This is a genomic window from Ruegeria sp. HKCCD8929 (assembly GCF_013031405.1).
Taxonomy (GTDB): domain Bacteria; phylum Pseudomonadota; class Alphaproteobacteria; order Rhodobacterales; family Rhodobacteraceae; genus Ruegeria.
Genome location: NZ_WPZY01000001.1, coordinates 458,132 through 571,207 on the forward strand (window position 1 = coordinate 458,132; position 113,076 = coordinate 571,207).

At 60.9% G+C, this 113,076-nt stretch carries 111 protein-coding genes and 1 pseudogene (2 of these 112 only partly in view); 41 read left to right on the forward strand and 71 right to left on the reverse strand.

Features of this window, described 5'->3' with window-relative positions:
- Positions 1-78 carry the start of an FAD-dependent oxidoreductase gene (locus GOX53_RS02040; protein WP_171173315.1) on the reverse strand. It extends 1,173 nt beyond the left edge of the window, so only the first 78 of its 1,251 coding nucleotides appear in the window; it begins with the start codon at positions 76-78; the stop codon falls past the left edge of the window.
- A 112-nt stretch (positions 79-190) separates the two neighbouring features.
- On the opposite strand from GOX53_RS02040, the gene GOX53_RS02045 reads away from it, so the two are divergent.
- Together GOX53_RS02045 and GOX53_RS02050 are read left to right on the forward strand one after the other, a co-directional pair.
- Positions 191-769 (forward strand): helix-turn-helix domain-containing protein, encoded by a 579-nt coding sequence (locus GOX53_RS02045; protein WP_171173316.1) that lies wholly within the window; start codon positions 191-193, stop codon positions 767-769.
- A gap of 82 nt (positions 770-851) precedes the next feature.
- Positions 852-1,745 (forward strand): LysR substrate-binding domain-containing protein, encoded by an 894-nt coding sequence (locus GOX53_RS02050; protein WP_171173317.1) that lies wholly within the window; start codon positions 852-854, stop codon positions 1,743-1,745.
- On the opposite strand, the gene GOX53_RS02055 is transcribed toward GOX53_RS02050, so the two are convergent.
- From GOX53_RS02055 to GOX53_RS02070, 4 genes are read right to left on the reverse strand one after another with little or no spacing between them, the layout of a single operon-like run.
- Entirely contained in the window at positions 1,742-2,629 is an 888-nt protein-coding gene (locus GOX53_RS02055; protein WP_171173318.1) for an amino acid ABC transporter permease, read from the reverse strand. The two genes, GOX53_RS02050 and GOX53_RS02055, sit on opposite strands and share 4 nt — an antisense overlap.
- Before the next feature lie 57 nt (positions 2,630-2,686).
- Positions 2,687-3,520, reverse strand: a complete 834-nt coding sequence (locus GOX53_RS02060; protein ID WP_171173319.1) for a transporter substrate-binding domain-containing protein — start codon at positions 3,518-3,520, stop codon at positions 2,687-2,689.
- Between the two features lie 37 nt (positions 3,521-3,557).
- Positions 3,558-4,400: an amino acid ABC transporter permease gene (locus tag GOX53_RS02065; RefSeq protein ID WP_171173320.1), complete on the reverse strand. Its 843-nt coding sequence runs from the start codon at positions 4,398-4,400 to the stop codon at positions 3,558-3,560.
- Between the two features lies 1 nt (position 4,401).
- Entirely contained in the window at positions 4,402-5,148 is a 747-nt protein-coding gene (locus GOX53_RS02070; protein ID WP_305851953.1) for an amino acid ABC transporter ATP-binding protein, read from the reverse strand.
- Between the two features lie 305 nt (positions 5,149-5,453).
- Here GOX53_RS02070 and GOX53_RS02075 point away from each other — a divergent pair, with 305 nt between their 5' ends.
- The 3 genes from GOX53_RS02075 to GOX53_RS02085 are packed head-to-tail and all read left to right on the forward strand — an operon-like array spanning position 5,454 to position 8,033.
- A complete protein-coding gene (locus tag GOX53_RS02075; protein ID WP_171173321.1) occupies positions 5,454-6,032 on the forward strand; it encodes a carboxymuconolactone decarboxylase family protein in 579 nt (192 codons plus the stop codon).
- A gap of 12 nt (positions 6,033-6,044) precedes the next feature.
- Positions 6,045-6,632 carry a helix-turn-helix transcriptional regulator gene (locus GOX53_RS02080; RefSeq protein WP_171173322.1) on the forward strand — a complete coding sequence of 196 codons (588 nt, stop codon included), beginning with the start codon at positions 6,045-6,047 and terminating at the stop codon, positions 6,630-6,632.
- Positions 6,633-6,644: 12 nt separating this feature from the next.
- A complete protein-coding gene (locus tag GOX53_RS02085) occupies positions 6,645-8,033 on the forward strand; it encodes an MATE family efflux transporter (protein ID WP_171173323.1) in 1,389 nt (462 codons plus the stop codon).
- 4 nt (positions 8,034-8,037) lie between these two features.
- Here the strand turns inward: GOX53_RS02085 and GOX53_RS02090 are convergent, their stop codons facing one another.
- From GOX53_RS02090 to GOX53_RS02100, 3 genes are read right to left on the reverse strand one after another with little or no spacing between them, the layout of a single operon-like run.
- Complete coding sequence (locus tag GOX53_RS02090; RefSeq protein WP_171173324.1) at positions 8,038-8,613, reverse strand: thiamine pyrophosphate-dependent enzyme; 576 nt, start codon at positions 8,611-8,613, stop codon at positions 8,038-8,040.
- On the reverse strand, positions 8,610-9,158 hold the full coding sequence (locus tag GOX53_RS02095; protein WP_171173325.1) for a decarboxylase: 549 nt from the start codon (positions 9,156-9,158) through the stop codon (positions 8,610-8,612). Before GOX53_RS02095 ends, GOX53_RS02090 begins: the two co-directional genes overlap by 4 nt.
- The gene (locus GOX53_RS02100; RefSeq protein ID WP_171173326.1) at positions 9,158-10,252 is read right to left on the reverse strand and encodes a histidinol-phosphate transaminase; all 1,095 of its coding nucleotides are present in this window, start codon (positions 10,250-10,252) and stop codon (positions 9,158-9,160) included. The genes GOX53_RS02095 and GOX53_RS02100 overlap by 1 nt, the downstream gene beginning before the upstream one ends.
- Before the next feature lie 120 nt (positions 10,253-10,372).
- On the opposite strand from GOX53_RS02100, the gene GOX53_RS02105 reads away from it, so the two are divergent.
- The 6 genes from GOX53_RS02105 to GOX53_RS02130 are packed head-to-tail and all read left to right on the forward strand — an operon-like array spanning position 10,373 to position 16,693.
- Complete coding sequence (locus GOX53_RS02105; RefSeq protein ID WP_171173327.1) at positions 10,373-11,386, forward strand: succinylglutamate desuccinylase/aspartoacylase family protein; 1,014 nt, start codon at positions 10,373-10,375, stop codon at positions 11,384-11,386.
- Positions 11,387-12,850, forward strand: a complete 1,464-nt coding sequence (locus GOX53_RS02110; RefSeq protein ID WP_171173328.1) for an aldehyde dehydrogenase family protein — start codon at positions 11,387-11,389, stop codon at positions 12,848-12,850.
- Between the two features lie 18 nt (positions 12,851-12,868).
- A complete protein-coding gene (locus GOX53_RS02115) occupies positions 12,869-14,227 on the forward strand; it encodes an aromatic ring-hydroxylating dioxygenase subunit alpha (RefSeq protein WP_171173329.1) in 1,359 nt (452 codons plus the stop codon).
- Positions 14,224-14,850, forward strand: coding sequence for a hypothetical protein (locus tag GOX53_RS02120; protein WP_171173330.1), 627 nt, complete (start codon positions 14,224-14,226; stop codon positions 14,848-14,850). Before GOX53_RS02115 ends, GOX53_RS02120 begins: the two co-directional genes overlap by 4 nt.
- Positions 14,850-15,479 carry a hypothetical protein gene (locus GOX53_RS02125; RefSeq protein WP_171173331.1) on the forward strand — a complete coding sequence of 210 codons (630 nt, stop codon included), beginning with the start codon at positions 14,850-14,852 and terminating at the stop codon, positions 15,477-15,479. Before GOX53_RS02120 ends, GOX53_RS02125 begins: the two co-directional genes overlap by 1 nt.
- Entirely contained in the window at positions 15,476-16,693 is a 1,218-nt protein-coding gene (locus tag GOX53_RS02130; RefSeq protein WP_171173332.1) for a DUF1116 domain-containing protein, read from the forward strand. Before GOX53_RS02125 ends, GOX53_RS02130 begins: the two co-directional genes overlap by 4 nt.
- Here GOX53_RS02130 and GOX53_RS02135 read toward each other — a convergent pair.
- The 4 genes from GOX53_RS02135 to GOX53_RS02150 form a co-directional block, all read right to left on the reverse strand.
- Entirely contained in the window at positions 16,676-17,455 is a 780-nt protein-coding gene (locus GOX53_RS02135; protein WP_171173333.1) for an IclR family transcriptional regulator, read from the reverse strand. The genes GOX53_RS02130 and GOX53_RS02135 overlap by 18 nt on opposite strands.
- A gap of 13 nt (positions 17,456-17,468) precedes the next feature.
- The gene (locus GOX53_RS02140; RefSeq protein WP_171173334.1) at positions 17,469-18,827 is read right to left on the reverse strand and encodes a TRAP transporter large permease; all 1,359 of its coding nucleotides are present in this window, start codon (positions 18,825-18,827) and stop codon (positions 17,469-17,471) included.
- Positions 18,827-19,495 carry a TRAP transporter small permease gene (locus GOX53_RS02145; RefSeq protein ID WP_171173335.1) on the reverse strand — a complete coding sequence of 223 codons (669 nt, stop codon included), beginning with the start codon at positions 19,493-19,495 and terminating at the stop codon, positions 18,827-18,829. The genes GOX53_RS02140 and GOX53_RS02145 overlap by 1 nt, the downstream gene beginning before the upstream one ends.
- Positions 19,496-19,590: 95 nt before the next feature.
- The gene (locus GOX53_RS02150) at positions 19,591-20,823 is read right to left on the reverse strand and encodes a TRAP transporter substrate-binding protein (protein WP_171173336.1); all 1,233 of its coding nucleotides are present in this window, start codon (positions 20,821-20,823) and stop codon (positions 19,591-19,593) included.
- A 110-nt stretch (positions 20,824-20,933) separates the two neighbouring features.
- On the opposite strand from GOX53_RS02150, the gene GOX53_RS02155 reads away from it, so the two are divergent.
- On the forward strand, positions 20,934-22,526 hold the full coding sequence (locus tag GOX53_RS02155; RefSeq protein WP_171173337.1) for a GMC family oxidoreductase: 1,593 nt from the start codon (positions 20,934-20,936) through the stop codon (positions 22,524-22,526).
- A 24-nt stretch (positions 22,527-22,550) separates the two neighbouring features.
- On the opposite strand, the gene GOX53_RS02160 is transcribed toward GOX53_RS02155, so the two are convergent.
- The 5 genes from GOX53_RS02160 to GOX53_RS02180 form a co-directional block, all read right to left on the reverse strand.
- Complete coding sequence (locus GOX53_RS02160; protein ID WP_171173338.1) at positions 22,551-22,817, reverse strand: hypothetical protein; 267 nt, start codon at positions 22,815-22,817, stop codon at positions 22,551-22,553.
- Complete coding sequence (locus GOX53_RS02165) at positions 22,814-23,575, reverse strand: hypothetical protein (protein ID WP_171173339.1); 762 nt, start codon at positions 23,573-23,575, stop codon at positions 22,814-22,816. The genes GOX53_RS02160 and GOX53_RS02165 overlap by 4 nt, the downstream gene beginning before the upstream one ends.
- Positions 23,572-24,621, reverse strand: a complete 1,050-nt coding sequence (locus tag GOX53_RS02170) for a Rieske 2Fe-2S domain-containing protein (protein ID WP_171173340.1) — start codon at positions 24,619-24,621, stop codon at positions 23,572-23,574. Before GOX53_RS02170 ends, GOX53_RS02165 begins: the two co-directional genes overlap by 4 nt.
- On the reverse strand, positions 24,618-24,995 hold the full coding sequence (locus GOX53_RS02175; protein WP_171173341.1) for a hypothetical protein: 378 nt from the start codon (positions 24,993-24,995) through the stop codon (positions 24,618-24,620). The genes GOX53_RS02170 and GOX53_RS02175 overlap by 4 nt, the downstream gene beginning before the upstream one ends.
- Positions 24,996-25,150: 155 nt before the next feature.
- Positions 25,151-25,765 carry a TetR/AcrR family transcriptional regulator gene (locus tag GOX53_RS02180; RefSeq protein ID WP_171173342.1) on the reverse strand — a complete coding sequence of 205 codons (615 nt, stop codon included), beginning with the start codon at positions 25,763-25,765 and terminating at the stop codon, positions 25,151-25,153.
- 93 nt (positions 25,766-25,858) lie between these two features.
- Between GOX53_RS02180 and GOX53_RS02185 the strand changes: the two genes are divergently transcribed.
- From GOX53_RS02185 to GOX53_RS02205, 5 genes are all read left to right on the forward strand, one after another.
- A complete protein-coding gene (locus GOX53_RS02185) occupies positions 25,859-26,251 on the forward strand; it encodes a c-type cytochrome (RefSeq protein WP_171173343.1) in 393 nt (130 codons plus the stop codon).
- Complete coding sequence (locus GOX53_RS02190) at positions 26,251-27,153, forward strand: FAD-binding protein (protein WP_171173344.1); 903 nt, start codon at positions 26,251-26,253, stop codon at positions 27,151-27,153. The genes GOX53_RS02185 and GOX53_RS02190 overlap by 1 nt, the downstream gene beginning before the upstream one ends.
- Positions 27,054-27,677: a D-arabinono-1,4-lactone oxidase gene (locus GOX53_RS02195; RefSeq protein WP_371810242.1), complete on the forward strand. Its 624-nt coding sequence runs from the start codon at positions 27,054-27,056 to the stop codon at positions 27,675-27,677. The genes GOX53_RS02190 and GOX53_RS02195 overlap by 100 nt, the downstream gene beginning before the upstream one ends.
- Complete coding sequence (locus GOX53_RS02200; RefSeq protein WP_217351626.1) at positions 27,670-28,950, forward strand: alanine racemase; 1,281 nt, start codon at positions 27,670-27,672, stop codon at positions 28,948-28,950. Before GOX53_RS02195 ends, GOX53_RS02200 begins: the two co-directional genes overlap by 8 nt.
- Before the next feature lie 139 nt (positions 28,951-29,089).
- Positions 29,090-30,046, forward strand: a complete 957-nt coding sequence (locus tag GOX53_RS02205) for a DMT family transporter (protein ID WP_171173346.1) — start codon at positions 29,090-29,092, stop codon at positions 30,044-30,046.
- A 30-nt stretch (positions 30,047-30,076) separates the two neighbouring features.
- On the opposite strand, the gene bhcD is transcribed toward GOX53_RS02205, so the two are convergent.
- From bhcD to bhcA, 4 genes are read right to left on the reverse strand one after another with little or no spacing between them, the layout of a single operon-like run.
- Positions 30,077-31,057 carry an iminosuccinate reductase BhcD gene (gene bhcD / locus GOX53_RS02210; protein ID WP_217351627.1) on the reverse strand — a complete coding sequence of 327 codons (981 nt, stop codon included), beginning with the start codon at positions 31,055-31,057 and terminating at the stop codon, positions 30,077-30,079.
- A gap of 14 nt (positions 31,058-31,071) precedes the next feature.
- Positions 31,072-32,235, reverse strand: a complete 1,164-nt coding sequence (gene bhcC, locus GOX53_RS02215; RefSeq protein WP_171173348.1) for a 3-hydroxy-D-aspartate aldolase BhcC — start codon at positions 32,233-32,235, stop codon at positions 31,072-31,074.
- A gap of 12 nt (positions 32,236-32,247) precedes the next feature.
- Positions 32,248-33,222, reverse strand: coding sequence for a beta-hydroxyaspartate dehydratase BhcB (gene bhcB, locus GOX53_RS02220; RefSeq protein WP_171173349.1), 975 nt, complete (start codon positions 33,220-33,222; stop codon positions 32,248-32,250).
- A 10-nt stretch (positions 33,223-33,232) separates the two neighbouring features.
- Positions 33,233-34,423: an L-aspartate--glyoxylate aminotransferase BhcA gene (gene bhcA / locus GOX53_RS02225; protein ID WP_171173350.1), complete on the reverse strand. Its 1,191-nt coding sequence runs from the start codon at positions 34,421-34,423 to the stop codon at positions 33,233-33,235.
- Positions 34,424-34,639: 216 nt separating this feature from the next.
- Here bhcA and GOX53_RS02230 point away from each other — a divergent pair, with 216 nt between their 5' ends.
- Positions 34,640-35,476 (forward strand): IclR family transcriptional regulator, encoded by an 837-nt coding sequence (locus GOX53_RS02230; protein ID WP_171173351.1) that lies wholly within the window; start codon positions 34,640-34,642, stop codon positions 35,474-35,476.
- 7 nt (positions 35,477-35,483) lie between these two features.
- Here the strand turns inward: GOX53_RS02230 and GOX53_RS02235 are convergent, their stop codons facing one another.
- The 6 genes from GOX53_RS02235 to GOX53_RS02260 form a co-directional block, all read right to left on the reverse strand.
- A complete protein-coding gene (locus tag GOX53_RS02235) occupies positions 35,484-36,479 on the reverse strand; it encodes an ABC transporter ATP-binding protein (RefSeq protein WP_171173352.1) in 996 nt (331 codons plus the stop codon).
- 1 nt (position 36,480) lies between these two features.
- Complete coding sequence (locus GOX53_RS02240) at positions 36,481-37,509, reverse strand: Gfo/Idh/MocA family protein (protein WP_171173353.1); 1,029 nt, start codon at positions 37,507-37,509, stop codon at positions 36,481-36,483.
- A complete protein-coding gene (locus GOX53_RS02245) occupies positions 37,506-38,345 on the reverse strand; it encodes a carbohydrate ABC transporter permease (protein ID WP_171173354.1) in 840 nt (279 codons plus the stop codon). Before GOX53_RS02245 ends, GOX53_RS02240 begins: the two co-directional genes overlap by 4 nt.
- A 13-nt stretch (positions 38,346-38,358) precedes the next feature.
- Entirely contained in the window at positions 38,359-39,273 is a 915-nt protein-coding gene (locus tag GOX53_RS02250) for a carbohydrate ABC transporter permease (RefSeq protein WP_171173355.1), read from the reverse strand.
- A 72-nt stretch (positions 39,274-39,345) separates the two neighbouring features.
- Positions 39,346-40,596, reverse strand: a complete 1,251-nt coding sequence (locus GOX53_RS02255; RefSeq protein WP_171173356.1) for an ABC transporter substrate-binding protein — start codon at positions 40,594-40,596, stop codon at positions 39,346-39,348.
- A 33-nt stretch (positions 40,597-40,629) separates the two neighbouring features.
- Positions 40,630-41,523 (reverse strand): N-acetylmuramic acid 6-phosphate etherase, encoded by an 894-nt coding sequence (locus GOX53_RS02260; protein WP_171173357.1) that lies wholly within the window; start codon positions 41,521-41,523, stop codon positions 40,630-40,632.
- Positions 41,524-41,680: 157 nt separating this feature from the next.
- Between GOX53_RS02260 and GOX53_RS02265 the strand changes: the two genes are divergently transcribed.
- Genes GOX53_RS02265 through nagA form a run of 4 tightly spaced genes read left to right on the forward strand, consistent with a single transcriptional unit; the run spans position 41,681 to position 45,541 of the window.
- Complete coding sequence (locus GOX53_RS02265) at positions 41,681-42,562, forward strand: BadF/BadG/BcrA/BcrD ATPase family protein (protein WP_171173358.1); 882 nt, start codon at positions 41,681-41,683, stop codon at positions 42,560-42,562.
- Entirely contained in the window at positions 42,559-43,326 is a 768-nt protein-coding gene (locus tag GOX53_RS02270) for a GntR family transcriptional regulator (RefSeq protein WP_171173359.1), read from the forward strand. Before GOX53_RS02265 ends, GOX53_RS02270 begins: the two co-directional genes overlap by 4 nt.
- Before the next feature lie 8 nt (positions 43,327-43,334).
- Positions 43,335-44,366, forward strand: coding sequence for an SIS domain-containing protein (locus GOX53_RS02275; RefSeq protein WP_171173360.1), 1,032 nt, complete (start codon positions 43,335-43,337; stop codon positions 44,364-44,366).
- A complete protein-coding gene (gene nagA / locus GOX53_RS02280; RefSeq protein WP_171173361.1) occupies positions 44,363-45,541 on the forward strand; it encodes an N-acetylglucosamine-6-phosphate deacetylase in 1,179 nt (392 codons plus the stop codon). Before GOX53_RS02275 ends, nagA begins: the two co-directional genes overlap by 4 nt.
- Before the next feature lie 15 nt (positions 45,542-45,556).
- On the opposite strand, the gene GOX53_RS02285 is transcribed toward nagA, so the two are convergent.
- The gene (locus GOX53_RS02285; RefSeq protein WP_171173362.1) at positions 45,557-45,871 is read right to left on the reverse strand and encodes a MocE family 2Fe-2S type ferredoxin; all 315 of its coding nucleotides are present in this window, start codon (positions 45,869-45,871) and stop codon (positions 45,557-45,559) included.
- A 243-nt stretch (positions 45,872-46,114) separates the two neighbouring features.
- Here GOX53_RS02285 and GOX53_RS02290 point away from each other — a divergent pair, with 243 nt between their 5' ends.
- Positions 46,115-46,285, forward strand: coding sequence for an RSP_7527 family protein (locus GOX53_RS02290; RefSeq protein ID WP_171173363.1), 171 nt, complete (start codon positions 46,115-46,117; stop codon positions 46,283-46,285).
- Between the two features lie 42 nt (positions 46,286-46,327).
- Here GOX53_RS02290 and GOX53_RS02295 read toward each other — a convergent pair whose 3' ends face one another.
- Positions 46,328-46,717, reverse strand: a complete 390-nt coding sequence (locus GOX53_RS02295; RefSeq protein ID WP_171173364.1) for a type II toxin-antitoxin system VapC family toxin — start codon at positions 46,715-46,717, stop codon at positions 46,328-46,330.
- Positions 46,714-46,944 (reverse strand): type II toxin-antitoxin system Phd/YefM family antitoxin, encoded by a 231-nt coding sequence (locus GOX53_RS02300; protein WP_171173365.1) that lies wholly within the window; start codon positions 46,942-46,944, stop codon positions 46,714-46,716. The genes GOX53_RS02295 and GOX53_RS02300 overlap by 4 nt, the downstream gene beginning before the upstream one ends.
- Before the next feature lie 192 nt (positions 46,945-47,136).
- On the opposite strand from GOX53_RS02300, the gene GOX53_RS02305 reads away from it, so the two are divergent.
- Positions 47,137-48,351, forward strand: coding sequence for a glycosyltransferase family 4 protein (locus tag GOX53_RS02305; protein ID WP_171173366.1), 1,215 nt, complete (start codon positions 47,137-47,139; stop codon positions 48,349-48,351).
- A gap of 17 nt (positions 48,352-48,368) precedes the next feature.
- On the opposite strand, the gene GOX53_RS02310 is transcribed toward GOX53_RS02305, so the two are convergent.
- The 15 genes from GOX53_RS02310 to GOX53_RS29530 all read right to left on the reverse strand — a co-directional run bounded on the left by GOX53_RS02310 (position 48,369) and on the right by GOX53_RS29530 (position 64,057).
- Positions 48,369-49,262: a glycosyltransferase family 2 protein gene (locus tag GOX53_RS02310; RefSeq protein ID WP_171173367.1), complete on the reverse strand. Its 894-nt coding sequence runs from the start codon at positions 49,260-49,262 to the stop codon at positions 48,369-48,371.
- 2 nt (positions 49,263-49,264) lie between these two features.
- Entirely contained in the window at positions 49,265-49,903 is a 639-nt protein-coding gene (locus GOX53_RS02315) for a bifunctional 2-polyprenyl-6-hydroxyphenol methylase/3-demethylubiquinol 3-O-methyltransferase UbiG (RefSeq protein WP_171173368.1), read from the reverse strand.
- 4 nt (positions 49,904-49,907) lie between these two features.
- Positions 49,908-50,450, reverse strand: a complete 543-nt coding sequence (locus GOX53_RS02320; protein ID WP_217351628.1) for an acetyltransferase — start codon at positions 50,448-50,450, stop codon at positions 49,908-49,910.
- Positions 50,447-51,601, reverse strand: a complete 1,155-nt coding sequence (locus GOX53_RS02325) for a glycosyltransferase (RefSeq protein ID WP_171173370.1) — start codon at positions 51,599-51,601, stop codon at positions 50,447-50,449. Before GOX53_RS02325 ends, GOX53_RS02320 begins: the two co-directional genes overlap by 4 nt.
- The gene (locus GOX53_RS02330) at positions 51,598-52,350 is read right to left on the reverse strand and encodes a hypothetical protein (RefSeq protein WP_171173371.1); all 753 of its coding nucleotides are present in this window, start codon (positions 52,348-52,350) and stop codon (positions 51,598-51,600) included. Before GOX53_RS02330 ends, GOX53_RS02325 begins: the two co-directional genes overlap by 4 nt.
- Positions 52,347-53,621, reverse strand: coding sequence for a hypothetical protein (locus GOX53_RS02335; RefSeq protein WP_171173372.1), 1,275 nt, complete (start codon positions 53,619-53,621; stop codon positions 52,347-52,349). The genes GOX53_RS02330 and GOX53_RS02335 overlap by 4 nt, the downstream gene beginning before the upstream one ends.
- Entirely contained in the window at positions 53,605-54,873 is a 1,269-nt protein-coding gene (locus GOX53_RS02340; protein WP_171173373.1) for a lipopolysaccharide biosynthesis protein, read from the reverse strand. Before GOX53_RS02340 ends, GOX53_RS02335 begins: the two co-directional genes overlap by 17 nt.
- A 51-nt stretch (positions 54,874-54,924) precedes the next feature.
- Positions 54,925-56,208: a Vi polysaccharide biosynthesis UDP-N-acetylglucosamine C-6 dehydrogenase TviB gene (gene tviB / locus GOX53_RS02345; RefSeq protein ID WP_171173374.1), complete on the reverse strand. Its 1,284-nt coding sequence runs from the start codon at positions 56,206-56,208 to the stop codon at positions 54,925-54,927.
- Positions 56,209-56,226: 18 nt separating this feature from the next.
- On the reverse strand, positions 56,227-57,240 hold the full coding sequence (locus GOX53_RS02350; protein ID WP_171173375.1) for an NAD-dependent epimerase/dehydratase family protein: 1,014 nt from the start codon (positions 57,238-57,240) through the stop codon (positions 56,227-56,229).
- 433 nt (positions 57,241-57,673) lie between these two features.
- Positions 57,674-59,050 (reverse strand): polysaccharide biosynthesis/export family protein, encoded by a 1,377-nt coding sequence (locus tag GOX53_RS02355; RefSeq protein ID WP_254446423.1) that lies wholly within the window; start codon positions 59,048-59,050, stop codon positions 57,674-57,676.
- Between the two features lie 23 nt (positions 59,051-59,073).
- Positions 59,074-59,655, reverse strand: coding sequence for a YjbF family lipoprotein (locus GOX53_RS02360; protein ID WP_171173376.1), 582 nt, complete (start codon positions 59,653-59,655; stop codon positions 59,074-59,076).
- Entirely contained in the window at positions 59,652-61,775 is a 2,124-nt protein-coding gene (locus tag GOX53_RS02365) for a YjbH domain-containing protein (RefSeq protein ID WP_171173377.1), read from the reverse strand. Before GOX53_RS02365 ends, GOX53_RS02360 begins: the two co-directional genes overlap by 4 nt.
- On the reverse strand, positions 61,768-62,616 hold the full coding sequence (locus GOX53_RS02370) for a glycosyltransferase family 2 protein (protein ID WP_256415796.1): 849 nt from the start codon (positions 62,614-62,616) through the stop codon (positions 61,768-61,770). The genes GOX53_RS02365 and GOX53_RS02370 overlap by 8 nt, the downstream gene beginning before the upstream one ends.
- Positions 62,553-62,819 (reverse strand): transcriptional regulator, encoded by a 267-nt coding sequence (locus GOX53_RS02375; RefSeq protein WP_171173378.1) that lies wholly within the window; start codon positions 62,817-62,819, stop codon positions 62,553-62,555. Before GOX53_RS02375 ends, GOX53_RS02370 begins: the two co-directional genes overlap by 64 nt.
- An 836-nt stretch (positions 62,820-63,655) precedes the next feature.
- A complete protein-coding gene (locus GOX53_RS29530) occupies positions 63,656-64,057 on the reverse strand; it encodes a hypothetical protein (RefSeq protein WP_217351629.1) in 402 nt (133 codons plus the stop codon).
- A gap of 194 nt (positions 64,058-64,251) precedes the next feature.
- Here GOX53_RS29530 and GOX53_RS02385 point away from each other — a divergent pair, with 194 nt between their 5' ends.
- The gene (locus tag GOX53_RS02385; protein WP_171173380.1) at positions 64,252-64,857 is read left to right on the forward strand and encodes a transcription termination/antitermination protein NusG; all 606 of its coding nucleotides are present in this window, start codon (positions 64,252-64,254) and stop codon (positions 64,855-64,857) included.
- A 59-nt stretch (positions 64,858-64,916) separates the two neighbouring features.
- On the opposite strand, the gene GOX53_RS02390 is transcribed toward GOX53_RS02385, so the two are convergent.
- Positions 64,917-66,263 (reverse strand): hypothetical protein, encoded by a 1,347-nt coding sequence (locus GOX53_RS02390; protein WP_171173381.1) that lies wholly within the window; start codon positions 66,261-66,263, stop codon positions 64,917-64,919.
- A 3-nt stretch (positions 66,264-66,266) separates the two neighbouring features.
- A complete protein-coding gene (locus GOX53_RS02395; protein ID WP_171173382.1) occupies positions 66,267-66,530 on the reverse strand; it encodes a hypothetical protein in 264 nt (87 codons plus the stop codon).
- 304 nt (positions 66,531-66,834) lie between these two features.
- On the opposite strand from GOX53_RS02395, the gene GOX53_RS02400 reads away from it, so the two are divergent.
- The 3 genes from GOX53_RS02400 (at position 66,835) to GOX53_RS02410 (ending at position 70,618) form a co-directional block, all read left to right on the forward strand.
- On the forward strand, positions 66,835-67,629 hold the full coding sequence (locus GOX53_RS02400; protein WP_171173383.1) for a metallophosphoesterase family protein: 795 nt from the start codon (positions 66,835-66,837) through the stop codon (positions 67,627-67,629).
- Positions 67,630-67,823: 194 nt separating this feature from the next.
- Positions 67,824-68,486, forward strand: coding sequence for a sugar transferase (locus tag GOX53_RS02405; RefSeq protein ID WP_171173384.1), 663 nt, complete (start codon positions 67,824-67,826; stop codon positions 68,484-68,486).
- 35 nt (positions 68,487-68,521) lie between these two features.
- Positions 68,522-70,618: a Wzz/FepE/Etk N-terminal domain-containing protein gene (locus GOX53_RS02410; protein ID WP_171173385.1), complete on the forward strand. Its 2,097-nt coding sequence runs from the start codon at positions 68,522-68,524 to the stop codon at positions 70,616-70,618.
- A 36-nt stretch (positions 70,619-70,654) separates the two neighbouring features.
- Here the strand turns inward: GOX53_RS02410 and GOX53_RS02415 are convergent, their stop codons facing one another.
- Positions 70,655-71,179: a CBS domain-containing protein gene (locus tag GOX53_RS02415; protein ID WP_171173386.1), complete on the reverse strand. Its 525-nt coding sequence runs from the start codon at positions 71,177-71,179 to the stop codon at positions 70,655-70,657.
- Positions 71,180-71,553: 374 nt separating this feature from the next.
- On the opposite strand from GOX53_RS02415, the gene GOX53_RS02420 reads away from it, so the two are divergent.
- Both GOX53_RS02420 and nqrM read left to right on the forward strand, forming a co-directional pair.
- Positions 71,554-72,579 (forward strand): FAD:protein FMN transferase, encoded by a 1,026-nt coding sequence (locus tag GOX53_RS02420; protein ID WP_171173387.1) that lies wholly within the window; start codon positions 71,554-71,556, stop codon positions 72,577-72,579.
- Between the two features lie 21 nt (positions 72,580-72,600).
- Positions 72,601-72,831, forward strand: a complete 231-nt coding sequence (gene nqrM, locus GOX53_RS02425) for a (Na+)-NQR maturation NqrM (protein ID WP_171173388.1) — start codon at positions 72,601-72,603, stop codon at positions 72,829-72,831.
- A 507-nt stretch (positions 72,832-73,338) separates the two neighbouring features.
- Here the strand turns inward: nqrM and GOX53_RS02430 are convergent.
- The 5 genes from GOX53_RS02430 to GOX53_RS30070 form a co-directional block, all read right to left on the reverse strand.
- On the reverse strand, positions 73,339-74,010 hold the full coding sequence (locus tag GOX53_RS02430) for a response regulator transcription factor (RefSeq protein ID WP_171173389.1): 672 nt from the start codon (positions 74,008-74,010) through the stop codon (positions 73,339-73,341).
- Positions 74,011-74,110: 100 nt separating this feature from the next.
- A complete protein-coding gene (locus tag GOX53_RS02435; RefSeq protein WP_171173390.1) occupies positions 74,111-75,694 on the reverse strand; it encodes a HAMP domain-containing sensor histidine kinase in 1,584 nt (527 codons plus the stop codon).
- 1 nt (position 75,695) lies between these two features.
- Complete coding sequence (locus GOX53_RS02440; RefSeq protein ID WP_171173391.1) at positions 75,696-77,222, reverse strand: ABC transporter ATP-binding protein; 1,527 nt, start codon at positions 77,220-77,222, stop codon at positions 75,696-75,698.
- Positions 77,219-78,283, reverse strand: coding sequence for a hypothetical protein (locus tag GOX53_RS02445; RefSeq protein WP_171173392.1), 1,065 nt, complete (start codon positions 78,281-78,283; stop codon positions 77,219-77,221). Before GOX53_RS02445 ends, GOX53_RS02440 begins: the two co-directional genes overlap by 4 nt.
- A gap of 312 nt (positions 78,284-78,595) precedes the next feature.
- On the reverse strand, positions 78,596-78,730 hold the full coding sequence (locus tag GOX53_RS30070; RefSeq protein WP_256415797.1) for a hypothetical protein: 135 nt from the start codon (positions 78,728-78,730) through the stop codon (positions 78,596-78,598).
- A gap of 626 nt (positions 78,731-79,356) precedes the next feature.
- On the opposite strand from GOX53_RS30070, the gene GOX53_RS02450 reads away from it, so the two are divergent.
- Together GOX53_RS02450 and GOX53_RS02455 are read left to right on the forward strand one after the other, a co-directional pair.
- Positions 79,357-81,114: an SLC13 family permease gene (locus GOX53_RS02450; RefSeq protein ID WP_171173393.1), complete on the forward strand. Its 1,758-nt coding sequence runs from the start codon at positions 79,357-79,359 to the stop codon at positions 81,112-81,114.
- Positions 81,115-81,175: 61 nt separating this feature from the next.
- On the forward strand, positions 81,176-82,348 hold the full coding sequence (locus GOX53_RS02455; RefSeq protein WP_171173394.1) for a glycerate kinase: 1,173 nt from the start codon (positions 81,176-81,178) through the stop codon (positions 82,346-82,348).
- 332 nt (positions 82,349-82,680) lie between these two features.
- Here the strand turns inward: GOX53_RS02455 and GOX53_RS02460 are convergent, their stop codons facing one another.
- The 6 genes from GOX53_RS02460 to GOX53_RS02485 all read right to left on the reverse strand — a co-directional run bounded on the left by GOX53_RS02460 (position 82,681) and on the right by GOX53_RS02485 (position 93,208).
- The gene (locus GOX53_RS02460) at positions 82,681-85,716 is read right to left on the reverse strand and encodes an AAA family ATPase (RefSeq protein WP_171173395.1); all 3,036 of its coding nucleotides are present in this window, start codon (positions 85,714-85,716) and stop codon (positions 82,681-82,683) included.
- 163 nt (positions 85,717-85,879) lie between these two features.
- Positions 85,880-87,616: a Mur ligase family protein gene (locus GOX53_RS02465; protein WP_171173396.1), complete on the reverse strand. Its 1,737-nt coding sequence runs from the start codon at positions 87,614-87,616 to the stop codon at positions 85,880-85,882.
- 9 nt (positions 87,617-87,625) lie between these two features.
- Entirely contained in the window at positions 87,626-90,424 is a 2,799-nt protein-coding gene (gene cphA, locus GOX53_RS02470; protein WP_171173397.1) for a cyanophycin synthetase, read from the reverse strand.
- A gap of 35 nt (positions 90,425-90,459) precedes the next feature.
- On the reverse strand, positions 90,460-91,335 hold the full coding sequence (locus GOX53_RS02475; protein WP_171173398.1) for a cyanophycinase: 876 nt from the start codon (positions 91,333-91,335) through the stop codon (positions 90,460-90,462).
- A 35-nt stretch (positions 91,336-91,370) separates the two neighbouring features.
- Complete coding sequence (gene iadA / locus GOX53_RS02480; RefSeq protein WP_171173399.1) at positions 91,371-92,552, reverse strand: beta-aspartyl-peptidase; 1,182 nt, start codon at positions 92,550-92,552, stop codon at positions 91,371-91,373.
- Between the two features lie 362 nt (positions 92,553-92,914).
- Positions 92,915-93,208, reverse strand: coding sequence for a hypothetical protein (locus tag GOX53_RS02485; RefSeq protein WP_171173400.1), 294 nt, complete (start codon positions 93,206-93,208; stop codon positions 92,915-92,917).
- Between the two features lie 94 nt (positions 93,209-93,302).
- Here GOX53_RS02485 and GOX53_RS02490 point away from each other — a divergent pair, with 94 nt between their 5' ends.
- Positions 93,303-94,196 carry an RDD family protein gene (locus GOX53_RS02490; RefSeq protein WP_171173401.1) on the forward strand — a complete coding sequence of 298 codons (894 nt, stop codon included), beginning with the start codon at positions 93,303-93,305 and terminating at the stop codon, positions 94,194-94,196.
- Between the two features lie 116 nt (positions 94,197-94,312).
- Complete coding sequence (locus tag GOX53_RS02495; protein WP_171173402.1) at positions 94,313-95,101, forward strand: hypothetical protein; 789 nt, start codon at positions 94,313-94,315, stop codon at positions 95,099-95,101.
- An 816-nt stretch (positions 95,102-95,917) separates the two neighbouring features.
- On the opposite strand, the gene GOX53_RS02500 is transcribed toward GOX53_RS02495, so the two are convergent.
- The 7 genes from GOX53_RS02500 to GOX53_RS02530 all read right to left on the reverse strand — a co-directional run bounded on the left by GOX53_RS02500 (position 95,918) and on the right by GOX53_RS02530 (position 102,695).
- A complete protein-coding gene (locus tag GOX53_RS02500) occupies positions 95,918-96,337 on the reverse strand; it encodes a hypothetical protein (protein ID WP_171173403.1) in 420 nt (139 codons plus the stop codon).
- 125 nt (positions 96,338-96,462) lie between these two features.
- Positions 96,463-97,029, reverse strand: a complete 567-nt coding sequence (locus GOX53_RS02505) for a sarcosine oxidase subunit gamma (RefSeq protein WP_171173404.1) — start codon at positions 97,027-97,029, stop codon at positions 96,463-96,465.
- A complete protein-coding gene (locus GOX53_RS02510; RefSeq protein WP_171173405.1) occupies positions 97,022-100,036 on the reverse strand; it encodes a sarcosine oxidase subunit alpha family protein in 3,015 nt (1,004 codons plus the stop codon). Before GOX53_RS02510 ends, GOX53_RS02505 begins: the two co-directional genes overlap by 8 nt.
- A 59-nt stretch (positions 100,037-100,095) precedes the next feature.
- Positions 100,096-100,425, reverse strand: coding sequence for a sarcosine oxidase subunit delta (locus GOX53_RS02515; RefSeq protein WP_171173406.1), 330 nt, complete (start codon positions 100,423-100,425; stop codon positions 100,096-100,098).
- 177 nt (positions 100,426-100,602) lie between these two features.
- Positions 100,603-100,836: a hypothetical protein gene (locus GOX53_RS02520; RefSeq protein WP_171173407.1), complete on the reverse strand. Its 234-nt coding sequence runs from the start codon at positions 100,834-100,836 to the stop codon at positions 100,603-100,605.
- A gap of 157 nt (positions 100,837-100,993) precedes the next feature.
- Entirely contained in the window at positions 100,994-101,332 is a 339-nt protein-coding gene (locus GOX53_RS02525; RefSeq protein ID WP_171173450.1) for a TfoX/Sxy family protein, read from the reverse strand.
- Between the two features lie 118 nt (positions 101,333-101,450).
- Positions 101,451-102,695: a sarcosine oxidase subunit beta family protein gene (locus tag GOX53_RS02530; protein WP_171173408.1), complete on the reverse strand. Its 1,245-nt coding sequence runs from the start codon at positions 102,693-102,695 to the stop codon at positions 101,451-101,453.
- Between the two features lie 174 nt (positions 102,696-102,869).
- Between GOX53_RS02530 and ccmI the strand changes: the two genes are divergently transcribed.
- The 5 genes from ccmI (at position 102,870) to GOX53_RS02555 (ending at position 106,238) form a co-directional block, all read left to right on the forward strand.
- Positions 102,870-104,096 (forward strand): c-type cytochrome biogenesis protein CcmI, encoded by a 1,227-nt coding sequence (ccmI, locus tag GOX53_RS02535; RefSeq protein ID WP_171173409.1) that lies wholly within the window; start codon positions 102,870-102,872, stop codon positions 104,094-104,096.
- The gene (gene ruvX / locus GOX53_RS02540) at positions 104,093-104,557 is read left to right on the forward strand and encodes a Holliday junction resolvase RuvX (protein WP_171173410.1); all 465 of its coding nucleotides are present in this window, start codon (positions 104,093-104,095) and stop codon (positions 104,555-104,557) included. The genes ccmI and ruvX overlap by 4 nt, the downstream gene beginning before the upstream one ends.
- A gap of 17 nt (positions 104,558-104,574) precedes the next feature.
- Positions 104,575-104,805, forward strand: coding sequence for a DUF1289 domain-containing protein (locus GOX53_RS02545; RefSeq protein WP_171173411.1), 231 nt, complete (start codon positions 104,575-104,577; stop codon positions 104,803-104,805).
- A gap of 115 nt (positions 104,806-104,920) precedes the next feature.
- Positions 104,921-105,277: a DUF1428 domain-containing protein gene (locus GOX53_RS30255; protein ID WP_371810236.1), complete on the forward strand. Its 357-nt coding sequence runs from the start codon at positions 104,921-104,923 to the stop codon at positions 105,275-105,277.
- A gap of 226 nt (positions 105,278-105,503) precedes the next feature.
- Positions 105,504-106,238, forward strand: coding sequence for a hypothetical protein (locus GOX53_RS02555; RefSeq protein WP_171173413.1), 735 nt, complete (start codon positions 105,504-105,506; stop codon positions 106,236-106,238).
- 131 nt (positions 106,239-106,369) lie between these two features.
- Here GOX53_RS02555 and GOX53_RS02560 read toward each other — a convergent pair whose 3' ends face one another.
- The 5 genes from GOX53_RS02560 to dusA form a co-directional block, all read right to left on the reverse strand.
- Positions 106,370-107,098: an STAS/SEC14 domain-containing protein gene (locus GOX53_RS02560; RefSeq protein WP_171173414.1), complete on the reverse strand. Its 729-nt coding sequence runs from the start codon at positions 107,096-107,098 to the stop codon at positions 106,370-106,372.
- Positions 107,099-107,136: 38 nt separating this feature from the next.
- On the reverse strand, positions 107,137-107,922 hold the full coding sequence (locus tag GOX53_RS02565; protein ID WP_171173415.1) for a hypothetical protein: 786 nt from the start codon (positions 107,920-107,922) through the stop codon (positions 107,137-107,139).
- The gene (locus GOX53_RS02570) at positions 107,916-108,743 is read right to left on the reverse strand and encodes a sulfite exporter TauE/SafE family protein (protein ID WP_171173416.1); all 828 of its coding nucleotides are present in this window, start codon (positions 108,741-108,743) and stop codon (positions 107,916-107,918) included. Before GOX53_RS02570 ends, GOX53_RS02565 begins: the two co-directional genes overlap by 7 nt.
- Positions 108,744-108,816: 73 nt before the next feature.
- Positions 108,817-109,659 (reverse strand): aminoglycoside phosphotransferase family protein, encoded by an 843-nt coding sequence (locus GOX53_RS02575; protein ID WP_217351630.1) that lies wholly within the window; start codon positions 109,657-109,659, stop codon positions 108,817-108,819.
- Positions 109,660-109,694: 35 nt separating this feature from the next.
- Positions 109,695-110,684 carry a tRNA dihydrouridine(20/20a) synthase DusA gene (gene dusA, locus GOX53_RS02580; RefSeq protein ID WP_171173417.1) on the reverse strand — a complete coding sequence of 330 codons (990 nt, stop codon included), beginning with the start codon at positions 110,682-110,684 and terminating at the stop codon, positions 109,695-109,697.
- 113 nt (positions 110,685-110,797) lie between these two features.
- Here dusA and GOX53_RS02585 point away from each other — a divergent pair, with 113 nt between their 5' ends.
- Positions 110,798-111,886, forward strand: a complete 1,089-nt coding sequence (locus GOX53_RS02585; RefSeq protein ID WP_171173418.1) for a site-specific integrase — start codon at positions 110,798-110,800, stop codon at positions 111,884-111,886.
- A gap of 89 nt (positions 111,887-111,975) precedes the next feature.
- A pseudogene (locus tag GOX53_RS02590) lies at positions 111,976-113,076 on the forward strand (DUF932 domain-containing protein); it runs 92 nt beyond the window's last position.

The following is a 113,076-nucleotide window of genomic DNA, read 5'->3' on the forward strand; positions in this document are numbered from 1 at the left end:
GCTGCGCCAGGCGCGGGTCCAACCCTTGTGCTTGTTCAACCCCTGCCAGATCAGGGAGGCAACGTTGTATCTTTGCATATTGTGCATATATTTTACCATTGGTAAAATTCAGTCAAGTGATTCCACCACTCGCAGAGTGCCGGGCGAAACGGTATTGAAGGAAACGAGCGGCAATCGGTCGGAGGGTAGAATGGCAGAGAAATCGGGTATCGACATTGCGGTCGGGCGGGCGCTGAACCGGCTGCGGCAGGAGCGAGGGCTGACCGTCACGGCCCTGTCCAACACCTCGAGCGTGTCGGCGGCGATGATCAGCCGGATCGAGAACGGGCAGGTCTCGCCCTCGCTTTCGACACTGGGCGCGCTGGCCGAGGCAATGTCGGTTCCTGTGATGGCGCTGCTGACGCAGAATGACCACACCGCCGATGTGCACCACGTGCGGGCGGGGCAGGGGTTGCCGTCGCGCCGGGTGGCGCCGAACCATGCGCATGAATACCTGCTGCTGGGCAAGCATTGCGGCCCGGGCGGCAGTTTTCAGGCTGCACGTATCCGTATCGACCGAGATGAGGCGGGCACGCTGCCGACCTACCAGCACGAGGGTCACGTATTCCTGCTCATCCTGTCAGGCGCGGCCACCTATCGCTGCGGTTCCGAGCGGTTCGTGATGCGCGAGGGCGACACGCTGAGTTTCGATGCCAAGCTGCCGCACGGGTTTTCCGAGATCGATGGCGATCATGTGGAATTCATCACGGTCTCTTCCCGTCCCGACTAGGCGCAAGGTTTGCACCTGCCCGGTCGCGCCGTCATAAAGGGCGCAAGCCCGGGTGCAGAGCCGGGACGCAAGCGGAGGGACCATGAAAATCACGTTCCGGCAGGTCGATGCGTTTCGCACCGTCATCTCCTCGGGCTCGGTCACCGAAGCCGCTGAGATGCTGGGCATCTCACAGCCAGCGGTCTCTCGACTGATTTCGGATCTCGAGGCGGAGGTGGGTTTTGCCCTGTTCCAGCGCGAGGGGCGCGGACTGGTGCCGACTGAAGAGGGCCGCCTGCTGGTGGTCGAGGTGCGTCAGGCGGTCAGCGGCATGGAGCATATCAAGGACGCCGCCGCCGTGATCGGCACCTTTGGCCACGCGATGCTGCGCCTTGTCACAACGCCGACCTTTGCCAGCCAGCTTGCCCCCGACTTGATCGCGGATTTCGCGGAACGGCGGCCCAAGGTCATGACTCGGATGGAGATCGAGGCCAATGACGATACCGTCGAATGGCTGGTCTCGCAGAACCACGATTTCGGGCTGTCCACCAGCGAACCCGCCAATCCGGCGCTGAACAGTCTGATCCTGCACCGGGGCGAGGTGTCCTGCGTGCTGCCGATAGCTCACCCTCTGGCCGGGAAGACATCGATCCAGCTCAAGGATTTGGCAGGCGAAAGCTATATCTCTTATGTTGCCGGGTCCCGGTTTCGCCACGCCATCGACCGCCTGTTCGATAAGCAGGGGATCACGCGCAGCCTGCGGTTCGAGACCCGGACAACGGACGCAATCTGTCAGCTTGTTGCGCGCGGGCTTGGCATATCCCTCGTGGCAGCAACTCCGGCCCAATTGGAGGCGGTGGCAGGCTGCGTTGCGGTACCCTTCGCGGCGCCTCTGGATTTCAAGGCGGTGCTGATCTGGTCGGGCAAGCGCCCGCTTTCAGCCCCTGCCGAGGAGTTTCTGCAGCTCGCCCGCGACCGCGCCACACCGACCGCCTAACGCTCCCCAGCCTTGCCGCGTTTTTCCAGCCGGGCAAAGACCCGGGACAGGGTGAAGCAGACGAGGAAATAGAAGGCGGCGGTGGTGATCCATGCCTCGAAGATCATCCGGGACGAGGCAACGAGTTCGACCGTCTTGTAGGTCAGCTCCTGCACCGAAATCAGCGAGATGATCGAGCTGTCCTTTATCAGTGTGATGAATTGGTTCGCCAGCGGCGGAACCACTCGCTTCATCGCTTGCGGCAGCACGATATAGCGCAGCTCCTGCACCCGGCTCATGCCGATCGACCGCGCCGCCTCGCGCTGGCCGCGCGGGATCGACTGGATGCCTGCGCGCACGATCTCGCCGACAAAGGCGCTTTCGAAGAGGGCCAGAACGATGACGCCCGAGACCAGCGACGGGAACCGCCGCATCTCGCCAAAGAAGAACTCCCAGACGCCGATATCCTCTTGCCGCGCGATGCCACGGGCCCAGCGTTCCAGATCAAGCGCGTCGATCAGTTGTTGCGACAGGAAGAAGAAGAAGATGAAAACCACAACCACGGGCGGGATGTTGCGCAGGCATTCCAGATAGGTTCGCGCCAGCATCCGCACTGTCAGATTGGCCGAACAGCGTGCGACGCCGAGGATCGTGCCCAGGATCAGGGCCAGGATGCTGGCGTAGATGCTGATGCGAACCGTGGCTGCCAGCCCCTGCAACAGCAGGTTGGCAAACCACTCCTCACGCCCCGAGTGCCAGCCGACAATATAGCCCGGGATCAGTTCCCACCGCCATTTGTAGTTCAGTGTTCCTTCGATCGAGTACCAGATATATCCGAAGAACCCGACCAGCAGCGCCAGGATCAGGTAATCGGGCCATTTCATTTTTTTGACGAAATTCTGCACCGGCGGGTCCTCGGTACGGGGGCCGGATTAGTGCCCGGCGCCCCGTGTTTCAGATGGTTACTGCGCGACCTGATCCGCCCATTCTTCGGTGGCGAACCAGTAGTTGTGACGCTCTTCCAACCAGCCGCTGCGCCACTGCTGGGCGATCCAGTTGTTGAAGTAGTTCATTGCGTCCGGATCCCCCTTGCGCACACCAAAGGCCTCGCCGCGCGGATCGTAGAGGTTTTCGAACGGCACGCTCAGCGTCTCCGGGTTGCGCCCGGCCTCGCGGTTTGGTGTCGGCTGCGCCGCCATCGAGGCGTGTGCGTTGCCGTTCAGAACCTCCTGGGTCGAGGCGCCGTCCTCATCGAACAGGAGCAGCGTGGCGTTTGGGAAGTTCTCGGCGATCACTGCGGCCGGTGTCGCGCCACGGCGTGCGGCGAACGTGATTTCGGGCTTATTGAAATCCTCAAGCGACATGCCTTCGGTCATCGACTTGTTGGCCAGAATAGCCAGACCCGAATAGGCATATGGATCGGTGAAGTTGATGGTCAGGTTGCGCTGTGCGGTCACCGACATGCCCGAGATAATCACGTCGAAATTGCCCGAGACCAGCGCCGGGATGATGCCGTCCCAGGCGGTCGGCACGAACTCGACCTCGACGCCCATATCCTCGGCCAGTTGCCGGCCCACATCCAGCTCGAACCCGATCAGATCGCCGTTCTTGTCCCGCATCGACCACGGCACGAACAGCGACAGGCCGATGCGGATCACGCCGTCCTGCTTGATGGTCTCGATCACGCTTTCGCTTGACAAACCCTGCGTGGTGCTTTGCGCGGACGCCGGAAGGGCAAGGCCGGTTGCAGCCGTCGCCGCGAGGGCGAGCCCGAGCATTCTTCTGGAAAACTTCATGGGTTACCTCCTTGTGGTTTGAGCGGTCTTTGTGTGGTTATTGATCGACTGAGTATCTCCGCTCCAGATAGGACACGCCGGCAGACAGGATCAGCGTCACCGCCATGTAGACAGCGGCGACGGTGAACCAGATTTCAAAGCTCATGTAGGTGTCGGAAATGATGTTCCGCCCGATGGTGGTCAGCTCGGCGACGGCGATAACGCTGACGATTGCCGAGGATTTGATCAGGTGCACGACCTCGCCGGTCATCGGCGGTAGCATAAAGCGCACCGACTGCGGCAACACGATATAACGATAGGTCTGGAATTGCGTCATCCCGATGGATTTCGCGGCCTCCCACTGGCCCCGGGGAACTGCATTAATCCCTGCGCGCAGGATTTCCGAGATCAGTGCGGCATGGAACACAGCGAGCGTCAGAACACTGGCCGTATAGCGGTCGAACCCGAAGATCGGGCCGAGCACGTAGTAGAAAAGATAAAGCAGCACCAGCAGCGGGATGTTGCGGATCAGCTCCAGAAACCCCACCGCCACTGCCGATCCGACGATCAGCCCCGACAGTCGCAGCAACGCCACCAGCAGGCCGAGGGCCGTGGCCAGCGCAAAGGCAATGACCGACAATTGCAGCGTGGCGACAAGACCGATCATGATCTCGCCCCACTGAAACCCGTCATCGGTGAACGAGTAGAGATATTGCGGGATGCGATACCATTGCCAGTTGTAGCCCATGTTCTGGGCGCCGGTGAACGAGCCATAGACGATCAGCCCGACAACGATGACATAGATCGCGACCGAGACCGGCACCGAGTCGAAAAAGCGCTGGATCGCCGGGGGCTTCGGCAGCGGCGCCCCCCTGACGCCCGGCATCCGGCTCACATCCATGTCAGTGCTCCAGAATCTGATCCAGGAACAGCCGGCAGCGTTCGCTGGAGGGGTTGGTGAAGAATTGCTCGGGCGGCGAGATTTCCACGATCCGACCGTCCTCCATGAACACCATCGTGTCGGCGACCTTGCGGGCGAAACCCATTTCGTGGGTGACGACGACCATGGTCATGCCGGTGTCGGCCAATTCGACCATCACATCCAGCACCTCGTTGATCATCTCGGGGTCCAGCGCCGAGGTTGGCTCGTCAAACAGCATGATCCGGGTTTCCATGCAGAGCGAGCGGGCAATCGCCACGCGCTGCTGTTGCCCGCCCGAAAGCTGCGCGGGGTATTTGTCGGCCTGTTCGGGGATATGGACACGCTCAAGATAATTGCGCGCGGTCTCTTCCGCCTGCGCCTGCGAGATCTTGCGCACCTTCATCGGACCGATAGTCAGGTTTTCCAGCACCGTCAGATGCGGGAACAGGTTGAACTGCTGGAACACCATCCCGACCTCCTGCCGCAGGTCGCGGATTTCCTTGGCGCCTTCGTAGACCTCGATCCCGTCGATGACGAGCCGCCCGGAATTGTGCCATTCCAACCCGTTGAAGCAGCGGATCAGTGTGGACTTGCCCGATCCCGACGGCCCGCAGATTACCACCTTTTCGCCCTGATGGACGGTCAGGTCGATATCCTTCAGGGCGTGAAACGAACCATAGAACTTGTCCAGATTCGTGACCTCGATCATGGGTGCGGACTGGGTCATCTCAGGCCTGTCGTGTTTCGGGACAACATGATCTGCCGTCCGTTGGAATTGCGGATGCGGGATGCCATTGGAGGCGGCGACACACATCCGGTCCTGTGGGCTGAGTCGCGCAGCACGCCCCGAAATCGGAAGACCGGGCGGCGAAGCAATTGGGTGGAGGGTATGGACACCGGCCTCAAGTCCCCCAGTTTTGTTGCGCGATGTTTAATATGGTTGCGTAATATGCAATATTCGTCAATACAAAACTGGGTGGACTGCTTGTTAGCCGCCGAGCGGCGAAGGGATAGCCAAAGGAGGAGACGTGAATGTCTGCGTGGATCAGGATGATTTCCGACGAAGATGCCGATGACCGGCTGAAGGCGGCCCTGGACCTGGCGCGGACACCGCACGGGACGGTGGACAACGTGATGCGAGTGCACTCGCTGCGGCCCAACACGATGAACGGGCATGTGATCCTCTACCGAGCCTGTCTGCATGACGAAACTAACACCGTGCCAATGTGGTTTCAGGAAGTGATCAGCTCGTATGTCTCGACCCTGAACGAATGCCCTTATTCCTATGCCAATCACTGGGCCAATGCTCGTCACCTGATCGGCGACGAGGCGCGCGCCGACGCGGTCGAGGCGGCGTTGCAGAGACGTAGGCCGCAGGATGCGTTCGGCGGCGCGCAACTGGCCGCCCTGCGCTATGCCGAGAAACTGACGCTTTCGCCCGGCGGGATCGCTAGGGACGATGTGGCCTTCCTCAAGGAGGCCGGCTGGGAGGACGGCGAGATCCTCGAGATCAACCAGATCGTCTGTTATTTCAACTACGCCAACCGTTTGCTTAACGGACTTGGCGTGACGACCGAGGGTGATGTGGTCGGGTACTACAAGAGCGAGTGAAGGGCCTGCGCCATGCAGACGGACCCCCCCGGCAGAAAGATCGACAGGGCCATCGGCGCTTCGCTGAAAGAGCTGCGCCAGAGCCGGGGACAGTCCGCGCGCTGGCTGGCGGATCAGTCGGGGATTTCGGCGGCGATGGTCAGCCGGATCGAGAACGGGCTGGTTTCGCCCTCGATCGGTACATTGGCCGCGCTGGCTGAGGCTTTGGAGGTGCCGATTGTCTCGCTCTTCCGAGAGGCGCGCACGGATCACACTGATTACACGCTGGTCCGCCACGGCGAGGGGCTGAAATCGACCCGTATCGCCGATGGGCATAGTCATGAATATGTCAACTTGGCCATGCATGCGCGCAAGGACCTGCGGTTTCAGGCACGCCAGGTCACCCTGCTGCGCGATGGCGGTCAGCCGCCAACATATGTCGGTCACGGTGTCGTTTTCGTGCAGGTGCTCGAAGGCGAGGCGATCTATCGCTACGGGCAGAATCGCTTCACTCTGCGCGCGGGCGACAGCATCAGTGTCGATGCCGAACTCAATCACGGCTTTGTCGAAGTGCTGACCCCCGAATTCGTGTTCCTGACCGTGCAGGCCGAACGACCTTGAGAGTGCCCACCCATGGCCAGCCCCATCGACCATGACCTGACCCGAGGTGCCATCGCCGGGCATTTTCGCACGCTTGCGGTGCCGGCGGCCATCGGGATGCTGTTCAACACGCTCTACAATATCGTGGACATGTTCTTTGCCGGTTTGCTGTCCACCAGCGCACAAGCGGGGCTGTCGCTGGGGTTTCAGGCTTTCTACATCGCCATCTCGGTGGGAGTCGGCCTCGGCGCGGCGATGGGTGCTCTGGTCGGCAATGCGCTCGGGGCCACCGACCGGCGCAAGGCGCGGCGGCTGGCGGCGCAGGGGATGAGCTATGGGGTGCTGGCCGCTCTGGTGCTGGCGGTGGCCGGGCAATGGTACGGCCCGGCGATCATCCACCTGGTCTCGGAGCCCGGTGAGTACCGTGATGCCGGGATCCGTTATTACCTGTTGTTGTCGCTGGCCTTGCCAGGGTTTCTGGTGGCCTTCGGTTGCAACGGCATCCTGCAGGCCCATGGCGACGGCCGCTCGATGCAGCGGGCGCTGATGGTAGCGTTCTTCGCCAATATCGGCCTCAATCCCTTGCTGATCTATGGCATTCCGGGGCTGGTGCCGGGCATTGGCTTTGACGGGCTGGCAGTCTCGACCGTCATCAGCCAGACCGGCGTGATGCTGTACCTGATCCGTCAGGTCCTGCGATTGCGGACAATGGCCCGGCTGCGTGCTGCGAATTTCTCCCCACGCCCGGCGAAATTTGGCGAGATCTCGGTTCAGGCGCTGCCGGTCGCCATGTCGATGCTGGTCATGTTCCTGTCGGGCTTCGTGATGCAATTCGCGCTCAAGGGTTTCGGCCAGCATGCTATCGCCGGTTTTGGGGTCGCGATCCGGCTGGAGCAGATCCTGCTGCTGCCGGTTCTCGGCGTCACCGGTGCGCTGCTGCCCATTGCCTCGCAGAACTTTGGAGCCCGCAATTTTGCCCGCGTGCGCGAGGCGTTGTTCTATTGCTGGAAGGTCGGTTTTGTCATGACTGCCATCGCCTGCCCGACCCTGTGGATCTTCGGCGGCCCGGTGCTGAGCCTTTTCACCGACGACCCCGAGGTGATCCGCGTCGGGCTCACCTATCTCAGGGTCGACAGCGTCATCCTGCCGTTCTACATGATGCTCTTTGCCATCAACTCCTATCTGCAGGCGCTCAAGCGACCGATCTGGACGGTTTGGATTAGCTTGTACCGGCAAGGCTTTGGAATCGCGTTCTTTGTCTGGCTGTTCGTGGGTATCTGGGGGTTCAGCGAAATCGGCGTCTGGTTCGGCACCGCCTGTGCGGTGATCACCGGCTGGATGGTCTCGCTGATGATCGCAACCCGCGTGGGCCGCCGCGAGATGGGCGGGCTTTGGCGGGCGCGACAGGGTGTGGCCGCCTGAGGGATCAGCGGCGCGCGTTGAGTGCATCACGAAACCTCTTACGCGCCTCGACGCCGTGGATATAGGCATAGTCGCGCGGGTGAGGCGCGCCGGGCACGATCTCGAGCACCGTCATCTGCGGTCCAGGCGCGTCGATGAAACCGGGCAGGGCGGCGCGGAACGTTTTAAGATCCGAAAAACTGCGACTCTCGCGGTACCCGGCAGCGCGCGCGAAGCCTTCGAAATCCACCTTGTCGGCAGCGGGCAGCGGATGTGCGCCATTCACCTCGTAGGTGCGGTTGGCAAACAGGACATGATGCAGGTTCGTCACCCCGGATCCGGCAATCGTCACCAGCGATCCGAGGTTCATCAGCAGGCTGCCGTCACCGTCAAAGACGAACACCCTCCGGTCGGGATTGGCCAGTGCTAACCCCAGCCCGTGAGATGAGGCCTGTCCCATCGCCCCCACAGCGACATAGTTCAGTGGTCGGGAATTGAGTGCCATCCAGTCGAAATTGGTCTGATAGACGGCCACAACGATATCTTCGTCACGGATATGCGGGGCGAGGGTAGTCAGGGCCTGATCGCGGGGAATGGTCATGAAGCCTCTGGGGCGCGGCCGACGAGGAAGATGTGAGGACGGGAGAGTTTATAGGCGCGGTCGATGGCTTCGGGTATGTGCGCCTCGTCCCCGGGCGCCTCGATCAGAGAATGACTGATCCCCATCGCGCGCAGTACCGGCTGTACGATGCGTACACCGTAGGCTGAGGACTGGTCCGGCGGCAGATGCGGCTCCTTCCCCTGCAGCCCCACCAGCATCACCACCGGCATTTCATAGTCCACCCCAATGGCGCGGATGGCGTTGAGTGAATCCATCAGCCCGGTCTGTTGCATCGTCAGCACCGCGCGGGTGCCATTGTAGGACATTGCCGCACAGATCGAGACGCCCTCATCCTCCTTGCAGAGTCGCGTCAGCCGGAAATCCGGGTCGCGCGAGACAGGCCAGAGCAGGCCGTCACTGGTTACGATGTCGGGCACCGCCACGACTTCACGCACGCCCGCCGCCTTGATCGCGGCCAGGATCGCCGCGCCGCTGGGATGGGGAACGGACGGGGCATCAACCGGAGAGGTGGAAGTCGCGACCATCAGGCTCCTCCGTTCAGAAACGCACCGATCCCGTCGGCACAGGCGGCATTTTCATGTGGAAAGCCCAGAGTGATCCGGATGCAGTCTGCATAGGCCGGTGAGGCGAAGCGGCGCACCAGGATGCCCCTCGCACGCAGATAGTCGTGAACAGCCGCTGCGGACCGGCTTGGATCGGGAAATCTCACCAGCAGAAAGTTGGTTTGACTCGGGACGACGTGCAGCCCCATGGCCGAAAGGCGCGCGGCTAGCGCTTCACGCTCTTGCTGGTTTTCGCGCCGGACCATGGCCACATGCCCCGGGTCCTCCAGCGCCGTCAGAACCGCCGCCGCCGAGGGGGTGGCCAGCGAAAAGGTAACGCCGACCCGACGGATGGAGTCGATGATGTCTGGATTGCCATAGACCCAACCAACCCGCGCCCCGGCCAGCCCGTAAATCTTTGAAAACGTGCGCGTGACGATCACATTCCCGGCCTCGGTGGCCAGCGCATGGCCGGGCTCATAATCCTCTGCGGTTACATATTCCTCATAGGCACAGTCGAGGATGAGCAGCACGTCCTCGGGCAGCGCAGCGTGCAAGCGCCGGATTTCGGCGCCGCTCAGGTAGGTGCCCGCTGGGTTCTCGGGGTTGGCGAGATAAACAATGCGGGTGCGTTCGGTCACCGACGCAATCATCCGATCCACCGAAGGGACGAAATCGTCATCTGGAACCGAGACGGCCTCGGCATCGTTGGCGTAGGCATAGTTCGGCACCTTGAGATAGCCATTCGCGCTGCGGATCAATTCATCGCGCGGGCTCAGAAAGGCGCGGGCCGCGCGGGCCAGCAGGTCGTCCGAGCCATGGCCCACCGTGATGCACGCCGCGTCCAGCCCGTGACATTCAGCAATGGCAGGCGTCATCAGACGGTCCGGCATCTCGAGGTAGCGTTCGATCCCGGTCACAGCTGCGCGGGTAGCGGCCAGCGCATGCGGGCTTGCCCCGTACACGCTTTCATTCGAATGCAGCAGGATCGCGGGTGGGCGCTCTCCGCTTGGTCCGGCACCCAGCATATGGGCCTTGATCCGGTCAACTCCCGGGCGCGGTGTCGGTGCGGGCATGGGCTCCTCCCTCTGCATCTCATTAAATCACATAAACTATGTATTTTGGAAGTTCATTTTCATTTAAGTTATGATACGACTGGATACCAGACGTCCATGGACGCGAGTCGGAGCCACCTGATGGACACCGCAAAACCCGCCAGCCGCCTGCATCTGGCCCTGGACCTGACCGCACCCGGGCGGCAGGTGGGCGATCTGATGCTGCGCTGGTCGGACAACAGCAATCCGCTGGGCTATCACCCGATCCCGGTGATCAGCCTGAAGGGTGACAGCGGGCCGGTGGTGCTGATCATCGGAGGCACACATGGGGATGAGTTCGAAGGCCCCGCAGCGATCATGCGGCTGTCCGAGCGGCTGGACCCAGCGGCGTTGCAAGGGCAGGTGATCCTGATCCCCGCGCTGAACGCACCTGCACTGGCTGCCTCGTCGCGAGTCTCACCGCTGGACGGAACCAATCTGAACCGCGCCTTTCCCGGCGATGCTGATGGTGGACCGACAGCGATGATCGCAGATTATCTGGAAACCGCGCTTTTGCCCCTCTGCGACGCCGCCATCGATCTGCATTCGGGCGGCAGGGCGTCGTTCTTTGCCCCTTCGGCGCTGGCCTCACAAACGGCGGATCCGACACTCAGGGCGCAGAACCTCGCGCTGGCGCAAGCCTTTGGCCTACCGCTGATTTGGGAATTGGGGGCAAACAACGACAACCGGTCAGTGAATGCCGCAGCCGAACGCGCAGGCGTTCCGATGATCGCAACCGAACTGGGTGGCGGCGGCGGGGTGGACCCAGAAATTACCGACGCGGCGGAGGTGGGGCTCTTGCGCTGTCTTGGGCACGTGGACGTTTTGCCGGATCAGCCCGAACCGGCACAGGCGCGCCGGGTCGAGATCGCCTCTTCCCTGCATTCCGTCTACGCACCCGGCGAGGGGATTTTCGACCGCGCCGTCTCTTCTGGGCAGGATGTTGGCCAAGGCGATCTGGCGGGCCGGTTTCATTTCGTGACCGAGCCCGAGCGCGCTTCTAAAGACCTGCATTTTCCCGCAGACGGTCTTGTTCTGGCCCATACCTGCCGAGGCTTCGTGAAACGGGGAGAACTGCTGGCCCTCATCGCTCAGGATGTGAGCGGGGACGGCTGAATGGAGCAGTTTGGCCACTTCATAGATGGTGCCTTCACCACACCCTCGAACCAATGGATCGATAGTGTCGACCCAGCCGCGGGCACTGTCTGGTGCCGGTTCTCACGCGGCGATGCGCAAGACGCGACAGCAGCGATGGACGCCGCTGAACGCGCCTTTGAATCGGGCCCTTGGAGCCGTATGTCTGGCGCAGAACGAGCGGATTGTCTGGATCAGGTGGCCGATGCTCTGGCCAGGCGCTGGGAAGAGTTGGTTGAGGCCGAAATCCGCGACAACGGCAAGCGGCTGACTGAAGTGCGCGGCCAGTTTGCCGGGCTGGACAACTGGTTCCGTCCCTTTGCCGAAAAGGCCCGCCATATCAGCCGCGAGCCGCAGCACAACGCCGTGCCGGGTGTCCAGAGCGAGACGACCTATCTGCCCTTTGGGCCGGTGGTTGCCATCACGCCGTGGAATTCTCCGCTGATGATCCTTGCATGGAAGATGGCCCCGGCGCTGGCGGCGGGCAATACGATGGTGGTGAAGCCCTCGGAAATGGCCTCGGCCTCGACCCTGCTTTTTGCGCAGATGGTCCACGAAGCCGGTCTGCCCGCCGGGGTGCTGAACGTGGTGACCGGCTACGGGCATGAGGTGGGCGGGGCGCTCGTGCGTGACCAGAGAACCCGCATGGTCACCTTTACAGGCTCTGATCTGGGCGGCGGCAAGGTGGCGGCTGCGGCGGCTGAGAATGTGATTCCGGCAACGCTGGAACTGGGCGGGAAGTCTCCGCAAGTAGTCTTTGGTGACGCCGACCCGGACAACGCGGTGAACGGGATTTTGTCGGGGATCTTCCTGTCCAACGGCCAAAGCTGTGTCGCCGGTTCGCGGCTGATCGTTCAGGCATCGGTCAAGGACGTGCTGGTGCAAAAGCTCCTGGCACGCGTCTGGACGCTTCAGCTGGGCGATCCGATGGACCCGGAGACCCAGATCGGGCCGCTGGCCAACTTGCCGCATCTGGAAAAGGTCCGCGCGATGATTGCGCGAGCCGTGGACGAAGGCGCCACCTGTCTGCTGGACGGGCGAGAGGCGGGCAGGGGTCGGGCAGGGTTCTACGTTGGCCCAACCATATTCGACGATGTAACTCCCACCATGCAGCTCTGGCGCGAAGAGGTGTTTGGTCCGGTACTCGCTATCACAACCTTCGACACCGAGGCCGAAGCCGTGCAACTGGCCAACGACAGCGCCTACGGTTTGGCCGCCGGCGTCTGGACGTCCGACAGCGACAGGGGCGCTCGCGTGGCCCGCCAAATCCGCGCCGGAACCATCTACATCAACCACTATCGCAGCATCGATCCCGGCGCGTCCATCGGGGGACTCAAACGCTCGGGTTATGGCCGCGAGCTTGGTCCCGATGCCGTCAAACACTTCCTGCAAACCCGCTCGATCTGGACTGGCACCGCTCCAGTGCCTGATCCCTTTCCCGCCTGACCCATCCCCGGAGGAGACATGAACAGTTCATTCCAGACACCTCAGGGCAATTTTCGCGGCCACGCCCGGCAATCGGTCTGGGCCGAGGCACCCGACCCGGAACTCACCGAAGTCGGCCCAGGCACTCCCTGCGGCGAGTACCTGCGCCGCTACTGGATGCCGGTGGCGATGACCGATCAGGTCGGCGATCTCCCCTATCGCATCCGCATCCTGGGTGAGGACCTGGTCCTGTTCCGCGAAAAAGGTGAGGGCAAGCTGGGCCTCACGCATCTGCATTGCTGCCACCGCAACATGAGCCTCGAATTCGGCATCGTCGAAGAGGGCGGCATCCGCTGCTCCTATCACGGCTGGAAGTACGGGCTGGACGGCACCATCCTCGAAACCCCCTGCGAGCCGCCCGCCAGCCAGGTGAAGAACCGCACCTGTCTCGGCGCCTATCCGGTGATCGAGTTCAAAGGCCTCGCCTTTGCCTATCTCGGCCCGCCTGAGACCATGCCGCCGTTTCCGGTGATGGATACGTTCGACGAGGATGGCGACGAGATGCTCCCCTATCTCATCACCTCGCCGTGCAATTGGCTGCAGGTGATGGAGAATGCGTGGGACCCGTTCCATGTGGTCTATCTGCACACGCTGGCGGTACGGACCCAGTTCATCGACGCCTTCGCCGAGATGCCGATGATCGAATTCCACGAAAGCCAAACGGGCGATTTCTACACCAATGTGCGGCGGGTAGACGATATCGTCTGGGTGCGGGTGCATGACCACATGCTACCCTCGTTCACACAGAATGGCGGCCACTTTCCGGTGCCGGACGGGCCACGCTATTTCGGGCGCTGCGGCTTGTCGCGCTGGATCACGCCGGTGGACGACACTACTACGATGGTCATTGCCTGGCGTCATTTTCGGGACGGGGACGATCCGCGCGGTCTGACTGATAGAACCAAAGTGGGCTTCGGCATGACCGATTTCTATGGGCAGGATCCTGACCGCGATTACGAGCAGCGCCAGCGCGATCCGGGCGACTACGACGCCTGGGTCAGTCAGGGGCCGGTCAATGTCCACGCGCGCGAAAACCTCGGCTTCACCGATCGGGGCGTTGCCAAGGCCCGACGCCTGTTGCGCGATGCGATCCGCTCGGTGAAAGCGGGCAATCCGGCGCAGCAACCAACCGACAATTTCGACGGCGTGATCCCCACCTATGGCGGCGACACCATGCTGCGCATCCCGATGCAGGAAGGGCGCGATGATGGGGCGGTGCTCAAGGAAATCTCCAAGGAGATCGCGGCGATCTACATGTCGGGCGATCACCTGCAGGGCCCGGAGAGGCGGGAATTCATCACCGAGAGACTCAAGGAGTACGAGGCAAGCTGGCAATGACCCGAGTATCCATCAACCCCGGTCGTGTCGACTGGTCCGGCGAAAATCCGGGCATCTATCTAAAGACCGACCCCGAGGGTGAATACGACACGCTGGCGCTGTTCTTTCGCGTGGTGCTATCGCCCTTTGGTCGGGGCCATGCCGCCATCGTCTTGGGCGCCCCGGATGAGGCACAAGGATGGCCCGAGGTGCCGAACCTGATCATGACCGACAACCAGCGCATGATGCGCTGGATCGTCGATGGCTGGGTGACAAGGATGCCCACCTTTGTCGGCAAGGCGGGGCTGGGGGCGATGACATGGCTCGATTGCGACAGTGTGGAAAAGCGCCCCGGCAACCTGAAAACCCGGTACTCCGAAACCCTGCGCGGCTCGGGCGTGACGCTTGAGATGATCTGGCGCGACATGGGCCCGCCTCTGCCGGTCGAGGTGACCAAGGAGAACTCGGCCACCAAGGCGCATGAGATGTATTCGGTGTTTCTGGAGGCGAAAGAGGCGCAGATCTTGCTGAACGGCACCGCCTTGCCGGGGCAGGTCGCATCGCGCCAGTTCTTCGGCCGGACAATGTCCACCGCGTTCCTCGCCTTCTCCGAAACCTGGGTCACACCTGCGGAGGATCTCTGATGCCGCTGTCCACTCCCATCACTCACGGAACCGTTGATTGGACCGGCGAGAACCCCGGCATCCTGCTCAAGGATGCCGGGGGCGATTTCAGTGCCATGGCGCTGTTCTTCCGGGTGGCGTGGTCGCCGGTGGGGCAGGGGCAGGTGTTGCTGCTTTACGGAACGCCGGAGGCGGAGAAGGGGCCGCTTGAGGCGCCCAACGTCATGCTGACGGACAACCATGACCTTGCCTGCTTTTTGAAGGAGCAATTCATCGGGTGTCTCGCCGCCTTCCGCAACGCGCCCGCCTTTGACGCCCTGCCGATCCGGCCCGCGCAGGCCGTGCGTAGCACAGGCGATCCGATGAGCCACCGTTATACCGAAACCGTCTCGAGCGAGGGGCTGGTGGTGGAACTGGTCTGGGAAGGTCTGGAGCCGCCCAAGGCGCTGGAGCTGACGCCCGATCAGGTCGGCACCGGGATGCACACGATGTTCACTCTGCTGGTGCCTGCGCGGAATGCGCAGATCATCGTCAATGGCCACACCTTGCCCGGTGAGGTGGGCACCCGCGTGCAGGCGGGGTTCGAGACGACGACGGCCTTTCTCTACTTCTCGGAAACCTGGGTGATCCCGCCGGAAGAGCCCTCATGACCCACCCTGCCGACAGGCTGGCCTTTGACCGGGCCATGGTGACGCAACCTGTGTGGAACCGCTTTAACACTGCGGCGGAAACTATTGGTTTGGATGAGAATGTGTTGCTGCACGCAGGGCCCGCCTTTACTGATACGACGCACATCACGCAACCGGTTCTGAACTCGGCCTGCGTGGCTGCGGTCTATGAGGGGCTGGCGGCGGGTTTCGACGCGGCAGAGGCGATGATCCACGCGGGCGAGATCGTTTTGAAACCGGCGCAGGATCACGGAGTGGTCACTCCTCTGGCTGCAGTAGTTTCAGCATCGATGCCGCTGCACTTGGTTTATGACGCCTGGCGTGGCAAGATCCGCGCCTTTGCGCCGATCAATGGCGGCATCCGGCCTTCACTGCGGTCGGGCCTGCGGACCCAAGCGGTGTTGGAGCATATCCGTTGGCTGAACACCCGTGTCCGGGATGCTCTGCAAGCCGGGATCGGAGAGGGCATCGCGCTGGTGCCGCTGGCGGCGGACGGGCTGCGCGGCGGCGACGATTGCCATGGGTTCACACCGGTCGCGGGCACGGCATTGGTCGAAGAGATCCGTGGACGCAGCCGCGGCGGTATCGCAGATGATGAGGTGGCCGAGTTCATGGCGGCCTCACCAAGCCTGTTTCTGAACTTGTGGATGGCCGCGACCAAATGCATGATGGTAGCTGCAGAAGGCGTTTCCGGCTCGGGTCTGATCACGGCGGCGGGCGGCAATGGCCGCGATTGCGGTATCCAGATCGCGGGCCTGCCGGGGCGCTGGTTCACCGCCCCGGCAGATGCGCCCCGGGGCGATCTCGGCGCCCACCCACCCGACCGCGCGCTGGGTGCCATCGGCGACAGTGCGGTGGTCGACTGTTTCGGCTTGGGCGCGATAGCCTTTGCCCACTCTCCCAAGCAACGCAGCGCCATGGCGGACTATTTGCCCGACAATCTGGACGCGCTGAGCAGAGATCTGACGGTGGGTGCGCATCCCTATTTCCGAGGCCTTGATCAGGGTCTTGGATGCAGCGTCAGGCAGGCTGCAACGTTAGAGGCCGCGCCGATCATCAGCCTTGGGATTCTGGATCGCAATGGGATTGAAGGGCGGATCGGGGGTGGGGTTTTCTCTCTGCCTGCGGAAGTTTGCAGCGAAGCAGTAGACGCCCTGTCGGCCGCCGCGCCCAGAAAATCAAACCTCGTGCAGTAGCGAAAGATCCTCGGCCGAGGTCATCAGCACATCGAGAAACCGTTTCAAATCCTCTAGCGTGTGCCGCTGCACCGGAGCGTGCACCGACAGAGTGGCCAGCAACCGGCCTTGACTGTCCGGCACCGGAACCGCAACGGCGGCCATGCCGGTCATGAATTCCTCGTCATCCGTCGAATAGCCCTGCGACCGGATCTGGGCGAGCTCAGCCCGAAGCCTTTCCGGATCGGTGATGGTCTTCGGCGTTCTGTCGGCCAGCGAAGCGGCGGACAGAAACCCATCCAACACCTTGGCGCGCAAGGTGGACAGATACATCTTGCCGCTGGCCGTGCAGTGAAACGGCACCTGCGTGCCGATGGGCAACTGGATGCGCAGCGGCCATTTGGTTTCAACCCGGTCGAGATAGGTCATGCCCTCGCGGTCCGGCGTGGCGAGATTGCAGGTCTCGCCGATCTCTTCGGCGACGTTTTTGAGGATGGCCAGACGGGCGGTGCGCAGATGTTCCGACGACATGGTGTTGGCCGCCAACAGCCGCAAACGCGGACCGGGCCCGTAGGCCCGTCCATCGAGATCACGCTGCAGAAACCCTTCGGCCTCGGCGGTATGCATCAGCCGGTGAATCGTCGGCTTCGGTAGCCCGAGCGTCTCGACCATTTCGGAAGGTTTCACCGCAACCCCACTGCGCGCCACGTGTTCGAGCACCAGCAACAGCCTCAGGTTGGTTGGGATCTGGCCTTCTCTTCTGGTCGATCCATCATCCGGCATTTCAACGTCATACCTACTTGTTGGGCAGCAGGATCAGTGCAGTGTCAGGCACCAGCGATACCAGAAGCCAGACGCTGATCAGCGCTGCAAGGTAGGGGACCGTATAGCGAAGCAGTCGGAAATAGGGAACACCCGTCACGCCCGACGCGACATAGAGGTTCAGCCCATAAGGCGGGGTGATGAACCCGATCGAGGCCCCTACGAGGAAGATCACCGAAAAATGGATCGGATCCACCCCGACCGAGGCCGCAATCGGCGCCAGAATTGGGGCGAGGATGATCGTCACAGGCAGGCTCTCCAGCACCATGCCCGAAAAGAACACGATGACCATCGAGGTGAACAGAACCGCGTAATAGCCGCCCATCGAGGTCACGAACCCGCCGATGGTTGCCTGGGCACCCAGCAATGACAGGATCTGCTGCATCACCACCGAGATTGCGATCAGCGGCGCAAGGATGCCGGTGATCTGTGCCGAGCGCACCACGATTGACGGGATCTCGGTCACCTTGAACCCTTCGACCACGAACATCTCGGCATAGGATTTCTCGGCAACCGGCTTTTCACCCTGGGCACCCATGATCTTGTTGAGCGGATAGCTGACCAGCCCCGCGATCACGCAGAACCCAACGGTGACCCCGGCGGCCTCGGTTGGAGAAAACTTGCCGGTATAGATGCCCCACAGAACAAGCCCGATTGCGAAGAAACCAAGCCAGGCACCAAAGGCCGTTTTTAGAACCCGGTTCAGTTGCAGCGGGATCAGAAAACCCCAGCCATTGCGGCGGCAGATGATCCAGCAGGCAAGCTGCATCCCGACGACCATCAATGTGCCGGGCAAGATGCCTGCCACGAACAGGTCCGAGATTGGCAGGTTCATCAGAAAGCCGTAGACGATGAAGATGATCGAAGGTGGGATGATAATACCCACCGTACCGCCTGCTGCGGCGGTGGCAGCGGAGAAGCGTTCGTCATAACCACCCTTGACCATCTCGGGATGCAGCATCGAGCCGATGGTGGCCGTTGTGGCCGAGTTCGAGCCCGAAATGGCGGCGAATAGCCCACAAGCGCCCAGTGACGCCATCGCCAGACCGCCGCGCATCCAGCCCAGACAGGCATAGGCAAAATCGCTGAGCCGCCGGGCGATGCCAGAGCGGTTGATCAGGTCCCCCGTCAGGATGAAGAGGGGCATCGCCAGTAGGGCAAAGCCCTTGTTGAAGACGTTCAGCAATTCGGCGCCCATATTGTCGAGGGTCAGGCCCAGCACGAACGAGCAGCCGATCACCCAATAAGCGATGACCAGCAGTACCGGCACGCCTAGCATGAACAGGAACGTGACGCCCAGCGAGATCAGAGTAACCCAGGTTCCGTCGGCCATCACACATCCCCCCCGATAACGGCTTGTTTGATTAGCGGTTCACCACTGCGCCAGGCCGCGATATCGTCAGCCAGATTTTCGAAGACCCGCGCGGCCATCAGGACAAAGGACATCGGCGCGGTGATCAGGAACCACCATTGCAGAATGCTGTCGGTGCCCAGAACGATCTGGAAGTTGGACGCCGACAACGCCGTCAGGCGCGACGTGGTGACCACGACGATCACTGCAAAGCTGAACCACAGCACGGCATCCAGCACCAAACATCCCATTTGTCCCCAGCGGGGCATCATTGTGCGGAATTCACTGAAACTCAGATGCGTCCGAAGGCGCACGTTGAAGGCCGCGCCGAACCACGCCATGATCATGAACAGCAGCGGCGGGATGGTGGTGGACCAGGGCTGCTGGTTCTTGAACACGAACCTGTCGATCACGCCCCAGAAGATAATAAAGGCAACGGCCAGATAGCTCCAGACCATGATCGAACGCTCCAGGTGCCGGTCAAGCAAGGGTACCTTGCGATAGATCCAAAGCACCAGCAGCCCGCCTGCGGCGGTTGCCACCGTGCCCAGTACCCAGGCGGCGTTGGATTCCAAGGCGTTGCGAATTTCCCAACTGTCCTGCGAGGCCAAGGCGCTGAATATCGCGCCGATATCCGACAAGATCGACATGCATTCCTCCCATAAACCCAATGGGCGAGACGCCCGGGGCAAACAGGCCCGGCGCTGCAAATGGCGCCGGGCCCAATTCCAAGCCTAGACCCGGATCAGCCTTTCCACCAGCGGCGCGGCTCGACGTTTTCAGGCTTCATGTCCGCCTCGACCTCGCGGGCGATGGTGTAGATTTCCTGATAGGTGTCCATGCCACCGGCCCACTTGTTCAGGCGGTCACGCCACTGTTCCCACAGCTGCGGCTGGAATTCGGGCGAGCACATCTCTTCGGCCATGCGGATCTCGCTGTCCGGCAGGAAGGCGGGGCGCACTTCGTTTTCGGCGAAGACCGTGCCCGGCAGTTGCGGATCGCTGAAGCCCACGGTCTTGACTAGCGCGGCTTCGTTGGCGGCCTGTACGTGGGCTTGGGTCCAGTAGGCGGATTCCAAAACCGCATCCTGCAGGTACCCTTCCAGCCCGTCGAATACCTTGGCCGACATCGAGGTATGCTCGGTGCCGCAGAAAAAACGCAGATCGACCGACTGGCTGACCACCGGCGACATGTTGGCATAGGCCACGGCGCTGGCCCAGGTCTCGGCCCCGTCGATCAGGCCCTGCTTTAGACCGTCGAGCGTTTCCTCCCACGCAACAGGCACCGGATTCAGGTTCAGAGCGTTCATCGCGATGCGGCCCAGCTGCGTTCCCGTCACCCGGTTCTTGGTGCCGAACAGTTCTTCCAGCTTTGTAACGGTCGGGCGATCCTTCCAGCTCAGGCCCAACTGGATGCCGCGCAGTTCGCAATGGCTGAACAGGAACTTCAGGCCATGGCGTTTTTCCAGCGGCTCGCGCAGGATCTGCTGGCTCTTGGGGTGATAGAGGAAGTGATACTGGGACGCGCGGCCCGGGAATACAAAGGCATAGTCGAGCACGTTGAGATAGGGCGCGCCGCCTGCCGAGTTCTGGGTCGAGGCCGCGTAGATGTCCACGATACCCTGCTGGGTTTTCTCGACACAGCTCAGCTGTCCGCAAATCTGGTTGTCGCCGATGAACTCGACGCGAATCTCGCCGTCGGTCCGGGCTTCAAGATCGCGCGCGAACTCAAGCGCGCCGGCGCGTTCGATCAGCAGGTTGCGTGCGTTGAAGCCGGATGCGCCGAATTTCAGCGTATGTTTGGCCTCTTTGGCAAAGCGTTTTTCATAGGTAGATTCCGCTGCCGAGGCCAGGTTCGCAAGGCTCATTGCGCCCCCGAAGCTGCCCGCTGCCAGCAGGGTCGAACTGAACCCGTAAGTCCCCGCTACGCGAAACAGATCCCGCCGCGAAATCCGGCTCAGATTCTTGCTAAGTCCCATCTTCATCCTCCCTTGATGCAATTATTGAGACGTTTCGTTTCAAAAATAGCTAGCTTATTTTATGCGTTTTGTATAGAAGTTTTTTCAAGGACGAGTCGGGAGGACCGGTTTTGGAAGCTGATTTCATCGTCATCGGGGCTGGATCATCCGGCTGTGTGATCGCAAATCGCCTGAGCGCCAACCCTGGCAATAAGGTAGTGCTGCTCGAGGCGGGCGGGCCGGACAGGAACCCGTGGATCCACATCCCGGTCGGCTATTTCAAAACCATGCACAACCCGTCTCTGGACTGGTGCTACAGGACCGAGCCTGATCCGGGCTTGAACGGACGCTCGATCGACTGGCCACGTGGCAAGGTGCTGGGCGGGTCGTCCTCGCTCAATGGTCTGCTTTATGTGCGCGGGCAGAAAGAGGATTACGACCGCTGGCGTCAGATGGGCAACGAAGGTTGGGGCTGGCAGGACGTGCTGCCGCTGTTCAAGCGATCCGAGGATCAGGAACGGGGTGCGGATGAATTTCATGGCACCGGGGGACCGCTAGCAGTATCGAATATGCGCATCCAGCGCCCGATCTGTGATGCCTGGGTCGCCGCAGCGCAGGCGGCGGGATATCCGTTCAACCCTGACTACAATGGCGCCGAGCAGGAGGGGGTGGGCTACTTTCAGCTCACCACCCGCAACGGGCGCCGGTGCAGTTCTGCCGTGGCGTTCTTGAAACCCGCACGCAGCCGGGACAACCTGCAGATCATCACGCACGCGATGGTCGAGCGAATCGAGATGGAGGGCCGCAAGGTGACCGGCGTCACCTATCTGGACCGCTCGGGAAACCGGCAGACCATCATAGCGAATCGCGAGGTCATCCTGTCGGCAGGCGCGATCAACTCGCCACAGACCCTGATGCTGTCGGGGATCGGTCCGGCGGATCAACTGAAGGACAACGGTATCACCCCGCTGCATGATTTGCCCGGTGTCGGGCAGGGGATGCAGGATCACTTGCAGGCGCGTCTTGTATACAAATGTAACGAGCCGACCCTGAATGACGAGGTGCGCAGCCTGTTCAATCAGGCCCGCATCGCTCTGAAATACGCGCTGTTCCGCGCCGGTCCCATGACCATGGCCGCAAGCCTTGCGACTGGTTTCATGAAGACCCGGCCCGATCTGGCAACGCCCGACATCCAGTTCCATGTCCAGCCCTGGTCGGCGGACAGCCCGGGCGAGGGGGTGCACCCGTTTTCGGCCTTCACCATGTCGGTCTGCCAGTTGCGGCCCGAAAGCCGGGGCGAGATCCGCCTCACGGGACCCGACCCGAAGACCTATCCGAAGATTATCCCCAACTACCTGTCCACCGAACTGGATTGCCGCACCATCGTCGATGGCGTGAAGGTCGCTCGCTCTATCGCCCGCCACGCGCCGCTCAAGTCGAAGATCGCCGAGGAATTCCGTCCGCAGGCCAGCCTCGACATGGAGGACTACGAGGGCACGCTGGACTGGGCACGCGGCAACTCGGTGTCCATCTATCACCCGACCGGCACCTGCAAGATGGGGCGTGGCGAGGATGCGGTGGTCGATCCGCAGCTGCGGGTGCACGGGGTTGAGGGGTTGCGGGTGGCCGATTGCTCGATCATGCCGGAAATCGTTTCTGGCAACACCAATGCTCCGGCGATCATGATCGGGGAAAAGGCCAGCGATCTGGTCTTGGCAGCCTGAACGGGGCGGCGTCAGCCGCGCCCGTTATTTGTCGCGGTTGCTCAGCCGGTCGTAGGCCTTTTCGAGCCCGGTCAGGATCAGGAAGAACCCGATCACCCAGATCAGCAGTTCGAACGGCGCCAGTGGTGTGCCGCGCAGCCAACGGCCCAGCAGCCCGCCCTGAGGCCGGAGTTGCTGGATGCCGAACAGCCCCTCGCGCCCCCAAAGGTCGAAGACCCAGAACCGCGACAGGTAGAACAGGATGGCGGCCGCGAGAAGGGTGATGATCATCCAGAGGATACGCTTGCTCATGGCAGCACCTCAATCGTGTCCGCATCCATCCTGAGCACCAGCAGATCGCCATGGCGTTCGACGTCCCCCTCAAGCGAGATGAAATTGGCCACGTAGTCATAGGCTGCCTCGGGCAGGGGCCCCCCATCCTGATCCACGACCATCAGATATTCCGAGCCCTCGACCGGCTGGCTGGAGACAAAGACCGGCGGAATGTCCCCGATCAGGCAGAGATTGGCGCAGGCCTTATGCGCGAGCCCCCGGCCCGGACGCATGGCGCCGGCCAGGCATTTGCCGTCACAGATCTCACCAGCCAGACGCCAGCGGCCCAGTGGCTCCACCGGCGGCGGTGAGGCGGCACCCTCAGCGGTTTTCAGACCCTGCCCACCGCCGCGCAGCTGCATCATGTCGAGCGATCCGCGTTCGAGAACGATGCCGGACGCGGTGACGCTCTGACCTTCAAAGGGTGAGGCCATCGCCACCACGCCCCTCTTGCCCGGCGCCGCCAGCATCAGGGTGTGTCCCGCCTTGATCCGGTCATTGCCTTCGGTCACGTGCAGGATGGGATAGGGCAGCATCTCGACCACACCGGTCACTGTCTGGCGGCCATAGTCGAAGCGAAAGGCGCCGTTGCCGGGATCGTCCTGAGCGGCCCCAAGCAACAGGCCCGCAACGGTCAGGAACGACACCACGAACAGGCCCGCGGCCAACAGGAACGGGCGGAGTTTCTTGGGCGGCTTCAGATACCCGACAAAAAACGGGGTCTTGTCCTGTTTCATGCCGGCACCTCCACCGGCTCGACGTAAGTGCCGGGCGGATTGGCGGCGGGATCGACCCAGACCGTGCCGTCCCGCACTGTCAGCCGGTAGGTGGGGATCGTCTCGGTGAACGGCGCCGGTGAGCGGCCACTGCGCACATCATACTGGAATCCATGCCACGGGCAGGTGACGAGGCATCGGATGATCTTGCCTTCGCCCAGTGGCCCGTTCTGATGCGCACAGGCGTTCGAGATGGCCGAGAGCTTGTTTTCCATCCGGAACACTGCCACCCGGTCGCCATCGGGCAGCACCGCGATCCTCGCCCGCGCCTCTGGGATGTCCTCGGCCTCGCAGATCGCGATCCAGCCTTGTTCGTCGGGGTTTCCGACCGGATCACCCGCCCTGCGCTCATGCAGGAACGCGGCCAGGTGCAAACCGGCCACGACAAGTGCGGTGATGATGAAGATCCAGGTGAAAAGCTGGTTCTTCTGGTCCTGCAGGATGCCAAGGCTGACATGCGCCACGACCGAGGCGTAGGCGACGTAGATCAGGTAATGGATGCGCTTCCAGACCGGCGCCGTCAGAAACTTGAGCCAGAAATCATGGCTGGTCGCGGCAAGAATCAGCAGGCACATCAGCGCGAGCAGGCCAAACGCCTCGAACGGAAAGCCCGAGGCTTGGGTATAGCTCGTATTCGCGAACAGAAGTGCCTCGTATTTGTTCGAGGACGAAAAGGCAAAATACCAGTTGAGGATATAGCCGAAATGCGTCAGCGCCACGGCGGCTGTCATCACTCCGAAATGGCGGCGGTTGTAGAGCAGGGGTAGAAACCGGCGGTCGAGACGGGCCAGCGGGCCGATGGCCAGAATGATGCTGAGCATCATGAAGGTGCAGGCCCCGAAGGCGCGGGCATTGTGCACTTGCGGGTTGATCGGGCGCTTGTGGCTCAGCAATTCGGGGCTGAGATAGAGGAAGACCGTCAGGAACCCGACGACACCGGCCAGCATGAAGCCGTCATAAATCCACTTGTTCCGATTCCACTGGACGGGGATGTATTTGACGCTCATTGGCTGACCTCTCCGAACGCCGTCAGCCTTTGTGGCGCGACATCGGCGGGCCAGTGCTGGCGGACGCTCAGACCCAGAATGATGGTACCCAGCACCACGATGCACAAAACGATAGCGACCAGTCCGTGCGCGGCGCGCACTGGTCGATACCGGCTGTTCGGGTCAAACCGGCCGCTTTCCAGTGTCCACCATCGCCACAGCACCAGAGGCCAGATCAGCAGGATGCCGGGGATCAGAAGGGGGCGAAACACGTAAGCGCCCCGCGCATCCTCATCAATCCGGTCGATCCCAACGGTCAGAAACAGGGCAGCCACAAGGCCGCCAGCGATCAGCCAGATCCGGGCCAGCCAGAACAGCCCCTCTGCTGCGTTCATTGCATTCCTCCCTGCTCGGTGCCGGTCAGGCCGGGTAACCCCTCGGTCACCAACCATCGCACCGGATCAAAGCCGTTGGCAACCGCCCCTTTGGGCGCAATCGCCGTTCTGTTACCGCTGGTTCGTTGGTCGTTACCTCTGAGCAGCGCAGGCGCTCAGGTTTTGGTCAGATACGCCACAATCATCTCGGCCACGTCATGGATGATCGAGGCTTCATCCAGATCGGGATCCTCCAGGACCATCTCGATGGCCGAGTTTCCAAGCTCAACCGCCAACCTGAGACGCCGGATCAGTTCCGGCTCGCTCATCCGTGCGGCTAGCCAGGTTTGCGAGGACTTGAGCCCGTCGACCATTGACCAGTGCGACGACAGGCGGATGTCGATCAGCTGAGGGGTGGCGTAAAGCGTCCGCATGATGGCAACACCGCCGGGGAAAGCGCGGGTAATGCGGACTTGTGCCGCCAGTTGCTCTTCCATATCGGCAACTGTGGGGCGTGCGCCGCCCTTGGTGATGGCGGTCTGGGCAAGATCGGCGTTCTGGGCGGCCATCAGGCGCGTCGCAAGTTCACATAGCAAGGCGTATTTGTTGGGAAAATAGCGGTAGAGCGCGGGCGGCGTGATCCCGGCAGCCGTGCAGATCTTGTTGGTGGTCAGCTCCTCGAATCCGTTTTCCTCCAACAGCTTTGCCGCCGTTGTCAGGATCAGATCGACCGTCTGCCCGGCTCGCTTCTGCGTTGGCCGGGCTCTTGGCTCAAGGCGCTGTGTTCTCATGACATTCCCCAACCGCTTGTACCTGTGATCCTACGCCATTGACATGCGCGTGAAAAGATAAATAGTAATTACTATTGTTTTGGGAGAGGCACTGTGAACAGACTTGCCCTGTTGGCGATCTTGGCGAGCATAGTGGTCGTTGGCGGCTATCTGATCCTTGGGCCGCGGTTGAGCCTGGGCGCAGGAATCCCCGCACCGTCCGCATCGCAGATCGCCTATGCCGAAAGCGCCGTCCCCGGCGACGATGGGCTGGCGGCGATCTATGACCGCACATGCCGGGCCTGCCACGCAACCCCGGAAGGCGAGGCGCCGCTGACCGGCCATGCGGCGGCGTGGCAGGCGCTTCTGGTCGAGCGCGGCCTCGACGCCATGGTGGCGTCGGTAAGGGCAGGGCGGGGCACAATGCCGGCCATGGGATTCTGTACTGATTGTAGCGATGGGGATTTCAAACGATTGATCGCGTTTATGGCGACGGAGGGTACGTGATGGCGGTTTCAAGACGACGGGCGCTGCAGATCGGAGCAGGGGCGGGTGTCGTGGCCGCCGTGCCTGCGGCCAAATACGCGGCGTGGAGTGCCACAGACCGTACCCGAGACGGATTTTTCGACGTCACTCCGACACCTGAAGGCGTGCGGAGCTGGTCGAACTGGTCGGGCAACCAAGCCGCCACCCCGCAACAGATCGCGACCCCCGGCGATCCGGGCGAGCTGGCCGACCTGATGAAATCCGCACCCGGGCCGATCCGGCCTGTCGGCAGTGGTCATTCCTTCACTGCTCTGGTGCCCAGCGAGGGCTCGCTTGTCGATATCGGCAAGCTCGCGGGGCTTATCGAGCACGATTCTGGTGCACGAACCGCGACCATGGGCGCGGGCACCCGGCTGCGCCACGCTGCGCGGCTGCTGGACGAGGTGGGCTTGGGATTTGACAACCTTCCCGATATCGACGTGCAAACACTGGCCGGGTCATTCTCGACCGGCACCCATGGCACCGGTTCAACCTTGAGCGCGCTGCACGATCACGCCTATGGGCTGACGCTGGTCACACCCGGCGGAGATGTTCTGGATATCACCCGCGACAGCTACTCGGACCTGTTCGCGGCGGCCAAGGTCTCGTTGGGCGCTCTCGGGGTAATCACCCGATACCGGCTGAACCTGCGCGAGAGTTATGCGTTGCGCAGGCGCATGTGGGTGGATCCGGTCGAGGAGGTTCTGGAACGGCCGAAGAACGGTTCCGAACGCACCGCAACTACGAGGTTTACTTCGTCCCCAACGCTCCGCTGGCCGCCGATATCGCCTATGACGAACATACCGGTGAGGTGCAGGGGATCGCGGCGGAAAAAGACGGCAATGAGATGCTCAAAGCGTTGGAAACGGTGCGCGATCATCTAGGCTGGTGGCCGTGGCTGCGGCGCAATGTGCTGGCCGCCGGCTTTCCGCGCGGTCAGATCGAGGACGTCAACGAAGTCTACTGGAAGATGCTCTCGACCACCCGCCCGCACCGGTTCAACGAAATCGAATACCACCTGCCGATTGAGACCGGGTTGAAGGCCTTTCGCGAGGTTGCGCGGATTCTCGAAAGCAACCCCGCGAATTACTACCCGGTCGAGATCCGCAGAACCGCACCGGACGACGCCTGGCTGAGCCCGTTCAACGACGCAGAGCGGATGTCGATTGCCGTACATGCGGCGCATCGCGAGGAACACGGCTATTTCTTCACCGAGATTGAGCCGGTCTTCCGCATACATGGCGGCCGCCCGCACTGGGGCAAGTTGCATTCGCTCGGATATGAGGAGTTGCGCACGCTTTATCCGCAATTCAATGAATTCAACGAACTGCGTCGCGATCTCGACCCCGAGGGCAAGATGCTGAACCCGCATCTAGCCAAGATCTTTGGAGAAACCGCCCATGCCTAAACTGTCCCGACGCAGCATAATGATCGGCGGCGCGGCGCTGGCCGGGGCAGGGGTAGTCGCTAGTCGACCTGGTGACAACAGTGGGCCGCGCCAGCCCTATTTCACGGAGTTGCAATCTGCCCTGCACCGCGCCGGCATCGCCACGCCCACGCTGGTCATAGACAAGGCCCGGTTGGACGCCAATATCGACGCGCTCATGGCCTCGCTTCCACCCGGCATGGGCTATCGCATTGTCACTAAATCTCTGCCGGCGCAACGGCTGATCCGTCATATCGCCACCCGCACCGGGACCGACCGGTTGATGACCTTCAACCTGCCGATGCTGATCGGCCAATCCCGGACCGAGCCGCAGGCCGACCAATTGCTGGGCAAACCGCTGCCGGTCGCGGCGGCGCGGCAGTACCTGAGTGAGGTGCGCAACCCGCAGGCTGTTGCCAATGTGCAATGGCTGATCGACACGCCCGAACGACTGGCGCAATACAGCGCGCTGGCCGCCGAAACCGACACCACTCTGTGCATTTCGCTGGAGATCGACGTGGGTCTGCACCGGGGCGGCTTCACGGACCGCGACCGGATCATCGCTGCAGTCAGTGCCATTGACAACGATCCCAATCTCCAGTTCAGCGGGCTGATGGGATATGAGGTGCATGTCTCGGGCCACCCAGACCTGTTCGGCCTGCGAGGCAGGGCGCTGTGGGACAGTTGGGACAGGTATTTGGCGGCGCAGGATGCGGTCAGAACAGCGTTGGGGGACGGTTCACTACACGGCAAGGTCCTGAACGCGGCAGGCAGTCCCACGTTCCGCAACTACAGCTCGACCGAAGTGGCCAACGAGGTGGCGGTCGGATCGGCTCTGGTCAAGCCGTCGAAGTTCGACCTCGACCTATTGGACCCGTTCTCGCCCGCCGCTTTCATTGCAGCACCGGTACTCAAGACCTATGAACGCACCGAGCTGCCGCTGACCGGGCTTGAGTTCGTGGGCAAGGCACAGCAGGTCTGGAACCCGAACTCCCGAAAGACCGCCTTCATCTATGGAGGCTACTGGAAGGCAGATCCGGTCGATCCGCCGGGATTGGAGTATAACGGCATCTGGGGCCATTCTTCGAACCAGGAGATGCTCAATGGGGGTGCGCATCTGGACCTCAGGCCGGACGATTTCGTCTTTCTGCGGCCGCAGCAGAGCGAGGCGGTTTTCCTGCAATTCGGCGACATTGCCGTCTATGAGAATGGCGAAATCTCCGAATTTTGGCCTGTTTATGAGGCATCGGCCTGAAATCGCCGAACCAACGGTCGAAAGGGCTTTTGTTCCGCCCCGGTTTGCCGGTATGAGAGCCCAGTCCTAGGTTGCCACCGGGACGTCTCAGTTTTCGAAACATACCGGGCAGACAGCCCATTGATCCGAGGTCGCCGCCATGACCAAACCCGCCCCCACCGTGCAGGGCCTGGGCTTTGCCTTTCTGGGCTTTGCCGTCTTTGCCACCCATGACGTCCTGATCAAGACGCTGGGCAACAGTTATTCGATCTTCCAGATCATCTTCTTCGCCACGCTGTTTTCCTTTGTCCCGATGACGGTGACGATGTTGGCGGACCGTAAGGTGGACAATTTCCTACCACATCACCCTTGGCTGGTGTTGCTGCGGGCCTGTTTGATGATCGCAGGCATGTCCTGCGCGTTCTATGCCTTTGTGACACTACCACTGGCACAGGTCTACTCGCTTCTGTTCTCGTTTCCGCTGATCGTCACCGTGCTATCGGTGCCGCTGCTAGGCGAGGTGGTACGGGGGCAACGCTGGGCTGCGGTGGGCGTCGGTCTGATCGGCGTTCTGGTGGTCCTGCGTCCCGGGGCGACCGATCTCACTTTGGGCCACCTGGCTGCGCTGACGGCGGCGTCCTGTAGCGCGCTGGCCACGATCCTCGTGCGCAAGATCGGGAGTAAGGAACGCTCGGCGGTGCTGATCCTTTACCCAATGCTGCTTGCGGTTTTGGTGATGGGCATGCTGCAACCAGCGGTCTATCAACCGACCGAGCTGCTGCATCTGGGCATGATGGCGATGGTCGGGCTGCTGTCCGTCGGCGCCCAGCATCTGGTCATTCTCGCCTACCGCGCCGCACCGGCTGCGGTGATCGCACCGAGCCAATACAGCCAGATCATCTGGGCCACGGTCTTCGGCGCTCTCTTTTTCAACGAGCGTCCGGACATGTACGTAGCAATTGGCGCGGGTATCATCATTGCCTCGGGTATCTTCGTAGTCTGGCGTGAGAGCCGCGAGGATGTGTCGCCGCGCACGCCGGTTCTGAAAGCACCCAACCCGCGGATGGATGCGGGGCCCTCACCCCGGCCAAAACAGCTTGGCCTGCCCGAGGAATAGGTCCGCACCCGCCACGGCGAGGGAAACCGGTCAGAGGGCAGCGTGGCCCGCCAGCCCCTGTTCCTGCGCGAGCCGGGCGGCGACAGAGGCTACGGCCAGATCCTGAAGGCCCACGCCGGTGCCGTCGAACAGGGTGATTTGATCAGGGTTCGTTCGCCCGGCATGATCGCCGTTGATCACCGCGCCGATCGGGGTGATGTCGTCCTGCGAGATCATGCCCCGCGCCACCGCGTGCTGCGCCTCGCCGATCGAGACCGATTGCGCGACCTCGTCGGTGAACACGGCGGCCTTTGCCAGTAGCGCCGGATCGACCTCCTGCTTGCCCTTGGTGTCGGTGCCCATGCAGGCGACATGGGTGCCGGGCTTGATCCAGTCGGTCATCACGAGTGGCTCGAAAGCCGAGGTGATGGTGATGATCACATCCGCTTGCGCGCCCAGTTCCTCGGGGATCACCGCCCCGAAGGCCAGTCCCAGCTCTTCGGCTACTGCCGCCAGACGCGGCAGCATCTCGGGATGCGGGTTCCAGGCGACGACCTTGTCGAAATCGCGCTGTTCAACCGCCGCGCGGAGTTGAAAGGCGGATTGGTGCCCGGCGCCAACCATGCCCAACACCTTCGCGTCCCGCCGCGCCAGATGCGCGATGGAGACCGAGGAACTGGCTGCAGTCCGCACCGCTGTCAGATAGTTGCCGCCGACCAGAGCCGATAGCCTGCCAGTGTCAGGATCGAACAGGCAAACGGTGGACTGGTGGTTGGTCAGGCCTTTCTCCATGTTTCCAGGCCAGTAGCCGCCGGACTTAAGGCCCAGCACCTGCCCGGCCCGGTCGAACCCGGATTTAAAGCCGTAGAGCGCATCCGCATAGCCAATCGCCTCGCGGATCACCGGGAAATTATAGGCATCCCCCCGCGCCATGGCACCGAACACCGCCTCGACGGCGTCGAACGCGTCTTTGCGCCCGACGACCTGTTGGCAAATATCTTCGCCCACGATCAGCACATCGCCTGTCTGCATGACACCATCCATCATCAATAAGCCTTGCCGCGTGCCGAGACCGGCCATAGCGCCTCAACCTTGCCGTTCCGCACGCCGACGTACCAGTCGTGCACGTTGCAGGTCGGGTCGCAGTGCCCCGGCACCAACCGCAGCTTGTCGTTGACCTTGAGAACGCCCTGCGGATCGCCGATCACGCCATGCTCATCCGAACACTTGAGATACTGCACGTCATCGCGGCCAAATACGGTCGGCAGGCCGCTGTCCACCGATTGTGCCTTGAGCCCCGCATCGCAGATCGCCTTGTCCACCTTGGTGTGGCTCATGACGCTGGTCAGGATGAACAGCGCGTTTTCCCACTCCCCCTGGTCGATCCTCTTGCCGTCCCTGTCGAGGATGCGCCCGTAATCGGCGTCCATGAAGGCGTAAGAGCCGCACTGAAGCTCGTTGTAAACGCCCGAGTCGCTTTCGAAATAGTACGAGCCCGTGCCGCCACCCGAAACCAGTTCAGGCTCCAGTCTTTCGGCCTTCAACGCCTCAACCGCGTCTGCCACCATGGCAATCGCAACATCCAGTTTGGCCTTGCGGTCTTCGTAAGCGTCCATGTGCTGCATCGCACCCTGATATGCCTGAATGCCGGTGAATTTCAGACCCGGTGCCGCATCGATCGCCCTGGCGATTTGCACGACGTCATTGGTGCTGTTCACGCCACAGCGCCCCGCTCCGCAGTCGATCTCCACAAAGCATTCCAGCTCGGTGCCATGCTTTTGGGTCGCTGCCGACAGGTCTGCCACGTTGTCGATGTCATCAACGCAGACGATGATCTTGGCGCCGGTCTTGGGCAGCCGGGCCAGCCGATCGATCTTGAGCGGATCACGCACCTGGTTCGAAACCAGAACGTCCTTGATCCCGCCTCGGGCAAACACCTCCGCCTCGGAGACCTTCTGGCAGCACACACCAACCGCGCCGCCCAGCTTTTCCTGCAGCTTGGCCACATCGACCGACTTGTGCATCTTGCCGTGCACCCGGTGGCGCATCCCATGCGCCTTGGCATATTCGCCCATCTTGCGGATGTTGCGCTCCAGCGCGTCCAGATCGAGGATCAGACAGGGGGTCTGAATCGCGCTCTCATCCATTCCGATGGCTGCGGGGACGTCAAAACCCACTTCCAACTCGTCCAATTTCACTTGCGCATTCATGGCCATATCTCCTCACCCCTCATTCCAGGGCAGCTTGCCCAGATCCACATTGCCCCCCGTGACGATCACACCCACACGCTTGCCCCGATAGACCTCGGGGTTGCGCAGGATCACTGCCAGCGGCACGGCGCTGGAGGGCTCCATCACGATCTTCATCCGCTGCCAGATCAGCCGCATCGCATCGACGATCTCCTGCTCGGACGCCGTCTGCACGTCACGCACATGGTTCGAGACAAAGTGCCAGGTATTCTCTTTCAGCGGCACTTTCAGCCCATCGGCCACGGTCACCGGCGCATCATCGGCGATGATATGCCCCGCCCGAAACGACCTCGCCGCATCATCAGCCTGCTCTGGCTCGGCGGCGTAGATCTCGATCTCGGGCACGAGGTTCGACAGCGTCAGGCAGGTGCCCGACACCATACCACCACCGCCGATTGGCGCGACCACGGCGTTCAGGCCGGGGGCTTGTTCCAGCAGTTCCAGCGAACAGGTGCCCTGTCCGCAGATCACACGCGGATCGTTATAGGGGTGCACAAACTCAGCCCCGGTCTGCGCCTGCACTTCGGCAAACACTGCCTCGCGGCTGCTGGTCGAAGGCTCGCATTCGGTGATGAGCCCGCCATAGCCGCGCACGGCGGCCTTCTTGGCCTCGGGCGCGGTGCGGGGCATGACGACGTGGCAAGGGATGTTCCGGCGTCCGGCGGCATAGCTGAGGCTAAGTGCGTGGTTGCCCGAGGAATGGGTCGCCACGCCGCGCACCGCTACCTCGTCATTCAACCCGAACACCGCATTGGATGCGCCGCGCACCTTGAAGGCGCCCGCCTTCTGGAAGTTCTCGCATTTGAAGAACAATTCAGCGCCGGTCAATTCGTTGAGATAGGTCGAGGTCAGGACCGGCGTCCGGTGGATATAGGGTTCGATCCGCGCATGGGCCGCGCGGACATCGTCGATGGTCAGGCTTGCAGCCGCTGTCAGGGCGTCCAACACATCTGCCTCCTTACGCTGCGGATTTGACGGAGTTGCCGTGGGCGCGGCGGAAGTATTCCTGTGCCGCCGCCACGCCGCTGCCCAGTTCAATCGGATAATCCAGATCGACCATCGCCATCTCGATAGTAGCAAGGCCGCTCAGCACCATTACATCCGTCAGGCTGCCCAGATGACCGATGCGGAAGGCGCGGCCGTTCATCTCGCCCAGCCCGATGCCAAAGCTCACGCCATAGGCGTTGAAGGCATGATCGGTGAGCGCATTGCTGTCAAACCCCTCGGGCACATACATCGCACTAACCGTGTCCGAATAGAGATCCGGCGATTGCGCCACGAGCGGCAGACTCCACGCGCTTGCCGCGCGGCGCACGCCTTCGGCCAACCGGAAATGGCGGGCATAGACATTCACCAGCCCCTCTTCGAACAACATCTTCAAGCTTTCACGCATCCCGTAGATCAGTTGCAGCGGCGGGGTGTAGGGAAAGCCGCCGGAAGCATTGGCGCCAGTCATGTCACGGAAATCGAAGAAGGTGCGCGGCAGCTTGGCGCCCTCCATTGCCGCCAGCGCCTTAGGGCTGACGCCCAGAATGGCCATTCCGGTGGCCAGCATGAAACCCTTCTGCGAGCCAGAGACGACAATATCGACGCCCCAGTCATCCATGCGGAACTCCATCGACGCCAGCGAGCTGACGGCATCGACGAACAGCATCGCCGGGTGGCTGGCGGCATCCATGGCCGCGCGCACGGCGGCGATATCGCTGCGCACGCCGGTGGCGGTTTCGTTATGGGTGACCAGCACGGCCTTGATCTTGTGGTCCGTGTCGGCGCTCAGCGCGGCCTCGAACCGGTCCGCAGGCGCGCCCGCGCCCCAAGGAGTTTCGATGATCTGCACGTCCAGCCCGTGCCGCTGACACAAGTCGATCCAACGATGCGAGAACATGCCGTAGCGCGCCACCAGTACGGTGTCGCCGGGGCTGAGCGTATTGCTGACCGCCGCCTCCCATCCACCGGTGCCGCTGGCAGGGAAGGTGATTACCGTGCCATCGCGTGTGTTCATCACGGTCTTGGTGTCTTCCAGCACCGGTGCAAAGGTTTCGACAAAATCCGGCGCCCGGTGGTCGCGGGTCTGCACCTGCATCGCCAGACGCAGCCGATCCGGGATGTTGGTCGGGCCGGGAATGAAGACCGGGTTCTGATCTGACATGACGGCATCCTCTGTTGCTTGGTCTCAGGATGCGTCTTTGTTGCCCCGCTTGCAATTTTTCTGAAAAATATTTCCAAAAGCAAAGTGAAAAATGCAAGCAGTTGAAATAATTCCTGTTTTTTATTTTCAGTTTCTACGCTGGTGCGGTTTTGGAAAAATTTTTCTTTGCACTTACGCGTTGGCAAAAGGCATTGTTGAGGTAAGGAGGGCTATCCCATGACGACTCAGAAACGCCAACGCGGACGGCCCAGATCTCCGTTCAGCGAAGGAAGCGCCGCCACCCTGCAATCGCTCGATCGGGCATTGGGGCTGCTCGTGGCCGTGGCGCGGGCCGGGCGTTCGACCCTGACCGATCTGTCCCAGGGCCTTGAGATTCCGGCGGCCACGACCCACCGCATCCTGACCACGCTGCAAAAACACGATTTCGTCGCCTTCGACGAGGACACTCAGGAATGGCTGGTTGGGATCGAGGCCTATCGCACCGGATCGGCCTATCTGCGCCGGGCAAGCCTGACCGAGATCGGCCAGCCGATCATGCGGGCGCTGATGGAGCAGACGGGTGAGACCGCCAATCTTGCGGTGCCTGATGGAGGCGAGGTGGTGTTCATCGGGCAGGTCGAGACTCAGAACCCGATCCGCGCCTTCTTTTCGCCCGGCACCCGGACCCCGATGCATGCCTCCGGGACCGGCAAGGCCATTCTGGCGGCCCTGTCCGAGGACCGGATTCGCAAACTGCTACAGGGCAATGGGCTGACCCCCTTCACGGCAAACACGCTGGCAACCCCGCAGGCGTTATTCGAGGATCTTGCGCGCACCGGTGAACGCGGCTGGTCCTTCGACGCAGACGAACGGCATGAAGGCATGTCTTGCATCGGCAGCGCCATATTCGACGAAAACGGACAGCCCTGCGCAGGTATCTCGATTTCGGGTCCGAGCAGCCGTTTCACGCCCGAGCAGGTGGCGTTGTTTGGCCCGCTGGTGGCGGACGCGGCGGCTGAAATCACGCGGCTAAGCGGCGGGGCAATTCCGAAACCAACTGGGTGGCAGGACTAGCAATAAATCAGAGCCGCGCGCCATCCGAACCGAAGCTGAAGCATTTGGCCGGGTCATAGTCGATCCCGATCTGCGCGCCCGGTTCGATCTCATATTGCCCAAAGGCCCGAGCGGTGAACGGTTTGTCCGCGCCGATATCGATGAGCACATTCGTGTCTCCACCCAGCTTTTCGACGTGGACGACGGTGCCTTTCAGATCACCAGCCTCGCCAAGGCGGGCGTATTCCGGGCGGATGCCCACGAATTCACCGGCAGATCTGCCAATCAGTTCCGCCGGAACCAGGTTCATTGACGGAGAGCCAATGAACTCGGCCACAAACCGGTTGGCCGGGTTGTTGTAGAGTTCCATCGGACTGCCGACCTGTTCCACCCGCCCGTCTCGCAGCACCGCGATCTTGTCGGCCAGCGTCATCGCCTCGGTCTGGTCATGGGTGACGTAGATCATGCTGGCGCTGAGCTGCCGGTGGAGGTTGGCAATCTCGACACGGGTATTCATGCGCAGAGCGGCGTCGAGGTTCGACAGCGGCTCGTCAAACAGGAACAGTTTCGGATTGCGCACGATGGCCCGCCCAATGGCGACCCGCTGGCGCTGTCCGCCGGAGAGTTCCGCCGGACGACGCTCAAGATAGGGCTCCAACGACAGCATCCGGCTGGCCTCGGCGATCCGGCGTTCGATCTCGTCCTTGGGATGGCCCGCCTGTTTTAGACCCAACGCCATGTTTCCCTTGACCGTGAGATGCGGATAGAGCGCGTAGGACTGGAACACCATGGCGATACCGCGCATGGCGGGCGGGGTTTCGTTGACCGTCTCGCCGTCGATTTCAACGGTGCCCGAGGTCGCATCCTCAAGCCCCGCGATCACTCGCAGCAGGGTGGACTTGCCGCAGCCCGAGGGACCGACGAAGACCACGAATTCGCTCTCCTCGACGGTCAAGTCGATATTCTTCAGCACCTCGACCTGGCCGAACGACTTGCACACATTGGTGAGTTTCAGGGCGGTCACGTCATGTCTCCTTCAGGTCGACCGGCGCGCCGGTCCTTATGCTTTCATCGGCGGCCAGACAGATGCGCAGCGATTGCACCGCATCGCTCATGTGGCGGGTCAGGTCGATATCCTCGGCGATGGCGCGCAGCATGTAGGCCTGTTCGGCATCGCAGAGCTGCTGATGGCCGGGCTCGCCCTCCATTTCGATCAGTTGGTCGCCCGAGGGCCGATGGACGAGGATGCCGCCGACCTTGGTATGCCCGTCCACATCGTCCGAGGCGCCCTTGTTGCCCTCGGTGATCGACACGGCGCCGTTGGGTGAGACGATGTCCTTCACGAAGAACGCGGTCTCGGACATCATCGGGCCCCATCCGGCCTCGTACCAGCCGACCGACCCGTCCGCGAAGATCACCTGGAACTGGCCGTAGTTGTACATGTCCGCGGCAATCTCGTCTGACAGGCGCAGGCCCATGCCATGCACCCGGACGGGCAGGGCGTCAGTGATCTGGCACATCACGTCCACGTAGTGCACACCGCAATCGACAATGGGCGAGGTGGTCTGCATCAGCGCCTTGTGCGTCTCCCATGTCGGCCCATCAGACTGCTGGTTCAGGTTCAGGCGAAAGACATATGGGCCACCCAAACCTCGTGCCTCATCGATCAGGCGCATCCACGAGGGGTGATGGCGCAGGATATAGCCGACCACCAGCTTGCGGTCTGTTTCCTTGGCCTTGGTAACGACACGGCGTGCGTCAGCGACGGCGGTGGCCAGAGGTTTTTCTACGAAAACATGCGCCCCTGCCTCCATCGCGGCGCAGGCGTAATCCGCATGGCTGTCGGAATAGGTGGCGATCACTGCCAGATCCGGGTTGGTCTGGCCCAGGGCCGCGTGGAAATCGGTGAAAACCGGGTAGCCTTGCAGATCGGGATGCGAGACCTCGCCCGAACGGTTCACCAACCCCACGATCTGGGCGCCCGCGTGATTGTGGTGCGCCAGCGCGTGGCTCAGCCCCATATTGCCCAGACCAGCGATCAGAACCCGGATCATTTCACCGCCCCCGAGGTGATGCCGCGGATCAGTTGCCGCGAGAAAATGACATACAGAACCATCACCGGCAGGATCGCCATGCTGAGCGCGGACAGAACCGCATTCCAGTCGGTCACGAATTGGCCGATGAAGACCTGGCTGCCCAGCGTCAGGGTTTTGGTCTCTTCCGCAGGCGCAAGGATCAGCGGGAACCACAGGTCGTTCCAGATCGGGATCATGTTGAACACCGCTACCGTGGCCATCGCGGGCCGTACCAGCGGCAACACAAGGCGGAAGAAGATGGTGTATTCGCTCAGCCCGTCGATGCGGCCAGCATTCTTGAGGTCATCGCTGACCTGCCGCATGAACTCGGAGAGGATGAAGACGGCCAGCGGCAAGCCTTGCGCCGTATAGACCAGGATCAGCGCCCAGAGCGTGTTGACCAGCCCGGTCGCCACCATCATCTCAAGGATCGCCACCGTACCGATACGGATCGGGATCATGATTCCAAGCGCCAGATACAGCCCCATCAGCGTGTTGCCCCGGAACCGGTATTCGCTCAGCGCAAAGGCGGCCATGGCGCCGAAGAGCAGGATGAAGAACAGCGAAGCGACCGTCACGATCATCGAGTTCTGGAAGTAGAGGAAGAAATCCCCTTGCTTCATCACCGTCTGGTAACCGATCATCGAAAAGCTCTCGGCATCCGGCAGGCTCAGCGGTTCGCGAAAGATCGCCTTGCGGGTCTTGAAGCTGTTGATCAGGATCACGAAGACCGGGAACAGCGCGATCAGCGTATAGACGATCAGCGCACCATGCATGGCGGCGATGTTGAACGGGTTTCTGCGGGCTTTGTTCATTTCTCTCGGCCCCTCAGAACTGATACCGGCGGATACGGGTCTGGATCACGAACAGATAGATGCAGACGCCGGTCAGAATGATGCCGAACATGCTCGTTGCGATGGCCGAGCCCATATGCGGATCGCCAAGTTGCAACTGAAAGCCAAAGAAGGTGCGGTACATGAACGTGCCAAGGATGTCGGTCGAGAAATCCGGTCCCGCCAGCGCACCCTGTGCTGCATATATCAGGTCGAAAGCGTTGAAGTTGCCCACGAATGTCAGGATCGAGATGATGCCGATGGACGGCAGGATCAGCGGCAGCTTGATCTTCCAGAAGGCGGACATGCCGGTGATGCCCTCGACCTCGGCGGCCTCAAGAATCTCTTCCGGGATCGACAGGAGCGCGGCGTAGATGAGCATCATCGGGATGCCCACGAACTGCCAGACCGAGACCAGCGCCAGCGTGGTCAGCGCATATTCCTCTTTACCCAGCCATGGCGCGTAGAGCGATTTCAATCCAATCGCCTTAAGCATATCGGGCGCGATACCCCAGATCGGTGAAAGGATGAGCTTCCACGCGAAACCTACTATAACAAAAGAGAGAATTGTCGGAATGAAGATCGCCGACCGATAAAAGGCGGCAAAGCGCAGACGTGGGTGGCTGAGGATCGCGGCCAGCGCGATACCGATCGGGTTCTGCACCAGCATGTGAATGAAGAAGAACCAAAAGTTGTTGCCGAGCGCGTTCCAGAACGCCTCGGACCAAAGCGGATCGCCGAACAGCCTGCGAAAGTTGTCCAGCCCGACAAAGACGCGCGACTGTTCAACCTCGGTGTAAAGAGCCAGCCGCAACGTGTTGAAAAGCGGGAAGATCATCACAGCCGTGTAGACCAGCACCGCAGGTGCCAGAAACACGACGATATGCCATCTGATACGGCTCTTTCCCATGATTCCATCCCAGCGGTTTAAAGGCGCCCTAGGCAACGTGTGCCCAGGGCCAGGTTGCGTGAGTGGTCGTTGTTATTTCTGCGGCTCGTACCAGGTGGCCAGACCGTCCTGCAGACGCTTGCCCGCGTCCTCGGGTGTCTCGGCGCCCTTGATCACCTGAGCCGAAGCGTTCCAGGTCTCATTCTCAAGGTTCGGCGTGCCGCGCGACAGGATTTGATAGGTCGAACGGATGGTCGATCCGCACTCGCCGCGCCAGCTGACGAACTCCTGCGCCAACGGGTCGTCCATCGCAACGTCGAAGCTCGACAGTGAGAAGAAGCCGGGCAGGGCATTGGCGTAGATCGTGGCGAACTCTTCCGAGCCGACCCAGTCGAGGAAGGTTCGGGCCGCTTCGGCATTGGGCGAGGCCGCGTTCAGGCCGATGGCGATGTCGGTATGGTCCGAAATATAGCAGCCGTCGCCTTCGTTCGGGACCGGCGGCTTGAACGCGCCCATCTCGAAATCGGCCAGATTGTTGAAGCCGCTGATCTCCCAGCTACCGGCGGGGTAGATGGCGGCGCGGCCCAGTGTGAACAGATTCTGACTGTCGGGATAGGTTTGCGCCTCGTACCCATCGCCCAGATATGCGCCCCATTTGGCCAGTTGCCGATAGGGGGCGACCCATTGCTCATCGGTCAGCTTCTGCGATCCGTCAATCAGCGCCAGACGGCCTTCTTCCCCCTTCCAGTAGTTCGGGCCGATATTGTTATAGCCCATGGTGGCCGCTTCCCATTGGTCGTTGGTGCCCATGGCCATCGGGATATAGCTGCCGTCCTCTTGGATTTTGTCGAGCACTTCAAAGAACTGCGCCTCGGTTTCCGGCACCGACAGGCCCAGCTCCTCGAACGCGTCCTTGTTGTAGATGAACCCATGGATCACCGAAGCCATCGGCACACAAAAGGTGGCCGAGCCATCGTCGGTCTGCCAAGCGGATTTGGCCACGTCCGAGAAATTGGCCATGCCGCCAAGATCCGACAGGTCGGCCAGATGCCCGGCCTCGTAAAGCCCCAGTGACGTATCGAACGGACGGCAGGTGATCAGATCCCCGGCCGAGCCCGCATCCAGCTTCGCATTCAGCACCGCGTTATATTCCGCCGGGGCCGAGGGGGTGAATTTTACCTTGATATCAGGGTTCTGCGCCTCAAACGCCGGAATAATCTTTTCCTGCCACAGTGTCAGGTCGTCATTGCGCCAGCTTTCAATGGTCAGAGTGATTTCGGCATGGGCCGCGCCGCCCAGGGCAGTCGAGGCCAGTAGCATCGCGCTCAGTGTTTTCCGGTTCATATGTCTTCTCTCCCTGTTGATATAAATTCCGGTTCAAAGCTGCTTCAAAGCAGGCCGCAGGTGCCCGCCCGATTGTTCCAGCAGGTGTCGCGCCTGCGCATGGTTCCTTGCGCCTGACGCCAGCAAGATTGCCTGCTTTACGTCACCTGCCGCCTGTTCCAACACATCGCGGGCCACAGTGTCCGAGACGCCGGTGATTTTCCGGACGATCCCCTCCGCGCGGCCCCGCAGTTTTCGATTGTCCGCAATCACGTTGACCATCAGTCCGTCATGCACATGACCCAGCCGGATCCCCATCAGCGTGGACATCATATTGAGCGCCGCCTTCTGTGCCGTGGCCGCGCCCATCCGGGTGGACCCGGCGATGATCTCGGGCGGAGTATCCAGATGAATGGCGCAGGTCGCGTGATCGAAAAGCGCGGCGTCGGCGTTGTTTGCGATGCAAATGGTGTGGGCCCCTGCGGCACGCGCCATTTGTGCGAATTTCAGCGGGTAGGGTGTTGATCCGCTTGCAGAAATGGCAATCACAGCATCACCGGATTTCGCCTGAGACACAGCTTGCTGCGCTTCTTCCGTGTCATCTTCAGTGTGCCCAGGCATCTCGGCACTGGTGGGTACGCCACCCGCCATGCAGATTGCGATGCAATCCGGCGACAGGCCGTATGTTCCCGGCAGCTCTGCTCCATCCGCCAGCCCCATCAGCCCCGACGACCCCGCGGCGGCATAGTGGATGCGCCCGCCGGCCCGGATTGTCTCAGCAAGTAGGTTTGCGGCAACCGAGATCTGCGGCAAGCACGCATCGAGCGCAGCCAGAGCGGCCTGCTGGCCCGCCAACAGGCGCTCCAGTATTTCGGTGTCCGGGCGCAGGTCCAGCCCTACGGCCTCATCACGCAGCGTTTCGGTTTGCGGCAGCACTTGCGGCGTCATGTGATTCCCCTTTGGCTCTAGATTTAATACCTATATAATACCTTTTGTCTACCTTTTGTTTGTGATTGGGTTGAAATCCGCCAAAGTGGCCGATTTTTCAGCTACCAAGGCAGTAAAGGTCTTTTTTTGATCCGAAAGGTATTATATAGGTATCTACATGGTTGAGTCTCACCCATATCTGATGGCGATCGACGGTGGCGGAACTTCGTGCCGATTTGCCCTGCAAACCCCGACGGGACGGCAGGACGTAAAGCTTGGAGGCGCCAATGTCTTCACCAATCGCGAGCGCGCGGTGCAAACGCTGCTGGACGGGATGGCGCAGGTTTTACTGCGCGCTGGCCTGCAGCCGTCGATGTTGCCGGACATCCCGGTTTACGCTGGGCTGGCGGGCGTGACCGATCAGGACGCCGCACACCAGGTCGCTACCCGGCTGCCAGCGCGCATCATTGAGATTGAGGATGACCGCCGCTCAGCCGTCGTGGGAGCGCTGCGGGGCCGAAGCGGGTGTCTGATCGGCATCGGGACCGGATCGTTTCTGGCCCGTCAGGCCTCGGGTGGGATCAAGTTCGCCGGCGGGTATGGACCGATTGTCGGGGATGAGGCCTCGGGCAATTGGTTGGGGCTCGGGCTGCTCAGGCGGGCCCTGCTGGCGCTAGATGGTGCGATGTCGGCCAGCCCACTGGTCACGGCTTGTCTTGAGCGGTTCGAAAATGACGCCGCGCGTATCGTGGCGTTTTCCGGCACTGCCCGGCCTGCCGACTTCGCGAAGTTTGCCCCAGAGGTCATCGAGGCAGCCCGAAACGGCGACAGTGTGGGGCAAGAGTTGATGCAAGCCGGGGCACAATACATCGAAACCGGGCTGCGTGCGCTCGGATACGAGGATGGCGAACCGGTTTGTGCCGTCGGGGGCGTTGCGGCGCACTACGCGGACTATCTGCCACCTAGCATGGCGTTGACCGAGCCGCTTGGCACTGCGCTGGACGGCGCGCTGGAACTGGCCCGTAGGTTGGCAGAACGAAGCAGTCGGGGGGTGGCATGACAACCGACACCATCGAGAGTTTCCTGAAGTCAGGCAGTTGGATGCAGGATGCCGCCGGCCCGCGCTATGTGCGGTTGCGCAAGCGGATCGAGGAAAGCATCGAGCAAGGCCTGCTCGCCGAAAGTGCCCCTCTGCCCGCAGAGCGCGAGATTGCCAGTCTGACCGGCCTGTCCCGGGTCACTGTGCGCCGGGCCATGCAGGATCTGGTCGACAGGGGCATCATCGTGCAGCGGCAGGGCTCGGGCAGCTTCGTCTCGGACGGCACGCCGAAAGTTGAGCAATCACTGTCCCGCCTGACCTCGTTTACCGAGGATATGGTGCGGCGTGGCCTGAGCTCCTCCAGTGAGTGGCTAGAGCGGGGCATCCATGTCCCCTCGCCAGAGGAAGTGATGGCACTGGCCCTCTCATCAGGCGAGTCCGTCGCCCGCATCGCGCGTTTGCGCCGCGCCAATGACAAGCCGATGGCGATCGAGCGCGCCTCGCTGCCCACCGACATCCTGCCGAACCCGCAGTTGGTTGATACCTCGCTCTATGAAGTACTCGAACGTGACGGTAACCGCCCGGTGCGGGCGCTGCAACGGATCTCGGCTATCAACCTCGAGGAAGAAGACGCCACGCTCTTGGGCGTCGAGCCCGGTGCTGCCGGTCTGCGGATCGTGCGCACCTCGTACCTGCCGAACCGGCGGGTTGTCGAATTCACCCGTTCCATCTATCGCGGCGACGCCTACGACTTTGTGGCGGAACTGCGCTTGGGCAACAGCTAGGACCAAACATGCAGACCCAGATCACCCGGATGCGTCGCGAGATTGACGAAATCCCAGACGCCGTCGACCGATTGCTCAGCCGGTGCGAGAATGACATTGCCGCCGTCGCGGATGCGGCCCGGGCGCTTGATCCGGTGTTCCTCATGACCGTGGCGCGCGGCTCGTCCGACCATGTGTGCACCTATCTGAAATACGCCTCGGAAATCCTGCTGGGGGTGCCGGTGGCATCGGTCGGACCATCGGTGGCCTCGATCTACGACTCGACGCTGAAATTGCAGCAAGGCCTGTGCCTCTCGGTATCCCAGTCAGGCAAAAGCCCCGATATCGTCGCCATGGCGCGCAACGCGGGGCGGGACGGGGCGATGACACTGGCCCTGACCAACAACGCAGGATCACCGCTGGCCGAGGCAAGCGCACATACCGTCGACATCCAGGCGGGCCCCGAGCTGAGTGTGGCCGCCACCAAGACCTTCGTCACGTCTGCCGTGGCAGGTCTGTGGTTGCTGGCGGAATGGGATCGCAATCAGGCCCTGCTTGCGGCCATTCACGCCCTGCCGCAGCAGCTGGAGGCCGCCACCCGCATCGACTGGCCCGAGGTGCGCGAAGCCATCGGAGCCCGCTCATCCCTGTTCACGCTGGGCCGGGGGCAGGCGTTGGCCGTATCCAATGAGGCGGCGCTGAAATTCAAGGAGACGTGTCAATTGCACGCTGAGAGCTATTCCTCTGCCGAAGTGCTGCATGGCCCGGTGTCGATTGTCGAAGAGGGGTTCCCGGTTCTCAGCTTTGCCGCCGCCGATGCGGCCGAACAGGCCCTGACCGATATCGCCGACCAGATCAGCACAAAGGGCGCAAAGGTCTTTGCAACCACGGACAAGGTAAAAAGTGCAGCCTGCATCGACCATGTTCGCACTGGCCACGCGCTTACCGATCCGCTTAGTTTGATTGTATCCTTCTACTCCATGGTCGAGGCGTTCGCCGCATCGCGGGGAATTGACCCGGATGCGCCGCGCCATCTGAACAAGGTCACTGAAACGGTATGAAAGACGCGCTGAAGGCCATCACCGGAGCTGATATTCTGTCGCCGGACGGAGTGCGCCCCGGATGTGCGCTGCTGTATCGCGCCGACCGGATCGAAGCGATCGTGCCTGAGGCAGAGATGCCAGCGGATGCCAGGGTCACACATCTGGACGGAGGGATGCTGTCGCCCGGTTTTGTGGACCTTCAGGTCAACGGCGGCGGTGGTGTGATGTTCAACAACACGCCGGAGCTGTCCACGTTAAGGCGCATGGCTGAGGCGCATGCGCATATCGGCGCCACGTCGATCCTGCCGACGCTGATCACCGACACCGCCGAGGTTGTATCACGGGCCATTGACGCCTCGGTGCAAGCGATTTCCGAAGGCGTAGCGGGCATCGCGGGCCTGCATCTGGAAGGCCCCCACCTCTCTCACAAGCGCAAAGGGGCGCATGACGACACCCTGATCCGGCCAATGGAGGATGCCGATCTTACCCAGTTGCTTGACGCCGCAGAGCGACTGCCGGTGCTGAAAGTCACGGTTGCCCCGGAAAGTGTGTCGCCAGCGCAGATCGAAGCGCTGAAAGAGGCAGGGGTTCTGGTGTCGCTGGGCCATACGGATGCGACATTCGAAGATTGCCAGGCGGCGGTCTCAGCCGGGGCGCGCTGCGTCACGCATCTGTTCAACGCGCAAAGCCAGATGGGAAATCGCGAGCCCGGCGTCGTTGGTGCGGTGCTGGCGCTTGGCGAGTTGTCTGCGGGGCTTATCGCAGATGGGATACACGTCCACGCCGCTTCGCTGCGAAATGCTCTGTGCGCCAAGGCGGGGCCCGGCAGGATTTTCCTAGTCAGCGATGCTATGGCGACTGCAGGATCGGACATCGCCACATTCCGATTGAATAGCCGCGAAATTCGCCGTCAGGGGGATCGCCTGACTCTGGCGGATGGCACGCTGGCTGGCGCACATCTTGAGTTGATTACTGCAGTCCATAACGTGGCCGGGATGGCGGATTTGCCAATCGAAACGGCTCTGGACATGGCGACGCGCATTCCCGCCGACCTGATCGGCCAAAGTCACCTGGGGCGTCTGGAACCCGGCGCGCAGGCCGATTTTCTGCATCTGGGCCAATCAAAAGACCTGCTCAGGGTCTGGCAACTGGGTGAAGTCCGGTTTGCCGCCGGCGGTGCGTCCCATCACTAGACCCCCATCACCGTCTTACCCGATATCCACGAACAGATCGCCCCCCTCGACCCTCACCGGATAGGTCTTGAGGTTGACGCAGACCGGAGAGCGTTTCGCCTCCCCCGTGCGGTAGTCGAACTGGCCGTTATGCATCGGGCATTCCACGATGTAATCGATCACCAACCCGTTCTCGAGATGCACTTCTTCGTGGGTGCATAGGCCGTCAGTGCAGAAAAACTCATCATCCGGACTGCGATAGATCGCAAAGGTGCGCTCGTCGTGGTCGAGGCGGATCAGGTCTTCGGTCTCGATATCGTCTGGGGCGCAAACGCGTATCCAGTTGCTCATGCGGGTCTTTCGCCATTGCATCGGCCTGTGCAGACAGATATTCGCCTGAAGTTACCTCCCAGTACGTCCGGCGAGTATTTCGCCCGGCGCGCCTCTCACGCGCCGGGCTTTTTGGTGGGCCCGTAAACCATGCATTTTCTGCATGGCGGGTTTGGAGATTTGTCTGGTGCAGCCATCTGTGGGCAGGCTTATGTGCAGCGTGACTTGTTCAATCCATAACCACTCAATACAGAGCCAACTCCGATGAACTTCGAAACCAACTTCCCGACCCAGAACGAGATCTATGAAATCCAGCGCCGGGCCGCTCAACTCCGGGCCGAGGCGATCAGGAACATGTTCACTGCAATTGTTGAAAGCATCCGGCATCTTTTGCGGCGCGACGTATCGGCCGTGAAAACCGCGTCGTCGAATTGACGGCTTAGATATTTAGCGCGGTGGCTCGGCTCCGGTCATCGGTCACCAGACAAGATGAAGCCCCTTCACCTCGGAAAACACGCTGTCCTTTGAGATCAGTGTCAGCCCGGCCAGCTCGGCAGATGACGCCAATAACCGGTCAAACGGATCACGATGTGACCAGTCCCTGAGGCTCGCGTGTAGGCAAATCTCGGGTGTGAATGGCGCGGCGACGCCTCCCTGATTGCGCAGGATATCACCCAGCCCATCGGCATAAGGCTCCATCTCAGGCCATTTGCCAAGCCGCACTTTCTGCCCGATCTCGAAAAAGCTGATGGGGCTGACATAGACCGCATTGGCCAGTTCAATCGCAGTGCGGGCCGGGCGTGATAGCCTGGCATCATCGGCAAACGACCACACCCAGGCGTGCGTGTCTAGCAAGACAGCGCTCATTCCGCGCCTTCCCAGGCCTCCAGTTCATCTTCCGGCAGCGGTTCAAGGAAATCCGGCACATCGCCCAGCTTTCCGGCCAAAGCGCCGAACTTGAACCCCGATTGCGGAATAGCCACCAACCGCACGACCGGTTTTGCGCCCTTGGCAATCACAACCTCCTCACCCGCGAGGGCGGCCTCGATCAGCTTGGACAGCTGGCTTTTGGCGGCGTGGACATTGTACTGCATGGCGCAGATCCTCGGTTCAACGGAATTAGCTACATTAGCTAACTTAAATGCTCCCACGCAAAAGTCAATTCCGGGGGTGCTATCCGCATCCGGTTGCGACGGTGGTTCTGGCTGGTTTTCGTTGACAATGGCCGAGGCTGCGGCAAGGTCGTCCCAAGCATTTTTCTAAATTAGTTATACGGTACTGATCTGATGCGTGACAATTCTGAACGGCACTCCGCAAGGACCGGGGCGCAAGTATTGGATGACGGGCGAAAGCCAAAGATCGCGGTTGTCGCCAGTCTGACGTCTTCGCTGGTCAATTTCCGTCTCGACTTCCTAAAGGAATTGTCCGCCCGGGCCGAAGTGATGGCATGCGCCCCGGATGCACATCCCGAGACCGAGGCAGCACTGGCCGAGCTTGGTATTGGCTTCGTACAGATCCCTATGGCGCGAACCGGGGTGAACCCGCTGCAGGATCTGGCGACGCTGCGTGCGCTTTATGCGGCGTTTCGCGCGTTCCGGCCCGATATCGTCTTTCCCTACACGATGAAGCCGATCATCTACGGCGGTCTTGCCGCTCGGCTGGCTCGGGTGCCGCGCCGCTTCGCACTCTGCACCGGGCTGGGTTACGTCTTTGTCGATGACGGTGACAGCGGGTTGAAGAAAAAGCTGATCCGCGCGCTATCTGTACAGCTTTATCGCCGCGCGCTGAAAGGCGCCGAGGAAGCACTGGTCTACAACAATGCGGATGCCGATGAGTTTCGCACCAACCGGCTGATCGGCCCGCAAACGCGACTGGACATCGTGCCGGGCTCGGGCGTCAATCTGGATCGCTACCCGCCGTCGGACCCGCCCAAGGGCGCGCCGGTTTTTCTGATGATCGGACGGCTGCTGCGCGACAAGGGTGTGTTCGAATATGTCGAGGCCGCGCGGCTGCTGCGCACCCAATGGCCCGAGGCGCGCTGTCAGCTGCTGGGGCCGCTCGATGCCAACCCAGCTTCGGTCCAGCCCGAAGATCTCAAGGCATGGGAGGCTGAGGGGATCATCGAGTATCTGGGCGAGACCAGCGACGTGCGCCCTTATCTCTCGGCCTGCTCGGTCTTCGTGTTGCCCTCCTATCGCGAGGGGATTTCCCGCACCGTGCTCGAAGCGATGTCGACCGGCCGCGCCATCATCACCTCAGACGCGCCGGGCTGTGCCGAACCGGTGGAGGAGGGGGTGACCGGTTTCGTCACTCCGGTCCGCAACCCGCAGGGATTGGCTGAGGCCATGGCGCGGTTCATGGAGAACCCGGACCTTGTCGTTCAGATGGGCGCGGCTGCACGGAGCCATGCCGAGGCCGAATTCGACGTGGCGCGGATCAACACGATCCTGCTGAACAAGCTGGGCCTTTTGCAGGAAGGTGAAGTGCTGAGCAGCGCCTGATCAAACCTGCAGTGGGATCAGAGGTCGATGCCCAAAATCGCGCGGATCGCTTGCGTCGCGTCCACCTGCTCGCGTCGCATATGGGCCTTCACCTCACGCAGTTTAGTATCCACCAGATACCGGTACCAGAACCCCTGCAGGACGTGAAACGCCCGGCCTTCGCGCCCGTCCAGAAAGCCCAGCCGCAGCACATAGCGGTAGAGAAAATAGGCCCCCGCCCGCAGACCGGAGGGCAGGCGGGCATAAAGCCGTTCCTTGACCCAGCGTTTGGCCCCTGCCTGACCTCCGCGCAGATCGGCCACGCTGTCGTGGGGCAGGAAGTGGTATTCAAGGTTCAGTAGGTCCACCACCTCGCGGCTGGCATAGTGGTTGTGTTTGTCGATCCACCAACTGAGCGAGTTCAGGTTGTCGTCGAGGATTTCGCCCCCGAAAGCCATCACCGGCCCCTCGACCATGATATGTTCGTCCATCCAGCGGTTCTCGCAGTGACCCGCGCCGTGCCGAAACAGGCGCAGCACGCGGATCGGAAACACACCGCCCCACTGCACAGGTCCGCCCAGAAAGTTCATCCGCCGCGCGACGTGGATGCCTTGAATTTCAGACTGCGCCACGGGCAGGTTTTCAAGGATTTCCGTTTGCAGCCCCGGTGTGACAATCTCATCCGCGTCCAGCCGAAGCACCCATTCGGTATCGGCGGGCAGCTGCTCCAATGCCCAGTTGAACTGCGTCGCATAGTTACGCCAAGGATGGCTGAGGATCGTCGCCCCCGCCGACGCCGCAATCTCGCGGGTGCGGTCGATCGAACCACTGTCCACCACGAAAACGCGATCCGCCACCGTGGCCACGGATGCGATTGCGCGCGCAATGTGGCGTTCCTCATCTTGGGTGAGGATGATTGCGGTGAGAGGCACGCTTACCGCTCAGGCCGGTGGGCGATGGCGATCATCGACTTTGCCAATGGCGGGATGCGGCCCACGCGGTGAAAACGGATATCGGTGAACCCGATCTCCTCAAGCAAAAGGCGCAGAGTGTGGATGGACCAGAACTTGATGTGGCCATGATCCCAGAGGGCGGTGAAATGCGCGTCCATCCGGCCGCTGAGCGCCAGGGCGAGGTTTTTCCAGTAGCCGTGATAAGGGGTTGAGATGATCGCGGTGCCGCCGGACTCAGTCAGATCGAACAGGGTCCGGGCATAGCGGCGCGGGGCGTAAAGATGCTCGACAACCTCTAGACTGATCACCACCGGATGGCGGCCATAGCGCGTGGCCAGATCGTCGTAGGCCGATCCCATTTCGAGCCGCAGACCAGGATACGACCGGTTCGCCTGCGCGATTCCGTCGGTGGAGAGATCGACGCCGGTGACAGACCAGCCCTCTGCCGCCAGTGCAGCAGCCACGCTGCCATTGCCGCAACCCAGATCAAAGAGGGTCGTTGCACCAAGGCGGCGCAACCCGGCTAGTTCCTGCCGCAAGGCCGGCAGCAGGTAACCATGCGAGGTGTTCAGTCCGGCATCCGCGTAGCCATAGCCCGAAATCGGGATGTCTGTGCTCATCGCATTACTCCTCTGTCGCCGTTCCGATTTGGCAGGCCGGGTTTCCGGCCAAGATCAGGCCCGGTCCGACGGATTTCATGACGACCGCCCGCGCGCCGATAATACTGCGGGGGCCGATTTCGACCCCGGGACCGATGAAAGCCTCTGCCGCGATCCAACTATCCGGCGCGATGGTGATCGGGCGTTTCAGCAGGGGCCGGTCCGCGCGGGTATGATCATGTGTGCCGGCGCAGAGATGCGCGCCCTGCGAGATCGTGGCCCGCGCGCCGATTGAGATCGGTCCCAGAGCATACAGGATGGCTCGGTCTCCCACCGCACAACCAGGGCTCAGCGTAAGGTTCCACGGCATGGTGATGCGGACCGACGGATAGACATGCACCTGCGCACCGACAGTTGCCCCGAAGCGGCACAGCAACCAGCGACGCCAGCCCCAGCGGATACGTGGGCTGAGGCGAAAAGCGGGGTAGGCCAGTGCCCAGAGTATCCGTGCGACCTGCTCCCGGCGCGACCATTTATGCGCGAGACGGTTTGCGGCGACGTCGATCATAGAAGGCACTGGTAGAAATCCAGCATTCTCTGTGCACGGCTTGGCCAGCCGTGATGCGCCTGCACATAGGCCACGGCCCGCGCGCGCTGTGTTTGTGCCTGTGGGCGGGTCATAGCCCTGACTGCGACCGCAAGCGCCTGTGCGGACCGTTCGGTGCAGACCGCTGCGCCTGCCCGGACCGCCGAGACGGGCACCGAGCCCTGGGTTGCGACCAGCACACCTCCGGCTGCCATCGCCTCTAGCGCGGTGTTGGAGTTGTTCTCGAACTCAGACGACATCAGAACGGCGTCGGCTCCGCGCAGCCAGAGATGTTTGCGGGTGTCGAAGACGGGCCCGTGCACGTGCAGATGCTGGCCCACGCCGAGATCGCGGGCCAGCGTCCACAACCGCGCCAGATCGCCGCCATCCGGGCCAACGAGGTGCAGCACCGCATCCAAACCGAAGGCGCGCAGGTGCTGCAGCGCCCGGAGTTGCAGGTCGATTCCCTTGATCCGGTTCAGTCGCCCTAGAAACAGCAGGTTGAGCTGCGCAGGCCCCGCGCCGAAGGTGACCGCGCGCGCCTCGTCCGGAGTCATCCGCGCGTCCGGGATCTCGACCCCGTTATCCACCACCAGCGCGGGCGCCGAACCGTGACCAGTCAGGCTGTGCTGCGCCTCTTCGGCGCTTTGAAAGTGGAACCCGGCTATTCCGGCCAACTGCCGATGCCCCGCGAGTGTGCCGAAAAGGCGCTTGGGCAGGGGCGACGAATAGGCGATGGCCTCCTTGTGTAGGCAGCCGCGCGGGGACAGCACCACCGGCTTCCCGGCGCGGCGAGCGGCATGAAGCAAGGTGGCGGCAAACGCATTCCAATAGGAATGGACGTGAACGATATCCGCCCCGGCCACCGCCTGGCCGATCCGTCGAAACGACCCGGCGCAGGGCAACCAATGGCGGTCATGCAGGAACTCTACCGGATGCCGGGCGGCAAATGTGGATAGGTGGGGTTCGTTCGGGTCCAGCCTGCACATCACCGCCACTTTTGCTGGTGCGTGATCGAGTGCTGCGAGGCCTGAGACCAACCCAGCGACGCTCTGGCTAGGACCGCCATGGCGCAGATCCAGCGACGGGATGCCGTGCAGGATACGCAGCGGATTGTGGGTGTGTGCGGTCATTCGGCGTCGAACAGGGGCAAGTTGCGCGCTGCAGGACAGATCGCGTGCAGCCGGTGCAGTTCGGCTTGGATCAGCGCCTCGCTTCGGTCATCGAACCAGTCGAAGGTGCGGGCACGGGGCGGGGTAATCGTTGTTGGAGCAGAAGTACCTGGCGGCACCTGCATGAGCTTACGCAGGCGGGTCTGGTCGCATTGGCCGTCTAGGCCTTTGATACGGTGGGCGAGTTGCTTTGCCATGCCGTCGGTGGAACGGGAATAGACCAACATTGCCTGGGCGCCGAACCGATCAAAAGCCGCCGAGACATGGCTGGACCAGCGGCACGGGGCCTCGTGCGGACGCGCCAGTTCGGCTTGCAGAAAGGCAGTGAACCGGTCGCGCAGTGCATCAGCGGGGCCGAGAGCGGCGTCGGTCAGACCGTATCGTTTGACAAAGAGCGAGACGAACAGGGCGCGCGGAGGCCGGATCAGATAGAAGACGCGGAACAGGGCGCCAAGACGCAGATCGTGAGTGTGCAGGACCTGCGGGTAGAGTTGCGGCCACCTGTAGTGGCGTGGGACGGGCAGGCCGTAGTAGCCTGCCAACACTGCGCTGATCCATGACGTGCCTGAGCGTGGATAGCCGCACACGGCTACCGACCGGTGACGCGCCAGCGTTGTGGAGTAGAGCCGTGTGGCATGGCTGGACAGCCCGCGAGACAACCAAAGGGCGGTGCCCTTGCGCGCGGCTCGGGCAGGGGCGGGGAAGGTCACCGGGCCGCTCCCGGGCCGAGTGCGCGGAGTGTTGGGACGCCCCTGAGTACCGTGCGCAGGAGTGTTCGGGCGGCCAGAAAGACAATCGGCAGGGTCAGCATCCGGTGCAGGGCCTGCACCCCGTAGAACATGGTGTAGAAGGTCGAGGCCGCGGCCAGCAATACCAGTATCGTCATCAGCGTGTCGCTTCGGGCTGCGGCCCGTTGCGCAATCCGATCATTGAGCGCTGCGATGGCGCCAAAATAGGCTCCAATCACCGCCACCGTGCCCAACCCTCCGACAAAGAACAGTTCGGCCGGGACTAGGAAACCGCCGCCATGGGTGACGTAATCTGACAGCAGCACGGGGCCGTTGTAGGTCTCAATGCCCAGAAAATGCAGCAGACCCGAGGGGACGATCTGTATCAGCAGCGTCAAGGCGAACGCAGGCAGACCGCCAGGCAGGGGCTCCAGCCCTGACAGCCGAATATCGATGGCATGGGCCGTGTGGGCGATGGACTGGGGAAGCAAGTCGATCTCTTCCAGAAAACTCGCGCTGGATAGGGGGGCATTCCCCCAGGACCGCAGGGCCGAGATCTGATCCAGCAGAACCAGCATTCCGGCACCCAGCACCGCCATTTCCGCAACGGTACGCAGGGTGAACCGTGGCTGGGCCTGCAGGCGACAGGCGTAAAGGCCGAGGGTGAGAAACAACAGCGACCCGCGATCTCCGGCAAGCACATAGTGCAGAGCGGTCAGCCAGAACACGGTCATGGCCAGTCGGGTATGCAGGTGCAGCGTCCGGGCCCGGAGCACGGCGATCAGCAGAAGCAGATTGGCAACAGCGCCCGCCCCACCCAGCGGGATAAGGGCGAACAGGCCTTTGTTCTGCGGATAGGGCGCAAACAGCCACCAACCGTCCGCCGACACCGCCGTGAGGGCGGCACCGAGGACAAGAGGCACAAGTACCGCATTGCTGCGTTTCGCGATTTGGTTCGGAGCGGCAGGCAACCCGGACATCACCCGCGTCACGACGAACTGGCCCAGCTGGAAACAAACCGCGAAGGTAGCGATTATTGCGCAATTTGCGACCACAAACCCGGCCCGCAGATGTGAGAAGACGCGCACCTGCGCAACCGTGTCGGCATAGTCGATGGCCAGTAGATAGAGCGTATACGCGAGCAGTGCCGCGAGCACGCAGGCCGAACACAGCCGACGGCGACGTAGGTGCAGAAACACCAGCAACGCAAGCGTAGCACTCAAAGGAAACTGATATTCAGGAAGGACGATCATGTCCGCGCATATGTGACGGGGCCAGCCGGGTGATGATCCAGATAAGATACAAGGCGGCATGTGCCACCTGTGCCGCGACAACACCCCAGATCCCGATCCATGCGGCGCCGAGTAATGACAGGAAAATCCCGGTCAGGGCCGAGGCAACCTTGGGGGCGATCAATGCCTTGGTGTCCTGTCTGCCCAAGATGGTCAGAGTGAGGACTTCTCCGGTTGCAATCAGACCGGCGGCGAGCAGGAGCCAGGGCAGGTAGATCGAAGCCGATTGAAATTCGGTCCCCGCGGCGAAAGCGAAGATTTTGGCATGCCAGACGGAGGTCAGGGCAAACCCTGCAAGCGTTGCGGTCAGAGCGAAGAGGCCAATCCGCCTCAGCACCGGCATATTCTCTTTGCCATCGCTGATGCCGTCAAACAGAACCGACGTGAAAAACCGGAGAAACGCTGTCAGGGCAATCCGCGCCGGGCCAAATGTGAGTTGTGCTGCCGCTGCATAAAGGCCCACCGCCGTTCCGGTGGCAAAGGCATCGAGCGCCCAGCGGTCGATCGAAAGCTGCGCCCAGACAAACGGGGACCAGACGTAGATTGGCCAAGCATAGGCCAGAAAATCGTGACGCGTTGCATCGGCCTTTCTGGAGCTATCGGGACTGTCGGTTAAGCGAGACACGGTGGCCAACGAAACTAGAATAATAAGGCTGGACAGCGCATAAACTGCGAAGAGAATGAAAAGGCTTGGGCCGAAGACCTGTCCGGCAAGGCACACGCCGCCGACCCGCAGCCAGACATCGACCAGTTGGTGCAATGCCACGACGCGGCGGGCACGACGAGCACTGTGAAAAGCAACGAGCACGCTGACACAACCGTTCAGGAGTGAATAGGGCAAAACCATCAGGGCGATTGCCGCCCATTCGGAGTGGGCACTTGCGAAAAGGGTCAGGGCGAGTAGGAGCAGAGCCATGCACCAGAACCCGGATAGCCACAAAAGCGCGCGCTTGCCGGTGTGAAGATAATTGGTGAGCCCTCCGCCCGCGTGCGCCGGAGCGTAGAGCCGCGTTATCGCCATGTTCAATCCACCGAAAACCACGGTTTGGCCAAAGCCGAACGCTGTCATGGCCAGCGCGAGCTGCCCGTAGCCAATGGGCGAGAGCAGCCCGGTCTGCACCCGCACCAACGCCAGCGTACCGGTCAGCACGCCGATCTGGCCCAGCACGACCCACAGCGCCTCACCCCGCAAACGCCGGGGGTGCGCGGCCAATAGAACCGATCCGGTCAACGGGGTGGCATGGTCCGTATGGAGTGGCCCGCGTCAGAGACGCAGGTCGCTGGCCTCTCTTGGCAGGCAGGATTTGACATCGAACAGCACATTCTCGGCCTTGCCAAAGGCGCGGAGCTGGGCAGCATCAAGCGCCAGGAATTCCTTGTGCGCAACGGCCAGAATGATGCCGTCATAGGCGCCCGATTGCGGCTCGGACACCAGAGAGATGCCGTATTCCGCCTGAGCCGCAGCCGCGTCAACATGCGGGTCGTGCACGTCGACTTCGATACCGTAGCTTTGCAGTTCTTCCACGATATCAACGACGCGGGTGTTGCGCAAATCCGGGCAGTTCTCCTTGAAGGTCAGGCCCAGCACCAGCACGCGCGCAGCGCCGACATTGATCCCCTTCTGGGTCATCCGCTTGACCAGTTGCGAGACGATATGGCTGCCCATCCCGTCGTTCAGCCGACGCCCCGCCAGAATGATCTGCGGATGATGGCCCACGGCCTCGGCCTTGTGGGTCAGGTAGTAGGGATCGACCCCGATACAGTGCCCACCAACCAGACCGGGACGGAAGGGCAGAAAGTTCCACTTGGTGCCCGCCGCCTGCAATACTGCCTCGGTGTCGATACCCATGCGGCCGAAGATGATGGCCAGTTCGTTGACCAGAGCTATGTTCAGATCGCGCTGGGTGTTCTCGATCACCTTGGCGGCTTCGGCCACGCGGATGCTTTCGGCTTTGTGGGTCCCGGCTTCAATGATCCGTCCATAAAGCGCATCGACCAGATCGGCGATCTCGGGCGTCGAGCCAGAGGTGACCTTGCAGATATTCGGAAGACGGTGTTGCTTGTCGCCGGGGTTGATCCTCTCGGGGCTGTAACCGGCAAAGAAGTCAGTGTTGAACGTTAGGCCCGAGACCCGTTCCAACACCGGCACGCAATCCTCTTCGGTTGCGCCGGGATAGACGGTGGATTCGTAGATCACCAGATCGCCGGACTTCAGCACATCGCCCACAGTTTCCGAGGCGTGGATCAGCGGCGTCAGGTTCGGGCGCTTGTTCGCGGTGATCGGGGTGGGAACGGTGACGATGAAGACGTTGCAATCGGCGATACCGGCAGGGTCGGTGGTGAAGGACAGCTGCGCGGCCTCGGTCAGTTCGTCCGGTTCGACCTCCAGCGTCGAATCCTGACCGCGTTTCAACTCGTCAATGCGGCCGGGATTGACGTCAAAGCCGACAACAGGACCGGTTTTACCAAAGGCCACCGCCAGCGGCAGGCCAACATAGCCCAGGCCGATCACGGCAATTTTCAAAGAGTTAATATCTGGTAGCGTCATGAAACAAACTCGTCCAAGTCACTTGTTGTGGTAGTCACGGAACCACTCGACAAATCGTGCGATCCCGTCGCGGAAATCCGTTTGCGGCGCATAGCCGGTCAGGCTTTTCAGCAAAGACGTATCTGCCCAGGTGGCGGGCACATCGCCCATCTGCATGGGCATGTAGTTTCGGATCGCCTTCTTGCCGAGCGCATCTTCAATCGCGTCGATGAAATCCAGCAGACGCACCTTGTCCCCGTTGCCGATATTGACGACGCGGAAGGGACCGACCGGTGACAGGCTGTCGCCCTCTTCGATGTCCTTTTTTCGCTCGGGGCAAACAGGGGCCGCGTCGATCAGCAGACGGATACCCCGGACCAGATCGTCCACATAGGTGAAATCGCGGTACATGTTGCCATGGTTGTAGATGTCGATCGGACGGTCATCGAGGATTGCATCCACGAACTTGTAAAGCGCCAGATCTGGCCGCCCCCAAGTGCCGTAGACGGTGAAGAACCGGAACATGGTTGTGGGCAGGTTCCACAGGTGGGCATAGGAATGGCCCATCGCCTCGTTGGCTTTTTTCGTCGCCGAGTAGATGGTCAATTGGGTGTCGGCTTTTTCCACTTCGGTGAACGGCATGTCTTCGTTCGCGCCATAGACCGACGAGGTGGACGCCATCAGCAGATGGTCAACCTTGTGCACCCGCGCCACCTCCATGACGTTGAAGGTGCCCACCACGTTCGAGTCGATATAGCTGCGTGGGTTTTCCAGGCTGTAGCGAACACCGGCCTGCGCGGCCAGATGCACGATCACATCCGGTTCGAACTCGTCCGCCACCTGCGTCAGGCGTTCGTGGTTTTCCAACAGATCCTCGGTGGCCGAAAATCCTGGGGTCTGCAGCAACATCTGGTGACGGCGCTGCTTCAGGGTGACGTCATAATAATCCGTCATCCCGTCGTAGCCGTGCACGCGGAACCCTTCGGACAGCAGCAGTTTGGCAAGATGGAACCCGATAAAACCAGCGGTTCCGGTTACAAGTACTTTTTTCATTACGTTCCTCATGTTCTGCGCAGAAAAAGGGGGAGCAATCGTTTCCGCGGCAGGGTCAATGTCTTGATCTATTGGTAAAGGTTAATTCGTTCACGCGACAGCCCTCAAAGCGTGCTGGCCACACAGTCAACACACTGTCGCGTCCCGCACATGATGCCGGGAGGTGTTTCGATGGTGGATTGGAGAAAATGCAGCAAAACTGCTGTTTTAATGTCCATGTTACACAAAGTCATACATACTCAACTTTTGACACTCGATGCGGGCAACAAACGTCCGCAACGTCCGGGGAGGAATTCCACGACACATTAACTATGGGTCCTCGTTACCGCTTGTACCACACAAAAATCAATCTTTTCCCGCGCAGAATATACCGAATTTTGCATCCAGAAGAGTCGAATTCTGACGTAAGGGAAAGTTTTTCGGCGAGATGTCATCAGCTTGCTGCATCCAGCCCGGCGTTCAACAGGGACGGCAGGAACTGGTCCAGCGCCCGGCCCCATGAGGTTATGGGCTGTTCCTGGATAAACACGATGTCGTCGGGTCGCATTTCCATCCGGGCCGCAACCGCGAGGGCAGCCGGGTTGCGCGCGTCCAGATGCCAAGCGGTCACCGCACCGAATTCTTCGGGATGGGTCGAGCTGCGCAGCACGTAGATATGCGAGGCATCGGCGGTCCGGGTGCTATAGCCGCCTTGCGAGAAGAGCGCGTCGGCCAGTTTGAGTTGCTGATTGTAGGGCAGGGGGATACGGGCGTTGTTCCGGAACTCTCCGCCCAGATAGATGTAGTCGCGCCCCTCGGCATCAAGCTGCACACGGTCCTGAAAGTTGTCGCGGGTTTCTTCCAACTGACTGCGGCGCAGGTCGACCTCAAGGTCCAGTTCTGTCAGCGCATCGGCCCGGGCCTGCCGGCTCAGGCTGATCACGTCGACCCGCTCGCGATAGAATTTCAGCGCCCGGTCTAGATCGTAGCTGGTATCGACATAGACCGCGTCGCCGTTCAGCAGGTTCAGCCGTTGCAGATCGGGACGGCGCAGATAATCCTCAAGCGGGATCTGATACAGATCGCCGGTGCGGTAGATGCGGATCGAGGCATATTCGCGGTCGCGCAAGGTAATGCCCCCGGCGGCAGTGATCGCCTCGCCCAAGGTCAGCGGGCTCAGCGCGACCGGCACGATGCGAGGGCTGGCAACCTTGCCACCTACGGCCACGCGCTTGGAGTTGAACTCGGCCACGTCCAGCGAAAAGGCCGGGTCGATTTGGCGGGCGATCAGAGCGTCGAACAGGGCGGCCTCGGCATCTTTCAGCGACAGGCCTGCGATCCGCACCGGGCCGATATCGGGGATCGAGATCGCGCCGTCGTCGCGCACTGTATAACCCTCACGCCGGTTCTGGGTTGCGAGCAGACCGCTCAGGTCGTTCGCGGACCCGGTGTTGCGGGTGGCCAGCGTGACCACGTCCCCCGCACCGATCCGGTAGGATGGTGGCGTCACCTGTGGCGGCGCGCGCAACTCCAATGGTTCGGGGGCAAGGTCGGGCACGACCGGCTGCTCCGGCAGGCGTTCGGCAAAGCGCAGGCCACCGCCGGTTCCGGCGGTTTGATAGAAGGCCTGAGGCAGGCTGCGCGGGGTGTAGGGCGTGGTCTTGTTGGCCACCAGAACCGTTTGCGCGGTCAACAGCACCTCGCGCACCGCCACGCCCTCGAGCTGGTTCGAGACACGCGGGCTGGTATAGGTGACGCCACATGCACCTAGCATCAGGCAAGCGGCAAGCAGTCCGGCGCCTGCTCTGGTTCGGGGAATCATCCGTTTCATGTTCGTTCCGTAACTTGGGGGCCTCATCGGATCAGCCGTTCGGTCGTCAGATAGCCCGCGCCCGGGCTGACCCATTGCCGTGTTTTCCACAAAAAACCGTCCGGGCCGCGCCAGTAGATATTTGTCAGCTTGAGGCCGGGCGAGACGCAGTGTTCTTCAATCCGCGTCGTATCCTGAGGCCGGTCGAAGATGACGATCCGCTCGGCGCGCGCGCCGGATCGCTTGCATCTAAAGGTGCGGTAGAGGGTCTGGTATTCGCCGTCCAGATAGGTATGGAACCGCTCGTAATACCCGCTCGTTTGACCATCGAGCATGTCCAGGGTGTTGCCGACATCGGCACTCATCAGATCATGCCCCAGGCCCCGGCTTGCCACCAGCACGCCGTGCCGGAGCGACAGCGACACCCGATCGCCCGAGGCCCAGGTCCGCACCGCGCCATTGCGGCTGGACGGGGCTAATGTGGCGGCGGTCTCCAGATCCGCCAGTTCGGCCAGTAGCAAGGGGTCGTCGCTGGTATTCAGCCCTTCGCGTGTCAGCACCTGACGCGGATGCGGCGCCTTTTGCGCACAGGCGGCCAGCAGCAGACACAACAGAAGGAACCTCACCGCCAGAACCTGCCCCAGTTGTTCTGCAAATCGCGCCCGCGCAGCCCCCGCACCGTCTCATAAAGACGTCCGGCGACTTCGAGCCTGGCGCCACCGTCGCGTTGCACCGGACGCAGGACGGTGGTGAAATCGTCGCGCGTGGGCTCGCCTGAAATCCAGTCGATGGGAATGGTGACCACGATGCCCTTGTCGAACGAGCCCTCGCCGAATTCACTGGCCGAGACATTGGTGAAAGTGGCAAAGGCGCCGACCTTCCAACCGTTCTTGAACTCGCGATCCAGTGCGATGGTAGTGCCCCAATCGCCTGCCAGATAGCGCCCTGCATCGACACGCAGGTGATAGCCGTTGTCGAACTGCCAATAGCCGGTCGCATGCCCGGTGGGGACCCGGTAGTCCCGAAAGCCGAAGAGCTGATTAAAATCGCGCTGGCGGACGTAGTTCAGCTCGACCCCGAAGCCGAACCGGCTGTTCAGCGGTTTCCACAAAAGCTCCGCGGAAAGACCACCGAACATCGGTTCCAGATATCCCAGCGTCACCCGGCCGTAGAGGTCGCGGCTGGGCTGGAAATACTGTGCGCCGGTGAGTTCAATGATCGCCGGATCGCCCTCGCGGTCGTAAAGGGCGAAATCGCTCCGTACATGCGGCAGTACCGAATCCGAAGGCCGGGTGGACCCGTCGAGATTGCCCACCAACCGCTTGCGCACCGCGCCGCGAAAGATCAGTCCGCGGGCCGGTTCCAGCGTGGCGCGCGCCTCAATCCCAAAATCCAGCCGCACCGGCTCGTCCGGGTCGAACAGTGCCGGCTGCAGATAGGGGCCAAAGCCTGGCCGGAAGATCGGATAGGTGTCGGTGGGCAGGGGGACGACCCGTTCCAGCGAGTCAATCCGGGCACGGGCATAACTGGACCAGCTGCTGTCGAACTCATATTCCAACGCCTCCAGGTCCGAGCGGTTCAGCGTCACCTGAGTGGGGGTCAACCCGCTGACCATCGGCACGATTTCGAAGGTCTCGATCGCTGGCGGCAGGATGCCGGTGAGCACCCGGGCGGTGCGGCCGATATCCTGCCCCGACCGGGTGCGAGAGGTGCCGCGAAACACAACCCGTGCAGTGTCTCCGGTGATCCGCAGAGAGTGAAGTTCGAGATCAATCGCCGCCAGCGCCCGGGTCGCCCGCTCGCTAAGGTCGTCGCCTTTTACATCTTTGGGTGCCCAACCCAGTTGCGCGGCATCGGGTGTTCGTGCAACCACCGGCGGCGGTGCCTTGTCCCGGGCTCCGCCATTCGGCGGGTCCTTTGGGTTGAGCGCAAGGGACAGGTTCACACCCAGTTCGGATCCGTGCAGATAGTTGAGGGACAAATGCGCGCCGGGCCGCAACCGGTATGTGGCGCCCATATTGACCGGAATCCTGCGCTCAAAGGCAATGCCATCCTCTTGCGGATACACGTCCGAAGAATACTCGGCCGTCAGCTTCAGCCTGTCGCTGGCCTGCCATTCGACCCCGCCGAACAGGGCGGCGGGTCCTCGGAACCAGTTCTGCGCCTCAAGCTTGCTGCCCTCGTCCCCCAGCCGCCCCGGACGGGTGTCCATCCGACTGCCCAATACATAGGACAGTAGATTGCGGAACGAACCCGCACTGCCCAGACGGCCCCAGCCGATGCCGCCGGTTACCCGCACCGACGGGTGCACGGTTTTTGAGGCCACCAGATATTCCGACTGATAGATGCCGGTGCCGAAGAAATCGTTAAGCCCCACTGCAACCGCCGGCCTGCGCCGGGTTTCATCAAGAAACCGGTAGTGGAGCGAAAAGCTGCGGTCATAGATGAAATCCCGCACCGGGGCGCCGGGGGAGGGTCCCTTGAGTTCGTAAAGGTTGGAATAGCGGAAACTGCCCGACAGGCGCGGCGTGATCTGGAAGGTCAGCGTTGTCCGGGTGGTGTTGCGGAAATGACTTACGTTAAGGGCAAGCTCGGCATCCGGGCGGCTGTGTGCCGACGGCATGTCGATCAGGCCGGGATAACCATATGTGTTGTAGGTCGTGGCGATGCCGGGCTCGCCCGCGGCGGGCAGGGCGCAGACCCCGCTCAGGATCGCGGCCAAAGCAACGGCTTGGATGTCAAGCATGACTTCTGCCATCGCTCTCGGTCAAGCAGGGCGCCACTGCACGCGCTGGCAGAAACTGACCGATCTTGCGGGTGTTCTTCAACGCCAGCGTGCCGAGACCGCCAACCTGATTGCTTCGCAGGGCCCGGTAATCCTCAACGCTCTTGCGCAGGATTTGCCGTGGCGACCGGTTGCTCACGCCCCCAAGGCGCATCCGAACCATGACTTGGGGCAGATAGGCCAGCCGAATACTTCCGCGCCATAGCCAACGTAGCATGGCTTCGTAATCCGCTGCGATCCGATATGAGGTGTCATAGGCGCCCATCGTCTCGAACACCTCGCGCCGCAGGTAGAGCGTAGGGTGCGGCGGCATCCAGCCCCGCCGCAACAACGCTCGGCGATACGGCCCAGCCCGCCAGCGCCGGACCACCCGTGCGTTACGCACCGAAACGTAGTCGAGATCGCCGTAAACCCCCTGCACGTTCGGGTCCCGAAATGCTCCGGCCACCTGGATCAGCACATCCGAACCGGCAAAAACGTCATCTGATTGCATCAGCCCGATCACATCGCCACGACACCGCGAGATACCCTGGTTGATCGCGTCGTAAAGTCCGCCATCCGGGGCACTCTCCAGCGAAATCGTTCCGCTCTGCGCGCGCAGAATCTCCAGTGTCCCGTCGGTCGACCCGCCATCCTGCACCACATGCTCCACGTCCTGCCAGCTTTGAGCGGCAACGCTGTCCAACGCCTCTTGGACCGTCGCGGCGCGGTTGAGGACCGCGGTGACGACCGATATTTTCAGGTCTCCGCCTCCTTGCGGCGGGTCCGGACCTCGGGGATTTCGAAAAGTAGTCCATAACAATCCCGGCGGTCGGTGACGAAACGGATACCGTGCGCCTCGAACACGGTGCGCAGGCGATCCAGGTTACCTTTGCGGGATTGCGGGACCCCATCCACCATCTCGTATCGGGTGATCGTAGCGCTACCAACACCAGAGGCTTCAGCCAATGCCCGAACAGACCAGTTTAGAACGCCACGTGCGGCGCGTATTTGCTTTCCGGTCAACCGAGGGTCCGGCGCAGGGATTTTCGATTTGTCGTCAGTCATCGGAAAGTGGCTGGCTCGAAGCACAGACCCGGCGATTATCATACCTGTCAGGCGAAGAGATGCCCACGGCTACCGCACCGGAAGAGACCAGGATTGTCCCTACCCGAAATCGGCGCGTGGTTTCCCATTGGATTAGCCGATTACGAGCAGAATTCAATCGTTAAAGTTGTATCATCCAAAATATCTTCCACCTTAAGCTCATAGGTGTGATGGGAATGCCATCACTACCACGCCGTCTGACAGTGGCATCTGGCATCGAACGCCTCAGGCAGGCTCTCCGCCAAACCCAATTGCAGCACCGGTGATCTTCGTCTCTCGCATATTGCCGCTCTCCAAAAAACACGTGTTGCGTCAATGTCTTTACGCCTGACTTGGCGCAACCTTTGTCTCCCACATTAGTAGAATTTTAACTTTTGCCCTTAACCGTCGCGGAACAATGTGGAGTTCCCCAATGTCTTCAAGAGTTTTTGCTTTGGCGACCGTTCTACTCCTGCCACTGAACGCACAGGCGCAGGAGAGTTCTGCTATGGATGTGGCCCTGAAGCAGGCAGCGTGCGGTGATAAACAGATAATCCGGGCCAAGTGGGCAGGGGACAGGCGTCTTAAAGTCACCTGCTCTAGCAGGTCGCCCGTAAAACGGCCCGCATCGAATGCCCCGAACGTCACTCCCGGCGCCACAAACTTGGTCGGGTTTTTGGCACCAGCCCTCGGCCTCGGTGCCGCGGCCGCTGCCGTAGCCGCTGGCTCCGGGTCCGCCAACTCGACGAACAACACATCGGTGAACAACTAGGAGTTCAGCTTTGAACGGAGCAACTCGGGTACCCCAAGGTGATAATCTGACGTCCGGATATGCGAAAGAACCCGGTGCGGCGATAGCGCCCGCGATCCATGTACCAAGCTCTCAACGGCTCCGGGTAATGTTCTGCGATAACTCCGCTCCAATAGTCGAAACTCGGTTGATCCAGCGCAAGGCCCCAGAAGCTGGGACCATGGAAACCAAACACAGTATCGGGGTCGATGCAGACATCCCCCGCGCCCAGGAACATGGTGCAGGACGACATGCAGACCCGACCACGGATCTCAACCCGGGTTCGGCGCGCACGCAACTGCCGGACCTGTTCGGCACGACGATCAATCCGGCCTCCGAAATCGCTGTTCACGACAAATGTTCGTGGCGCCTGCTCACTCGCGGCCACTGGGTTCCACCCAACCGTGCCCACAGCTGCACACAATACTGCCTGCGCCAAACAGCGCATGTTTAGGAACCGGACCATACTCTCACCCCAATCCTGACGATCCCACTCTCTATGCAACAACTCCAAAGCTAGAAGCGCAGAACTTAACAGGTGTCTAAGTCTCAAATGAGTGAAAAACATAAGGTAAAATCGAAATGAATGAGCGGGTTTCTCCAGATGCCTTTCGGACTGCTCTGTCGCCAAATCGCATTAATGGCGGCCGTAATTCGGGCGCCATATCAGATTCCGAAAACTGGTTTGTCGCTCAACTTCGACGCAATGGCCGATTGCTTGCCGAACGCAATCTCGTCCGCCAGGGCTACAAACCCTTCTGTCCGTCGCGGCTGGAAACTCTGCGTGTGCGGGGCCGGCACAAGACCGAGGCCCGGCCATTGTTTCCCGGCTATCTGTTCGTCCAGTTCGACCCGAAGCTTCCCGGCTGGCACGCGATTAATTCCACACGCGGTGTCGCCAGACTTGTCCTAAACAACTCCCAAAACCCGCGCCCTCTGCCTGCGCCCTTCATGGCCGGACTGTTGGCCCGCTGCGACCGGCATGGCCTTTTTACACCAAACGATGAACTTGCCGACGGTGACCGTATCCGAGTTCTGTCGGGACCATTTGCAGACATCGTAGCGACGGTTGAACGGCTTGACACAAATGCACGCCTGGAAGTGCTAATCAGCCTGATGGGACGCGATGTGCGTACTACTGTTTCCCGTGGGATCGTGCAGCGGCTTGAGAGTCAATCAAGCGGCTGAACCCGCCTCTGAATCCATCTGATGCGTCTGGGCGGAAACCCAGACGCGCAGATGCACACTCAGATAGCGGAAGCCTGAATAAGACCAACATCTCCGATATCAGCCGCCCAAAGACCGAATTGGGAGATATGCCCCATAAATGCAGTGCCAAGCTCAATCGGTGCACCTGCCAAATCGGCAAGCGGTGGAGCAGAACCATCTGCAATCAGAACACTGCCCTGATGTGCCCCGTTCAACTGAGCGCCATGACGTGACGCGACACCGAACGATGGCCGGCCCGGGCCAAAAATTCCTGCTACCGAGGACACCGAGACAATTTCGCCGCCGCTAGTCTGCGTCACTTCGAAACGACCCGTATCAGGCGACAGTGTAAGGATATCTTGCCGGAGTTGATTGTCCGCATCAGCCCTCCATCGCAGCAGAGACACCGCTCCGTCGCCGTTCCCCTCCGCATGGCAAACCTCCCCTTTGATCGTCAGAGAAACGGCTGACGGCATTGACGAAAAGGGAAGACCGCCCGAAGGAACGCTCAGCTTCTCAGCCGCCCTTGTCACTGCTGATCCCATTGTTGGGATGTACGATGAGGGTGCCGTCCCCAACTCTAGCTGCGCCCCCCAGATGTACGTGTACCCTGCGGCAGTTGAAGACGTGTTCAGATCCTCTTCGGAGTTATAAATCTCAAACGCAGTGTCCCCGTTCTGCGTTGCCGTAACGGTGATCGCACAACGATACCAGCCATTGCCAGCATCCTCCATGCTGGCGTTGTGGATTGAATTCACACCTCCGGGAACCCCGTTCACAAGATCGAAATAGCTGTCCTTCGGCACCCCGGTCGTACGCTCACGCAGAAAGACAAAACCTCGATCCCCGGCTTTGGCGAACACGGAAAACGTCAAGACATCCCCGGCTGAGTAGTTGGCATTCTGGCGCACCGAACCGTCGTAGTTCGTTGCTGTGGTTGTAAAGCGGCAGCCCGAGACCGTGCCGTCAGGTGCCAAGACCTCATTCGCCGCAACTCCGGCGCGGGTCTTGAACCAGATCGCCTGATCGAACGCACTCGACCAGGAGAAAAGATTTGTCCGCGCCTCACTTTCCACGAGCAGTCCTTTGGCCACCCATTCTCCGTTATCCCGAACGTGGTCGACCCGGGGAACGCCCGCAGCCGCCACTCTCAGCACACCGGTTGCATCTGTGAAAGTCGCCTCCGAAGCTCTTTCAAACGCAAACAAATCCGCAAATCCGACGGCCGCATTTCCAGCCCCCTTGAAAGTGTTCAGCGCGAAGTCACCCAGTAAATCCGGAGTGTATCCGTTTGCCTGGTACGCGATCCATTGGCTATTGGCGGGGCGTGCCGTCAGCCTGCTGCCAGCGAAACGCCCCTTTTCGAAACGACCTCCTGCCAACATGAATCACCCGACCAGCAGTGTGGCTTGTGCGTTGTCGCCAGCCATCCACAGGCGCTCTCCGGCTTTGAGTTGCATGGCGAATGACCGACTTGGCTGGACCGTGTGCCCCTGCGAGGCGCCCAGAGCGGGAAAGGCATCATCCGTCGTGATTTCGAACTGAACTGACGACCCGCCGACATTGCTCAGCAGAATGTCCTGATCCGCGGACGCGGTATGCCGGTTTGCCGTGACCCAGTCAGAGGTCAACTTGAAGGTGGTGGAGGGCATGGGTTTCTCCTGTGTGTTTTCGGCGCTCATCATAGGCGCGGACAGGATACCGTTGCCCGAACGGCTGGTTTGCAGGTTGTTAGGGGTCGGGATCGACTCTAAATAGATGCCTACATATGTTGTAACACCTTGCTATTAATGAAAATTACAATCGCTTGCGTCACAACTATTTCACTTTGGTAATCTAAATGAACCCGACTGTTGAATTCCCGGACACGGCGTTGCACCATTCTCAACAAAGCTTCCGAGCGAAAATCGCGAGCGACCGTCAGCCCATAACCCCGCCGGAACGGACACGAGTTGCATGTTTTCAGAGTTGTTCAAACGATTGGCAGGCGGAACACCGCAGACCTCCTCCGAAGATCCATACCCTCCAATTGCACCAGACCATCGGTTCTATGCCGTCGGCGATATCCACGGGCGTCTGGATCTACTTGAAGAACTGCTGACCCAGCTTGACCCGGATTATCCCCTGGTTTTTGTCGGAGACTACATTGACCGCGGCGAAAACAGCGCGGGTGTTTTGCGCCGCTTACGCACTTTGGCACGCGATGAAAGACGGCAGGTCATTTGCCTCCTCGGAAACCACGAAGAAATGCTTTTGCGGTTTGTCGACGATCCCAAGCGCGTCGGACGACTGTGGCTTCAGAATGGCGGATTGCAGACTTTTGCAAGTTTCGGCGTGACCGACGTTACCGAGGTCACTAGCGGCGACGGTGCGGTCGCTGCTGCCGAAAGCCTTTCTGCAGCGATGGGTGAAGACTTGTTGGACTGGCTACGCACGCGCCCACTTACTTGGCAATGTGGTAATGTTATCGTCGCTCATGCGGCAATGGACCCGACCGTATCCGTGGCTGAGCAGGACCGGCGTGTGCTGCTTTGGGGGCGTACGGCTTTAGGTGAGCACCGGCGACAGGACGGGTTTTGGCTCGTACACGGTCACACCATCGTACCTGAACCTGGCTTGCAGGATGGATTGATATCCATTGACACCGGCGCCTTTGTCACAGGTCAACTGACAGCGGCAGAGATTTCACGCGGGCGGGTCCGTTTCATAACGACGGGTGGTAGCAGCACGGAATACCACAAGAACAACTGAGGCGATTTAAATCACTTCCTGCCGTTCAACACCATAAAACTGAGCACTACGCTGAATTTGTCATAACTTCTTATTAATATTAACGAAGTTTTTACTCATCTGATCGGATCATACCTTTGTGCCAGCGATCATGCGCGCGGATTTCGCCGCAGGTGGCCAGGCACAATCTTGAAGGTGAGACGGCGGGTACAGGAATGTTCGATTTTGAGGCGGTGCGTTCGGATCAAGAAGTTCCTGTCGAATTCACAACCTACAGCGCCCTGCGGTCAACAGAGACGTTCTTAATCTGCAAGCGTGGCTTCGATGTAGCGTTGGCAACTTGCCTGTTGCCAATACTGCTGACAACTGCTGCCGTTTTAATTGTGCTCAATCCCCTCCTTAATCGAGGTCCCTTGATTTTTGCTCAAATCCGAATGGGCCGGGATTGCAAGCCCTTTGTCGCTTACAAGTTCCGGACAATGCGAGCTGCGCGGCGCGTGATCCGCAGGCCGCACGACCCGCCTGAGGCGCACCGCATCACCCGGCTGGGGCGGTTCCTCCGACAAACGCGCGTCGACGAAATCCCCCAGATTATCAATGTCCTGAAAGGCGACATGAGCCTCATAGGCCCCCGCCCGGACTATTTCCACCATGCCCGACACTATTTGCAAACCGTGCCCGGCTACCGAACTCGCCATACCGTCAAACCGGGAATAAGTGGTCTTGCGCAGACAGAGGTGGGGTACGCGCATGGGGCCGAAACTGTCGCCAACAAGGTTCGTGCAGACATTCACTACATCGACAACGCCGGCTTCCGCCTTGAGATGTGGATCTTTTGGCGCACGGTTCTGGTCGTATTTCGATTTGAGGGCACCTGAAACCACATGCGCAAGAAGTGAGAGCTGAACACCTGATGCTGGACCGTTTCACTTACCAGACGATCCAAACCGGCCAACCACCAGCGGCTGAGCCGGTAGAAGCCGATCTCCTTGACCTCTTCGTAACGCTGTGGCGCCACAAATGGGTGATTGCGATTTGTGCGGCAATAATCGGCCTGATCGGCGGATACTATGCGTTTGCCGTCGCTAGCCCGAAATACGTGGCCACGGCCGCACTGGCCTTGCAGGCTCGCACCGAGCGGGTGGTCGACCTGGACAGCGTCATGCCAGGCCTGTCCACCGACCTTCCGGTTCTCAATACTGAGATCGAGGTTATCCGCTCACGGCAACTGCTTGAGCAATTGGTGACCGAACTTGACTTGCTCGGCGACCCTGAGTTCAACAAGGACTTACGCACCGAGCCGATTATCCCGCTACAACGCTTCGGCTTGGAAGCCGACCCATCTCCAGCAACCACGATTGACGAAACAGTATCGGCGGTGGCGGATGCGATCGCGGTTAGCAACCTTCCGAGCACCTATGTCTTTCATATCAGCGCCAAAACAGGCGACCCACAAAAATCAGCTCTGATCGCGAACACATTGGCGCAGCTTTATATCGAAGACCAGATCGGCACCCGGTATCAGGCAACCGAAAACGCGATTGACTGGCTTTCGCAGCGCGTGGCCACACTCGAACTGGACATCGTCGCAAAAGAGAACCAAGTCAAAGAACTGCGCGCTGCGTCGCAATTCGGCAGCGTCGAAGCCCTGCAAGCATTGAACCGCCAGTCCAAGGACATGCGCAGTCGATTGGCAGATATTCGGAACCGGCAAGTATCAGCCAAGGCGCGTCTGACCCGAATAGAAGCGCTGATGCGAGGGGGCGATTTACAACTGGCAGCCGAGTTGGCAGATCCGGAACTCGATCATCTGGCCAATGCCGTGACGGCCAACACAACGCGGGCGCTGAACCGATTCAATGCTCGCCTTCAGAACCTTCACGCCGAAACTACCGCTGAATTGTCTCGCCTGACACAGCAGGCAACCGGACTCGAAGCGTCGCTGGTGACCCTGCAAAAGGCATTCGAATCGCAATCGGCGGATCTGGTGCGACTTCGCCAGTTGGAGCGGGACGCCAACGCCACCAGCGTTCTCTACGAAACCTTCCTCGCACGCCTCAAGGAAACTGCCGTGCAGAGAGGGCTGCAACAGGCCGACAGCCGAATCCTCTCGAAAGCCACGCCCGGCGAATATGCCGAGCCCGCAAGGGTGCGGACACTCGCGATATCAATTCTCCTTGGGGCCGTGGTCGGTGCCGCGCTCATCCTGTTCCGACTTCGGCTCCAGACCGGGTTGTTCCGTACAGCGGAAGAGCTTGAGGCACAGTCGGGCCTTCCAGTGATCGGGCAGATTCCTCGCATCCAAGTGCGGGACCGTGATCAGCTTGTGCCGTACCTGCGCGACAGGCCGACATCTGTTGCTTCCGAAGCTGTTCGCAACCTGCGCACATCGCTTCTGCTGTCTGACCTCGAGGCTCCACCACAGATCATCCTGATTTCCTCTGCGGTTCCGGGAGAGGGAAAAACCACGAACGCCATTGCTCTTACACAAAATCTCGCGGGTCTGGATAAACGCGTTTTGCTTGTCGAAGGCGATATCCGCCGTCGCACCCTTCACCAGTACATTCCGGATTGTCCCGACGCTGGATTACTTGAGGTAATCTCCGGCAAACAGCCGCTGAAGCAAGTAATCCGGCATGATGCGGTGCTCGGCGCCGACGTCCTGACCGGTGAGACATCCTACGTGAACGCGGCGGACGTATTCTCGTCAGCCCGTTTCCGAACATTCCTGACCGAATTGCGCGCGCACTACGATCATATCTTGATAGACAGCCCACCGGTTCTGGCGGTTCCGGATGCACGCATCATCGGTCAGTCTGTGGATGCGATACTCATTTCGGTCGCTTGGAATCAAACCACGCGAACCCAGGTTGCAGACGCATTGCAGCAGTTTTCCAGCGTCAATCTGAGTGTCACAGGATTGGTGCTGTCCCAAATCGATGTTGCTCGGGCATGGAAGTATGGTGGGGCAGGGGGGTATGGCACCTACCCGCAATACTATGATGCCTGACAGGCGGTCATCCGATCGTCGGCTGCAAAGGATGCTTTAACCGACGATCATCTGCTTCATGCGCAGCGCTTCGTATTCAAGCTCCTTGAGGCGGAAGTGTACGACATCACCGATGGTGATCATGCCGCACAGGTTACCATCCTTCAGCACAGGCATGTGGCGGAACCGGCCTTCCGTCATTCGGCTCAGAATATCCATCAGATAGTCGTCCGGTGAGCAGGTCTGAACATTGCGGGTCATCAGATCTTCAACCGATTGAGGCAGTGTCTGACCCGGCGTCTCGGCCATGCGCCGCACGATATCGCGCTCAGACAGAATCCCCATCAGCGCGCCGTTCTGATCGGTTACGACTAGAGCACCGATGTGTTTTTCCTTGAGCAAGCCGACCACCTCACGGATGGTCTCGGTCGGGCGCACCGAGAACACTGCATCACCCTTGCCTTCAAGCAATTTTGAGACGGTCGTTTGCGTATGCGACAAATTCGACTCGGTCGTCTGGCTGTAAGTGACTTTTTCGGCCTTGTCGCCACGCTTGGGCGCTTGGTATGAGCTTGGAGCCATGATCGGTCTCCTCCTGTGCGGGAATTGCGTCTTCTCTTCCACCTTACCGCAGGGCTGTGATGTGTATAGAGTGAAATGCGTCACATCCCGCTTAAGGGGCGCAAACCAAAGGATATCAGCAACTTGCAGAGTCTACACCTGACCCCTTTGACCGGAGCGCTCATCGTGTTTGCAGTGGTTGTATGTGGACACCGATTCCGGCTGGCGTGGAAAGAACGAAGCCAAGGCTGGCAGCGCCGCGCTTGGGTTTACGGCATCCCGGCGGCACTTGGATTGATGGCGCTCGCCTTTCTGCCACTGGAATACTGAGGCGATTTGACTCCGCATGGGACCGCTGGCATACGCCGGGTGCTGTCTTCTCGGAGGTCCCCACCATGCGCCGCTGGTCTGCCCTGGCTCTGATCCTGCTCGTCCCCGGTTGTCTCTTCGACAAGGAACCCGAGGTCGTCCGCCTGTCGGGCGAGACCATGGGAACCACCTATAACATCATCGCGATTGGCGAGGATCTGGACGAGGCAGAACTGGGCACTGCAGTCGAAGATACCCTGGCTGCGGTGAACGCTAAAATGTCCAATTGGGACCCGAATTCCGAAGTGTCGGTATTCTCGGCCTCTGACAGCACTGCACCGGTCGAAGTTTCAGCCGAGTTCGCCACCGTGATCGCGGCGGCCAATGATGTGCATAGAAAAAGCGAAGGTAAGTTCGACATCACACTCGGGCCTCTGATCGAGCTCTGGGGTTTTGGCCCGCGCAAGCCCGAGGATGCGGTGCCCTCGGACGAAGCAATTGCCGAAGCGCTCCAACGTGTGGGGCAGGGGAGCCTGCTACAGCTTGACCAGCCCAGCAAGACATTGGCCAAAGCTGACGCGGGGGTCGGGATTAATCTTGCCGCCATTGCCAAAGGCTATGGTATCGACGCGGTGGCCGGGGCACTCAAAGCGGCGGGCATCGAGGATTACATGGTCGAGATTGGCGGCGACCTGGTGACCAGCGGTGAAAATGATGAGGGTGAGACGTGGCGAATTGGCATCGAAAAGCCCGAGCCGGGTGCGCAAACGGTGCAGTTGGTGATCCCGGCCACTGATCTAGGCATGGCGACCTCTGGCGACTACCGAAATTTCTTTGAACAGGACGGAGTACGTTACTCCCACATTATCGACCCGACCACAGGGCGCCCGATCACGCACCGGACGACATCAGTGACGGTGGTGGCTGAAAACGCGATGATGGCGGATGCCTGGGCCACGGCGATGCTGGCGATGGGCCAAGACGCCGGCATGAAGGTGGCCGAGGCCCATAAACTTGCCGTGTTCTTCATCTCGCGAGATGTGACAGATAGCGAAGAAGCCTATATCACTGTACAAAGCAGCGCGTTCAAGGATGTGCTGGCGCGGAACTGACCCAAACAGGCACTAGCGACCATGACCACTTTTCTTCTGGCTTTCGTACTGCTGCTGATCGTGATGGTCGGCATGTCGCTGGGTGTTATGTTGATGGGTAAAACGATCAAAGGCAGCTGCGGTGGACTCAACGCGATCTCAGGCGCCGACAAATGTGTGGTGTGCCAAAAGGACGTCGACCCTGACAGCCCTTTGCGCGACCAACTACAATGCCCGCGTGCGCGGAAAATGCTGACCGACATGGACGAGTAACCGGAGCCCGTTTAGCTGGCGCCCATGCCGATAAAGTACGTTGATTGGGGGCTCGGCAACTCTTCCTCTAAACACACCGGTGCTGATTTCAGCAGTAAACTGCATGAGATCAGAGACATGTCGATCCAACTTGCTTCGTCAGTTTTTATCACCATAAATTTCCGCTTGGTCCGATTAAGGGAATCGAGGCACACTTTCGAGGCAGTCATCGGCAATTATTTACCATAATCATGATTATAAGGCCGCAAGGGCCGATGGGAGGCACATTCTAAAGTGGATTGCGACAAATCCCATATCTTGCTGAAAAGAAAGGGGAACCGGCGACGTCAAACACGGACCTAGGGTTATTCGAGCGGCGTGCAATTGAGGACATGCTGAGCACGAAAGTCCCGGTCGGCAAGATCGCAGACACACAGAGCTTTAACTCGGAAACAGCCGGAAACTTGCCGTCTGACTCGACACAACGCCCACCAACGCATTATACAGCGGAAACGAACGTTAGGTTACTCACGTCATCCTGTACCCGACATTCCTGAGCGTCACGATCCGCTGACCTTCTGCACCGATCTTGCGACGGAGACGCCCTACATAGACATCGACAACGTTTGTCAGCGGATCGGCGTTCAGGCCCCATACGGCATTCAGAATCCGTTCGCGCGACAGAACTCGACCGGTGTTTGTCAGAAAAAGAAGGAGCAGATCGCGTTCCTTTTTGGACAACTGAATCTCCTCTCCGGCGATTGAGACCTGCAGTGATGTTCGATCGAAGGTCAACGTTCCACAGGTAATGACTGTGTCGCCAAGGTCCGCCGCATACCCGTTGGCACGGCGGTGGAGCGCTTCAACCCGGGCGATGAGTTCGTCGAAGTCGAAGGGTTTTGGCAGATAGTCGTCTGCCCCGATCTTCAAACCTTCGACTTTTTCCTCGGGACTATCCAGCGCTGTCAACATCAGAACGGGCGTCTTTGATTTACGGGCTCGTAGTTTGCGACACACATCCTGCCCCTGAATGCCGGGCAACATCAGATCCAGCAAAATGACATCGTAGGTGTTTGCAGTGGCGTGTTCGAGAGCATCTTCGCCACTTGCCGCATGATCGATGGACCAACCTTCTGCAGCCAGGCCGCGACGGATGAAATCGGCAACACGCGCCTCATCTTCGACAAGCAGGATGTTCATCTATAGTACCACCACTGTCCGACTCTCCCCCGATTTCTAAACGCGATCTGTTGCATGAGTTGATATCCTGTGAGTGGTGTCCGCGTATGGAAACCGGACATTAAGCGGTTTTGCGCGATGTGTTGGTGGACACAATTTTCATCCGGGGCTCTTTTGGCAAAGCTATTACGATTTTCAGGCCGCCTTCGTCGCGATCCAGCAGGTCGACCGTGCCACCATGGGCTTCGACAATGGACCTCACAACAGGCAGCCCAAGGCCGCTCCCTTCGATGCCCTGCCCCGACGCATTTGATCCGCGAAAGAACCGATCGAACGCCTGCGACTTTTCCGCAGTGCTGAGGCCGGGGCCATCGTCTTCGATGGCAATAGTACACTCTGTTGGGCTTTCTTCCAATTTCGCTAATATAGTCGGACCGCCGTAGCGACGCGCATTTTGCAGCAGCGCGAGTACGGACTGGCGGAGCCGAACTTCGTCGACGGGTGCACAGATTTGGGTATTGGGACTTTCGACCTCAACCTGACCCGGGAACATCGCCACGGCATCCCGCAACACTTTGCGCAGATCCGTCTCTTTCCGATCCAGCCTCAGCTGCCCAGCCTCAAAACGTGCCACGGTTAACATGTCATCGACAATCTGGTTTGTGTGCTTAGCGGAATCACGAATGCGCGCAAGGGAGTCTGAGACATCCGTACTCAACTTGCCCGATGTCCGCAGCGTGACGTCGGCCTCGCCAAGGATAATCGCCAGCGGTGTTCGCAATTCGTGGCTGATATCCGCCATAAGCTGTTTCCGGTTTTCTTCGCCGGTCTCAAGCTTGTCGATCAGTTGTTGAAGTTCGGCTGTTCGTACTGCGACCGTCTCCTCGAGGTGCCTTTTCTGCTCCGCGCGGCTTACCTCGCGTGCGGCGAGACCCTCTGCCATGTTGTCCAAAACGCCGCCCAGATCCCGAAACTCCCGGCTCCCCCCCAGATTTACCGATTTAGAATAATCGCCGTTGCGCAAACGGCCTAGGCCTTCTGATAGACGGATCAACGGCTGTCTGATCTGGCCATTGAACGACACCAGCGCCACCATCAGCGTCGCAAGCGCGACCAGAGTGATCAGGTAAACCAACTGCTTGTTCCAGGTCCGAAAAGCAGCTGACTCCGCAATCACCTCTTCGACTTCTTCCAGTTCTTCTTCGAGCGCCGCCTGGATCTTGCGATCAAGTTCATCGTCGATATCACCGTCCAGCAAGGCGGCCAAACGCTCGATCTGAACGAATGTCTCGATCGGATCGCCAGTTGCGGTAAGAGTCGCGATAGCCGCGTTGACGGACTGGATATCCCGTTCAATCTCGTCGAGAAGTTCCAGTTCCTCGATTTCCTCTTCGCCGGCCATCTGGATCTCGCGCGCAATGACGGTACGAATGTCCGCCAGATTCTGCGCGATCTTTGCCTTAAGGGCGCTCTCCCCTTTTCCACCGTCGCGATCCCCGATGAGCAAAGCATCACCGTGTTGCTTGAACAAACGATAGAGATTCGCTTCGAGCTTCAGGTGCAACCCGAATGATTCCTGTGCAAGCTGGGTGCGCGCATCCCACCAGCGGGACTTTTCAAGGCTATAGAGCGTGAGCCCCGCCAACCCCACCAAAAGGCCGATGATGACGGTGGCGTAGATTCCAAAGAGAGTAGATGAACGCATGTCAGATGACCTTCGAATTTTTCTTAAGACTATGAGCGTTTTCTGTTTCGACCAATATGACGGTTGCTGCGGACTGGCGGCAGAAAGTTTCCAACAAGTCGCTCCGTTTCCCAACTGACCACCACCTCAGCGAAGCAATGACGACAACGTCGGCCTCACCCAACACGGCACGCGCCAGATCCAGCTTCATTGAATGCTCAGCAGACAAACCATTGCCATTTTCCGACAGGCGCTGGTCGAGGCTGCGGGGCGCGGCAAGAACGTTGCCCAGACCAAAACGGCGAAGAACCTCGGCGATGTTCCGGTCGTTCGGGCGTTTCCGGCACATGAGTGATGCGGACCGTCGCAAACTGCCTTGGAGCCCTATGTGATCATCTCCGATGTAAGCGATCCGTGGGGTCTTCTGTTGTCCATTATAGAGGACGTCCAGGCCTCCGTATTTGTCGAGGCCGGAAATGCACCGCGCCAAGACATGGGCGTGTTCGCCGCGCAAGCGGGTCACTACGCCTTGCTTCGCCGTGAACGCTACTGGTTCGCGATCAAGTGTGCCGCGCACCTCGACGGTCACTGAATGGCGCTTACGGGGCCACCGTCGCTTTACGATCGGCTCCGAAAGCAGCCTTTGGGCCTTCCTACGCGCAACCCGCCAGGCGCAATAGTGATCCCAGGCCGAGCAAAGATCCTGCAGGGGCAGCGCGATCAGACCAAGAACAGAGAGGCTCGCAGCAACACTTGCTGGTGCGATACCGTTTCGGCCGGCGAGCCACAGTATCAGGAGACCGGAAAGAGCGACTCCCGTTTGTAGAATGGCTTGTAAACTGGAGGTTTTACCACGACGAGCCATCGCGTCGTTTCGCAGTGATGCGCCCTGATCGTCAAGCCTGCGAAGCTCTTTGTTCGTCCGCCCCATCAGATCCAGCTCGGGTGCGATGGCAATACGCTCGATCATGGAGATCGCTATGCTGGCTCTGCGCCGCCTGAGCTGGCTGTGACGGCGCTCCAAATGCCAAGCGGTAGCACCCATGACAAGCAAAGCAACACCAAGTGGCACAAGTCCGACGCCTGCAACAACAGGATTGAGAGCAAACAAGATCGCAATTGCGCCGGGTAGGACAACAGAGGCAGACAATACATCGGGCAATCCGCGCCCGAACCACAGGCGCGCGGCCGACAAATCGCCGACAAATCTCAACGACAAGGCACCGACGCGGCGCTGTTCGTGCCGCGATTTCGGCAGGCGCGCAATCTGCCGATACAGCGCGCGCCGCAGCGAAATTGCATAGCTCTGCCCCAATGCCTCCGCGCGGTAGCGAGACCCGAGGAAGCACACGGCGGCAATCACACCAGAGGTTGCCAATTCGATCACCGTGTTGATCGCCAGGCCATTGCCGGAATGCAGAGCGGCAAAACCGTCACGTGTGGCGAATGCTGCTACCGCAAGGGCCGCCGCCTGCCCTATTCCGCAGGAAACCACGAGGACCGCGTCGACGACGCGGTCCCTTGTGGTGAGTGGTGGAAGGACAGTCATGCGGCCACATCTTCCGGTTCGCCGCGCATCAGCGGTGCGACATGGCGCGCGATCACTTCGGGCGACCACAGGTCTTCACGCGACAAGATCGGTCGACCGGTGACTTCGGCGGCTTCCGCGGCTGCCATTGGCGAGCAGCTGATCATTCCGGAGATGGCAAAGGGGCTGAGCCCTACCCTCTTCAGCACTGTCACACCGCCCAATGCGCTGAGCGCGTCAGGTGCCGCAAAAAGGATGCCGTCCAGCCGGTCGCGGATGCGGGAAGACTGAAGAATTGCGCGGGTTTCCTGTTGGAAGACACCGTCTGCAATCTCGACAACCACCACCTCGGCTCCACGCTCTGCTGCGGTGGCAACCAAAGTGTCAAAACCTGCTTCAATCCGCTCAAGCGGTGTGCGGAAGGTCGTCGCCATACCTACATCGGTGAAGTCCAACGCAGGGGCACCTCCGTCCTCGAAACTGTTGAAGTCTCCAAAGGCCCCAGTGCCCGTAGCCTTGACACCGGCCACGGCGTAGCCCGCTCTCATCAGGCCATGGCCCAGGCTTGACGCCGCTGTTGTCTTGCCGGAGTTCATCGACGCACCAAAGACGCCGATGACCGTCACCCGGTCATTGGCCGGCAAGGCGGACAGCGCATAGTCGGCAACGTTGATCGTATGTCCCGCGGCATTGGTCAAAAGACCCAGCGGCTTCAACCGGGTCGGATCGTCCATGAACTCGTGGGCGGCATCAACGCGACCAGCGACACCGCCGCCCGCCACAAGGTCGATGAGATCGTCGTCAATGACCGCGCTGGCAAGAAACTGGTCGGGCGCGTAGCGGTCACCAAGACAAAGCACAACGAAGTCACCCGGATAGCTGATCGAGGCACGCCGTTCGGCCAGCTGAATTTTTTTGTGATGCCCGATTTCGACGATTTCGCAGAGGATCAGGTCACCTGCTTTCGCATGGCGCAATTGAGTGGAGAGGCCATGCACATCGGACCGATCAACCCTCCGGGTTGTGAAGGCCCATTTTGCAATCTCGCAGATCGACGGAGTGATTTGGGAAAGTTGTTTCATGCCTTGCTCCCTAGCTGGCGTTTCGCTGCATCGCTTTTGCCAGCCTGTTGTGAGAACAATCGCAAAGCCGGATGAAGGCGTTGCGTTCAATCAGATGAACATCAGATGAACGCGTATTAGGGATGCGTGAAAAACCCCTCATGCGATCCAGCATTTCCCTTGGGAATCAGTTGCCCAGCTGCGAGGCCTCATGCGATAAAACAAGAAGGCTTTTTGATTAAAAATAAAGGCGTTACAGGCTTTAGTTGCGCCAGCAAGAGATTAACTCTGCCTGACCAGTCGCCAGTTCATTTGCAGTGAGATCAGTTCGCTCTAGTCGTCGCCATCATCGCCGTCGCCATCGCCATTGTTATCATCGTCGCGGTCATCATCGTCGTCCCGATCGTCTCTGTCGTCGCCATTGTACTGATCGTCATCCCGGCTTGATCGCAGTTCGGGTATGGTCAACCGGTCATCTCCGTTGCGATCGGACCTTTCGAGCAGTCTTCTCGCACCAGCCTGACCAAAGGCAGCGACAAGTTCATTGAAGCTCAACACACCGTCGGAATTCCTGTCCACGGACCGAAAGCTTGCGGTTTGCGCACTCGCTTGCGCCGTCAAACCGAAACCGATCAATAACGCGACGACTATACACAATGCAGTTGGCAATCTGCCGTGCGTCTTCCTGATCTTATGCACCCCCCAGCAATCATGCTTTGACACTGATATACCCTGCTCGCCAATACATGTTTCAAACCGACGTCTCGCCGGTCCGAACCAATAATATTACTCCAAAAGATGAAACGCACTCTTTCAGAAAGATGAACGTGAGATGAACGCGATAGTCGGTCGTTCCCTCCGCCTCATTCATCGCCCACTTTCTTGACACGGGTCATCGGCGTTTCGGAGGTCGGAACTAAATTCAGCAGACGGCACGCCCAGCCTTCACAACTCGCAAAAAGCCGATTGTCATAAAACGTTCATAAACCCCTACATCTGCCGTTCATCACACTGACCGCACGGTCGTCAGCCCCCGCCTCTATTCAATTCGCCATCCGGACGCGACCGCGCCCGCTGACGAAAAGAGGCCACTGATGACAACAACATCACATAACGCGCCCTGGGACTTCACACTTCCCAAGCTGCCGGAGGGCCTGAAATCGGCACTACTTCCGGCTGCGATCGGCGCGGTTGTAGGAGCAGCCATCTGGTTCAAAGCGTCAGGGTTGGCGCAAGACGCCAAGATCGTTCTCATAGTCACTGTTTTCGCCGTCGTGGGTTGGGTTGCCACGCGGCTACCCGACAGCTTGGTGGCGTTGACCGCTGCCTTGGCTCTTGTAGTGACCGGTGCCCAACCGCAAGAGGCGCTCACTAATACGCTCGGCGAGAAGATCGTCTGGCTTCTGCTCGCAGCTTTCGTCATTGCAGCAGTGGTTAAGGAGGCGGGTCTGGCAGAGCGTCTGGTGGCGCCTCTGACACGCGGCGCTCCGCGTGTCCTGCCATTCTTTGTAGTGACCGGGGCGGCCATCTCGGCTACGGCCTTCCTTTTGCCAAGCACTTCCGGGCGCGCGGCGCTGCTGCTGCCGGTATTCCTTGGCTTGGTCGGATCGCTTCCGGATCCCCGCCTGATCAAACCATTGGCACTGTTGTTTCCCACAGCCATCTTGCTGTCGGCGGGCGGTTCGCTCATCGGAGCCGGAGCACATGTCGTCGCCGTTGAGGCGATTGGCGCCACCGGCGGCCCGCAGGTCGGTTACCTTGAGTGGTTGAAAATCGGGACACCTCTCGCGGCAGGCTCCGTCTTTCTCGCTACGATCCTGATTTTCGTGATCTTCGTCCCGCCGAGCCTTTGGCTGGCGCATATCACGCCGTCCGAAAACCGTGGACGGTATTCAACCATCCAGCGGCGTATCCTCATTGTCCTCATCGCGCTCGTCGGATTGTGGATCGCGAAACCCCTTCACGGGCTTGACGAAGCAATTGTCGCGATTGGCGGCGCTGTCTTGCTGCTGTTTCCGCCGTTTTGCGAGCGAAAGCCGAAGGAGGTCTTTCGATCGGTCGATGTCGAGTTGGTGCTCTACATGGCGGCCACGCTTATGCTGTCTGTCGCCGTAATCGACACAGGTGCAGACCGTTGGCTGGCTGCTGCCGCCTTGAAGCTGCTTCCAGCAGCGGTCGTAACGAACACCGGTGCTGCCGTGGTTTTTCTGTCAATTGTTGCGGTGGCATCTCATCTCGCGATCACCTCTCGCTCAGCCCGCGCCGCGATCTTGATCCCGGCCCTGGCGCTGCCGGTTGCCGGTTTCGGACATGACACGACTCTTGCCATTTTGATAGCCGTCCTGGGTACCGGATTCTGCCAAACCATGATGGTCAGCGCAAAACCTGTCGCCATCTTCGGACTAAGGGAAGACGCCGGCTTTACGCAGAAAGACCTGTTCAAATTGGCGCTCCCGCTTGCTCCGATCAAAATCGGGTTGATCTGCGTGTTTGCGCTCTGGGTCTGGCCGAACCAGTTGGAGACGTTGTCTACCAAGAACAGTGCCACGTCCTCTGCCACAACTGAAACGCAATCTCAGACGATGGAGGAGCGTGCTGCGATAGCCGGGCAGCAGGACCAGCGTCCGGCATTGCCTTTGGCTGCCAGCCTGCGCCCGCAGGCCCGGCCCAAACAGACGGCAAATGCACCGGCCCGGCCCATCCTAATACCGCCTCGCCGCGAAGCTTCGGCACCAACCCGATCAGAACCACCGCTTATCGCACAGGTGCGGAAAGATCTCCGTCAGGCCGGGACCGACATTCGCACCGCGGGCAAACAGATCGAACGCGGCCTGTCCCGTCTCTTCCGATGACTGACGCTCACCAGACCCTCCCTACCAACCTGCAACCCTCAAGCAAAAAGGATACCCGAACATGACCATGACTATTCTTGTCGCACCGTCCGGTTTCAAGGAGTCACTCTGCGTCACCGACGTCACCAAATCCATCTCGGACGGGATCCTTCGCGCGATGCCGAACGCGGAAATTCTGGAGGCCCCCATGGTCGATGGAGGCGAAGGCACTACCGAGGCCTTGGTACGTGCGACCGGCGGCACAATCATCCCAACTCGGGTCACCGGACCCGCCGGCGACCCCGTGGACAGCTTTTTTGGATTTCTCGGTGGGCCGGGTCCGCGCACGGCCGTGATCGAGATGGCAGCAGCAGCGGGTCTGTCGCTGGTACCGCGCGACCAGCGCAACCCGATGCTGACCACCTCTTTCGGTGTGGGCGAGTTGATCCTGCATGCGCTCGATGCCGGGGCGGAACAAATCCTTGTCGGCTGCGGTGATAGTGGCATCAACGATGGCGGAGCCGGCCTGGCGCAAGCGCTCGGAGCACGGCTTCTGGACGAAGAAGGAGCGGAGATTGGGTGCGGCGGGGCTGAACTGATGTGGCTCCACCGGATTGATCTGTCCACCTTGGACCCACGCCTCAAGACCGTCCAGATCGATGCCGCGGTGAACTGGCACAACATGTTGCTGGGCCCACGCGGTGTCGCCCGTGTATTCGGCCCTCAGAAGGGCGCGACACCGGATCAGGTCGACTACCTTGACGCCGCTCTGCAACGTTGGGCCACGGCCATCCGGGCTGAAACCGGCTTTGATGTTGGCGAGGCTCAGGGTGCGGGCGCCTCGGGCGGATTGGGCGCGGGCCTGATTGCCTTTGCAGGTGCCACGCTTCATCCGAGGTTCGACATCGTGATGAACTACCTCGATTTCGACCGCCTGCTCGGGAAAGCCGATCTGGTTATCACGGCAGAAGGCAGCCTCGATGGTCAAAGCCCCTATGGCAAGGTGCCCTGCGAAGTGGCTCGCCGCGCCGCCGAGCGAAGTATTCCCACCGTCGCCCTGGCGGGCACGATAGGAAAAGGTGTCGATCAAACGTTTGATCACGGGATTTCAGCCTTTGCCTCGATCCTGAAGCGGCCGTGCACGTTGGAAGATGCCATCCGCGACGGCGAGCGCCTCCTTCGCCGCGCCGCCGAAGACGCGATGCGGATGTTGTCCGTCGGACTGCACATTTCGGAAAAGCAGAGCGCGGCATAACACCACCGCAACGCTGGCGATGGTGTTTTCACCAGCGTTGCACCAAGCCGATCGCTGACAAATTGGACCGTCACACTTTCATGGTCAGGTTCTCTCATGCCGGTGAAGCCACGCTAGGTCCTCTGTCGCACCCAAAATCTCAGTGACCGGCGACACGTGACGATCTTCGCGCTTGTCGCTTTGTCCCTCACTCTCCCTCGAAAATATGAGGGGCCGCGCACGCGTAGCGCATGCGTCAGACGGCGGCCTAATGGTGCCGCTTACGTGAAGAACAGGATAATCCCGCCGGGCCAAAACGGTCCTGAGCAGGTTCTGAGCATTTCATGACGAATTCATGCCAGGTTGGCCAATTTCCGCGCTGCTCGGTCCAGTCTGGGCTTGAAAAACACATCCCCCGTGGCTTCCGCCCAGGATGTCGCGGTGTCGAGCGCATCCTGTGCAGCTTGCGCGTCACCCTTGCAAAGCAACGCCTCGGCCAGCAACCCGTACCAGTTGGCGAGTTGAATGCGCGCGCCGGTGTCCTCGAACACCTCGATCCCCTGCAGCAGCCGCGCAAGCCCGTTATCTGTTTCTCCCAGATGCGCCTCGGCCCACCCTTCCGCAACAAGAGAGGTTCCCAGCCAAAACGGAAAACCGCCCCTCTCGCTGATTTCCCGTCCGGCGCGGGCCATCGTCAGGCATTCTTCGATATCGCCCTCGCTCACGCAGACCATTGCACTGAGCGAGTAAAACAGCGACAGGCTGAATGGCTGCACCAGCTCATGCGCAATTACACCTGCCTTCTTCGAAAACTGTCGGGCCTGCTTGGACTGCCCCATGAGGCTTGCGGTCCACGCTGCGTAAGAATGGCAGGCTACAGCGGGAACCTGTGAGGCAACGTTGACCTGCTTCAACTGATCATAAATCGAGCAGGCGCGTTGCAGGTTTGTCTGCGCTTCGGTGAGGTCGCCTGCGTGAAACAGGATCTCGCCCATGCACGCAAGCGCGCGCAGTTGCAGGGTCGGGTCATCCTCGGCCTTGGCGAGGTCCAAAAGCTCGCTGGCTTGGCGATGGGCCTGTGACAGGTTTCCGCGCACCCAGTTGTAGTTCCAGAGGCCCACGAGCATCCGGAACTCCGAGCGCGGCGTAGACGCCTTGCGACTCAGATCACGTGCCTTTCGATAAGCTGCACCAACGTCTTCGGAACCATACCCACTGGCAGCCGCCAGCGCAGGTGCCAGCGTTAGTTGTAGTTCCATCTGCTTTCGAACGCTTTCGATATCGTCCGCCTCGGCCTCAAGCAGCCTCAGACCGCTTTGGGCAAAGTCAATGGTTTCACGGCTTGCCGATCTCTGGTGCGCCATGCGGGCCGCTCGCGTCCAGTGATCCACGGCCAGCGCGGTTTCTCCGGCCTCTTGAAAATGCCACGCCAGCCGCTCTGGGTGCAGGTCGGTTTCGGTCTGGCGGATAATATGAGCGATCTTTCGATGCAGCGACACGCGCTCATTCTTAGCCAGCATTTCATAGGCCGCTTCCTGCAGCAGAATGTGCCGGAAGCGGAGCGCTTGTTGGCTCAGCAGGGTGTCCTCGACAAGCACCCCCGCACCCAGCAACTCGGCCTGGGCGGCCTCAAAGCGGATGTCCGTCCAGCCCAACAGTTGCGACACCAGTGAGATCGGCGTGACGGGTCCGACCACCGCTGCCGCTTGCAGCAAACTGCGCGCATCGGTGTCCAGACTGTCAAAGCGCGCGGTGATGACGGCCTGAACGGTATCAGGCAAGCCGCCGTCTGGGGCCGAACCAACCTCGACGGCCATCGAAAGCTCCTCCAGAAAGAACGGGTTGCCCGCCGCGCGGGATGCGAGCCGCAGAATATCGGCCTCGCTCAACCCGCCAAGCTCGGGTTTCGATTTGACCAGATCGACGCAATCCTGCTGATCCAGCGGCGCCAGTTGTAGAACGGTCAGGGGCAGCCATTCCGCAAACCCGATCTCTTGCACGGGCCGAGTGGTCAGCAGGATGAAAACCGGCATCTTTTCGAGATGCTGCAGAATATAGGTCAGACACTCGCGTGAGGTCGCATCCATCCAATGGATGTCTTCGACAGATATAACCAGGACCCCCCGATCGGCCTGACTGGCGATCAAATCCTGAATGATTGCAAATGTGCGTTGGCGGCGCATGTGAGGAGACAGCTCACTAAGCTGCGCCCGGTCCGTTTGGTTCGGATCCAGCAGATCCGTCAGCAGCGCCTGATCCAACGGGTCAGTCAGGGTCAGTTTGCACCCGCCTTCACCGCAAATTTCCTGACAAAGCTGGCTGAACACTGCCAGCGGCGTACTGCGTGTCAAAGGCATGCAGTCCAGCCGTAGGACTCGCAGGCCGGGGTGCTCAAGGCGGTTCAGGCATTCTTTGAGAAGCCGGGATTTTCCGATGCCCGCCTGACCCGACAAAACAACGGCCTGACCCTGCCCCCGGGTGACCCGTTCGTAGCTGCCCTGCAAGAGCGTCAGTTCGGCCTGACGCCCGAGAAAGGCCCGAAATCCCGTTGCCTTGGTTCGATCCTTTTCAATCTTGGCCGAGAAGATCACCTGCCCCGCCTCAGCCTCACCAGCAAGGAAGAGCGCCGTTTTCAGCACGGCTGACGGCAAGGCACGGAACGGCGCCTCGTCCTGGCCCGTTACGATCGGAAAACGGCCCCAGTCAATTCCAAATCCCAGCGTCGTTCCGGCCGATGCCAGATCCAGCGCGTCAGCCTCTTGTTTCAACGCCTCGGCGCACAGCGCCGCCCTGTGCCGCCCGTTCTCGACCCCGCGCGCCGCGCCGAAAACAGCAGTAAACCCGTCAGGCATGGTGTGCAAAAGAACGCCGTCATGGGCTTCGATGACCTGCCGCGCCTGCTGGAGAAATTCCATTTCCGGGTCCTCCCCGGACTCGGCATCGGTCTCGAACTGCTCAGACGATTTGAAACGGCACGCAAGAACGGCAGCCAACCGGCGCTCTTCAAAGTCGCCGGTCGCGGGCTCCATCGGCGCAGGCGCGGTGGCTGTCGATTGTTCTTCGACCCCGTCCAGCGCGGCTTCTTCGGTCATCACATCTACCGCAAAGCGAAAGCCCTGCCCGTGATATGTCCGGATCAGCCTTTGGTCCCGCCCATTGTCACCAATCGCCTGACGCGCCAGGCGGATCGTCGTCTGCAGCACGCTTTCCGAAACGCTTGATGCCCAGAACGCATCCAAAAGCTCGGCCTTGGAAACCATCCGGTGACTGTTGGAAACCAAATGGAGCAAGATCGAAAACGTCTTGGGCGCGAGTTGCACTCTTTGCGAACCAAAGTGAAGCTCGCGACGCTCCGCATCCAGGCGGTAACGATCGAAATAATAGCGCATGGGCTTTATCCAGTTGTCCCAGGCAACTGATCAATTGCGGAGTTATTGAACGCATGCTTGGCATACCAGTTCAAGTATGCCGTTCCTGCCTTGAACCCGATTTATGGCGGGAAACCGCCATGTGCGGTTTAGACGAAAACCCGACCCAGCGGCGCGTAGAGGATCAGGGTTCCAGCAGTCTCAGGACCTCGTCGCGTTCTGACAACATCAGCAGCAGGGCAATATCGCCCGGCGCAACCTGCTCCAGAATCTGCGTGGCTGCCCGAGATGGCGAGGCGGCGCGTTGTATCTGATCCGCGCTGAACCCGTGCGCCGCTGCCGCCTGTTCGATCAGGGTGGGAATCTCCCCCAATTCACGCCCGCGCAGATACCCCTCCAGCTCGGCCGCAACGATCACATCCGGCTTGAAGTTCAGTGCGGTCGTCGTGACATCGTTTATGTCCTGATCCGACCGGTCGCCGGCATGGCTGAGCATGATGAAACGGCGCTTGGCAGGCAGTTCGGACAGGGCCTCGCAAACGGCGAGGATGGAATGCGGGTTATGGGCGAAGTCGACGAACACCCGCGCGCCATTATAGGCAAACTCGTTACACCGACCCGGATTGTCCCTTGCGTCGGGTTTGAAGCTGGCAAGGCCGGTCCGAATGGCCTCAAAAGAAATACCCATCGCGCGGGCGAGGCACAGCGCTGCCAGCGCATTGAGGATATTATAGCTCGCAACACCGCCGATGGTCAGAGGCACCTCGCCCACAGGCAGAACCTCCTGTTCCTCCGCGCCGTCGAAGAAGACGATGCTGTCACCGTGTAGGTAGGCGCAGCAATCCCCGCGCGCGCGGGCGCTGCTAATCTTGTCGTTTTGCGCATCCAGCGAGAACCACCAGATATTGGCTTGTGTGGTTTCCGCCTCGGCCCGGACAAAGTCGTCATCCGCGTTGAGCGCAAGGATACCGTCTTTGGCCAACGTCCGGTGCACGGCGAACTTTGCCTGCGCCAGTTCCGGCACCGTATTGACGCCATACTGACCCAGATGATCGTTCGCGACATTTGTGACCACCGCCGCAGTCGCCGCCTTCGTGGGCAGGCCCCGACGCAGGATACCTCCGCGCGCCGCCTCCAGACAGGCAATTTCAAGCCGCTGGTCGCGCAACAGCATCCGCGCCCCGCCCGGCCCGGAATAGTCCCCGCGGTCCAGAATATCGTCACCCACCCGAACAAATTCGGTCGATGTCAGCCCGGCAACCTTGCCGGAGGCCCGCGCAATCGCCTCGAGCAGACGGGTCGTCGTGGTTTTGCCGTTGGTGCCGGTGATGAAAGCAACAGGGACGTTGTGCAATGCGTCCCAGTCCACCTCCTCCGGGGCAGGCAGCGCGTCACACGGCCAGGTCCGGCTGCCGATGCCATGGCCGATCGAAATCTCGTCATCATCGCAGAGAATATCGACACCCCGCTCTGCGGCCGCCTTGATCAGCGCAATAAGCGGCGGGTTGGCCTCTTTGGCCATCACGCCTTTCACATCCGCGATCATTCGATCGAAATCGCCCGGTTCCGCGTCCAAAAGCTCTGCTGCGCAGAAATGCCACGCCATCTGCGCCGCGAATATGGCCGAATAGAGCTGATCCATCGGCGCCGAGATCGCCAGATTCACACCACCGCTGAACACCCGATGCGTGAGCCCCTCGTCCCGCCAGCCAAGCGCATCCAGCACCCGGCGGGCGTGATGCTCCCACAGTTCGGTGACGCGGTTGGCGGGGATATCGTCAAAGAAGATATCCATCACCGCGCCGGGACGATCCCACAGCAACCCCGGCCCGGTCAGCCTGCGGGCATCGTCCACACGGATGTGGTCAGCCTGCGCGCAAGGAATGGTCAGCGCGGTCTCAAGCTCTTCGATCCTGTCCATCCCGGCCTCTCAGTCGGCGTCTTCGCTGATGTTGCGGGCCAGACGCACACCGCGCTCGTCCCGGATCAAGGCCTGATCGCTGTCAAACAGGTCTTCGACCTCGCCCGCGGCGGATATCGCCGGTGCCTGCGCGACCGCCTCGGGTTTCTCACCGGAGTTAAAATAGATGATCTGTTTCCAGCACCGGGCCGTGTCATCGCCGAAGATCACAAAAAGGTCGCCCGGCGCCGCCATGGCCAGCCCTGCCTCAACCGCGTCGACTTCACCGGGGATGACGCTGATGGCGTCGTCGGTCACTCCACCCGCGATCAGACCGGCCCGCAGCATCTGCGGGATCTCATCATGGCCACGGCCACGCCGGTTGTCGTCAGCCTTGCAGATGAAATGATCAAAATGACCGGCCAGTGCAGCCGCCGCCTCAGCCACATCCTCGTCGCGGCGATCGCCGGGCATCGAGACAACACAGATCCGCCTGCCCTTCACATCCATACGGTCGGACATGGTGCTCATCGCCGACAGGGCGGCGGGGTTGTGGGCGTAGTCAAGGATCACCTTGAAGGGATGTTCATCAAAGACGTTCATCCGCCCCGGCGCCTGGAAATAGCTGCTGTCGAAGGTGCGCAACCCATGGCGGATGTTGTCGAGATCGACCCCGAAGCAATAGGCCATCGCAACCGCGAACATTGCGTTCTGCACGTTGAAGATCGCTTTTCCCTCAAGCGTTGCGGGGATCAGGTGCGACCAGAGCACCGGAATGTGCAGCCCGTTGTCATAGATGGTCAGCATGTCGCCATTCATGCCGTGTTCCAGCACGATGGCCTTGCCGCCGGATTTGATGTGCTCCTTGACCAGACCGTTGCCCGGGTTCGTGGTGACATAAAAGATCGTGTCGGCCCCGGCGTAATCAGCCATTTTCAGACAGTTGATGTCATCGGCGTTCAGAACGGCCGTGTCGGTGGCGCTTTCCACCACAACCCGCTTGACCACGGCCAGTTCCTCAACGGTGTTGATTCCGCCAAGACCCAGATGGTCGGCAGACACGTTCAGGCACGCCGCCACGTTGGACCGCTGATAACCCAGCCCCGAGCGGACCAGCCCGCCGCGCGCGGTCTCCATCACCGCGAAATCCACCATCGGGTCACGCAATACGATCTGCGCCGACTTGGGGCCGGTCATATCGCCCTTCACGCTCAGCTTGCCATCCACATAAACGCCGTCGGTCGAGGTCAGGCCGACGATCTTGCCGCTGGCCTTCATGATGTGGGCCAGCATCCGAGAGGTCGTGGTTTTGCCATTGGTGCCGGTTATGGCGGCGATCGGGATGCGGGTTTCCTCGCCAGACGGGAACAGCATGTCCATCACCTTGCCGGACACGTCGCGTGGCTGCCCCTCGGACGGGGCCACATGCATCCGGAAACCGGGGGCCGCGTTGACCTCGACAATGGCGCCGCCGATGTCCTTGTAGGATTTGGTGATGTCGTCAATCAGGAAATCGACGCCGCCCACATCCAGCCCCACCGCCATGATCGCACGCTCGGCCATGTCGCGGTTGTCGGGGTGAACCACATCGGTCAGATCAATCGCGGTGCCGCCGGTCGACAGGTTCGCGGTCGAGCGCAGATAGAAAACCTCCCCGTCCGGCAACATGGTTTCTTCGTCATGGCCCGCATTCTCCATCAGGCGTTTTGCCTGATTGTCGATCTCGAGCATGGTCAGCACTTTTTCATGCCCGATGCCCCGGCGCGGATCTTCGTTCACGATATCGACGAGTTCGGCGATTGTGTGCTTGCCGTCGCCAACCACATGGCCTGGGACACGCTTGGCCACCGCAACCAGCTTGTTGTCCACGACCAGCATCCGGTGATCGAAACCGGTTATAAAACTCTCGACCAATATGGCGCGACTCCGGGAATGCTCCTTGGCCTCGGCAAAACCCGCCTCGACCTCTTCGTCGGTGTTGAGATTTATCGAAACCCCGCGCCCATGATTGGCATCCAGCGGCTTGACCACCACTGGATGTCCGACGCGCTGCGCCGCCCGCACGGCCTCGCGCGCGTTGTAGACCATGCGCTGCTGCGGAACCGGCAATCCCAGATCACTCAACAGATTATGGGTGTCTTCCTTGTCGCAGGATATCTCGACCGCGATATGCTTGGTTTCCGAGGTGATCGTCGCCTGAATGCGCTTTTGATACTTGCCGTGCCCGAACTGCACCAGCGATCCCTCGTTGAGCCGGATCCAGGGGATGTCGCGTTCCTGGGCCGCCTTGACCAGCGAGCCGGTGGACGGGCCAAACTCCTTCCGCTGCGCGCGCAGAACGAAACTGCGCAGTTCCTCGTCCCAGTCAAACTCCGGATCAAACGAGTAATCGACCTGCTCGCTCAAAGTCTCGGGCAGCAGATGCATCAAGAGCCGCATCGCCAGCTTGCCCGCCGCCAGACCGACATCACGCTGACGATATTCATAGACCATGTTGTACTGGCCGTGTTCGCCGGTGCCTCTGGTTCGCCCAAAGGTCACGTCCGTGCCCGCAACATTCTGTACCTCAATGGCGCAATGCTCCAGCACATGGCCCAGCCAGGTGCCTTCGTCCTCTCTCAGGCGCCGAATGAACCCGCCCGGCTCGCGGTACGAACATCCGTGTTCCGCAAGACCCGGCAGAGCCGCAACCAACCCATCGACAAACTCGGTGCCGATCTTGGCCGAGGGCCAATCCTCCAAAACTCCCAGATCAATGACGTGTCGGATTACCGGAAAACTTGCCCAGACGTTCGGACCGACGAAGACATTGGTTGAGAGTATTTTCATGAGGCTCCCCGCTTCTTTTGTTTCGTATCTGCCCGCTAGGCCGAGCTTTTCTCGCCCGGATTCGGAAGAGTGCAGAACGCCATATGCTCGTCCGGTGGATAAGCCATGCGCGCAGTCAGATCATAACGGCAGCCTTCGCCAAGAACGTCAAGTCGAAGACCCAGAAGGCTCAACGCCTCGCCTGCGCGCGCATCCCACATCGACGAATGCGTCAGTTGGCTGGCATCTACAATCGTGACGGTGCCGCTGCCAACAACCTCCAGAACGTTGTCCGGCCCGATGAATGCGGCGGTATCCTCATCAATCCCCAACCCGATCAGAAATGGGTTGAAAGATGAGGCCGTTAGCAGCCGCCCCAGCCGGTTTCGCTGGGTGAAATGCTGGTCGATGATAACGGCGTTGGTCAGACCCATGCCCGGTGCCAGCGTGATATTGCCTTCGGCAGGCGCCGCGTTGGAACTGCCTCCGGCGACCATATGCTCGGACATGATCGAGGCACCAGCCGAGGTACCCGCAACAGGGATGCCCGCCGCGTTCCGACGGCGGATTTTCTGCGCCACAAGTGTGCCGCCCAGAATCGCCGACAGCCGTAGCTGATTGCCACCGGTCATGAAAATGCCGGTCGCCCGGTCCAGCATTCCGGCGAATTCCGGGTTGTCACAATCGGCCCGGCGCGAGATCGGCAGAAACTCGACCTTGCCCGCCCCAAGTTCCGAGAAGATGCGATTGTAGTCGGGGCCCGTTTCTTCCAGCATCGAGGCGGTCGGGATCACCACGATATCAGCGTCAGGCCCACCGGACAGCTCCACGAATTTGCGGTGGATCTGCATTTCCTTCACACGGTCCTCACCGCCGCCGATCGGAATGATGAAGCCGCGGGGCGTGTTGTCATCAACAGGTGCAGGGCACATCTTGTTTTAACCTTTTCTTCACGGGTCTGCCGGGTTCACGGCCCGATTGTCAGACCTTGTTCATATGTTCCGCGCCTCACTACCTGACCGTCGCGGATATGCCATGCCCCTCGCGCCATGACATGGCGTATCGCGAAATCCTCACCGAGAACCAGCAGGTCGGCATCCATGCCCTCGGCCAAACGCCCCTTGCGGTGCAGTTTCAGAAGATCGGCGACATTCGACGTGAACGGCATGAGCGCCTCGGCAAGCGGCACGCCCGCACCCACCAGACTGGCTAATGTTTCGGGCAGTGTATCGCACAAGCCCACGCCAAATCGGGTCAGATTGCCCTCGTGGTCAAAGGCGGGCAGACAACCACCGCCATCTGAACTGATGGTAAAGCGCTCGGTCCGCCCCCCGGCGTCGCGGAATTGCAGATATGCGTCGGCTGCGGATATCCCGGGCTCCACATGACCAGCGGGAAAAGCCGTCGCATCGACGAAACAGCCATGCCGCGCCAGGGTCACCGCCTCGTGAAACAGGGCCTTGTTGCGATTAATATGCGTCGGATTGAACACCCGCGCCGGGATCTCACATGTGGCAATTGCCTGCTCCAACAACGATAGGCCCCGTTCACCATCCCCCATGTGGCAATGCAAGATCCCCGCCTTGCCGGTCATCAGCCCTGCGACATGCGCCTCGCTTGCGATCCGCAGGAACTCGTCAAGCGTCGGTTGGCTCGAGCGGTGGTCGCTGATCGCCAGTTCCCCGACACCGATCACCGGATCGAGGAACACGATGTCCCCCCGCGCCGATCCGGTCAGCGTCGTCAGCGGCACGTGATAGCCGCCCGTATGGCACCAGGCCGACAGCCCCTCTTCGCGCAAACCGTAGGCCTGTGTGACCAGGGTTTGCGTATTCCGGGTAAGATCATCGGTACCCAAGACACCAACGACCGATGTCACCCCTGCCCGGGTGAAAGCGGAAAGCACCATTGGCGGCACCCGGCTGGCCGGACCGGTTTCGCCACCACCACCCGTCAGGTGTGCGTGCGCGTCGATCAGGCCCGGCACCACTGCGGTGCCCTGAACGTCAATGACCTCTGCCTGCAACGGCGAAGCCACCTCGGGCAATTCCGCGCCGAGGTAGACAATGCGCTCGCCAGCAATCACCACATGCCCAATCCCAATGGGATCAGGTGCGTGAATGTTGGCGTTCTTGATCACGGTCAGCATGGATCGGGGTCTTTCGATAGAAACCAAAAGGCTCATATTCAAGCGGGCACGAAGGTTCAAACCAAAAGTCGCGCTCGTTGTTTTGGGAGCATTGCTGTTTTTGAGAAAGGCCCGTCGGGTTCGACCTGCTACAGCACACATGATTTCCACGGACAAACCTGGAAAATCGGACCCGGTCCGCTGATCTTATCTAGGCCGACGGCATTAGCGCGCGCGGACAGGCTGCACGAGAGACGGCATTCGACGACCGTATCTTATACAATGGCGCTTACGCTATGGACGGTAACCCCAAAAAGCGTCGCTAGCGTGTTTTAGGTCCAATCAGGCGACACTTTCCGCCCATAGCATTTGTTGGTTTCGGCTTAAGTCGCTATTTGGCTCTCAATCTCACTGAGAACCGAGTTCAGCGGCTGCGAGATTTGTAGCGAGGTTCCGAACGGGTTGTTCTCCACCAAGCGGATGAACGTATTGCTGTCCAGATGGGTTTTGAGTTGCCCGATGCAGTGTTTAATGTCGCCCTCCGCTGACCGTCGCGCCTCGGCGGTCGAGGCGTTCCACGTCGCCACGGCGGCGAACAGGTCGGCGTCGGTACCACCCAGAGCGCCATCCGCACCGCCAAAGATATTCTGATGCCCGTCCGAGGCGATCTTGCGCACGCGCGCGTCAGGGTGTTTCGACAAAGCGGCCAGAAGCTGAGCATATCGGAGCGCTTTGGGTGCTTTGGTTCCTCCGTGGCGGGAGGAACTCCTGATGGCCTTCGGCAGAACAGACGAATTGATACCGCCGGAAGGTGTGCCCCTTCAATTCAGGATTGCCGGGTTGGGCGTGCGAACCGCCGCCCAGATTTGCGACATCATGATAACCGGCGTGGGAGCGTTGGCGCTGTTTCTTCTGTTTCTCGCTTTGGATCTGGTCACGCCCGAAACGGCGATCGCGATCGCCGCGATGCTGTTCTTCTTCATTCGCATTCCCTACTACGCGGCCATCGAACTAATGTGGAACGGTCAGACCGTTGGCAAACGGCTGATGAAGATCAAGGTCGTCGCGGCGGACGGGCAATCCTTGACGGCGCAATCGCTCGTTGTGCGCAACCTGATGAAAGAGGCGGAAGTTTTTCTTCCCGGAACACTCTTACTTACGTTGGACGGCGCACAGACAGCGCCAGCAATTTTTTCGCTATTATGGGTCGCCTGCGTTCTGGCTGTACCGGTTTTTAACCGGCGTCGGCGCAGATTGGGGGATCTGATCGCGGGCACCTATGCCATCCATCTGCCGAAACCGGTTCTTTTAAAGGATATGTCTCAGCCAGGACAGCACTCGCCAACAGGTCAAAGCAGGTTCACCTTTCTCACGCATCACCTGGAACACTATGGGGCGTTCGAATTGCAAACTTTGGAAGGTCTGTTGCGCGCAAGCGGAATGTCGAAGGGGCCAGCACAATACCAGAGGCACAAAGACACGCTTGCGGCGGTTGTCGAGCAGGTCCGGCGCAAAATCGAATATGCGGACCGTGTGCGCGCCACTGAGCACCAAGCCTTCCTGACCGCGTTTTATAAGGCTCAGCGTTCCTATCTGGAGCAGAGGCAATTATTCGGCGACCGGCGGACGGACAAGCACCATGCGACATCCGCTGACAAGTCCTGAGCCAGTTTGTTGCATCTTTGCACTGACGTGAATGGCCTTTCGAGAATCGCCTTGCGGATGAGCAGGCGCAACGTTGTTATCCTGATCAGAGAAGTTTGAGCTATCGAGGTTGGGAAATGACGGACGTATCTTATTCGGAGGAAAAAGTGCCGTTTGAGGTCGGAAGTATAGTCGGAAGTACAATTTCGATGCTGTTTCGAAAATTCCCTGCCATCATGCTACTCGGATTCCTTCCTACCCTCTTTGATTTTGTTACACACAATATCTTGTTTGGAAACACACAGTTGGATGGTCCATCCGACCAGTATTATTTACAAGGTGAGTTCTGGCTCATTCTGGTCGGGACAGCTTTGGTGAGTACGCTTTCAATCAGCCTTACGACGGCCATTCTGGTTCAGTTTTCCTACGACGTGAAACTCGAGCGCCCGACACGCTTGACGACTTACTTGATGGCTGCGATCAGACACTTCCCTGCCATCTTCGTTCTCACCTTGGTGACCTCCATTCTATGTCTGTTAGGGTTGGTACTGCTGGTTGTGCCCGGGCTTTGGCTCTATGCGGTCTTTTCGGTCATTGTACCTGTGATTGTCATCGAAGGTGTGGGGTTTGGCGCCATCAGACGGAGTGCCGAATTGACCAAAGGATACCGGTGGCCGATTGTGGGCGCTCTGTTTCTGATGCTTGTTTGCGCATTTTTGCTGGGAGCCGTGTTTGGAGGAGTTGCTGGCGGTTTGGTGGGTGCGTTTGCAGGCGGTTTGTCGATCGGTATGAGCACTGTGCTCGAGATGGTCGGGAATGCACTGGGTGCCGGCATCTTCGGGATCGCGGCAGCCCTGATTTACGCCCGGCTGAAAGAGATCAAGGAAGGCGTTAGTGTTTCGGACTTGGTTGAGGTGTTCAAGTGATCTCAGACCGCGGTCGAAGACTTGGACCACGCCGGTGTAGCTGCTCGTTTCATCCGCATTGTTGCGTTGATTACGGAGTTTAGATGCGGTCTGTCTGAACTCCAGAAACAAAAGTGAGTACCCCTGACCTGACGCCCGCCGCCCATGCGCTTCGCAGAAAAGGTCAGGACGACGAGAGTCGCAATGGAACTAGGTCAGCGGCTTGGTGTCGGATCCTTCCGACTCCTCTCCTATGGCGTATTGGCAGGCTTGCAGTGCCCGTTGGCGCTTCCATGCAAGGAACGGTGCCCTGTTGCTTCCGACCGAGCGACGGCTCTCATTGTCTTTCGGTTTAGAAAAACTGAGAACTCTTGGCGAAAGAGATCGGGGGTCGAATATATCGAGCCTTTGGACGCCACACGCCGTCCATTCTCTGAATAAGTGTATTCTTGGCCGAACCAACGTATCGACAAAGCGCTGACACCGTTTCTGACAACTTTTGCCGACACGGGAAATGTATCCACGGATGGGATTTCCACTTCGTGCAGAACGGCGGAACGGCCGAACTTATCTACCGAAAAAACCACGCGCGTCGGTACCGGTCGATTTATCTGTCCCTGCCCAAAAACACACTCGAAGGTTTCCTTGGAGGTCTCAGACACTGCAGGACCGGCGGAAAGGGCCGCAGCAATCAAACATGGCGACAGTAATTTGGATAGGTTCACTTATGAGGTCTTTCTGTTCTCTTGCGGCGCCCCAAAGACATTGTTGACCTTGGGGCACGTGCTAAACCACTCAGCGGCGCGATCACTTCGGCCTGCTAGTGCAACTCGCAGATTACTTTTCGCGGCTGATCTTGCAGGTGCCGTGTCCGCTGGGGCGGTTGTCGAAACCGCTGACATTGGCGCGTATCTGCAGTTTGCCGGTTTTCGGGCTGACAGTGGCGCTCCACGTTGCACTTCCGCTGGCTTCGCCGCGAACGGGAATACCCGAGACCTTCCATTTGATGCGGAATTTTCCGTTCTTTAGTTCCTGATAGGATGCCGGAATGGGTTCTTCGTGCACGTAGTTGATATACTGGTCTATGACATGTGCGGATTTCTGTCCTTCATCCACGAATACGATGATGCGGTCCGAGATCCATCCGAGATGCGCCTCGATATTGGACGCCTGGCAGTCGTAAACCGTTTGCGCCGAAAACGCGGCGGTTGAAAGTGCGAAGAAACTGCCTACGGCCAAAGAAAGTGTTCTGATCATTACTCTACTCCTATTTGTGCGCAGACAAACAAGAAACGACCCGAGGGTCAACTCGGGTCGTTCTATATTTTCAGGTTCCTAAGCGTCAAATTTGGCCGAAACCCCGCGATAACGGATATTTGATGTCAATAGACGCCAACTTCACTTCCCGGTTGTGCGGCGACTTTTAGCAGTTTGAACACATAATCCGCCGCCGAACGGAAACAGACGACCCGGAAACTGTCGTCAGTGTCGAGCCAGAAGGCGCCCGCCACCTGCGCGAGGCGCGAGCGGCGAATCTGACCGAGGCCGAACGCCGCCGGGGACAGATCGACCGGAGCCAGTTTGCCCAGCACTTCGCGCGCAGACGCGCCCGAGATCCGGAACACGGCGCGGGCGTCCGAGACGTTGACGGCGAGCGCATGCACACCGCTAAGGGCATTAGCCATTGCCGCAAGCTTGGCCTCAACCTCGGCATAGGGCACCAGAACGAGCAGCTCGTCCGGCGACATCCAGCACACGCCGATCTCACCATCCACATGTGCCTGGCGTTGTCCGGGCATCTTTTGGCCGGTGGCGTCCTTCACGACCTTGATGACCACCTTGTCGGACAGATCGCCGCGCAGGGTGATCATGCCCTGCAGGCCGCATTCCTCGATCCGAGCGATGCCGTCATAGCTGGCGTGGTTCAGTGCACTGATGGGTTCAGACATTCTGCTTCTCCCCGTCCTTGTCGTAGAAGATCGGGTCCACGATCTTTGCCTTGTAGGATTTGCCGTCGGTGCCCGGGAACTCGATCACCTCGCCCATACGGTCCGGACCGTGCTTGATCAGGCCCATGGCGATACCTTTGTCAAGGTTGGCCGAGTAATAGGTCGACGTCACACGCCCGATCATGTTGCGCTGACCGTTGGCGTTGACGCCCTCGCCCACCGCGTAGGCGCCGTCGGGAATGACCGATCCGTCCACAGTCTCGAGACCGACCAGCTTCCAACGGTCGGGGTCGGTCATGTGGCTACGTTCCTGTGCGCGTTTACCGAGGAAATCCTCTTTCTTTTTCGAAAGTGCCCAGTGCAGCCCCAGATCCTGCGGGATTACGGTTCCGTCGGTTTCGTCCCCGATCATGATGAAGCCCTTTTCGGCGCGCAGGATGTGCAGGCATTCGGTGCCATAGGGCATCACGCCGAATTCTTTGCCTGCCTCCATGAGGGTATCCCAGAAAGCCTGACCCTGTGACGCCGGGACGGCTATTTCATAGCTGAGTTCGCCTGAGAACGAGATGCGGTACGCGCGGCAATCGAAGTCACCGATCTTGCCATCACGCCATTCCATGAAGGGCAGCGTATCCTTGCTGACATCCATACCGCCCAGCTTCTCAAGCACCTTGCGAGCATTGGGGCCAACCACGGCGACCTGCGCATATTGCTCGGTCACGTTGGCGACATAGACTTTCCAGTCCCACCATTCGGTCTGCAGCCATTCTTCCATGTGGCCATGGATACGCTCGGCGCCGCCGGTGGTGGTGTGGCAGAGCCAGGTGTCCTCGTCGATGCGGGCGACAACGCCGTCGTCGATCAGGAAGCCATTATCGGAACACATCAGGCCGTAGCGGCATTTGCCGACCTTCAGCGTGGACATCATGTTGGTGTACATCATGTCCAGGAATTTGCCCGCATCCGGGCCTTTGACGATCAGCTTGCCCAGTGTCGAGGCATCCAGCAGGCCGAGGTTTTCGCGGGTGTTCTTCACCTCGCGATTAACAGCATCGTGCACGGATTCGCCGGGACGGACATAGGCATAGGTCCGGCGCCACTGGCCCACCGGCTCCCAATCGGCGCCGCTTTTGTCGTGCCAGTTGTGCATCGGAGTCTGACGGATCGGCTGAAATACCTCGCCCCGTGCCTCGCCGCCGATGGCGCCCATCGAGATGGGTGTGTAGGGCGGGCGGAACGTGGTGGTGCCGACTTTGGGAATCTCGGCATCTAATGCATCAGCAAGTATCGCCAGTCCATTGATGTTGCTGAGCTTTCCTTGATCTGTTGCCATGCCCAGCGTGGTGTAGCGCTTGGTGTGTTCGACGCTTTCATAGCCCTCGCGCGCGGCCAGTTGCACATCCGAGACCTTGACGTCGTTCTGGAAGTCCAGCCAGGATTTCATGCGCAGTTGCACCTCGGCATTTGCAGGCATCAGCCAGACGGCTTCCATAGAAGCCTCGTCCGTCGTCTCACCTTGCGGGGCCTTGGTGTTCTTGGGCTTGAATCCCGCCCCTTTGGCCGCAGCCTTGCCCGCGGCATGAGCATCAGCCACGACGTCGCCAAGCGACAGCGGGCCGTTGGCCGAGCCTGCGGCGACGACGAAGCCCTCGCCATTGGCGCCCAGCGGCGGGCGGTCCGGGTCGGGACGGAAATAGGCATGATCCTCATCCCAGATCAACTTACCGCCGCAATGGGACCACATATGCACAACCGGGGACCAGCCGCCGGACATGGCGACCGCGTCGCATTCCAGCTCTTCGCGGGCGCCGCCGATACCGTCCTGATTGCAAATCGCCACCTTCTTGACGCGCTTGCCGCCTTTGACCTTGGCGATGGCCCGGCCCGGGTCAACGCGAATGCCGAGCGCGCGGGCCTCATCAGCCAGCATTCCGGCCGCGTTGCGGGCGTCGAGGATGCGCAGGATATCCACACCCGCCTTCTTGAGCGTGATCGCGGTGCGGTAGGCGTCATCGTTGTTTGTGGCAACGATTACGCGCTCTCCGGGGGTTACGCCCCAGTTCACCACATAGTCGCGCATGGCCGAGGCAAGCATCACGCCCGGCACGTCATTGCCCGCGAAAGACAGCGGGCGTTCGATGGCGCCGGTGGCGGTCACCACCTGTTTGGCGCGGATGCGCCAGAGGCGGTGGCGCGGGCCTTGCGTGCCCGGCTTGTGGTCGGAAATTCGTTCGTACCCCAACACATAGCCGTGGTCGTAAACCCCCGCGCCCATGCAGCGCAGGCGCAGGGTGACGTTGTCCATTGCCTCCAATTCGGAAACAGTTTGTTCCACGAACTTATCCACAGGAGCGCCGTCGATGGTACCGCCATCGACCGGAGCGCGTCCTCCCCAATGGGCGGTCTGCTCGATCAGCATGACCTTGGCACCCGATTGCGCCGCCGCCTTGGCGGCCTGCAGACCGGCAACGCCGCCGCCGATAACTAGAATGTCCGCGAAGGCATAGAAGTGTTCGTAGGTGTCCGCGTCGCGGCTGTCCTTGTCGGGCGCCTTGCCCAGACCCGCCGACTGCCGGATGAATGGTTCGTAGATGTGTTTCCAGAACGGTTTCGGATGGATGAACATCTTGTAGTAGAAACCGGCCGGCAGGAACCGCGCGAGATGCGTGTTGATCGCTCCGATATCGAATTCGAGGTTCGGCCAATGGTTCTGCGAGATGGCGCTCAGCCCGTCGAATAGCTCGGTCGTGGTGGCGCGCTGGTTCGGTTCGAACCGACTGCCTTGCCCCAGACCGACCAGTGCGTTGGGCTCTTCCGCGCCCGAGGCCACCACGCCGCGTGGGCGGTGGTACTTGAATGAACGGCCCATCATCATCTGGTCGTTGGCCAGCAGCGCCGAGGCGAGCGTGTCGCCTTCGTAGCCCCGCATGGTGGTGCCGTTGAAGGTAAAGGTTACCTGTTTCGACCGGTCGATGAGGCGGCCTTGGTTTGCGAGACGGGTGCTCATTTATGCGGACCTTTCGCAAGTGGAGGTCTTTGATTGCGTATTTGCGGCAAGAAGAAGCATCAGGAGTATTCTCTCCATTTCCAGCCGGGGCGCTTGGCCGAGATCGCGTCGCGGATGTCCTTGGGCGGCTCGGTGGTCTGAGCGGAATAGGTGCCGAAAACCTCGAGCGTGGTGGTGCAGCGGGCGGCGTGGAACCACTTGCCGCAGCCATTGGCGTGGCGCCAGCGTTCGAAATGCACGCCCTTGGGGTTTTCGCGCATGAAGAGATAGTCGTGGAACTGGTCGTCGTCCGATCCCGGGCCAAAGCGCTTGAGATGCGCCTCGCCGCCTGCGGCCAGCTCGGTTTCTTCGGCATCAACGCCGCAATAAGGGCAATGTAGGATCAGCATGCGCAGCCTCCTTGGTGGGCGCCGGTCGCCGGGACCGGAACGCAAACGCGGATGCGCCCGTGCCGGATCGCGGAACGGGCGGTTTTGATTTGGATTTTGGGTGAGGGCGCGGCCCCTATGGCCGCCATCGCGGCGGGCACCGCCGGGTGCCCGCCAAAGCTTGTGTCGCGAGAGGCGTTATTCGCCTGTTGTTGCCGGAGTGGCCGGCTCGGTTCCTGTTGCAGGCGCCGTGCTGGATGCGGCTGCCGGATCAGCCGTGGTCTGTGTGCCGTCACCCGACGGTGCACCGCTGAGGCTGAGCAGGGTGATGAGCAGCAGCACGATGAACACGATGACCGCGCCGATGATCCACCCGCTGCCGGAACCGGTGCGGGACGGTGGATAGTATTGGCTTTGCTTGATGTCGTCCATGGGTACTCCTCCAATGGTAGGAGCCCCAGTTTGACGCGGGCTGGCCGGGCAACAATATCGGCGGAAATCCCCGGCCCGGATCGGCATGGGCTGGCTGGAATGCACCCAACGGCCCGGCCATTTCCAGCCCATTGCAGTGAGAGGACAGCACGCGCGGTCATGAGCGCCCCCCTTTCGGCGGCAGGCTGGCGGCGTTGGCCAGTGACAGCGCTGTGAGTTTGGCACGCAGGTTCGCATCCTCGAACGCACCGCCGTCGATTTCCACCATTCCGCCCATTGGGCGACCGGTGAAAGAGAGCGGCTGGGCGCCTGCGTCCAGCGCCTCGGCCTCACGCTCTTTGCCAGGGCGGTACATGGCGCCGTCCTTGTGCACTCCGCAAACCATGTTGCCGTGCAGCAGGAAACACAGACCGCCGAACATCTTTTTCTCGGACAGGCCCGGTTCGACGCCCAGATCGGCGCGCATAGTCTCGGCCATATGTTCGGAATAGGCCATCAGCACGCGACCCATATTTCAGCTTGCGCATCATTACAAACCGCTTCGCGCCCGGCTCGAGGGACGGGTTGGGCACGGCACAGGCCTTCAACCTGCGCAGGCGTGTGCTGCATCCTCATCAGTGCGCCACCCCTGCGGCAACACTTTCGTCGATGAAACGGCCCTCTTTGAAGCGGTCCAGAGAAAACGCCTCGGTCAGCGGCGAGTGGCCGGTGGCCATCAGCTGCGCCATACCCCAGCCCGAACCGGGGATCGACTTGAAGCCGCCCGTGCCCCAGCCGCAGTTGATGAAGCAGCCGCCCAGAGGGGTTTTCGACAGAATGGGCGAGCGGTCGCCGGTCATGTCCACGATGCCGCCCCACTGGCGCAGCATCTTGAGGCGCGAGATCATCGGGAAGGTTTCGACCAGGGCCCGCACAGTTTCCTCGATATGGTGGAAGCTGCCGCGCTGGGTGTAGTTGTTGAACCCGTCAGTGCCGCCGCCGATCACCATCTCGCCCTTGTCGGATTGCGACATGTAGCCGTGCACGGTGTTGGCCATCACCACCACGTCCATGCAGGGTTTGATCGGCTCGGAGACCAGCGCCTGCAGTGCTATCGCCTCAAGCGGCAGACGGAAGCCCGCCATCTCGGCCAGTTGCCCCGAATGGCCCGCGACCACGATGCCCAGCTTGTCGCATTCGATGGCGCCCTTGGAGGTCTCGACCCCGGTGACGCGGCCGTTTTCCTGCCGCACGCCGGTGACTTCGCATTTCTGGATGATGTCCATGCCCATGTTCGAGCACGCCCGGGCATAGCCCCAAGCCACCGCGTCATGGCGCGCAGTGCCGCCGCGTTCCTGCCAGAGCGCGCCCAGAACCGGATAGCGCGGCCCGTCGATATTGATGATCGGCACCAGTTCCTTGACACGCTCGGGCCCGATCCACTCGGTCTTGACCCCTTGCAGCGCGTTGGCATGCGCGGTGCGCTGATAGCCGCGAATCTCGTGCTGGGTCTGGGCCAGCATCATCACGCCGCGGGGGCTGAACATGACGTTGTAGTTCAGGTCCTGGCTCAGATCCTCGTAGAGGCCACGCGCCTTCTCATAGATCGCCGCCGAGGGGTCCTGCAGGTAATTCGAGCGGATGATGGTGGTGTTCCGCCCTGTATTGCCGCCGCCCAGCCAGCCTTTCTCGATCACCGCCACATTCTGGATGCCGTAGTTCTTGCCCAGATAGTACGCGGTCGCCAGACCGTGGCCGCCGGCACCGACGATGATCACGTCATAGCGCTTCTTGGGCTCGGGCGAGCGCCAGGCGCGTTCCCATCCGGTGTGATAGCGCAGGGCCTCCCGCGCGACGGCAAAGGCTGAATAATGTCTCATGGGCGAATCCGATCAGGTTTCGTGATTGGCGCAGATATGCCGCGCGGCGACAGTTTACCCCTGCCGCACAACGCCGCAATATCACGCTATTGCGACATGGTGGCCCTTCGCGGCCATTTGCCTCTTTTTTCATCCCCCCCGCAGGAGTAGATGGGGGCAGATACTGGAGAGCCCATGACCTTCTGGATTGTGATTTCGCTGATGTCGCTGCTGATCGCAGCGCTTCTTGGTCTTGCGATGATGCGCGGACGCCGGGATGCCGAACCGGCGGCGGCTTATGACCTGCGGGTTTACCGCGAGCAACTTGCGGGCGTGGACCGCGACCTGAGCCGGGGTGTGATCGCCGAAGGGGATGCCGAGCGCATCCGCACCGAGATTTCGCGCCGCATTCTGGCCGCCGATGCGCAGGTCCGGCAGGAGCGCGAGGGCAAAGGCCCTGCCCGTCCGCTGACGCTGGCCACGGTGCTGGTGCTAAGCGTGGCGCTGATCGGTGGGACGATCGTGCTTTACCGCACGCTGGGGGCGCCGGGCTATGGCGATCTACCGCTGTCGCTGCGGCTGGAGCTGGCCAACGAGATTCGCAACGAGCGGCCCGATCAGGCTGCGGCCGAGTCGCGAATGCCTGCGCATCCCACCGCGCAAGTGGATGAGAGCTATGCCCGCTTGCTGACCCAGCTGCGCGAAACCGTGGCCGGGCGCCCGGACGATATTCAGGGGCAGACCCTGCTGGCCCAACATGAGGCCAATGTGGGCAATTTCACCGCCGCCTATGCTGCTCAGCGTCGGGTCGTCGAGCTTTCGGGCGATGCCGCCGGTGCTAACGAGTTCACCGATCTGGCCGAACTGATGATCCGCGCCGCAGGCGGCTATGTCTCGCCTGAGGCGGAAGCGGAGTTGAAGCAGGCGCTTGACCGCGATCCGGGCCATGGGCCCGCGCGGTACTACTGGGGGCTGATGCTGTCGCAAATCGGGCGCCCGGATCTGGCCTTTACCCTGTGGCAGGAAACCCTGGCCGCCGCCCCGGCTGGCGCGCCATGGGGTGAGGCCATTCGCGCGCAGATCGAAGAGATGGCTTATCGCGCCGGGGTGAACTTCTCCCTGCCCGCCGAAACCGCACCTCTGGCCGGGCCGTCCAGCGAGGATATCGCCGCCGCCGGTGAGATAAGTGCCGAGGATCGGCAGGAAATGATCCGCGGTATGGTCGACCGCCTGTCCGACCGGCTGGCCACTGAGGGCGGCGCGCCCGAGGAATGGGGGCGGCTGATCGGGGCACTGGGTGTGTTGGGGGAAGGCGACCGGGCGCAGGCGATCTATGACGAGGCGCGTACTGCCTTTGCCGCCGATGACAGCGCGCTGCGGATGATCGACGAGGCTGCCCGCGCCGCCGGGCTGACCCAATGATTCACGACAGGTTCGAGGAGTTTGCGGCAGCGCTTGCGCCGATGTCCGCTCTGATGGGGCTGGATCTGGGCGACAAGACCATCGGTGTTGCCGTCTCGGACCGGATGCGCGGCGTGGCCAGCCCGCTGGAGACCGTGCGCCGTAGGAAATTCTCGCTGGATGCCGCCCGGCTGATCGAGATCGTGACTGAGCGCGAGATCGGCGGCATCGTTCTGGGCCTGCCCCGCAACATGGACGGCACCGAGGGGCCGCGTTGCCAATCGACCCGCGCTTTTGCCCGCAATCTCACCCGCCTGACCGAGTTGCCCATCGGCTTCTGGGATGAGCGTTTGAGCACGGTTGCCGCCGAAAAGGCGCTGCTTGAGGCGGATACGACACGAAAACGTCGCGGACAGGTGATTGATCACGTGGCCGCAGGGTATATCTTGCAAGGTGCGCTGGATCGGATGCGCTTTTTGTAAGGGGCCGGAGGCCGGACATGACAAACATGGTTTGGAAACGGGACGAGATCGAAAGCCCCTGCGTCCAGATTTGCGTCGTGCATCCGACCGAACGCATCTGCACCGGCTGTTACCGCACACTCGATGAGATCAGCCGCTGGTCCAAGATGGATGGCACCGAGCGTGCCGCGATCATGGACGAACTACCCTCACGCAAACCACGCCTTGCCAAACGGCGCGGTGGCCGGGCGGCGCGGCTGGATCGGTAAAACCCAGCCAGACGTGCAGTGCCGGACCTTTAGCGCGATTTCAGATATACTGGCACTCACTACCGTATTACCGGCGGCGCCGTCCGGCGTGCCCGAATGCGTAGGGAGGTGGGTTGTGTATATCGCTGGATTTGTGATCCCCGTGCCAGAGGAGAACAAGAGCGCCTATCGTCAGTGGGCGGCCAACGGCGCAAAGCTGTTCCGGGAACACGGCTGCCTCGAAATCGTCGAATGCTGGGAGGACAACGTGTCCGATGGCGAACACACCGACTTTCGCCGCGCGGTCGACGCAAAAGCCGGGGAGAAGATCGTGTTCACCTGGCAGATCTGGCCGGACAAGGCGACACTTGAGGCCGCGGAAAAGCGGATGGGCACGGATCCGCGCTTTGATATCCCCGAGGATATCCCGTTTGACCCCACGCGCCTGATCTTCGGCACGTTCACCCCGATCCATGCAACCCCACAAAGATAAGGCGAAAAACGTCCCGCATCGCGACCGGGGCCATGCCTGCCGGCGGCGCCCCATGCCTGTGTCCCGCCATGATTGCAGTCACGGGAGCAATTGCACCTTGCCTGCATAGCGCTACTGAAAATATCATGCAGTGGCAGGTCTCGCTTATTTTTTGGGGCCCCGCATTGATTTTTCATGTCCTGAGCCCGCTCGGGGCCACATATTTATTTCCGCCCGGAGGCACACCATGCCCGACGCATTGTTCAGATTGGAAACGCTTGCCACTGCATATAAATACCTCACCGGAGCGCAGGATGTCCTGGACGGCCTGCGCAAGGTCAAGGCCTTTGCCAAGAAAGACCCCAAGAACCTGTCCGAGGCCAAGAAAATCCTCGGCTTGGCCAAGGACAAGTACAAACCGCTCAAGGATTTTTTCTCAAAAACCCAGACCGAGGTGCTGGCCGCGGCAAAAGAAGGGTTTCCGCCCATCCCGGACCCTACACCCGAGGCGCGCAAGCGGATGGAGAAGGTGGCCAAGTCCAAGGGGCCCAATAGCCCGGGTTTTGAGAAGGAGCTGACGATCTACATCAAGCTGCTGCAGAAATACGAATACGAGTTGCGCGAACGGATGTCCTACATGAAGCTGGTCACGACCAAATGCGATCTGAACATCAAGAACTTTACCCTGATGAACCAGATCATCGACGGTACCATGATCGCGCTCAAGGCAGTGTTCGTGGCCATCCCCGAGGCGCAGACTGCTGCCGGCAGCGAAATCCTGCAGATCATGAAGGCTGGTATCGAAAAGCACCCGAGGGCCGTTGCAAATGCCTATAAAAAGCTGAAAGCCACCGCGCAGGCGCATGAAAAGGAAATCAAGCGCGATCAGATCTATGCAAAGGCGGCGCTGAAAAAGGCTTGCGACAAGAAACTGAAGTTTGTGATGGAAGACGCCAAGGCGTTCTTCAAGAAGTTGTTCTAGACAGCGAAGCGACCCGGCCTGTCGCGCTTACAAGCCCCCATCCGCGGCAAGAGGAACCGGAAAGAGAAAAGACCTGCCCGCTTCTTCTTGCTCCAAATACGCAAAATGTCCGCCGGTGCTGCCCGCACTTTCTAAGGGGCCGCGAGCCAGGCCATGGCGCTTTCGATGTCGGCACTTTCGAAATAGTGGGTCCGGGCGTTCAGGAACCGCGACGCCACCCGTTGCGCCATGTGTTGCCAGCCCTTGTCGCCCACCATTGCGACCCGCTCGGGGATGCCGGCACGTTCACGCACCAGGCTGAAATGCGCACCCAGCGCCGAGAGCCCTTGCCAGCCGTCGAATTCGGTGAGGTCGAGCAGCAGGCGGAACCGATCGTGTTCGCGGATGTGGGCGTCCAGGTCAGCCTCGGCCTGGGCAATCACTTCGGGGTCGAGCTTGCCCATGAGCCGCACCTGTAGGCAGGGCCCGCCCAGATCGATCATGTGCACCGCTCCAAGCGACTCGCGTAGCCAGCGGCGGGCGGTTTCGACCTCGGCCAGTTCGAAAACCTGCGTCGGGCAGGGCAGAATCGGAGCCGCCAGCCGGACCCCGGTCTGCACCCATTTCTGATCGGCCACCACAGCGATGCGGTCAAAACCGCGCCAGTGGTCGAGGCCAAGCCGCGTGTCAGCCCAGGCGGCGCCTAGATCATAGCCTTTGAACTCCTGCCCCATGATGACCAGCAGGCGGATGCGGTCATGCGCGGCCAGTGCGGTTTCCACGGCGGGCACAAGGGTTTCGGTGTAATCGGCGCTGGTGACCTCTCTGGAAAGCTCGGCCTCGATCAACGCCCCATCCATTTGTTTCGTAATGGTAATCATGCTTCTCAACCCCTGATACTCGCGACACTGGCCTGAGGTTATGGGGTTTCAATCCAGGCTGTCACGCCCCCCGGCAATTCAGGGCGGAAATAGGCGATCATCCGACCATCGGACCCGGCGGTGGCGGTGGCGGCCCAAGGTGCGACGCCGTGCAGGCAGTGGCGATGCAGCAGGTACGCCTCACCCGGGCGGGCGGGCAGTTCGACGCGCTTACAAGTGTCAAAGACGCGACGGCGGGCGGTCTGATAGATCTCGGTGACATCGGCCAGAGCCATCTGATCAGGCGGCCGCCCCGAGAGCACTTCGGCAAAGGCGGCGCCCAGAATGTGGTGGCTGCCTTCCCACACCACCATCGGGGCGGCGTCCGGGCTGGCCTCGGTGAGCGGCAGGCCGAGGATCCAGGCATGCGGTTCGTCCACCCGGCGGCGGCGGTCGGGGCCCGCGGGTTTCAGCCCGTCCACATGCGCCGCGTCCCGGCGGGCGCGGTAGCGGGCCGCCGTCTCGCCCTCGCCCGCGCGCGGACGGGGATAGCCGGGATAGATCACCGAGACCTGCCCCTTGTGCAGCGGGTGCGTGCCGAGATGCGTGGCGATGAAGTCCATCGCCTGCCCGGCGAGCGGGCCCGAGCCGCCCACCCTGCCCTGCGGATCGTTATCCAGCGCATCGACGCCGATGAACCATGTCCCCTCGCAATCGTGCCACTGGGCATGGGCGGGATCATCGACCGAGGCGCGCGCGGCGGGCAACGCATGGGCAACCCAATCGGCTATAAGCGGGTCGTGCGGGAACTTGATCCAGCCGCGTGTCAGGAAATCCTCTACCATCCCAAGGCCTTACGCAGCATGTTGAGGGCCACCAGCGTCAGGAACACCGCAAACACCCGTTTGAGCGGTTTGGGGTCCATCGCATGGGCCAGTTTCACCCCCCAGGGCGTGGTGATCATGGTCATCGCGATGACCACGCCGAAGGCCACCAGATTGACGGCGCCGACGGTCAGCGGCGGGCGGTTTTCCGGTGCGATCTGGAGGAACAGAAAGCCCAGAACCGACGGCACGGCGATGATCACGCCGAACCCGGCGGCGGTGGCCACGGCGCGGTGGATGGGGGTGTTGTAGAGGCTCATCAGCGGCACTCCGAAACTGCCGCCGCCAATGCCCATCAGCACCGACATGAACCCTACCAGCGGCGACAACACTCCCCGGCGCGCACCGCCCGGCATTGCCTTGCCCAGCCGCCATTCGGCGCGGCCCAGGCCCAGATAGGCGCCGATGACGATGCCCAGTATGCCGAACAGCGCCTGTAGTGCCTCTGACTGCAGGGCCGAGGCCACCAGCACGCCCAGTACCGCGCCGATGGCGATGCCCGGCCCCCAGCCGCGCAGGATGGCCCAGTCCACCGCGCCCTTCTTGTTGTGACTCTGGACAGACCGCAGCGAAGTCACGATGATCGTGGCCAGCGAGGTTGCCAGACACATCTGCATCAGCTGTGAACCGCCATAGCCAAGCGTCTGAAAGGCATAGAAAAACGCGGGCACCAGCACTATGCCGCCACCGACGCCCAACAGCCCGGCCAGGACCCCGGCACAGGCGCCGATCACCAACAGAAGGCCCAGCATCTGGGCCAGCATTACGGGATCGGGGGTCATGTCGTACTCCGGTCTGATGTTTGGCTAGTGGTAAGTGAGTTCGCGGCCCGACTGCAAGACCGGGGCTTGCGCTTCACGCATCTTTCAGGAGTTCGGCCAGCGCAACCTGCGCCCGGGCCACCACCTGCACATCTGGGTTGTTGAGTGAGATCAGAGCCTTCCACAGCCCCCATCCCCGTGCCCGGTTCAGGGTGTTCCTGTCCAGGCCGACTGTGTCCAGAAACACCGCCCGCGCGGGGCCGCGGAAAGCCGTCCAAGCGATGACCAGATCGCAGGCCGGATCGCCAATGCCGCATTGGCCGAAGTCCAGCACTGCGGAAAGCCGCCCCTCGTGCATCAGCAGGTTGTCGGGCGCGATGTCGCCATGCACCCAGACGGGCGGGCACGGCCATTGCGAAGTAAGCGCCCGGGCCCAAACCGCCTCGGCGCACGTGCGTTGTCTACCGCCTTGGAGGCGGTTCAGCGCAGCCTGCGTTTCGCCGTCGTAGACGGCAAGCGCACCGCCTCGGTGAAAGTTATGATCTCCCGCAGGTGGGCCATCATCAGCGGGGGCACGGTGCAGCGCGGAGAGGAACCCGGCGAGATCGCGTGCCAGCGTCGTGTCCCCGGCAATATCGGCGTGAAGTGCGTCCTGCCCCTCGATCCACCGCAGGATGGACCAGGGATGCGGATAGCCCTCGCCCGGCTTGCCCATCGCAACCGGTTCAGGGATTGGCAGAGGCAAATGCGGTGCCAGCCCGGGCAGCCAGCACTGTTCCTTCGCAACCTGCACGGCATAGCACGAGGCAGTCGGCATCCGCAGGGTGTAGTCGTGCCCGAGACGAAAGCTGCAATTGTCCCATCCACCCGGCTGGATCGGATTGATTTCAAGGTCCACAAATTGCGGGAACTGCGCAGCAACCAGCCGCTGCGCCAATTCGAGACTTACCTGTACCCGATCCCTGCCTGCGATCAGGCCGCGACGGTGGCGGGCACCTGCGCCAGCGCCGCCTCGACCAGTTCGGGCCCTGCACCGTCGCGCACCGCGCCCTCGGACAGCGCCCGGCGCCACGCCCGCGCCCCGGGGCGGCCCGCAAACAGACCCAGCATGTGCCGGGCGATCTGGTGCAAACGCCCGCCCGCCGTCAGATGCGCGTCGATATACGGCAGCATCCGGCGCACCACGGTCGGGGGATCGGTGGCCTGTCCAATACCATAGATCTCGGGATCAGCGGCGCAAAGGATATCGGCAGGCTGGTGATAGGCGGCGCGGCCGATCATCACCCCGTCCAGCCCGGCATCGAGATGCTTGCGCGCCTCGGCCAGCGAAGCGATGCCGCCGTTGATCGAGATATGCAGGTTCGGGAATTGCCGTTTCATCCGGTGTACGAGGTCATAGTCCAGCGGCGGAATGTCCCGGTTCTCTTTCGGGCTGAGCCCCTGCAGCCACGCCTTACGTGCATGGATCGTGACGCGCTCGCATCCGGCGTCAGCACTGCGGGCTAGGAAATCGGGCAGAACAATCTCAGGATCCTGATCGTCCACGCCGATGCGGCATTTGACAGTGACCTCCACGTTAACCGTGTCACACATGGCCGCCACGCAGTCGGCGACGCGGGCCGGGTCCTTCATCAGTACCGCGCCGAAGGTACCCGACTGCACCCGGTCCGACGGACAGCCGCAATTGAGGTTGATCTCATCATACCCCGCCTCAGCTCCCAACCGCGCGGCCTTGGCCAGTTCCTCCGGATCCGACCCGCCCAGTTGCAACGCAACCGGATGCTCCACGGGGTCGTGATCAAGCAGATGCAACGCCCCGCCCCGCACCAGCGCAGGAGCGGTGACCATCTCGGTATAGAGAAGGGTCTGGCGGCTGAGCAGCCGGTGCAAGTAGCGGCAGTGGCGGTCAGTCCAGTCCATCATCGGGGCCACGGAAAGTCTAGCGTGTTGGTTTATTTGCATTTTTTGTGTATCTTCAAACTGTTGGTGGCGAACGCTGCTACGCTGGAATACGCCCCAATATCCCCGAATTTGCCTCTCTGCGACGACTCATTGCACACACAGCGCACACGAAAATGGCCACCATCACCAAGCTCCCTTCCGGTGCCTACCGCGTCCAGATCAGACGAAAGGGCCGATACGCGAGCGATACATTTCTGCGCCGCGACGACGCCCATCGCTGGGCCCGTCAAGCGGAGACCCGGGTGGATCAGGGGCTGGCACCGAACAAGTCGTCCGTCTCCCGCCTCCAGACCTTCGGCGATCTCATTGATCTCCACATAATCGATATATGCGGGGTAGGCAAACCGCCACGCCGCAGCAAGGCTGCCACCCTCGCAGCGTTGAAGCGCGATCTGGGTGCCGAGCGCATCGCGCGCCTCGATCGGCAGAGGTTGATCGACTACGGACGCATGCGTGCCAAGCAAGGGGCTGGTCCGGTGACCCTCGGCATCGATATCGGCGTGATCAAGATGATTCTCACGCATGCGGCCGCTGTGCATGGCCTCGACATCTCGACTGAATCCGCCGACCTCGCACGCGTCGCGCTCAAACGCCTCGGTTTGATCGGCAAGGGCACCGAGCGGGACCGCCGCCCAAGCACGGACGAGTTGAACCGCCTCTTCCGTTGTTTTGATGATAACGACCGATTGACTCTGCCCATGACACCAATCGTACAGTTCGCGGTTGCGACCGCCATGCGGCTCGACGAGATTTGCCGGGCCGAGTGGGCCGATCTCGACGCCGATCAGCGCATGCTCCTCATCCGTGACCGGAAAGACCCGCGCAACAAGACTGGCAACGACCAGCGGATCCCGCTCTTTGCCGCTACCGGGTTTGACGCATGGGCGTTGGTGACGACGCAAGCCAAGGACCTGGGCAGCGTGGAGGGCAGGATCTTCCCCTATAGCTCGAGATCGGTCGGAACAGCCTTCCGCCGTGCCCGCGTGGAGGTCGGCGTGAAGGATCTGCATTTCCACGACTTGCGACATGAGGGCACAAGTCGCCTGTTCGAGGCCGGTTTCGCCATTGAGCAGGTTGCGTTGGTCACCGGCCACAAGGACTGGAAAATGCTCCGCCGTTATACGCATATTCGGCCGGAAACGCTGCACCGGCTGGCCGCGACCCGCTCCCCGGTTTCGTCTGGATACCTCGCCGCAGAATAAGCAGAGAGCGAGAGGTGTGCCGTCCCGGCCCGTGACGGGTTTTGAGGACGAGAGAGAGGCTCTTGACCGCCCGTCTCGGGAGATGACCCATGAATGCCGAGATTTTCGATGCCGGGCGTGATATCAGCGGCGGCTACAAAGTGGATGTGTCACGCGGCGAGAATGTGGATCGCGTGTCGTCGGAGTGGTTTTCGCGGCCCGATGACGAGCGGTTCCTGTCGCTCGATGACCTCTTCGCCTCGGTCAGGGGCCGCGCTGAGCGGAGCCGGACGCGCACCGTGGAGAGCGCGGCGATTCGGGTTGAGGCGCACCGGGATGACCCCGAGCGTCTGGGGCTGGTCCTGCCCAGTTCCGAGGCGCCCATTGCGCCGACACATTGGAGCTTTGGCCAACTCTCAAGACTTGTTGGCGCACCCGCCGCCTATCTGCGCCAGTTGCCTGCGCCACTGGCAGGCATCAACTTGCAATATGGCCTGACCAACCACCGTGCCGAGCAGATCAAGACCATGGAGGTCGCCAACGGGCGCACCGAACTGCGCGCCGTGACTGGTCCGGACTATGGCCGCATCTACGGTCACGAGCTGGTTTCGGCCGTGCAGCGCATCGCCGGCAACGGCACCGGCGACACCGCTGGAAAGTGCCCGGTGTGCTCGACTGCTCAACCGGCATCTATGAGCCCCGTGTCGACGTGACAAAAGAGACAACCACGCTCTACGCCTCCGACCGCGACGTCTTCCTTTTCCTGGTTGACGATCTGAACCCGATCGAGGCGGGACATCTGCCGGACGGCTCGCCCGACCTCTATTTCCGGGGGTTTTATTGCTGGAACTCCGAAGTCGGTGCGAAGACGCTGGGCATCGCCAGCTTCTACCTGCGGGCCGTCTGCCAGAACCGCAATCTCTGGGGCGTCGAGGATTTCCAGGAGATCAATATCCGCCACTCGAAATACGCCGCCTCCCGCTTCACGCATGAGGCCGCACTCGCTCTGACCCGCTTCGCAAATTCCTCGCCCGCGCCCTTCATTGAGGGCATTCGAGCCTCCCGCGAGCGCATTGCTGCGCGGACGGATGAGGGCCGAACCGATTTCCTGCGCCAGCGCGGGTTCTCAAAGGTGGACACCTCGAAGATCATCGAGACCGTGGTGGCTGAAGAAGGTCACCCGCCCGAAAGCATCTTCGATTTCGTGCAGG

Excerpts from the sequence above, each read along its gene's own strand:
- GOX53_RS02045 (WP_171173316.1), top strand. The coding sequence starts at position 191 with ATGGCAGAGAAATCGGGTATCGACATTGCGGTCGGGCGGGCGCTGAAC.
- GOX53_RS02050 (WP_171173317.1), top strand. The coding sequence starts at position 852 with ATGAAAATCACGTTCCGGCAGGTCGATGCGTTTCGCACCGTCATCTCC.
- GOX53_RS02060 (WP_171173319.1), bottom strand. The coding sequence starts at position 3,520 with ATGAAGTTTTCCAGAAGAATGCTCGGGCTCGCCCTCGCGGCGACGGCT.
- GOX53_RS02065 (WP_171173320.1), bottom strand. The coding sequence starts at position 4,400 with ATGGATGTGAGCCGGATGCCGGGCGTCAGGGGGGCGCCGCTGCCGAAG.
- GOX53_RS02070 (WP_305851953.1), bottom strand. The coding sequence starts at position 5,148 with ATGACCCAGTCCGCACCCATGATCGAGGTCACGAATCTGGACAAGTTC.
- GOX53_RS02075 (WP_171173321.1), top strand. The coding sequence starts at position 5,454 with ATGTCTGCGTGGATCAGGATGATTTCCGACGAAGATGCCGATGACCGG.
- GOX53_RS02080 (WP_171173322.1), top strand. The coding sequence starts at position 6,045 with ATGCAGACGGACCCCCCCGGCAGAAAGATCGACAGGGCCATCGGCGCT.
- GOX53_RS02085 (WP_171173323.1), top strand. The coding sequence starts at position 6,645 with ATGGCCAGCCCCATCGACCATGACCTGACCCGAGGTGCCATCGCCGGG.
- GOX53_RS02090 (WP_171173324.1), bottom strand. The coding sequence starts at position 8,613 with ATGACCATTCCCCGCGATCAGGCCCTGACTACCCTCGCCCCGCATATC.
- GOX53_RS02095 (WP_171173325.1), bottom strand. The coding sequence starts at position 9,158 with ATGGTCGCGACTTCCACCTCTCCGGTTGATGCCCCGTCCGTTCCCCAT.
- GOX53_RS02100 (WP_171173326.1), bottom strand. The coding sequence starts at position 10,252 with ATGCCCGCACCGACACCGCGCCCGGGAGTTGACCGGATCAAGGCCCAT.
- GOX53_RS02105 (WP_171173327.1), top strand. The coding sequence starts at position 10,373 with ATGGACACCGCAAAACCCGCCAGCCGCCTGCATCTGGCCCTGGACCTG.
- GOX53_RS02110 (WP_171173328.1), top strand. The coding sequence starts at position 11,387 with ATGGAGCAGTTTGGCCACTTCATAGATGGTGCCTTCACCACACCCTCG.
- GOX53_RS02115 (WP_171173329.1), top strand. The coding sequence starts at position 12,869 with ATGAACAGTTCATTCCAGACACCTCAGGGCAATTTTCGCGGCCACGCC.
- GOX53_RS02120 (WP_171173330.1), top strand. The coding sequence starts at position 14,224 with ATGACCCGAGTATCCATCAACCCCGGTCGTGTCGACTGGTCCGGCGAA.
- GOX53_RS02125 (WP_171173331.1), top strand. The coding sequence starts at position 14,850 with ATGCCGCTGTCCACTCCCATCACTCACGGAACCGTTGATTGGACCGGC.
- GOX53_RS02130 (WP_171173332.1), top strand. The coding sequence starts at position 15,476 with ATGACCCACCCTGCCGACAGGCTGGCCTTTGACCGGGCCATGGTGACG.
- GOX53_RS02135 (WP_171173333.1), bottom strand. The coding sequence starts at position 17,455 with ATGCCGGATGATGGATCGACCAGAAGAGAAGGCCAGATCCCAACCAAC.
- GOX53_RS02140 (WP_171173334.1), bottom strand. The coding sequence starts at position 18,827 with ATGGCCGACGGAACCTGGGTTACTCTGATCTCGCTGGGCGTCACGTTC.
- GOX53_RS02145 (WP_171173335.1), bottom strand. The coding sequence starts at position 19,495 with ATGTCGATCTTGTCGGATATCGGCGCGATATTCAGCGCCTTGGCCTCG.
- GOX53_RS02150 (WP_171173336.1), bottom strand. The coding sequence starts at position 20,823 with ATGGGACTTAGCAAGAATCTGAGCCGGATTTCGCGGCGGGATCTGTTT.
- GOX53_RS02160 (WP_171173338.1), bottom strand. The coding sequence starts at position 22,817 with ATGAGCAAGCGTATCCTCTGGATGATCATCACCCTTCTCGCGGCCGCC.
- GOX53_RS02165 (WP_171173339.1), bottom strand. The coding sequence starts at position 23,575 with ATGAAACAGGACAAGACCCCGTTTTTTGTCGGGTATCTGAAGCCGCCC.
- GOX53_RS02170 (WP_171173340.1), bottom strand. The coding sequence starts at position 24,621 with ATGAGCGTCAAATACATCCCCGTCCAGTGGAATCGGAACAAGTGGATT.
- GOX53_RS02175 (WP_171173341.1), bottom strand. The coding sequence starts at position 24,995 with ATGAACGCAGCAGAGGGGCTGTTCTGGCTGGCCCGGATCTGGCTGATC.
- GOX53_RS02180 (WP_171173342.1), bottom strand. The coding sequence starts at position 25,765 with ATGAGAACACAGCGCCTTGAGCCAAGAGCCCGGCCAACGCAGAAGCGA.
- GOX53_RS02190 (WP_171173344.1), top strand. The coding sequence starts at position 26,251 with ATGGCGGTTTCAAGACGACGGGCGCTGCAGATCGGAGCAGGGGCGGGT.
- GOX53_RS02200 (WP_217351626.1), top strand. The coding sequence starts at position 27,670 with ATGCCTAAACTGTCCCGACGCAGCATAATGATCGGCGGCGCGGCGCTG.
- GOX53_RS02205 (WP_171173346.1), top strand. The coding sequence starts at position 29,090 with ATGACCAAACCCGCCCCCACCGTGCAGGGCCTGGGCTTTGCCTTTCTG.
- bhcD (WP_217351627.1), bottom strand. The coding sequence starts at position 31,057 with ATGCAGACAGGCGATGTGCTGATCGTGGGCGAAGATATTTGCCAACAG.
- bhcC (WP_171173348.1), bottom strand. The coding sequence starts at position 32,235 with ATGAATGCGCAAGTGAAATTGGACGAGTTGGAAGTGGGTTTTGACGTC.
- bhcA (WP_171173350.1), bottom strand. The coding sequence starts at position 34,423 with ATGTCAGATCAGAACCCGGTCTTCATTCCCGGCCCGACCAACATCCCG.
- GOX53_RS02230 (WP_171173351.1), top strand. The coding sequence starts at position 34,640 with ATGACGACTCAGAAACGCCAACGCGGACGGCCCAGATCTCCGTTCAGC.
- GOX53_RS02240 (WP_171173353.1), bottom strand. The coding sequence starts at position 37,509 with ATGATCCGGGTTCTGATCGCTGGTCTGGGCAATATGGGGCTGAGCCAC.
- GOX53_RS02245 (WP_171173354.1), bottom strand. The coding sequence starts at position 38,345 with ATGAACAAAGCCCGCAGAAACCCGTTCAACATCGCCGCCATGCATGGT.
- GOX53_RS02250 (WP_171173355.1), bottom strand. The coding sequence starts at position 39,273 with ATGGGAAAGAGCCGTATCAGATGGCATATCGTCGTGTTTCTGGCACCT.
- GOX53_RS02255 (WP_171173356.1), bottom strand. The coding sequence starts at position 40,596 with ATGAACCGGAAAACACTGAGCGCGATGCTACTGGCCTCGACTGCCCTG.
- GOX53_RS02260 (WP_171173357.1), bottom strand. The coding sequence starts at position 41,523 with ATGACGCCGCAAGTGCTGCCGCAAACCGAAACGCTGCGTGATGAGGCC.
- GOX53_RS02265 (WP_171173358.1), top strand. The coding sequence starts at position 41,681 with ATGGTTGAGTCTCACCCATATCTGATGGCGATCGACGGTGGCGGAACT.
- GOX53_RS02270 (WP_171173359.1), top strand. The coding sequence starts at position 42,559 with ATGACAACCGACACCATCGAGAGTTTCCTGAAGTCAGGCAGTTGGATG.
- GOX53_RS02275 (WP_171173360.1), top strand. The coding sequence starts at position 43,335 with ATGCAGACCCAGATCACCCGGATGCGTCGCGAGATTGACGAAATCCCA.
- nagA (WP_171173361.1), top strand. The coding sequence starts at position 44,363 with ATGAAAGACGCGCTGAAGGCCATCACCGGAGCTGATATTCTGTCGCCG.
- GOX53_RS02285 (WP_171173362.1), bottom strand. The coding sequence starts at position 45,871 with ATGAGCAACTGGATACGCGTTTGCGCCCCAGACGATATCGAGACCGAA.
- GOX53_RS02290 (WP_171173363.1), top strand. The coding sequence starts at position 46,115 with ATGAACTTCGAAACCAACTTCCCGACCCAGAACGAGATCTATGAAATC.
- GOX53_RS02295 (WP_171173364.1), bottom strand. The coding sequence starts at position 46,717 with ATGAGCGCTGTCTTGCTAGACACGCACGCCTGGGTGTGGTCGTTTGCC.
- GOX53_RS02300 (WP_171173365.1), bottom strand. The coding sequence starts at position 46,944 with ATGCAGTACAATGTCCACGCCGCCAAAAGCCAGCTGTCCAAGCTGATC.
- GOX53_RS02305 (WP_171173366.1), top strand. The coding sequence starts at position 47,137 with ATGCGTGACAATTCTGAACGGCACTCCGCAAGGACCGGGGCGCAAGTA.
- GOX53_RS02315 (WP_171173368.1), bottom strand. The coding sequence starts at position 49,903 with ATGAGCACAGACATCCCGATTTCGGGCTATGGCTACGCGGATGCCGGA.
- GOX53_RS02320 (WP_217351628.1), bottom strand. The coding sequence starts at position 50,450 with ATGATCGACGTCGCCGCAAACCGTCTCGCGCATAAATGGTCGCGCCGG.
- GOX53_RS02325 (WP_171173370.1), bottom strand. The coding sequence starts at position 51,601 with ATGACCGCACACACCCACAATCCGCTGCGTATCCTGCACGGCATCCCG.
- GOX53_RS02335 (WP_171173372.1), bottom strand. The coding sequence starts at position 53,621 with ATGATCGTCCTTCCTGAATATCAGTTTCCTTTGAGTGCTACGCTTGCG.
- tviB (WP_171173374.1), bottom strand. The coding sequence starts at position 56,208 with ATGACGCTACCAGATATTAACTCTTTGAAAATTGCCGTGATCGGCCTG.
- GOX53_RS02350 (WP_171173375.1), bottom strand. The coding sequence starts at position 57,240 with ATGAAAAAAGTACTTGTAACCGGAACCGCTGGTTTTATCGGGTTCCAT.
- GOX53_RS02355 (WP_254446423.1), bottom strand. The coding sequence starts at position 59,050 with ATGAAACGGATGATTCCCCGAACCAGAGCAGGCGCCGGACTGCTTGCC.
- GOX53_RS02365 (WP_171173377.1), bottom strand. The coding sequence starts at position 61,775 with ATGCTTGACATCCAAGCCGTTGCTTTGGCCGCGATCCTGAGCGGGGTC.
- GOX53_RS02385 (WP_171173380.1), top strand. The coding sequence starts at position 64,252 with ATGAATGAGCGGGTTTCTCCAGATGCCTTTCGGACTGCTCTGTCGCCA.
- GOX53_RS02390 (WP_171173381.1), bottom strand. The coding sequence starts at position 66,263 with ATGTTGGCAGGAGGTCGTTTCGAAAAGGGGCGTTTCGCTGGCAGCAGG.
- GOX53_RS02395 (WP_171173382.1), bottom strand. The coding sequence starts at position 66,530 with ATGCCCTCCACCACCTTCAAGTTGACCTCTGACTGGGTCACGGCAAAC.
- GOX53_RS02400 (WP_171173383.1), top strand. The coding sequence starts at position 66,835 with ATGTTTTCAGAGTTGTTCAAACGATTGGCAGGCGGAACACCGCAGACC.
- GOX53_RS02405 (WP_171173384.1), top strand. The coding sequence starts at position 67,824 with ATGTTCGATTTTGAGGCGGTGCGTTCGGATCAAGAAGTTCCTGTCGAA.
- GOX53_RS02410 (WP_171173385.1), top strand. The coding sequence starts at position 68,522 with ATGCTGGACCGTTTCACTTACCAGACGATCCAAACCGGCCAACCACCA.
- GOX53_RS02415 (WP_171173386.1), bottom strand. The coding sequence starts at position 71,179 with ATGGCTCCAAGCTCATACCAAGCGCCCAAGCGTGGCGACAAGGCCGAA.
- GOX53_RS02420 (WP_171173387.1), top strand. The coding sequence starts at position 71,554 with ATGCGCCGCTGGTCTGCCCTGGCTCTGATCCTGCTCGTCCCCGGTTGT.
- nqrM (WP_171173388.1), top strand. The coding sequence starts at position 72,601 with ATGACCACTTTTCTTCTGGCTTTCGTACTGCTGCTGATCGTGATGGTC.
- GOX53_RS02430 (WP_171173389.1), bottom strand. The coding sequence starts at position 74,010 with ATGAACATCCTGCTTGTCGAAGATGAGGCGCGTGTTGCCGATTTCATC.
- GOX53_RS02435 (WP_171173390.1), bottom strand. The coding sequence starts at position 75,694 with ATGCGTTCATCTACTCTCTTTGGAATCTACGCCACCGTCATCATCGGC.
- GOX53_RS02440 (WP_171173391.1), bottom strand. The coding sequence starts at position 77,222 with ATGACTGTCCTTCCACCACTCACCACAAGGGACCGCGTCGTCGACGCG.
- GOX53_RS02445 (WP_171173392.1), bottom strand. The coding sequence starts at position 78,283 with ATGAAACAACTTTCCCAAATCACTCCGTCGATCTGCGAGATTGCAAAA.
- GOX53_RS02450 (WP_171173393.1), top strand. The coding sequence starts at position 79,357 with ATGACAACAACATCACATAACGCGCCCTGGGACTTCACACTTCCCAAG.
- GOX53_RS02455 (WP_171173394.1), top strand. The coding sequence starts at position 81,176 with ATGACCATGACTATTCTTGTCGCACCGTCCGGTTTCAAGGAGTCACTC.
- GOX53_RS02460 (WP_171173395.1), bottom strand. The coding sequence starts at position 85,716 with ATGCGCTATTATTTCGATCGTTACCGCCTGGATGCGGAGCGTCGCGAG.
- GOX53_RS02465 (WP_171173396.1), bottom strand. The coding sequence starts at position 87,616 with ATGGACAGGATCGAAGAGCTTGAGACCGCGCTGACCATTCCTTGCGCG.
- cphA (WP_171173397.1), bottom strand. The coding sequence starts at position 90,424 with ATGAAAATACTCTCAACCAATGTCTTCGTCGGTCCGAACGTCTGGGCA.
- GOX53_RS02475 (WP_171173398.1), bottom strand. The coding sequence starts at position 91,335 with ATGTGCCCTGCACCTGTTGATGACAACACGCCCCGCGGCTTCATCATT.
- iadA (WP_171173399.1), bottom strand. The coding sequence starts at position 92,552 with ATGCTGACCGTGATCAAGAACGCCAACATTCACGCACCTGATCCCATT.
- GOX53_RS02490 (WP_171173401.1), top strand. The coding sequence starts at position 93,303 with ATGGCCTTCGGCAGAACAGACGAATTGATACCGCCGGAAGGTGTGCCC.
- GOX53_RS02495 (WP_171173402.1), top strand. The coding sequence starts at position 94,313 with ATGACGGACGTATCTTATTCGGAGGAAAAAGTGCCGTTTGAGGTCGGA.
- GOX53_RS02500 (WP_171173403.1), bottom strand. The coding sequence starts at position 96,337 with ATGATCAGAACACTTTCTTTGGCCGTAGGCAGTTTCTTCGCACTTTCA.
- GOX53_RS02505 (WP_171173404.1), bottom strand. The coding sequence starts at position 97,029 with ATGTCTGAACCCATCAGTGCACTGAACCACGCCAGCTATGACGGCATC.
- GOX53_RS02510 (WP_171173405.1), bottom strand. The coding sequence starts at position 100,036 with ATGAGCACCCGTCTCGCAAACCAAGGCCGCCTCATCGACCGGTCGAAA.
- GOX53_RS02515 (WP_171173406.1), bottom strand. The coding sequence starts at position 100,425 with ATGCTGATCCTACATTGCCCTTATTGCGGCGTTGATGCCGAAGAAACC.
- GOX53_RS02520 (WP_171173407.1), bottom strand. The coding sequence starts at position 100,836 with ATGGACGACATCAAGCAAAGCCAATACTATCCACCGTCCCGCACCGGT.
- GOX53_RS02525 (WP_171173450.1), bottom strand. The coding sequence starts at position 101,332 with ATGGCCTATTCCGAACATATGGCCGAGACTATGCGCGCCGATCTGGGC.
- GOX53_RS02530 (WP_171173408.1), bottom strand. The coding sequence starts at position 102,695 with ATGAGACATTATTCAGCCTTTGCCGTCGCGCGGGAGGCCCTGCGCTAT.
- ccmI (WP_171173409.1), top strand. The coding sequence starts at position 102,870 with ATGACCTTCTGGATTGTGATTTCGCTGATGTCGCTGCTGATCGCAGCG.
- ruvX (WP_171173410.1), top strand. The coding sequence starts at position 104,093 with ATGATTCACGACAGGTTCGAGGAGTTTGCGGCAGCGCTTGCGCCGATG.
- GOX53_RS02545 (WP_171173411.1), top strand. The coding sequence starts at position 104,575 with ATGACAAACATGGTTTGGAAACGGGACGAGATCGAAAGCCCCTGCGTC.
- GOX53_RS02555 (WP_171173413.1), top strand. The coding sequence starts at position 105,504 with ATGCCCGACGCATTGTTCAGATTGGAAACGCTTGCCACTGCATATAAA.
- GOX53_RS02560 (WP_171173414.1), bottom strand. The coding sequence starts at position 107,098 with ATGATTACCATTACGAAACAAATGGATGGGGCGTTGATCGAGGCCGAG.
- GOX53_RS02565 (WP_171173415.1), bottom strand. The coding sequence starts at position 107,922 with ATGGTAGAGGATTTCCTGACACGCGGCTGGATCAAGTTCCCGCACGAC.
- GOX53_RS02570 (WP_171173416.1), bottom strand. The coding sequence starts at position 108,743 with ATGACCCCCGATCCCGTAATGCTGGCCCAGATGCTGGGCCTTCTGTTG.
- dusA (WP_171173417.1), bottom strand. The coding sequence starts at position 110,684 with ATGCAAATAAACCAACACGCTAGACTTTCCGTGGCCCCGATGATGGAC.
- GOX53_RS02585 (WP_171173418.1), top strand. The coding sequence starts at position 110,798 with ATGGCCACCATCACCAAGCTCCCTTCCGGTGCCTACCGCGTCCAGATC.